Origin of the sequence: Staphylococcus sp. GDY8P45P (assembly GCF_017892745.1) — a bacterium.
GTDB lineage: Bacteria > Bacillota > Bacilli > Staphylococcales > Staphylococcaceae > Staphylococcus > Staphylococcus cohnii.
Genome location: NZ_JAESLS010000005.1, coordinates 177,650 through 270,652, shown reverse-complemented (window position 1 = coordinate 270,652; position 93,003 = coordinate 177,650). Strand labels below are relative to the sequence as shown.

The following is a 93,003-nucleotide window of genomic DNA, read 5'->3' as shown; positions in this document are numbered from 1 at the left end:
AGGAGTCTGGACTTGACTTTTTTTTCATAATTTACAATATAGATTAATAAAAAAAGTAGAAGTAAAAAGAAATCAATAATAGTTAAATTGAATTCTCTTACTTCTACTTCTTAATTTTATATTTAGATTTATTATATATTGAAAGGTTAAACTTTAATTATTATTTCAATAAAAAAATTTATATTTAATACTGTTCACTTCATTATTTTATAACTCAATGGTCATGGATGATGCATTTTTTATGAAACCAATTTTAGAATATAATGGTTCTGCATTAGTAGAAGCTTTTAAATTAACTATATTGACTTGTTCTGTTTTACACTTTAATAAAAGCTCATCTAAAATTTGTTTACTTAAACCTAACCCTCTGTACAATTTAGTTGTATAAACATTGGTAATATAGCCTTCAACACCAGAATAATTATCATATGCGGGTGGTATTTGTTGAAAAATAACTGCTCCTGTAGATACAACTTGTTGATTATCTATCATAAACACTTGGTAGATGTTTTCTTTGTCGAAAACATCTTCAAAATATTCTCTCATATTATCATCAATATCTTCAGTAGCAAGCATACCTTGATCCAGTAGTTGTTCTTTTCTTAATTTTATAATTGTTTCAATATCATTTTTATTTGCAATTCTCATCTCCATATCTAGTACTCCTTTTAAAGAAATATGAGCAAATAAATTTACTATATCTATCAATCATATTCAACTAATAATATTTATAGTTTAATAAAAAATAGGGCCATCAAATCAGCAAAACACCGATTTACAGACCCCATTTTAAAAAAGAAAAATATTAATTATCTAAACTGTAACTTAATCGCTAAACAACAGGTTTTTAAACACTACGGTTAAACCACATTTAATAGTGACCTACATCATCATTTGAGGATTAATGTCAATCTTCAGTGATAATTTGTCTTTTAAATATTGATCATGATAAAAATCATCTAAATATTTTAGCGCTTCGTGTAATGAAGGTTCGCTTTTATATTTAATTAATATTTGAAAGCGGTATTCATTATTAATTCGTGATAAAGCTGCTGGAGAAGGGCCTAACACTAATGCCTTATCTGATAAATGTTGTAACAATATTTTGTGTATATGTTTAGAAGCTTCCATTACTTTTTTCATATCTTTGTGTGCAATCGTAAAATTAATTAAAAAGAAGTATGGCGGGTATTTACCTAACTTTCTATAATTCATTTCTTTTTCAAAAAAAGAATGATAGTCATTATCTTGAACATCTTTAATTGCATAATGATCAGGATTATACGTTTGTATGATCACTTGCCCCTCTTTTTCATGGCGGCCTGCACGTCCTGAAACCTGTGTCAACAATTGATATGTACGCTCACTAGCTCTAAAGTCAGGCAAATTCAACATCGTATCAGCATTTAATACGCCAACTAATGTAATGTTTGGAAAGTCTAAACCTTTCGCTATCATTTGTGTCCCCAGTAAAATATCCCCTTTACCTGAACCAAAGTCATCTAATAATTGTTCATGTGCACCTTTTCGAGAAGTAGTATCAACATCCATACGAATAATCTTTGCTTCCTGAAAATTTTCTTGTAATAATTCTTCAACTCTTTGCGTACCCGTACCAACCTGTCTAATGTGTTCACTTTCACAGTTAGGACACTTATTGGGAGGGATTTCTTGATGACCACAATAATGGCATTTCAATTGATCCGTTGATTTATGATATGTTAGAGAAATATCACAATTAGGACATTGAGGTACATGACCGCAATCACGACACAACATAAATGACGCATAGCCACGTCTATTTAAAAATAAAACAACTTGTTCTTTTTTATCTAACCGCTCTTGAATCGCATGACGCAAATCTTCTGAAAACATAGAACGATTTCCAGATGCAAGTTCAGCACGCATATCTACGATGTTCACTTCTGGCAAAGCTTGTTGATTCACTCTATGAGGTAATGATAAAAGTTCATAAACACCTTTAGTTGCACGTGCATATGTCTCTAAACTTGGCGTGGCACTGCCTAATACTAAAGGACATTGATGATATTGACTGCGCCATTGTGCAATATCTCTAGCATGGTATCTTGGATAGTCCTCTTGTTTATACGAAGACTCGTGCTCTTCATCAATAATAATCATACCTAAATCTTTAAAAGGGGCAAACACACTGGAACGAGCACCAACGCTCACACTCGCTTTACCATCTCTAATTTTTTGCCATTCATCATAACGTTCGCCCTTAGATAACCCTGAATGTAAAACTGCAACTTCGTCCCCAAATCTTTGTTTAAATCTTAATACCATTTGGGGTGTGAGTGCAATTTCCGGTACTAACATCATCGCTTGTTTGTCCTGATTGAGTACTTTTTCTATGGTTTGTAAGTAAACTTCAGTCTTTCCAGAACCCGTCACGCCGTGTAATAAAAATGTCCGTTGTTCACTTTTATTAATCGTCTCAAGTATGGCATTATATGCTTCTTGTTGTTCTTGCGTAAGTTGTTGCTTTTGATCTTGTTCAAATACTCGCGTCGCAAAAGGATCGCGCTCTACAGTTGTATCATATTTCTCAATAAAACCTTTACGAGCTAATGTCTCAATGCTAGATTTTGAAAAGCCCATTTCTTCTAATTGCTTTAAAAAAACAACGTGATGACTTTCATCGATTAAATATGCATATAATTCATATTGCTTTTTTGATTTTTCTAAAGAGCCTAATACCATATCATAATCAAAACCTTCGACGATGCGCACTGCACGTTGTTTCTTTTTCTTTAAACTTTGAGATAAAATGGTATCTTCAAGAATTGCACCTTGCTTTAAGAATGGTGCAATTAGAGTTAAGTCTTCATTTTTTTGTGCTTCTTTATATGCATAATGCCCTTCCGAGTCAAATCGTTTTAATAACTTTTCTGGTATAGCTTCAGCATCTTCAACTGCAAAAACTTTGGTATATTTAGCTTTGATTGCACTTGGAAGCATAACCTCTAACATAGAAATTCGCTTTGTAACAAAATAAGTATGATACCAGTCTGTAAGTTGTATTAATTCTTTCGTTAATTCAGGTTTAATATCTTGTATCTCTTTTATTTCTTTTAATTTTGATATATCCATATCAGTGTCAGGTTGCTTAGTGATGTCCATGACATAACCTTGTATCGTTCTCGGTCCAAAAGGTACAATTACACGCATACCAACTTCAATCATCGCTTGAAATTTTTGTGAAATTAAATAATCAAATGTAAAGTCAACACTTTTAGATGGGATATCTACGATTACTTTTGCTATCATTTTATTGCCACCTTGTTTCTAAACTATCTAGTATATGCTCCGCTAATATGACTTTTTTGTGTTTTCCTAACGCTATAGTTTCACCGTTTTTATAGTACATTGTATATGCATTATCATCAGAGCTAAACCCAATTGTGCGATCTCCAACATTATTCGCTATAATGACATCTGCGTTTTTACTTTTTAATTTTTTTTGAGCATATGTTTCAATGTTTTGTGTTTCTGCTGCAAAACCAACTAAAAATTGATTACCTTTATGTTCTCCCAAATATTTTAAAATATCGGGTGTGCGTTTAAAAGTAACCGTCAAATCACCTTGTTGTTTTTTTAGTTTATGCTCTAATAATTCTGTTGGAGCATAATCTGATACTGCTGCAGATTTAAAGACAATATCCATGTTCTCGAATCGTGTTTTAACCGCTTCAAACATCTGCTGTGCACTTTCTACTTGTATGACTTCCACATTTTTCGGTGGTGTTAGCTTGGTTGGACCAGATATAAGTGTCACGTTCGCCCCTCTTTGAGCTAAAGATTCTGCTAGCGCATATCCCATTTTACCTGATGAGCGATTGGATAAATAACGAACTGGATCTAGTTCTTCTATGGTTGGTCCAGCAGTCACCAAAGCTTTCATACCGTTAAATCTACTATTTTTGGGTGTTGATATGTTGTGTTGAAAATATTGATTTAGCCTTTCTACAATTTGCAAAGGTTCTTCCATTCTACCTTTTGCAACGTAGCCACATGCTAAGAAACCTTCACCAGGTTCTAAGAAATAATAACCATCTGAACTTAACGTTGCTAAATTATGTTGCGTTCTTTTATTCTCATACATATGTACATTCATTGCTGGAGCGATAAATTTAGGTGTTTCTGTAGCTAATAGCGTTGATGTAACCATGTCATCAGCAATACCGTTTGCTAGTTTAGCGATTATATTTGCAGTTGCCGGTGCAACTACAATTGCATCTGCCCAATCTCCTAAAGCTACATGTTGAATTTCTTCTGGATTGTGTTCTTTAAAAGTGCTCGTATAAACAGGATTTCTACCGATGGCTTGAAAAGCTAAAGGAGTTACAAACTCTTGTGCATGGTCTGTTAACATCACTCTGACATTATAATCAGCCTGTGTGAGTTTACTCGTTAAATCTATTGCTTTATACGCAGCGATACCACCAGTTACAGCAAGTAATATATTTTTCATCGTAGTTCTCCTCCAAATAATTTATATCTTTCTATTAATGGTTTAACATAGTAGTTTATATATTTAATCTTCAATATAACTAAATATAGACAAATGTTTTTATTCCGCATTAGTTTAATGTATAGGATTACATAGCATGTTTTCATTTTCATTAGTTAAATTAACTTTTAATATTTTAGCTATATTGCTTTAAGTATAAATATGGTTACTGCTTATTATACACAAATTAATGTCCAAATTAAAAAAGCACACCTTGGCTATGAAACCTCAAAGTCATCGCATGCGTCCGACTTTTGAAGTGCACATCATTAACCCGGTGTACTTTTCAAAATTATAAAATTATATTATTCAATATTCGCTTAGAAAGTGTTATTTAGTAGTTTCAGGATAAATTTCGCCGCCAGCAATTTCTTCCAATGCTTTTCCCACTGATTTTTCAGAATTATATTTGCTTAATAGCGTACTATTTGGATGCTCGTCTAACTCACGTGCACGTTTAGCAGCAGTCGTAGCGATTAAATACTTTGATGTGATTTTTGATGTTAAATCATTTAATGGTGGATATAACATTATTTTTTTGCCTCCAATATCATTTTTCTATATTTTGCTTCAATTCTTTCCCTTTTCAAATGCTCAGCTTCAACAATAGATTGAATACGTTGCTTAGCTAATTCAACTTCATCATTAACCACAACATAATCATATAAATTCATCATTTCAACTTCTTTACGAGCTTCGAGTACTCTACTTTGAATTTTTTCATCAGACTCAGTACCACGTCCTACTAAACGTTCACGTAAATGATCTAAACTTGGTGGTGCTAGAAAAATAAATAATGCATCAGGGAACTTTTTACGAACTTGTTTGGCACCTTCTACTTCAATTTCTAAAAATACGTCATGTCCTTGGTCCATAGTATCTTTTACGTATTGCACCGGTGTACCATAATAATTACCCACATACTCTGCATATTCTATAAATTGATCTTGTTTAATTAATGCTTCAAACTCTGATTTTGTTTTGAAGAAATAATCTACACCATCGACTTCACCTTCACGCATATTACGTGTCGTCATCGAGATAGAATATTTATAAGATGTGGTTGGGTCATCAAATATTTTTTTTCTAACTGTACCTTTTCCTACACCAGAAGGTCCAGAAAGTACAATCAACAAACCTTTCTCATTATCCATGCCTTACTACCTCTCTAAGCTATTCTTCTATTATTAAACTATGATACCATAATGAGCGTTTGGTTGTATAGCATACGTTCAAACAATCTTTGCTCATGACCAAATCTTTTCATCATGTTACAATATGATGAATGACTAAAAATAAGGTGGCTGATAGTAATGGCATACGATGGTTTATTTACACGAAAAATGGTAGAATCTTTACAATTTCTCGTTGATGGTAGAATTCATAAAATCAATCAACCTGAAAACGATACAATCATCATGGTAATACGTCAAAATCGTAAAAACCATCAACTTCTACTCTCGATCCATCCTAGTTTTGCTAGAATGCATTTAACAGATAAAAAATACGATAATCCATTTGAACCACCAATGTTTGCAAGAGTATTTCGTAAACATTTAGAGGGTGGTTTTATTAAAGCAATAAGACAAATTGGAAATGATAGACGTGTAGAAATAGATATACACAGTAAAGATGAAATTGGTGATACCACTTACCGTACAGTTATTTTAGAAATAATGGGGAAACACAGTAATTTAATATTAGTAGATGATCAACGCAAGATTATTGAAGGTTTTAAACATTTGACGCCTAATACAAATCAATATCGTACAGTAATGCCTGGGTTTCAATACGAAGCACCTCCTACGCAAAATAAAACAAATCCATATGATATTACAGGTACAGAAGCTTTAAAATTCATTGATTTCAATAGTGGAAAAATCGCTAGACAGCTATTAAATCAATTTGAAGGCTTTAGTCCTTTAATTACGAACGAAATCGTCAATCGCAAACAATTTATGACAACTGAAACGTTACCAGAGGCATTTGATTCTGTAATGAATGAGACAAAGGAATTACCTACCCCTGTTTTTCATAAAAATCATGAAACAGGAAAAGAAGATTTCTACTTCATGCATTTAAATCAGTTTTACGATGATATGGTTGAATATGATTCTTTACATGATTTATTAGATAGATATTATGATGCCAGAGGCGAAAGAGAACGCGTAAAACAACGTGCAAATGATTTAGTTAAATTTGTACAGCAACAGTTGCATAAATATCAAAATAAATTAAGTAAACTAATCGATGAACAAGAAGGTACTAAAGATAAAGAAGTACAACAATTATTTGGTGAATTAATCACTGCCAATATTTATAGAATTAAACAAGGTGATGAGTATCTGACGACTACTAATTATTATGATGGTAATGAAGTAACCATTCCTTTAGATACCACAAAATCACCAGCAACAAATGCCCAAATGTATTATAAAAAATATAATAAATTGAAAACACGTGCACATGAATTAACACGTCAAATTGATTTAACTAAAGAAAACATCACATATTTTGAAAATATAGAACAACAGCTTACACATATATCCGTGGAAGATATTGATGACATTAGAGAAGAACTTGCCGAACAGGGCTATATGAAACAACGCAAACAAAAAAATAAGAAAAAGAAACCTTCCATTCAATTACAGGAATATGTCTCAAGTGACGGAGATACTATGCTTGTAGGAAAGAATAATAAGCAAAATGATTATTTAACAAATAAAAAGGCAAGCAAACAGCATTTGTGGTTTCATACAAAAGACATTCCTGGTTCTCATGTGGTGATCTTAAATGATGCACCTAGTGAAAATACCATAAAAGAAGCGGCTATGCTGGCTGGCTATTATTCAAAAGCTGGTAATTCTGGTCAAATACCAGTAGATTACACTGAAATTAAACACGTTCATAAACCTTCTGGTGCAAAACCAGGGTTTGTAACATATGATCATCAAAAAACACTCTATGCTACACCTGATTACGACCATATTCAAAAAATGAAAGTGACATCATAAACATAAAATACTTTAAAGTTGTAGTAACCATGTCCCTATAAATTAAAAACAAGGCTAAGATTATGAGCAATTAGTACACACAACATGTGTACGATGCTTAATCTTAGCCTTTTTAATATTTATTTTTTTTCTGGTAACGCGAGTTGAAAATTAACGCCAAATCTATCTACAATCCATGTAAATTCTCTAAATGGTGGCATTTCAGTTTTAGGCATTAAAATTGCCCCACCACTTTTTAATTTACTAAATAATCTTTCCATTTCTAATGGACTGTCTACCGTAACATATAATGACATTGCTGGATTCATGTCCACATCGACACCATTCATATTATCAATCGCCATAAAAACTTGATCTTTCAAACGAAAGATAGCATGTTGCACTGCACCAGTAGGTTCTTTATCATCTTCTTCATATTTAACCATCGTTAATATTTCTGCATCTTCAAATGCTTCTACATACAGATTGATTGCTTCCTCTGCTTGTCCATTAAACATAAGAAATGTCGTTATTTTTGGAATTGCCATTAAATTGCCTCCTTAAAACATCTTAAATATAGAATAAAACAAATTCTTAAAAAAATCGAACGAATTAAATTAGCAATTAACAAATAATTTGAAGCATAGCACCTATAAAGATCTATAATTAAGATAAATTCATAAATCCGTTTCCTAATACATCTCTCACATCATGAATAACTAAAAAGGCATTTTCATCTACCTCATTTACAAGCTTTTTAACTCTGGTCACTTGTGATTGTGGCACTACAACATACAACATACTTGTTTCATGTTTACCATAACCACCTTTCCCTTTTAAAAGTGTCGAGCCTCTACCTGTAAAACTATTGATTTCATCACTAATTATCTCATTTTTACTTGATATCACAGTAACTGCTTTTTTAGGATAGAATCCTTCAATAATAAATGCAGTTGCACGTTCAGTGATAAATATCATAATTACAGTAAACAAGACATTTTCTAATGGTAAGACAAATAAAAAGGATAAGACAACCAGAGCATCTAAAACAAAAATACCTTGTGATGTTTTGATGTCAAAATATTTATTTAACATCTTAGCAATGACTGATGTACCCCCTATCACGCCCCCAGAAGTAATTACTAATCCTATACCTACACCTACTAATACCCCTCCAAAAGAAGCATTTATTACAAAATTATCAATACCTGTTTTAAAGTTTTCAGTTAAATCTAAAAAGATAGATATCGCTGTATTGGCAATAAAAGTATATACTGCTGTTCTGGTACTCAAAAAACGCCATCCTACAATAATGACCAATGTATTTATAATTAAAGAGGATATAGCAGGTGAAAAGCCAAATGCATATTTTAATGCCAATGACATACCAACTGTACCCCCATCACCTAAATTAGATTCTAATATAAATGAATTAACTGCGATCGCACTCACAAACGCACCAATTAAACAGACAATAACATTTTTTGTATGGTTTTTTAGTAGTTGTTTCACAAACTTCATATCATTTCCCCTTACATTTGATAATATAAATTTAATTAAGGTAAGCTAGAAAAGCGTATTCAAATCATGCTTCGTTTTGATTTTACAAATGCGTTTTTTTCTCACAAATTGAATTAAAAACCAAATTAATTGAAAATATAACATTATTTGTTGTTACATAGTATAATTGCAAATGTAACACAACCTATTTCAATATACCACTTAGTGTAGTTTGCAACATTAATTTCTAAAGCGTGTGTTATTGAAAACTTTGACGGCTTAAAACAATAAAATCATTTTACTTTTGAATATTTATAGTTAAAATAAATACAAATACAATTGGAGGTATTTCATGCTTTATTATATTATACCGTTACTTATTGCAGCTTTAGTGATACTCATTGGCTTTATCATCATTAAAATTATGATTCGTTAATAATTTTTATATAACAACTTTATCACATTTCTTTTTAATCATTTCAAATCGTGAATGATTTCAGTCGTTTTCATATAGCAACATTCAAATAACGCAGAAACGTAGACAATATAATCTTATCTACGTTTCTGCGTTTTTGTTTTTGAAGTTAACCGAAACTTCTATAAAAAATCTATACCATTTACTCACTTGCTAAATTTTCACTTTATTTAAATTCTTTTCTAAAAAGCGTAACAAGTAACAAGATGATAAAAGATGCAATAACTGCAGTTAAAAATATTGGCATATACGCAAGATGTGTTGCATCTTCAATACCATTTGTGATTGCACGTCTTAATGTATCGTTAGAAATTTGATTTACTTGCCCTAATATTTTAGTAAGATTACCTGAACGATGCTCCATTATGTTCATTAAAGAAACTGGTATGTCTTTGAGTCCAAAATGGGCTGAATTTATACTTTCTTTAATTTTACTCCCCATTTGGCTATATCCGAATTGAATAAATGTCGTAAACATTGTCGGTGCAATAGTAATTCCGACTTGTCTAGAAACTGATAATGTTCCAATAACTGTACTATTATTTTTAGCTGAATGTGCTGACTTAGTTGCTAATACAGTCATTGGTGCGCCAATAGTAAAACCAAAGCCTAAGCCTGCAATTATTGAAAATACTAGAAATGGCATAGTTGAATAAGTTAAAAAGGCTAAACCACCATAGCCAATCATACTAATGATACTTGCAATCACTAATGCAAATATAGGACCTTTTTTATCTACAATCTTTCCACCCATTGATGCGCCTACACCTGAAGCTAATGCCAAGGGCGTCATCCAATATCCACTGTTAGCAGCTTTAACATGCAATACGTTTTCAACAAATGAAGGAATGAAAATAATTGATCCAATTAACATCCCAGATAAAACGCCCATAATCAATACCACTGAAAAAGCTGGCTTTTTCAGTAAATAAAAAGGTAAGAAAGCATCTATATCAGTCGCTTCATTTTTATATTCCACTAAAATTAAAATACCATAGCCAATCATAGCCAATACAAATAAACCAATCACCGAAAAACTGAGTATACTATTAGCAATATTACCAGTTTGTATATTATTAATCGCAAACATCATTAATAACGTTGAAAATGAAAATACAATGATGGCATATTTATCAATTTTGGTTTTAACTTTTTCTTGTGTTTCTGGCATTTTAATCATCATAAAAATGACAATCATTATTGCCACTGGGACATTGATCAAGAATAACCAATGCCATGTACCACTTACATTAATTAATAAACTTCCAATATTTGGTCCTAATACCGAAGCAATACCATTCATTGCTCCTAATCCACCAAGCATACTACCTTGCTTTTCTTTGGTATATGTAGAAATGATATGTGAACTAGCGATTACAAATAAACCGCCACCACCAAACGATTGAATTAAACGTGCAATGATAAAGAACGTATAATTAGGACTTAATGCAACTAACAATGATCCAAAACCAAATAAAATCACTTCAATTATAAATATTTTTTTACGGCCATACATATCAGCAAGTTTACCTGCTATAGGTGTGGTTACAGCCATACCTAATGTATAAATCGTTATTCCCCATGATCCCATTTGTGCTGAAATTTCAAAGGATTGATTTATTGTAGTTAACGCTGCACTAATAATACCGTTGTCTAAAGCCGCCATAAACACACCAATGAGTAAAAATAGTGCAACAATATCAAATTTTTTATGTTTCAAATTCATTCATTCCTTTCTATCTTGGAATTTCATATGATATTTATTATTTAAAACCTACTTTGTGAACTAATTATGAACAAAAATGTATTTACATATTAAAAAATGCCTAAAAGACCTTTTATCAATATATAAAAGTCTTTTAAGCATTTTCTAATCAATATAATTACATAATTTTTTTGCGTTATTTCAAATTTCCACAATATATTTACAAATAATGGTTATTTAATATGGCCTTTTTGCTTAAGGTTTGATTTGGATTTTTTATAAATATTTGATTCTGTAGCGTTAAATACCCATTTATTTTCGTCTTCTGAAGTTGATTGTGCTCTATAGTCTTCTGATTTTTTGAGGAATTTATTTAAATGAGCAAAATGATTATAGGCTACTTTCGAGTCTTTTGTCATAACATCCCCTCCACTTAACATTTTATGACAAGTTATCTCTCCAATCAACTAATGTAGTAATATCATTTTCAGAAATTTCTCCATTTTCTCTTGCAACTTCAATTAATTCATTATAATTACTTAATGTATAGAAAGGAACTCCAGCTTGTGCAAATTGTTCGTCTGCTTTTTTCAAACCATAAGTAAAGATCGCTACTACACCAATGACATTTGCACCAGCAGCTTTCAATGCTTCTACTGCAGTTATTGAAGAACCACCTGTAGATATTAAATCTTCTATAACTACTACATTTTTCCCTTCACTTGATGCGCCTTCAATTTGATTCTGTTTACCATGGCTTTTACTTTTTGATCGAACATAGTTCATCGGTAAGTTCATCACTTCTGAGACATAAGCTGCATGCGGTATACCGGCTGTTGCAGTACCTGATATAACTTCAATATCTTTAAAATGTGATTCAATCAATGCTTGTAGACCATCTCTAATATGATTACGTACATCTGGAAAACCTAATGTAACGCGATTATCACAATATATTGGTGATTTAATGCCTGAACTCCAAGTAAACGGATCATTGGGAGATAATGATACAGCTTTTATGTCTAACAATGCTTGTGCAATTGATTTAGTCATTTGATTTCAACCAACTTTCTTTAATTTTTTGGTAACTCTTAACCGGAGTTTCACTCTGCGTGATTGGTCGCCCTACAACAATATGTGTAGCACCAAAAATGCTTGCCTTTTCTGGTGTCGTAACACGTTGCTGATCATCGGAGGAAGTATTTTCCGGTCGAATGCCTGGCGTCACTTTCAAGAAATCTTCACCCAATTCTCGTGTTAATAATTTTGCCTCCAGTGGTGAACATACAACGCCATCTAAACCTGATAATTTGGCTAAACGCGCATAATTCAAAACTGCTTCATCCATTGTACTTTGGATATTTTGTTCATCATGTAACATTATTTCTGTAGTTGACGTTAATTGTGTCACTGCAATAATTTTAATATCATTATTATGTTTTTTAATGCCTTCTAAGGCGCGTTTCATCATTTCTGAACCACCAGCCGCATGTACATTTACTAAATCGACATCTAATTTACCTAAGCCTTCCATTGCTTTGCCAACAGTGTTAGGAATATCATGTAATTTTAAATCTAAGAATATGCGATGACCACGTTTTTTAATATTAGTGATTAATGACGGACCAGTTTGATAAAAAAGTTCCATCCCGACTTTGACAAATAAAGGTTCATCAAATTGATCTAAGAATTGTTCAACTGCTTCTGCTGAATCAAAATCTAAAGCAATGATTGGTAGATTATTTTGCATATATATCGCCTCTCATAGTATCTTTTTCATTATATTTGCCAAGCACGTAAAGGCATATGACAGCAATGATATTTTTAAATTTTTCACCCTGACAAGGACAACTAGGAGAAAAATTTATGAAACCATTTTTCGTCCTAGCCATCTACTGCCAATTTCATAATTTTCACTTAAACATAAACAATTGTTTTAGTTTTCTTAACATTGGAAACTAAATTTTACATATTTTTCATTGTAAAAGTCATACTTTCTATAACCGATGTTAATGCTTCCGCTGTATCTAATGAAGTTAGACAAGGTACACCATTTTCTACAGAGGCACGTCTAATTTGGAAACCATCACGTTCAACTTCTTTTCCTTTTGTCATTGTATTAATCACAATTTGCACATCATTCGTTTGTATACGTGATAATAAATCGTCTTCTCCGCCAATTTTCCCTACAGTTTCTGCAGTTATATGGTTATTTTCTAATTTTTTAGCAGTACCTTCAGTAGCTAATATTTTATAACCGACTTCATTTAAACGAGCTGCGATATTCACAATTTCATCTTTGTCTTTATCACTTACAGTCATCAATACCGTGCCATAATCTTTAACTTCCATACCACTTGCTGTCAAACCTTTATATAAAGCCTTTTCCAAAGTTGAATCTTTGCCCATGACTTCTCCAGTTGACTTCATTTCAGGTCCTAATGTGATATCTACATTTTTCAATTTATTAAAACTAAATACCGGTGCTTTGACAAAGACACCTTCACTATATGGTTGAACACCTTCGCGATATCCTAAATCTGTAAGTTGTTCACCTATAATTGCACGCATGGCCAACTGTGCCATTTGTATATGCGTAATTTTACTTAAGAAAGGAACTGTACGACTCGCACGAGGGTTCACTTCTAAAACATATACACCATCATGTGCAATGACAAATTGTATATTGATTAAACCTATGATATTTAGGCCTTTCGCTAAGCGAATTGTATAATCTTCTAGTGTTTTAAGCTCTTCTTGTGTCAAGGTTTGTGGAGGATATACTGCAATCGAATCACCTGAATGAACACCAGCGCGTTCAATATGTTCCATAATCCCAGGTATAATTACCGTTTCACCATCTGAGATAGCATCGACTTCTATTTCTTTACCTGTGAGATATCTATCAACTAATACAGGATGATCCGGACTCGCTTTCACTGCTTGGTTCATATAATTGGTTAACTCTTCATCGTTATATACGATTTCCATAGCACGTCCACCTAATACATATGATGGTCTAACTACTACAGGATAACCGATTGCACGTGCATTTTTGAGCGCTTCTTCAGCTGAAGTTGCTGTTTTACCGTTAGGTTGAGGCACATCAATCTTATGTAACAGCGCCTCAAATTCTTTACGATCTTCAGCACGGTTCAGATCTTCAAGTGATGTACCTAAAATTTTCACACCATACTTTTCAATTTTATCTGCTAAATTAATCGCAGTTTGACCACCAAACTGAACTACTACACCTTTTGGTTGTTCAATATTTATAATATTCATTACATCTTCTTCTGTTAGTGGTTCAAAATATAATTTGTCTGAAATTGAGAAGTCTGTAGATACTGTTTCAGGATTATTATTGACGATAATGGCTTCATAACCAGCTTGCTGAATTGCCCAAACAGCATGCACAGTTGCGTAATCAAATTCTACACCTTGGCCGATTCTAATTGGTCCTGAACCTAAAACTAATATTTTCTCTTTTTCAGTGACGATTGACTCATTTTCTTGTTCATATGTGCCATAGTAATATGGTGTAGCAGATTCAAATTCTGCAGCACAAGTATCTACCATTTTATATACTGGTGAAATATTATGTTGTTTTCTTAAATTATAAACTTCAGATTCTGACATATCAAAACGATGTGCAATAATTCGATCACTAAAACCATAACTCTTAGCAAATTTTAAATAGTCTATATCCCCTTTGTGTTCTTTTAAATCATGCTCTATATCAATGATGTGTAGGAATTTATTTAAGAAGAAATAATCAATCTTAGTCATTTCGTGTATTTCTTCTAAAGATGTACCTCGTCTAATAGCTTCTCCTATAAAGAATAAACGCTCATCATCTTGGTCTTGTATACGCGCTTTTATATAATCTAAATCATATGTTTCACCATTTGGTAAGCCTAAATGATGTACACCATATTCAAGTGAACGAATCGCTTTCAATAATGACTCTTCATATGTTCGACCAATCGCCATTACCTCACCAGTTGCTTTCATTTGTGTACCTAGCACACGTTCACCCTTTTCAAACTTATCAAACGGAAAACGTGGAATTTTTGTTATAACATAGTCCAACGTAGGTTCAAATGCAGCATAAGACGTTTTAGTTATTGGATTCAGCATTTCATCTAAAGATAAACCTATCGCTATTTTGGCAGCTAATTTTGCAATCGGATAGCCTGTAGCCTTTGAAGCTAAAGCTGATGAACGTGAAACACGTGGATTCACTTCAATAATATAATATTTCATTGAGTGTGGGTCTAATGCCAGTTGTACATTACAGCCACCTTCAATGCCTAAAGCACGAATCACTTTTAACGACACATCACGTAACATTTGATATTCAACATCTGATAAAGTTTGACTAGGTGCTACTACAATCGAATCCCCTGTATGTATACCGACTGGATCTATATTCTCCATGTTACAAACAACAATGGCATTATCATTTTTATCTCGCATCACTTCATATTCAATCTCTTTAAAACCTGCGATTGATTTTTCTATTAAACATTGTGTTGCAGGACTGTAATGTAAGCCATTCGTTACCACTTGTCTGAATTCTTCATCATTATGGCAAATGCCACCGCCAGTACCTCCCATAGTGAAAGCAGGTCTCACAATTAATGGATATCCTACCACTTCTTTAAATTCAAACGCCTGTTCTAAAGTATTTACGATATCACTTTCTGGAACGGGAACATCTAGCTCATTCATTAAGTCTCTGAATAATTCTCTATCTTCCGCTTGTTGAATAGACGCTAGTTTTGTACCAAGTAATTGTACATTGTTCGCTTCTAATACGCCGCTATCATGTAATTGAATTGCCATATTAAGCCCTGTTTGGCCACCTAAAGTTGGAAGTAAAGCATCAGGTTGTTCTTTACGAATAATGCGTGCAATAAAATCATGCGTTAAAGGTTCAATATAGACTTTGTCAGCAATCTCATTATCCGTCATGATCGTCGCTGGATTTGAATTTACTAATATAACACGATAACCTTCTTCTCGTAATGCTAAGCATGCTTGCGTACCTGCATAATCAAACTCTGCAGCTTGACCTATAATAATCGGTCCAGATCCTATAACTAAAATTGTTTTAATATCGTTACGTTTAGGCATTTGTCAAAAGCTCCTTTTCTTTAAAGTCATGCATCATTTTAATAAATTCATCAAACAAATAATTTGAATCTGTCGGTCCAGGATTTGCTTCAGGATGATATTGAACTGAAAATGCAGGTAATGATTGGTGTCTTAACCCTTCAACTGTACCGTCATTAATCGCTACATGTGTTATTTCTAATGGTGTATTAACTAATGAATCTTTATCAATTGCATAACCATGATTTTGGCTTGTTAATGCTATTTTTCCAGTTTTTAAATCTTTCACAGGATGATTTGCACCTCTATGTCCAAATTTCATTTTAAACGATGTAGCTCCTTGTGAAAGTGCAAATAATTGATGACCTAAGCAAATGCCAAAGAAAGGAATTTTTCCTAAAATGCCATTAATCATATTAATTGCAACTTTGACTTCTTCTGGATCACCAGGCCCATTTGATAACATCACACCATCTGGTGACATTCTAATAATTTCTTCTGCCGTGGAATCATAAGGCACAACTGTAACATTACAACCACGTAAATTAAGTTCCCTTACAATATTTTGTTTTTTACCAAAATCTACTAATACAACACTTAAGTCATAGCCAGTAGACACATATGGTGTCTTAGTAGACACTGTTTTCACTTCATCTCTAGGTAATTCAATGACCTTCAACTCTTCTAACAATTGCGGAATATCTGCCTTATTATCTGTAAAAGCTGCTTTTAAAACACCATAGTTTCTAATTTTTCGAGTAATACTACGTGTATCCACGCCAGAAATACCTGGTATATCATAGTCTTTTAACACTTCGTGGAATGTTTTTTGCATGCGAAAATGACTCGGATAAGTGCTCGCTTCTTTAACAACAACACCACTCAATGTTGGTATCAATGATTCAAAATCATCTCGATTAATTCCATAGTTTCCTATCAATGGATAGGTAAATGTAATAATTTGTCCTGTGTATGATGGATCTGATATCGTTTCTTGATATCCAGTCATAGCAGTATTGAATACTATTTCACCTTTCGTCAAATGATCTGAACCCAATGGATAACCTTCGTAATATGTTCCATCTTCTAAAACTAAATAGCGTTTTTGCAACATTACTTTTCCTCCTTAAATTTAACTTCACCTTCTACCAATGTTAATACTGGAGTACCGAATACTTTTTCGCCTATAAAAGGTGTATTGGTTCCTTTAGATGCAAAATCTTCTGCCCTAATCTCTTTCTCTTCTTCTAGATTAATGACAGTAAGGTCAGCCAAACCACCTTCTTCTAATCTTCCATAAGGTAAATCAAATATTTGAGATGGCTTGATTGTTAAATAGTCAACCAATTGTTGCAATGACCAATCACCATTTTTTACAAAGTTTGTATACAATAATGGAAATGCTGTTTCACTGCCAACGATGCCAAAAGGTGCTTTTGTCATCGGCTGTGCTTTTTCTTCTTTCGCATGTGGTGCATGGTCTGTAGCAATGCAATCTATTGTCCCATCTAACAATCCTTCGATTAGCGCCGCTCGATCTTCTTTACTTCTTAAAGGAGGATTCATTTTATAGATTGCATCATCGCCAGGCACATCCTCTTCAGTTAATAATAAATGATGTGGTGTCACTTCTGCTGTTACATGAATACCTGCTTTTTTAGCATCTCTTATAGCTCGTACACTTTCTTTTGTAGATACATGACACACATGGTAATGTGCCCCTGCTGCTTCAGCTAACAGAACATCTCTCGCAATTTGTACCGCTTCACAAATATTAGGTATGCCCGGTATGCCTAAAGCTTTACTACGTTCCCCTTCATGCATAGCACCGCCATATATCAAACTATTATCTTCACAATGCGCAACTACTGCTTTATTTACTTTTGCTGCTTGTTGCATGGCTTCATACATCATATTTGCTTGTTGTACACCTACGCCATCATCAGTAAAGGCAAATGTGCCTAACTTTGCTAAAGCTTCGAAATCAACGTGTTCATTACCTGCTTGTCTAACTGTGATTGCACTGTATGGTAAAACTCTAACTTGTGCATTTTCTTCGATTAATTTGTTTAAACGCTCTAAATTTTCAACAGAGTCAGGTACAGGGCGTGTGTTTGGCATTGGACAAACTGTTGTAAATCCTCCTCTTGCAGCTGCTTGAGTCCCTGTTGCAATTGTTTCTTTATGTTCACCACCTGGTTCTCTTAAATGTACATGTACATCAACTAAACCTGGAGCAACAAAATCCCCCTTTAAATCAACGATTTCAACATCGGTATCTACCTCTATATCTGACGCAATTTTTTTTATATTTTTACCTTCTATTAAGATAGAAGTGGTTTTAAGTTCACCATTTTCTAAGATTTTCGCATTAGTTAGCAATTTCATTTATTTCTGCCTCCTTTGTTTGTAATATATACTCAATGACAGCCATTCGTGTATACATGCCATTTTCCATCTGTTTAAAGATGCGCGATTTTTCTGCTTCAACTAAACAATCATCAATTTCAACACCGCGATTGACAGGTGCTGGATGCATAACGATTGCTGATGATTTCAATCGATTATAGCGATCTTTCGTCAAACCAAAGTTTTCGTGATAATTTTGATTTTCAAAATTTGATGTTTCTTCATCTCCATGTCTTTCGTGCTGTACTCTAAGTAACATGACAATGTCTATATCATCTATCACTTTATCTATATCAACATAGGGTGCTGCTAAAGTGTCATCTCTCCACGCTTCAGGACTCGAGAACATAACATTTGCACCGAGTGCTGTTAGACTTTGGAAGTTACTTCTCGCTACACGGGAGTTTTTTATATCTCCACATATTAAAATATTTAAATCTTTAAATGTGTCATACTCTTCATATATTGTCATAAGGTCTAATAAACTTTGTGTTGGATGCTGTCCACTTCCATCACCTGCATTGATAATCGGTAACTTCAGTGAATTTAAATCATTATAGTATGTTGTATCTGAATGTCTAATTACTAAAACATCTGCGCCTACTTGTTCTAATGTTTTACACGTATCGTATAAGCTCTCACCTTTTTGAACTGAAGACGTGCTCGTCTCAAAATCAATCAATTTTAATCCTAATTTTTGCTCTGCCACTAAAAAGCTACTTTTCGTACGCGTAGAATTTTCAAAAAATAAATTTGCTACAAACTTGTCTTCATAATTATGTGGTTTAAACGATCCGTTTTTAATACCACTCGCAATTTCGATTAGTTCATAAATCTCATTTGTAGTTAGATGTTCCATTGATAGTAAATTATCCATTTTTTCAGCCTCCTAATAATGAAATACACATTTATCTATTTGTTTCAATCTCTTGCGGTAAAATTAAGTTTAGTAGAATACCAGCTAGTGCTGCTAATGCCATACCTTCAATTTCTAAATTAATACCTATCCCATTTAAGTTGAAGACGAGGTTGCCAATACCTATTACTAGTATGACTGATGCAATGACAAGATTTCGGTTACTTGCAAAATCAACCTCACTTTCTACAAGCATTCTCAGACCACTTGCTGCAATAATTCCAAAAAGTAATATCGATACACCTCCCATAACAGGTGTTGGTATAGATGAAACCAATGCTGTGAATTTGCCTACAAATCCTAATATTATAGCTATGACTGCAGCACCTCCAATCACATATATACTATAAATTTTTGTGATAGCTAATACGCCGATGTTTTCTCCGTAAGTTGTACTTGGAGGACCACCTATAATACTTGCAAACATTGTTGACACACCGTCACCAATAATGGATTTATCTAATCCTGGATCTTTAAAGAAATTTCGTCCCACGATTTTGTTAATCACCATTTGATGTCCAATATGCTCACTTACCGTAACAAAAACGATTGGTATTAAAACGAGCACCAAACCTAGATGAAATGATGGCGTGTAATCTTTAAACGGCAGGTACACCTCTGGAAACTGAAGCCATTTTGCTTCGGCTACAGGTTTAAAATTAACAAGTCCCATAAAAATTGAAACAATGTAACCCGTTATAATGCCTATTAATACAGGTATAAGCGACAAGAAACCTTTAAAGTATCCTTGAACCATAATCGTTACAAGCAATGTAATCATTGCTACTATTAAATAACTTAAGTTATAACCCTTCATATCCCCTGAATTTTCAAACATTGCCATGTTAACCGCAGTAGGTGCCAGACTCAAACCAATCACCATAATGACAGGTCCGACAACTACAGGAGGGAGTAAGTGCATAAGCCACCCTGTTCCACTTAATCTAATAGCTAATCCGATGAGCACATACATTACACCGCTCATAAACAATGCCACTAACATGTCACCTAAGCCATGTGAATTCAATCCAGTTATGATTGGTGTGATAAATGCGAAACTTGAACCTAAATATGCTGGTATTTTCGCTTTTGTAATTAGTATATACAATAATGTCCCTATGCCTGATGCTAGTAAGGCAGATGATATGGGTAATCCAGTTAAAAAAGGTACGAGAACAGTCGATCCAAACATTGCAAATAAATGCTGGGTGCTTAAAAATGCCCATTGTCCTAATTTAGGTTTATCTCGTACATCTAATACTGGTTTAGCTGTCCGTTCAAACATTGTTTCATTTTCCATGACTTTCCGCTTCCTCTCATAAAAAAAGTCTCTTTACATTGTTTTCATGTAAAGAGACTTAAAAAGTATCAATCCTCAAATCAAAATTTAGCTCATTCAAACAAAATTACTGCTTAAAGCGTAAGGTTTGTTATTTGAATACTAGGCTTAAATTAAGATTAGATGATATGGAGAGAATCTATAGTATATGGTTTATATAATATAACTATATTTTGAAATGTGGTTGCTTTGAAACTTAATTTTGACTTCCACATGATTCTCTTCCCTTTTTCAGTCTCTCGTACTGAATTAAAAGGTGTTGATTTATTCAATTACAACTGCATTTCTATTATCTATTTCACTAAGAAAAACTGAGACAGCTTCTTCTCTAGCAGTAGGTATGTTTTTACCAACAAAGTCTGCGCGTATCGGCAGTTCTCTATGACCGCGATCGATAAGTGTTGCTAGCCCTATTTTTCTAGGTCTTGCATATTGAAGTACTGCATCAAGTGATGCTCTAACTGTGCGTCCAGTATATAAAACATCATCCACTATAATTACGACTTGATTTGTTATATTGACATCAATTTCATACGTTTGTTCTGCAGCTTGATCTATTGTCTGTTCCAAATCATCTCTAAATTGTGTAATATCAATGGTACCTGTTGGAACAGTGATTTCTTCAATTTGTTCGATTTTTTGTTGTATTCGTCGCGCTAAAAATGCCCCTCTTGTTTTAATGCCTAACAAAATTAAATCATCAGTACCTTTATTATATTCTAAGATTTCATGTGCAATACGTGTCACTGTTCTTTGTATTGCTGCTTCATCCATAATCACTCGTTCTGACATTTTGGGCACCTACCTTAATCTTAATGATATAAAAAAACCTCACATCTTCAGAAAACATGAGGTTGCATAATAAAATATTACAAACAAAACGCAGAGACATTTCTGAATTTCAGATGATTTCTCCATCATAACCCATTTTGTGTCTGTGATTACGATTTTTATCGCGTTTACTATAAAACTACGACGGCTTTTAGCTATTTTTGTGACTAAAATGCTTTGTTTGTATATTCTATTTTCATTACATGTCTTCGAAGCCTCTCTGGACTTTCAATTAAAGACGTTCGTTCTTTATTAAACTGTCATTATATTATCATGAATAACATGTCGTTGCAAGTCTATATTAGAATATAGTTCGATTTGTAAAAGCAATCGCTTCAATTCAAATATCATGGTATAACTTTCAATTTGTCATATAACTTAGCCTTATTAATTATCAGATTTACGAATATCATTTAAAAGTTGTTCAAAATCATCTGGTAAAGGTGAAGTCTTTTCAATGTAAGCTTGTGTAACTGGATGTTCAAAACCAATTACTGCCGCATGCAATGCTTGACCACCAATATCTAATGTTTTCTTCTGACCATATTTTGGATCTCCTACTAATGGATAACCAATATATTTCATATGCACACGAATTTGGTGGGTACGACCTGTTTCTAACTGACATTCTATTAAAGTATACTTATTAAAATGTTCTAATACATTAAAGTGAGTGATTGCGTCTTTACCATCATCGACTACAGCCATAGATTGACGGTCATTTTTATTTCGACCAATAGGTGCATCAACAGTACCATAATCATGTGGAATGTTACCATGTACTAATGCAATGTATTTACGCGTGACTGATTTATCTATCAATTGTTCAACTAAACTACGATGTGCAATATCGTTTTTCGCAATCATTAATAAACCTGAAGTATCTTTATCAATACGATGTACAATTCCCGGACGTATTTCACCATTTATACCAGATAAGTCTTTCATTTGATACATTAAACCATTTACTAATGTACCTGTATAATGACCTGCGGAAGGATGTACTACCATACCCTTAGGTTTATAAACAATTGCGACATCATCATCTTCATAATAAAAATTTAGATTAAGATTTTCTGGCTTAATATCTGCCTCAACAATTTCTTTTTCAGTTACTACAATTTTATCATTTAGCTTAGTTTTATAATTGGATTTTATCACTTTATCATTGACTTTAACTAAACCTTCTTTAATCCAATCTTGCATTTGAGTACGTGACCATTCAGCATTAAACTCAGGCAAAAGTTTATCTATTCGTTGTCCTGCGTTAGCTGGGTCTTCTATGTTAAACTCATGAAACTCCATACACTATCTCTCCTATTCTTCTGTCCTCATATCCCTTAACAAAGCGATTATTACTAAAACGACGCCTATAGTTAAACTAGAATCAGCTACGTTAAATATTGGAAAATTATAACTAAATATATAAGTATCAACAAAGTCTACAACTTCACCGTTTAATACACGGTCAATAAAGTTACCTAAAGCACCAGCAAACAATAAACTTATAGCAATTTGCATCAATAAATTATGCTTCGCTTCTTTTATAAAAAAGACAATGAGTATAATTAGAATAATGACAGTTATGATATAGAAAAAAGCCATTTTTCCACTTAAAATCCCCCATGCTGCACCATTATTTCTATGTGAAGTGATGCTCAAAAAATTAGGGATTACTTCAAATGAGTCACCAATTTGCATTGTTTTAGTTATTATAAATTTTGTGATTTGATCTAATATAAGTATAACAATTGTTATAAATATAGAAGTACCAATATAGTACTGACGTTTCATGTCTGTACCTCCTATTTATTCTACGTGCGGTCGATTTTTACAACAACTCTCATTATATCCTAATCAAACTTATAAAAAAAGTTACAGTTCAAATATTAAGTTATTTTTTTGAAGCATTATTCAAATAGACATTATTTTAAAGTACAGAATAATAATTAAATCTAAACTGAATTCCGTCGGGACCAGTCAATAATTTATGTGTTGTTTCTGGAAAGTGAAAATCTACGCATGCTAGACCATAAGTTTTATGATTTTCTATGCGTTTAACACTTGATAGCCAATTATTCACTACAAGATGCTGATGATAACCATTTGAAGCCAAATATACTGCACTCTCTGTTTCTACAGAAGATGGTACCAAACCAAAGTAATTTTTATAATATTGTTTAACTCTATTTAACCGAATTGTTTTTAAATTAATATATCCGATAATACTGTCATCAGGAATGCCTTGCCATTTCTCATCTGAGACATATGTTAATAATTTAGGTACATTTAATGGTTTTGTTTCTAAAACTGCTTTTTCATTTTCAATAGACCATTCATCAATTGGATTGTCTACATAAAACTCTAAGCCATTTCCTTCAGTATCTTCTAAATATAATGAAGTTGAAATATCATGTTCTCCACCGTTGATTGGTATTTTATATTCACTTAATTGTACAAGTAGGTCTGCTAAATCTGTTTTTGTTGGTAATTTAATAGCTAAGTGAAATAAACCTGCTTCTGAAACAAGTGGTTCTCTTCCTATATTTATTTGATTAAGTGTCATGAAGTGATTTAGATTTCCAATCTCATATTGAATCGTAGAATATGATTCATTCACTACATTTAATCCAATTATGTCTCCATAAAATTTTTTCATTTCATCTTTGTCTCTCACATTTAATATAATGCCATTTACAAAATGCGCACTTTCGTTATGGAACATATTTAACACCTTTCTAATTACTTATTGCATTCATTATATATGAATTGTTCAATTTTAAATTTCAATATGCTCATTTTAATTTAAAAATTGGATTTGCTAAATAACTCGCTTAAGTTTTTTATATTAGAGAAAAGAAAACCTGGGACATCACAACGATGTCTCAGGTTATTCAAAAATATTAGTCGATGTTGTAATGTTTAAAATACATACCGAATTTAACTTGATTCAATTCAAATATGTTGGAACAAAACTGTGGAATATTTTGTTAATACAGTTATTGCCATGCTCCTGCATTTTCATTTATAAATATTTAAACAAGTGTTTTAACAACTGCTTGACAACGTGGGCATAAGTTATCTAGTTCGCCTACAGAACCTAATGTTTCACTATAATTCCAACAACGTTCACATTTTTCTCCGTGAGCATGTTCAATGTGGATATCACCGTATTGATATGCTTCTCCATTTTCAACTTTATCAACTACCTCTGCTTGTGAAGTAATGAATAGTTGTTGTAAATCAGAAAATTGTTGTAAAAACGTAGTTGCATCAAAGTTATCATTACTACCGATTACTACTTTGGCTTCTAATGATTTTCCAATTACTTTTTCATTACGTGCAACTTCTAAAGCTCGGTTCACATCATCACGTAATTTCATAAATGTATTCCATTTTTCCATGAATTCAGCATCAACAGCGACACGTTCAGGCATGCGTGATAAATGTACACTTTCTTCCTCTACATGTGGAATATGTGACCATACTTCTTCAGACGTATGTGCAAGAATAGGTGCTAATAATTTCGTCATGTCTACTACAATTTGGTATAACACAGTTTGCATACTACGACGTTTATGTGCATTTTGCTCTTCTATATATAAGATGTCTTTACCATAATCTAAATAGAAATTACTTAGTTCAACGTTAATGAAATTTTGTAATTCTTGATATATATCTAAATAATCATAGTTATCATAATTGTCTAATGTGTTCGCAGTAAATTCACGTAATCTATTTAATAAATATTTATCTACTTCTAATAAATCAGATTCTGGGACTGCATCTGTTGACGGATTATAATCATTTAAATTACCCAACATAAATCTTAGTGTATTTCTAATTTTACGATATACATCAGAAGTTTGTTTTAAAATTTCATCTGAAATACGCACATCTGATAAATAATCAACACTACTTACCCAAAGACGTGCAATATCTGCACCTTTTTGTTTTACTACTTGATCAGGTACGATGACATTGCCTAATGATTTACTCATTTTTTTACCTTCGCCGTCCATTACGAATCCATGTGAAAGTAACATTTTGTATGGTGAAATACCTCTCGTAGCAACAGATGTTGTAATTGAGGAGTTAAACCAACCACGATACTGGTCACTACCTTCTAAATATAAATCAGCAGGATAAGATAATTCCGGACGCTCTTCTAATACACCACGATGTGATGACCCTGAATCGAACCAAACATCCATGATATCTGTTTCTTTTGTAAATACACCATTCGGACTGCTTGGATGTGTGAATCCATCAGGTAATAAATCTTTAGCTTCTCGCTCAAACCAAACATTTGAACCATGTTCTTGGAATAAATCTGCAACATGATTAACAGTTTCTTTAGTCATAATAATGTCGCCGTTTTCCGCATAAAATACTGGTAATGGCACGCCCCAGACACGTTGACGTGAAATAACCCATTCGCCACGGTCTCTTACCATGTTGTAAATACGAGTTCTACCCCAATCAACCTTAAAGTGTGTATTTTCGATTGCATCTAAAATATCTTGACGTACTTTATCAATAGAAGCAAACCATTGTGGAGTTGCACGGAAAATAACAGGTTTCTTAGTACGCCAGTCATGTGGGTAACTATGTGTCATGAATTCTAATTTCAATAATGAACCATTCTCTTTTAATAAATCTGTAATTTCTTTATTGGCTTTATCGTAGAACATACCTTCAAATTGGCCAGCTTCTTCTGTAAATACGCCTTTATCATCTACAGGGCTGATAACAGGCAAGTTATATTTTTGGCCTACAATAAAGTCATCTTCCCCGTGTCCAGGAGCCGTATGAACACACCCTGTACCAGCATCTGTTGTAACATGTAATCCATTAATCACTAGTGACACACGATCAGCAAATGGATGTTGTGTTTCGATGTATTCTAAGTCACTACCTTTGAATTCTTTTTCTAGTTCAATGGCATCTTCGTCCCATTCTAATGCTTCAGCAACATTAGCTACTAAGTCTTTGCCGATGATGTATTTGTCACCGTTCACATTATATTGACCATAAACTAAATCTGGATGTACTGTGATTGCAACATTAGATGGTAATGTCCAAGGCGTAGTAGTCCAAATAACGAATTTTGCATCTTCAGCAACAATACCTTTACTATCTTTAACATCAAATGCGACATAAATAGATGGCGAACGCTTATCTTGATATTCAATTTCTGCTTCAGCTAATGAAGATTCACTAGATGGTGACCAATAAACTGGTTTTTTACCTTTATAAATAAGTCCTTTATCAGCCATTTCACCAAACAAACGAATTTGAGCAGCTTCATATTCTGGTTTTAAAGTTATATATGGATTAGCAAAATCTCCTTTAACACCAAGGCGTTTAAAATCTTTTTTTTGATTTTCAATTTGCTCTAACGCAAATGCTTCACATTTTCTTCTAAACTCAGCAATTGATAATTCTTTACGCTTAACACCTTTTTTAGTAAGTGCTTGTTCGATTGGTAATCCATGTGTATCCCAACCTGGAACATATGGTGTATAGAAACCTTGCATTGTTTTATAACGCGTAATAAAATCCTTCAAAATTTTATTTAACGCATGTCCCATATGTAAATTACCATTTGCATATGGTGGACCATCATGTAAAATGTAATGTTCATTATCTTTGTTTTTTTCTAATGCTTTTTGATAAATATCATTAGCATCCCATTCTTCTTGAATCTTTGGTTCTTTATTTGGTAATCCTCCACGCATTGGAAAATTCGTTTTTGGCATTAATAACGTATCTTTGTAATCCATTTCCTACACTCCTTATTACAATATTCTGACTTGTCTAGTATCTAACAATAAAAAGAACTCTAAGTTCAATTAACAGGGACGATATTTACCGCGTTACCACCCTGATTAACTCAACTTAGAGTTCTCTCATTGCATGTTATTCAATTAAAACGACAGTGATATAAGAAACAAATATATATTAGGCTCGCACTATCCCTAACTCGCTTGAATATATCGACTGTTTCTTACGCGTCTGTTGTTTATTGTTTATTCTCATTATCTGTTGCTTCTGCATCCGCTTCTGCTGCACTATCTGCTTCAGCTTTTGCTTTCATCGCTTTTTCTTCTTCAGTTAATTCATTTTCATTTAAATGATTAATGTTCTCTTGCGTTACTTGTTCAGAATCAAGGTCATAATTCAATAAATAATCCCAATCATCATTTTTGAGTAAATCTAACTGTGCTTCTACTAACATACGGAAACGAGATCTAAATATTTTAGACTGACGTTTCATATCTTCTGTTTGGAAAGAAAGTCGACGAGCTTTTTCAACTGCATCATTGACAATACGATCTGCTTCACTTTTCGCTTTTGCAATTGTTGCCTCTGCATCTTTATTTGCTGCTGCTTTCGTTTCTTCTCCAGCTTGTTTCGCTTGAACTAATGCATCGCTCACTGATTGATGCACATCTTTATAAGATTGAATATTCGTTTCTTTATCTTCAACAACTTTTTCTAATTGTGCTTTATCTTCTTTTAAACGTTCAATTTCATTACTGAGTTGTTCTAGATAACTTTCAACTTCAGTTGGTTCAAAACCCGTTTTAACACGAGTAAATGATTTGTTTTTTATTTCACTTGGTGTAAAAGCCATGCGTCATTATCCTCCTTTTATCATACACTATTTTGTTATTTCATTAAATATCAGAAATAAAATTTATTTTATATAGTATCAATGCTAATTTTAGTCGTTAAAATTCGGTTGTTTTACACTTTATAAGTATAACTTATTTAAATAAAGTTTTGTAGGAAATTCGTGTTTTATCTTTTTTTGTTTTTCCACCGATATCAACAACCATTGCTCTTCCGTATCCTTGAATAGACAGTAAGTCACCTTTGTCCAGTTGGAAATCAGCAGAATCAATGATCGTATGGTTAACTTTAACACGTTTCTTTTCAATTAACTGTTTGCTAATAGAACGCGATTTACGAATCATTTCTTTTAGAACGACATCTAAACGTAAACCAGATACGGTTGTCTCAAATGAGTGCCAGTTCTCTTTTGATTGTATCATATCTTTTATTGGTATCGCATTTAGTTTAACTGTAGCGCCTTTAATTTTATTTAATTCCAATATAATATATGATTCTAATTGCTTTGTCAAAGTAAATTGTATACTTTCATCTACCACAATGTCACCTAATTGGTCTCTTTCGATACCTAATGACATGATTGTACCCAGTACATGTTGATGTTGAAGTGTGACAAATTTTTGAGGATAATCAATTTCAAAAAGAATGATTTCAAAATCTTCCACTTCAGGTTGAAAGTAATCTGGTGCTATGATAGCTCTTTGTCTCTCAGCAAATGGTCCTCCATAAAATGTAACTTCTAAATCTTGAAAACTACCAACTATAACATTTAATATATATTGGCCTCTGGGATCTAAAAAAGAAGTTAACACAGGCGCAAATTGCTCATTGGCACGATAACACTTATCGATAAGTTGATCGATTAATTCATGCTCTTCTTTTCTAAAATGTTGATAAATATCGATGTGATTTCACTCCAAATATAAGTTAAAGCACCTCTCGTTTTTAACGTTAGGTGCTTAACATTTATTTTAAACTTTATTCAATTATTATTTATTCTCCGTACAAAACTTACACTAAATTTCTTAAAATCAAACTAAAAATATTTGCCAAGCCAGTTTGGAATAATACAAGTACAATTATTGCAACAATTGAAGAAATATCAATCATGCCAATGGGCGGAATAATTTTACGGAATGGTTCTAAAAACGGCTCATACAATTTTGATAAAAATCGACCGAATTTATTTTCCCGTGCACCTGGAAGCCATGACATAAAGAAATACACAATCATCCCAAAGTAATAAATTTTGACCAAGAATAAAATAAATTGAAATATATTTGCTAATAAACCTATATCCATGAATGTTTACCTCTATTCACCTTGGTATTCCATATTTTCAATTTGGTCCGTTATGCTTCCTGCGACTTCAACATTATCTGGCGTACATAAGAATATATCAGAACCTACACGTTGAATGTCTCCACCAATTGCATAAACGGTACCGCTTAGAAAATCGATAATTCTTTTTGCAGACACTTTATCAATACGTTGTAAGTTTACTAAAGTTGCTCTGCGATTTTTTAATTCATCCGCAATATCTTGAGTATCTGAAAAGACGCGTGGCTCAAATAAACACATTTTAGAACTTTCTTGCGTAAATCCATAATTATTTTGTTCTTGATTATTCATGTTCACAACGTTCCTAGTATTATTTTTAGGTGCACTGTTATTCATTTGATACTTCCTTTCCCCTGTTGATTGTTGTAATCTTGTTGGTTGTTTTTTGGGTACGGACTGTATACGTTGTCTTTCTGTATTTTCAGTTTGTTGATTATTATAATTTGTTTGAGACTGTGCTTGTTGTCTATCTTGTTCTTCTTCGGGTGGCGCTTTTAAATCATCGTCTTCCTCTTCAACTACGAAAAAACCACTAAATAAATCTTTTAAAGCCACGGGGCTCACTCCTCTTTTCCTACAAGTTTAGTCCCAATTCTCACAAATGACGCACCTTCTTCAGCTGCTAAATGGTAATCATTACTCATTCCCATCGATAACTCTGTGCATGGTGCATAATTTAAATTGAGCGCTTTAATTTCATCTCTTTTTGCTCTTAATGATTTGAATAAATCTTTAATGTACGGTTCATCGTCCGTATATGGTGCCATTGTCATAAGACCAGTAATTTCTATGTTTTCATATTGCTCTAAATCTTTAATAAACGTATCTACTTCATCTAAAGCGATGCCTTGTTTTGACGTTTCTCCAGAAACATTTACTTGAACAAAACATTTCACTTTATGTTCAGCTCTTTTATTAATCTCTTTTGCTAATTTCAGACGATCTAAAGCGTGAAAATAGTCGATATCATTGATTACTTCTTTAACTTTTCTTGTTTGTAAAGAACCGATAAAATGCATGACTACATCGTCTGGTAAAGCTGCTTTTTTTTGTTGAAAACCTTCTAAACGATTTTCACCAAAGTGTCTAATACCTGCTTGGTAAGCATCATTAGCTCGCTCTATTGTAACATATTTTGTCACTGCTATCACGTGTGGGACTGTTGTAATATTTCCTTTTTTACAATGTATGTCCAATTGATTATTTATTTGCGTTAAACTTTGCTGTACATCCAATTTTTATACACCTCTTAGTTATTGACCAATATAAGCTAACATACGACCAGTATTACCTTTCTCTACTCTATATGAAAAGAATAAAGTTAAATCTTCTGAAGTAGCATAATCTGTTATATAAATATTATTTTGGGGAACGCCACCATACGCTAGCAACATAGCATTTGCTTTTTTTAAGTCTATACCGTGACGGTTTTCTGCTCTCGTCTCAATATATTGATGTGAATCTATAGGTAAGCGCTCAAATTTACTTTTAATATCATCATTAATTTCATATGAATTTGCTGTTGCTGGTCCTATAACAACTTTTAAATCATTAAAATCAAATGGTATATGTTTTAACATTTGGTTGCCAATTTGTCCTACTGTACCACGCCAACCCGCATGAGCCAAACCAATAAAATCATGCTTTTCGCTGTAAAAATAAATTGGTACACAATCTGCATAACACATGGTTAATAAAATATCTTTTTCAAATGTATACATACCATCTATACCATGTAACGCATTAGAAAGTCTATCAATATTTGTACCCTTATCTTTGCTAGTAATTTCAACCACTTTATTTTCATGTGTTTGAATCGGAAAAACCCATTGATTTGTGGGAAACTGAATTACAGAAGCAAGTAACATTTGATGCTTTGTAACATTATCTTGATCATCATTAATATATCTTGCCATGTTAAATGCATTTTTCGGGTAATTACTAAATCCATCTTCTCTTGTTGTTATACCCAATTTCACATTGTTTAATTGATTGTCATCATATTTTAAAATATGACGATCTTTGATAAATTTCTCTTGCATGTCATAAACCTCCAGCTATTCAACATTTACAAACTATCTAAAGTCATTGGGAGATTCTAAATAATTGGAAACTACATTTTGTCCATAACGAATTATTTCACATCTAATTATATGCCAATTTCTAAATTCAAAAAAGTCATCAGATCTTTGGACCTGATGACATCTATATGTTTTATGTTGTCTTAATTAATATTAATTATTATGAAAAACTAACAGAAGAAGAAGTTCATTCGAGATTAACGTCTAGTTCTTCTAGAACGTCTTTCTTCACGATTTCTAATAAAGCTAGGAATATCATCTTCATTTGTAGTATGTGTTCTACCTTCATTTGCACTATCTGTAGATTGTGATGCACTAGAAGAGAATGAATCTTCTTTTGCAGTTGTACTTCCAGATGATGCACTATTGCCGAATCCAGTATTTGATGCTTTGCGACCTTGAGATGATGGTTTATCTTCAAATCCAGTAGCAATTACTGTTACCACAATTTCATCTTGTAATTCTGGATTAATTACAGTACCGAAAATCATATTAACATCTTCGTCTGCTGCATCTTGTACAATATCTGCTGCTTCCTGTGCTTCGAATAATGATAGTGATTCTCCACCAGTAATGTTCATTAACACACCTTGTGCACCCACAATAGAAGTTTCTAATAATGGTGAAGAAATAGCTTTTTTAGCAGCTTCTACTGCACGGTTTTCGCCAGAAGACACACCGATACCCATTAACGCAGAACCTTGGTTAGACATAATTGTTTTAACGTCTGCAAAGTCAAGGTTAACTTCACCTGAAACAGCGATTAAATCTGAAATACCTTGAACACCTTGACGTAATACATTGTCAGCTTCTTTAAATGCTTCCATCATTGGTGTAGACTTATCAACAATATCTAATAAACGGTCATTAGGAATTACGATTAATGTGTCAACAGCAGCTTTCATTGATTCTACACCAGCAGCTGCTTGTGTTTGACGTTTACGGCCTTCAAATCCAAATGGACGCGTAACAACACCAACTGTTAACGCTCCCATTTCTTTTGCGATTTTCGCTACAACTGGCGCAGCACCTGTACCAGTACCGCCACCCATACCTGCTGTTACGAACACCATATCCGCACCTTGGATGGCATCTTCAATTTGCTCACGCGATTCTTCGGCAGCTTTTTTACCTATTTCAGGGTTTGCACCAGCGCCTAAACCACGCGTTAATTTTTCACCAATTTGGATTTTAGACTCAGCTTTAGATAAGTTTAAAGCTTGTCCATCCGTATTGATGGAAATAAATTCAACATTATTCATACCATGATCAATCATTCGGTTAACAGCGTTATTTCCGCCGCCCCCTACACCGATGACTTTTAACGTCGCTAAATGATTAAATCCTTGTTCAAATTCTAACATTTAAATTTCCTCCTAGTTTTAGTGGCCAATCAATCGAATAGAGATTTCATAAGTTTCTTGAACTTACTTTCTTCTTTGTCTTGAGGTTTACTTTCTTCTTCATGTTCTTGTTCTATGTTGTCTTCATGTTCGTATGCCTCAGACGCTTCTGGTTCTTCTATATCAGAAGTTGATGTATGTGGCTCTTCTTGTTTGTTTGATTTCTTTTTGAACCAATCAAATCCGCTTGACTTCGTACTATTTTCTCGATCATTTGATTCTATGACTTCTTCTTCAAATTCTTCACTGTCATGATTATTAATTGTAACATAATCTAGTAATTCGTCGAAAGTAATGCTACTAGAAATCGTTGAAATCGCTGAAGAAAACTCTGGTTTTCTTATGCCCATTTGTGATGGTGTATGAATTCTTACTTTTTCACTTACCATATCTTGAAGCAATTCTTTAACGCCTAGTAAATTAGCTGAACCACCAGTTACAACGAAACCTCCATTTACCTTTGTAAGACCTAACTCTTGTAATACATCAAACACATTAAAGAATATATCTTCCACACGTGCTTCTATTACATCTGCTAAATCTTTTTGAGTAAATTGCGCTTCTTCTTCACTATTTACTTGGTCAATAGTGAATACATCATGATCAGACGCTGAATCAAAGAAAGCGTGACCATATTGATGTTTAATTTTTTCAGCCGTTTCATATGATGTATTTAAACCTTTTGCAATATCTTCTGTTATATCTCTACCAGCCATTTCTATAGCATCAGCATCTACGAGCTCTCCTCTTTCGTAAAATGCTAATTGTGTTATATCTTCACCTATATCAATGATGCATGCGCCAAGTTCTTTCTCCGTTGCTGAAAGTACTGATCCATAGTTATATGCATCAGAATAAACATCTAACACGTCTACACCACAAGATTCTACACATTTAATCATGTTTATTAAGATTGATTTTTGAATTGCAATGACACCAGCTTCTACTTTCAAACTGTGTCTAGCAATGAGTTCTTTAGGATCTGACACTTCATTTTCGCCATCTACAACAAATTTAATTGGGAAAGCGTTTATTATTTCTGTTTCGGGTACATCATTTTTTTCACGTATACCTTCCAGTACACTTTCAATGTGTGTACCATCTAGTTCAGTATCTTCATAAAATTCAATTTCATTTGATTCATCAAATACCTCAGTACCGATAATTGGAAGTTTTAAAAACACTTCTTTAACATCGACGCCTGATGCAATAGAGGCTTTTTTGATTGTATCTTTAACCGCTTGTTTTGCGATGTCGAAATCATCAATAAGACCATTTTTTATACCACTTGTGTAGGTCTGTCCTGTACCTATCACATTTATTCCATTGTGAAATTTTTCGCCCACTATCGCTTTAACACTTGACGAACCGATATCTATACTTACATAATAATGCTCTTCCATAGATAGGCACCTCCTGACAATTACTTATTCATGTTCACACTATTAACAGTTTACAATACGTTTTGACGCTTGTGAACTATAAACACATGTATTTGTCTAAATTTTTTAATTATTTTTGTCTGATTCTTTATTTATCTTATTTAATGCACTTTGTAACTCGTCTTTAGCTTTATCTTCCTCTGTATTTCCTTTATCAACATTTTGATCACTTGTTGATTTAGTCGTACTTCCACCACTATAAGGAATGAAAGAAGCGCCAACTGACAAATCAATGTAACCTGATTTTTTTAAACTTCCTGATTCATCACGTTCTAATGATTGTGACATTTGAGGATAATACTTCATCTTATTGGCAATAGTATTTAAATTACCTACAATTTGAATCTCATCTGTCGTAAATAATTTGATTTGATTTTGTAAATTTTCTTGTGGATCATATTGCACTTCTGCAATCATACCTCGAACTTTTGCAGGCATTTTTGATAATTCTTGTATCATTTTTTCTTTTTTCTCTTTTTTGAATCCTTCTAGTACGGGACCGTCATCTGTTACATTACTTTCTTCATAATTTTCTAACTCTGTGCCATCTTCAAGAATGGGTACATAATCATCTTTCTTTTTAACTAAACCAACAATTTGACTTTCTGTCACTTTAACATTCAACTTATTCGGTAATACTTTAGTCACTTCTGCATGTTTTATTAATTTATTCTTTTTTAAATTCTTAACAGCTGTTGAAGTACTATAGGTATACATTCTTGAATCATCTTTCACATTGATAGCTTTTTTAATAGAAGTTTTAGATACATTATCATTACCTTCAATGGTCACTGTGTTGATTTTACTTAATGGTGTGAACATATAAATAAGAATCAGCAAAATAATAAATAACAAAATACCGAAAATCGCGTATTGGATTTGTTTTTGTTTTTTACGTCGCTTTGCACGTTTCTCTTTTAAATATTCAGAATCAAATTCACTAACTTTATCTGACATTTATTTCACAACCTTTAAAGTGAAGGTAAATGCGCTTGGAAACTCTTAATAAACTTATTCCCGCGCTCTTCGAATGTATTGTATTGATCCCAACTTGCACAAGCTGGCGATAATAACACAACGTCATTAGGCTCAATAATTGATTGTACTTTATCGACTGCATCTTCTACATCAGTAGCCTTTATTACATATTTGCCTTGATTCTCGCCTAATTTCACAAATTTATCTTGTGTTTCACCAAAAGTTACCATCACTCTGACGTTATTCATATATGGAATCAATTCATCAAATCCATTTCCTCTGTCTAAACCGCCACACAACCAAATAATAGGTTGTTTAAATGAATTAAGCGCAAATTGAGTTGCTAAAGTATTAGTAGCCTTAGAGTCATTGTAGTACTTATTAGTTTTATTTGATCCTACATATTGAAGCCTATGTTCTATGCCTGAAAATGTTGACAAACTATCTATAATTGCTCTTACAGAAATACCTGCTAATAATGCAGCTAACACGGCAGCAAGTATGTTTTCTAAATTGTGTTCACCAGGTAGTACTAAGTCATCTTTATGAATAAGTCGGAAACCTTTAAATGTAATATAATCATCTTTTACGTAGATACCATCAACCTCTTGCTGTGTTGAAAAATAATATACTTTTGCTGTTAAAGACTCAGATTCAATCAAATGGCGTTGATGATAATTACATATTAAGTAATCATCTTCTGTTTGATTTTTATATATTTGTTTTTTGGCATTTTGATAATTCTCTAAATTTTCATGATAATCCAAATGTGCCGAATAAATATTTGTAATAATTGAGATATGTGGTTTATATTTATCAATCCCTAGTAATTGAAATGAAGATAATTCAGTTATAAGGTAATCCTCTTCATCTACTTCTTGTGCCACTTTTGAAGCAACATAACCTATATTGCCAGATAATTTACCAGTAATTCTACTTTTTTTAAACATATCTCCAATTAATGAAGTTACCGTTGTTTTTCCATTTGTACCTGTCACACCAATAATAGGTGCTTTTGAAACTAAATAACTTAATTCCACTTCAGTAAGTATTTGTAGTCCTCGGCGTTCCGCTTCTTGAATCAACGGAACAGTATAGGGTATGCCAGGGTTTTTAAAAATGAGTGGATCATTATCAAGTAAAGAAAATGGGTGCTCCCCACCAACAACTTTGACACCCATATTTTCTAAATCAATTGCATGTGCATCTCGACTTAAATCCTTGCCGTCGTTGACAACGACATTTGCGCCAAGTTTTTGTAATAATTTCGCTGCTTCATATCCGCTTTTTGCTAATCCTATTACTAATACATCTTTATTTTCTAAACCTGTATATTTCAGCAATTTAATTCACTCCAATCCATAAGCCAATAAGACCTGAAATAATACCAACTGTCCAAAATACAGTAACAACTTTTCGTTCATTCCAGCCGACTAACTCAAAATGGTGATGTAGTGGTGACATTTTGAAAACTCTTTTCCCTGTAAGCTTATATGATGTAACTTGAATCATAACTGATAATGTTTCAGCTACAAATACAAAACCAATAAAAATGAGCGACAATTCTTGGTTTAGCATAATTGAAATCGTGGCAAAGATACCACCTAAAGCTAAGCTGCCTGTATCTCCCATAAATACCTTTGCAGGATTTAAATTAAACGGTAAGAATCCAAGTAACGCAAAAATCATGATAATACAAAACAAACCAATAGAATTAGCCCCTTGGATATAAGCCATTAATGCATACATAATAAATCCAATAATGGAAAGCCCTGTAGAAAGTCCATCTAATCCATCTGTTAAATTCACTGCATTAGAAAAACCAACTTGCCAAAATACAATGAAAATTACATATGCAATAGATAAAGGTACTTCTAAACCTGTAAATGGAATATGAATGCCAGTTGAAAAGTCTGTTAAATTAAACACTTGGCTTAATATGAAGAAAATAACCGCAATAGCGATTTGAGCAAGAAATTTTTGTTTACTCGTTAAACCTTGATTATTTTTTTTAACAACAATGATGTAGTCATCTATAAAACCAATTAACCCAAAACCAATCGTCACAAACAATAATAATATAATTGGATTCGCATTATCCATAAAAATAATAGCTAATATTGAAGTGATAATAATACTAAGTAGGAAAGTTAACCCACCCATAGTTGGTGTACCTGTTTTTTTCATATGACTTTGAGGGCCTTCTTCTCTTATACTTTGTCCGAATTTCATTCTTTTTAGTGTTGGTATCAATACAGGGACTAATATAAATGTTATTAGTAATGCAATGATCGCTAGTAAATAAACCATATTATGCTCCTTTAATATTAAATTGGATTAATGTCGTTAATGCTAGGTGCAACTTATAAATCATATGTAACGAGGCAGTATTTATGTTTTAAATCTACAAAATTATATTTTGTACTAAACATTTAAATTACTACCTCGCATCAATTTCAAATTATACATTTTAACATGTTTTACCATTGACGTCAGAAATAAAATAATTTATTTATTCACTTTGTTTGTCACTACTTGAATCTGAGTTGTTATCATCATTTTTGTCAGTATCGTCTTTGGATGATTCCTTTTCTTTAGATGACGTGGTTGATGATTCACCATTAATCGCTTCAGCAGATAACGTCACTTCTACTTTATCTTTTTTGTCAATTTTTTGTCCTTTATTAACAGATTGATTAGAAACAAAACCACTACCTTTTGTAGTCACTTTTGTTTGCGTCAATGTTTCAAAGGCAATTACTTCTTCTTTTGTCCAACCAGTCATGTCAGGCATTGTTATATCCCCATCTGTCAATAGGAGTACCTTACTATTTGGAAGCACTTCCTTATCAGGTGATACTGATTGTTTTACCACTTTATCTCCACTTCCTATGACTATTGGATCAAGAGATTTACTATTCACCTTATCTTGTGCTTTTTGCGTCTCTTGACCTTGAACATCTGGTACTTTACTATACTTCACATCAGATTTATCTTTAGAATTTTTATCTCCAACATTTAAGTATTTTAACGTATTTTCCATAATAGGTTTAAACGCTTTACTTACACCCATTTCGTAGGCTTCTTGATCATTTTTTTGTGCTAAACTCATACCAGCATAAACAATTACTTCTGGATCATCTTTAGGTGCGTCACCAATAAAGCTTACAAAATATGGATTTTCACCTTGAACATAACCACCATTATCAGAGTCAGCAACTTGTGCTGTACCTGTTTTACCGGCTACGTCATAACCATCAATTTGATAGTTTTTAGCGTGACTGTCTTCACTGTTTACAACTTTATCTAATTCGGTACGAACTTTCTTAGCAGTGTCTTTAGTAATTGGTTTTCCTGCAAACTCTTTTTTACCTTTATAAAATGTATCATCAGTAACAGGATTGCTCACGCTATCCACAAACCATGGTTGCAACATTTTACCTTCATTATTAAAAGCTGATTGCGCTCTTAGCATTTGAACTGGTGTTACGGTTGTAGATTGACCAAATGAAGATGTTTTTTGCTGTGCTTCATTATCCCAGGCAATACCACCTGTAGATTCACCATCAAACATGCTATCGGTAGATTTACCAAAACCAAATTTTTCATACCATTCTTTCATCTTATCTGAACCAACTAAATCTTGTAAGTGCATCATTAAAGTATTTGAAGAATATGTGAAACCAGTAGACATTGAGATTTCTCCCCAACCTACTTTATTCCAGTCAGATATTTTAGATCCCATAACTTCTCTAGGTTCAGCAGTGTATTTTTTATCCGGTTTAAATTCACCTTCTTGAATTGCAGCCGCTAGTCCATAAGACTTAAAAGTTGATCCTGGTTCATAAGTGTTTTGATATAGATCGTTTGCCCATTTTTTACCAAAATTTTCACCAGTTTCTGGGTTGAATGTTGGCCTTTGACTAAACGCCAAGATTTCTCCAGTTTTAGCATCCATAACTACGGCAAACAAATCTTTTGGTTTATAATGTTCAACCATGCCATCTAACGCTTCTTCAACGAAAACTTGTATGTTTGAATCAAGGGTTAAATGTACGTCATCTCCACGTTTAGGTACTTTTTCTTTTTTGGTATTTGGTGCAATATAGCCCCAAATATCATGAATATATGATAATGCACCTTTTTGACCTGAAAGATAGCTATCAAATATCTTTTCAACGCCTAAAGCACCCTTTAATTCTCCACTATCAGGATCTTTTTGTGCAATTCCTATCAAATGAGATGCGAAGTTTCCATTAGGATAAAATCTTTCAGTTTCTGGATATAACGTCACACCAGGAAGGTTCATTTTTTCAATTTTTTCTTTCTCTTGATACGTTAAATCTGTACCTTTTTGACCAAATTCAACTTGAAAGGCTTTTTTATTATCTAGTTTTTTTTCAATTTCTTTTGCTGACATATCAATCACAGTTGCAAGTTTTTTGGCAGTTTCTTTTTTGTCTGTCACATGCTTAGGTTTATCGCTACCTTCACTTGCTTTTTCATCTACAACTGCCACAACTTTATAACGTTCCACATCTTCAGCTAAGACTTTGCCATTTCTGTCATAAATCTTACCTCTTTCTGGTTGTTGTTGTGTATTTACTAAGTACTTTTCATTCGCTTTCATAATTAAATCTTCACCAGAAGAGTGTCCTGTCAACATAATATACGAGTATCTTAAAACCAACGTAAAAAAGAGCAGTCCAAATCCAAGGATGAGTAGGACTGCCCCTATTTTACTTTTTTTAATTGAAAACTTCGGTTTTTTTAATTTAATTCTTCGCTTCGCCATTATTACGCACTACCTTTACATTATCGTTCTTAAGGCTCATTCCATCTTTTTTTGCCTTATCGTAAATGCGTTCATATGAGGAGTTCTTTTTAATTTCAGATTTTATTGCGCTGTTTTCACTAGATTGTTTTTCAATTTTTGTATCTAAATCTGCAATTTTTTCTCGAGTTTCATACGCATCCATTTTTAAAGATAGCATATAAATACTTATTAAAGCAATTACTGTTATAAGTCCTATGTATAACATCTTTTCAAACTTAGTTAGCTTGACAATTACTTTACGCTTAACTGTCTGGGGTTGACTCTGGGGATGGGGCGACGGTTGCGTTTGTGGTATATGCTGCTCTGCTCCACTATACGGTTGGTATATTTTCTCTACTGCCACTCAAAAATCACTCCTTATTTTAGTATTTCAGCTATACGTAACTTGGCACTACGCGCTCGATTGTTTTCTTCTAAATCTTCATCTGTAGCAAGGATTGGTTTTCGGTTAACTCGCTTCAATTTAGGTGTATAAGCTTCTGGTATGACAGGTAAACCTCTAGGAACTTCGGGACCTTTTTCATATTCTTGAAACATTTGTTTACATAGCCGATCCTCTAACGAATGGAATGTTATCACAGATATTCTTCCGTCCACTTTCACGAGATCAATCGCTTGTTCTAACGAATTTTCAAATGCAGATAATTCATCATTAACTGCAATCCTAATTGCTTGGAAAATTCTTTTAGCAGGATGCCCACCTTTTCTTCTTGCTTTAGCTGGGATACCTTCTTTAATGACATCTACAAGTTCTAAAGTTGTTTCAATTGGCTTTTGTTCTCTATTTTGTTCTATACGTCTTGCAATTTGTTTTGAAAATTTTTCTTCACCATAACGATGAAAAATCCTAACTAATTTTTCAAACGACCATTCATTCACTACTTCATATGCTGATAATGATTGTGTTTGATCCATACGCATATCTAATTTCGCATCATTATGATAACTAAAACCTCTTTCAGGCACGTCTAATTGGGGGCTAGATACACCTAAGTCATAATAAATGCCATCTACTTTTTCAATATTTAAATCATCTAAAATTTCAGTTAATTTTCTAAAGTTGCTGTGAACGAAGGTAACTTTATGTATATGGTTTTTCAATACTTCTTTTGCATTTTCAAGTGCTGTTGTGTCTTGATCAATTGCAATAAGTCTACCTTCGTCTCCAATTTGATTTAATAAATAGAGGGCATGACCTGCTCCACCTAATGTACAGTCGACATATATGCCATCTTCTTTAATATTCAAGTAATCTATAGTTTCTTCTAGCATAACGCTGACATGATGAAACAATTTAACGCCTCCATTTAAAAATCAAAGTCAATTAAGTCTTCGGCAATATCTTCAAAACTATCTTCTGATTCATCATAAAAATCATTCCAAGTTTCTCTATCCCAAATTTCTATGCGATTTGAGACACCTATTACCGTACATTCCTTACTTAAATTGGCATACTTTCTCAAATTCTGAGGAATATTAATACGCCCTTGCTTATCTAATTCTACTTCGACAGCGCCTGAAAAGAACATACGCATAAATTTACGCGCATCTTTTTTTGTCATTGGTAAGGTTTTCATTTTCTCTTCAATTACTTGCCATTCTTCTAAAGTGTAACCAAATAAGCATTTATCAAGGCCTCGGGTAATTATAAAACGCTCATTTAGGTCATAGCGAAATTTGGAAGGAACAATCATACGTCCCTTAGTATCCAATTGATGCTCGTATTCACCCATGAACATTTATAATCACCTCACCTTCTTATATATAATTTACCACATCTCACCACTATCCTCCACTAATTATACAAATTTCACCAAAATTTCTTGAAATATAGAAAAAAACACCCGATTCATCTTAATGATGAATCGGGTGTTCCCATTGTCGCTCTAAGGTTTTATCAATATATGATCAAATGTGTAAGAAAGTGGTGGATAGGTGGAGGGACTAAACACATCTAGCCCAAAATCATTCATAATTTGAAGTGGATTCCATATTCTTTCTTGTAATCCACCCATTGGATGGAGTGTTTTACTTAATATCTCAAAATGTTTCATGCTAATGTCATTTTCTCTTTCGATATTTAATAAGTACCGTTTTAGCAAGTAATCAAATTGTTTTTGATGAATTTCATTATTTTTGTTTAACAATACTTTATTATCATGATTGTCTGTAACTTCTGCTTGAAGAGATTGAAATAAGTCCTTTTGCTGTTCTTTCAGTGTTTCAATTTGTTCTATAAAAGTTTGTGACGCTTTGGATCTAATAAACTGCGCTTTGTCTGCCTCTATTCCTTTTTCAATGATATCATTACGGTTCAATTGATAATGCGCTAATAACTTTTCTATTCTAGCATTTATATAAGTAATTCTTAATCGAGGTAAAACGATAGGCATGTTTACTTCTAATGTTCGAAAAACATCGCTTAATTCTGTCCAATATTTAATTTCACTTGGACCGCCTATAAACGCTACTGTATTAAATAGCCATTCTTCCATTACTGGCCTTGTAACGACATTATTAGAAAATCTTTCTGGTTCTGTTTCTACTATATTAAGAAGTTCTTGTTCCGAAAATGACTTCTCAGATTTATTTAAATAAAATCTCCCATTTTCAAAAGTTAATAGTTGTCTTACACCCTCATCATGCATGAACAAATGCACATTCGTCTCTGTCTGTATCATTTGGTCTAAGCCATCAGCCATTGTTTGAGCTTGCGTTTGTCTAAAGGCATCGTCAACTGAATGATGCTTTTCAATCATGTTTCTGAACATTGGTTTTTCTAATTGACGCAACGCTTTATCATTTGCATCTATCAGTAATAATCCATAATGTTTGAAAACTTCGTGTAATAAAGCTTTAAACATGTCAGTCCAACCATCATAATGATCGATAATATTTCTACACATGTTCAATAGTTTTGAAGAAGCCTCAGTTTCTTTTAGTTCTTTAAAAAATTGATTTAACGCTTTATGTAACGCTTCTTTATCTGGCAAATACTTTGAAACACTAGACTCTGGTGGCGTCATTGTACTATATCTAATTTTTTGTAAAGTTGCCTTGTGCTCATTAAAAACATAAGTATGATTTACTTCATCAAAATCATGATCTTCACCCGCAATCCAAAAAACAGGGACAACGTGCGTATCGTAATCTTTTGATAGTTTTTCACTTAATGTAATAATTGAAAATATTTTATGGAACGTGTATAAGGGCCCACCAAACAAACCAGCTTGTTGGCCTCCGATTACAACTTTCGCACCGTTACTAAGTGCTTTTAAATTGTCATTTTGTTGATGATCTAATGTTAAATCACCCATGTATGCTTCAATGATTTTTGCTAGTGACGCTTCTCTTCCGTTATTTTCTATAAGTAGTCGTTTTTTGTAATCATGTTCATTCATTGCATCAAGATGATAATATTTAGCTAAAGTTGAATCACTATTTTTAACATTCGATATAAATTGATCTTTTTCATTAAGTTTCGTTGTCATACAATCCATTCGTAATTCTCCTTACGTTACTCTATTCCTATTTAGTATAAAGTTTATGTTCAACATTGACAATTTTACGGCTTATAAATTGATTGGAAATTATTTTAAATATGTATAAACGTCGTTGTCCAATATTCATACAAGTTATCAGCACTTTACATTATATAAAAACAATGAGCAAATTAACATTGTTAATTTTACAAAATGTTTTAAGCATTCATTTTTGTGAAATATCCAATAAAATAAGGTATAATAGTTAGTAATAAAGCAAAGGGGGAAGCTAAAGTGAGTAATGTTAAACGACTAGATATTAATTACAAAACTGACGAATTATTTGAAGATTTTAGAAACTTCGGAAATGAAGATTTATATTTAGTAGATGAATTACGCGGTGAAATGATAGACGCTAGTTCAGACTCACCATTTTTCGGCATATATGTTGGTGATAGGTTAGGCGCTCGTATGGCTTTATACCGAAAAGGAGAAGTTGAAGATGTATATTTCTCAGATTTTAATGATTATAATATTTTATGGAAACTAGAAGTTTTACGTGATTTCCAAGGTCGTGGTTACGGTAAAGCATTGCTAGATTTTGCCAAGGAACAAGGCCAACCTATAAAAGTTATTGCACGTAATCAATCAAAAAATTTCTTTATTAAACATGGATTTAAAGATATTGAACAACAAAATAAAGATGGCCACGATATACTTATTTGGACACCATAATTTTCACATCTAATACATTTAAAATAATGCACTCATTTTTATAATATAGTAGATACTTTATTAATAAAGTAAACTTTTTTTATTTCTTGAATGATCATCAACATAATATGAAGCGTGAATTAAAATCAATTTTTCTGATTATAATTCACGCTTCTTTTATTTTGCTATATCTAACAATTGATCAAGCGATTCGATAGTATAATCCGGATTAATTTCTGTGTCATTTATTTTATTTCTTGGATTAAACCAACATGTTTTTATTGCAGCATTTTTCCCACCTAAAATATCTGATGTTATTGAATCGCCAACAATCATTGCATGGTCTCTTTTATCATGACCAATTTCATTAAAAACAAAATCAAAAAATTCTGGCATCGGTTTTTGATATCCTGTTTGCTCAGATACATAAACACCTTTAAACCAATTCCCCATTTTTGTTTTTGCTATGCGTCTTTCTTGTGTTTCTAAAACACCATTTGTAACAATATATAGATCATGTGTATCTTTGAGCATTCTCAATGTTTCCACCGTGTTCATAAAATATTTTATTGGAGCATTTGCCAGTTCATCACGAAAGATTACGTCCGCTTCTTCTCCATTAACATTGAGTTGATGTAACTCAAAATACACTTCAAACCTTTTACTTAAAACTTCAGTTTTTGATAATTGGTTTTGTTGAAATGCTTCCCAATGCGCTTGATTTACAGTCATAAATTGATTTAAATCATTTTGGTTTGTCTCTAATTTATATTTTTTTGTAAGTTGGTGAAATGCATATGCTTCTGCATCATGAAAATCAACAATTGTATCGTCAAAATCGATAAGCAAACATCTTTTGTTCATAGTATTTTCTAACCCCTTAATGATATCTTTTAATAAACTATATCAGTTATGTCCTCGTCAATGTATAAACATAGCCGAATTTTACTTCATCATACCATATTTCATATCTCGGCAAACAAAAAAGGCCAAGGTTATTACCTTGGCCAGTCCGTCATAGAAATTTATATTAGAATCCGAATAATTTACTTGCTAAACCTACACCGTTTTCTACGATGTCTACAATACTAGTACCTAATTTAGCACCATCGCCTGCTATGCCAGCTTGTACTGTATCTTTAATTGCATTAAATAAACCTTCCATTATAAACACTCCTCACTATATTTTTAAAATAAGCTAAGTACTCAATTTTAAAATCCGAAAAGTTTACCTAGTAAACCCGCACCACTTGAAACGATATCTACAATACTTGTACCTAATTCTGAACCGTTACCTGATTTTGCCGCTTCAACTGTGTTTGCAATTGCCTCTGCTAATTTAGTCATAATTTATATCTCCTTTATTATTTATTTATATTAGAATCCAAATAATTTACTTGCTAAACCTACACCGTTTTCTACGATACTTACGATACTTGTACCTAATTTAGCACCGTCCCCTGCTATGCCAGCTTGTACTGTATCTTTGATTGCGTTAAATAAACCTTCCATTATAAACACTCCTCATTATATGATAGATGCTTATGACTGTTTTATTATGTTTTAAACGATACTGTTATCTTTTTATTTAATTAAGTATCGTTTGTTATCTATAACTATAAGACATTTACATATAAAATTGTGTTTTATTTCATACTTCATTAAATAATAGTAAAAACTGTAGTGAAAAACACATCATTTTACAGTTTTGAATGCTCAACTGTATTTTGCACAATTCCATGTTATACAACTTAGATGAGAGCCTTTAATTATAATATATATACAATTAAACTTACCGAATAATTTAATGCTAATTAAGCTTGCTATGTAATATATCAATGTTTTTAATACGAAAGGTTTTTATTAATTTTATAAATAACATTAAAAATGCGCCACTTCAAATTGAAGTAGCGCAAACGCAAAATAATCATTAAGTTATATATTACCTTATAGTTATATATTAAATACCACTTATTGTTAGACTGAAACATATGTTAATGTCTCAATTATCTATAAATAATTTCAGCATCTTACAAATTTAGATGATTAAGCATTAAATGACAATGTATTTTAATTGTTATAGCCTAATGATCAAGGGAAAGTTTAAATTCACTATATAAAATAATACTTTTTGACATCATTTTCATATATTATAATGATCATTCACTTTATTCAATATCCAATTTCATCTGTAAACCTACTTTTGCAATGTGCTGATTAACTATATTATGACTTTAATAAACAGTATGTTTGTATCCACTATGTGTGTCAACTATATGTAAATAAAATTTAAAGCAAAATAAAAAGACTGCTGATATATCAGCAATCTAGTCAGTAAATGCATAAATTAATTTATGTATTTTAACGCTTTTAGTGTCCTGGGAGGGATTCGAACCCCCGACCGATGGCTTAGAAGGCCATTGCTCTATCCAGCTGAGCTACCAGGACATTATCTTTTGAACACAAGAATAATTATATCTAACTTGCACTGATAAAGCAATACTCTATCCCTTAAAAATAAATATGATTTTTCACTATTGTAAACTTTTTATCATAATATTGCTAATTTATTTAAATTCTTTAAATTGAGAAATTCATTAACGTTAGCGTTATTTTTACAACTTTATAACGCTTAATTATTTGTTGCATCTAACTATTTATAGAAATAAGAGGATGAAGCTACGATTAAATTGTTTCTAAACGTAGCTAGACCCTTCGTCTTTTTAAATTGTAAAGTTTTCACTGCTGATGATTTCATGATTTCGATTACGGAAATTTAAAATCGTATCTAAACTCGTATCATCAATAAGCAATTCTGCATATGTTTCTTCAATATTACTTCTCGACTGTGAAATACTACCTGGATTTATCACATGCACACCATTTATTGCTTCATGTTTAGCAACATGTGTATGTCCATAAAAGGCAAATTTGCAGTCTGCTGCTTTTGCTTGTTCTGCTAAAGGTATTCTTGTACGATTCACTTGATATAAATGGCCATGAGTTAAAAATGCATTGATACCATTTATATTAAGTGTTTGTTCATTTGGAAACTCAGGGTAAAAATCGGTATTTCCTTTTACTCTATAAAAATGACTGAGTTCACTATCATCATAAGCAAATTCAGAGTCACCTAAATGAATAGCAGCATCTACATGCTCATGTTGATTTATAATATCAAACAACACACCTTGTTCGGTATGATTATCACTAACTATAATCCATTTCGACATTATTGATCACCTTCTAGGTATTGTTGTAGTTGTTCTATTGCTTTACCTCTATGACTAATTTGCCCTTTTTCTTCAGCAGTTAACTGTGCCATTGTTTTATTTTTGTCTTCTACGAAAAAGATAGGATCATATCCAAAGCCATGTTCACCAATTTTATTTAATGTGATTTCTCCTTGTACAGTTCCTTTAAACTGTACTGTATCTTCACCTGGTGCGCTCATGCTAATAACGCAAACAAATTGTGCACTACGGTCGGTTTCATCACCTAATTTAGTTAAAAGTTTTTCAATATTTGCATTATCATCTTTAGTTTCGCCAGCATAGCGAGCTGAATATATACCAGGTTCACCATCTAACGCAAAAACTTCCAATCCACTATCATCAGCAATAACACGTTTATTTAATGCTTGCGCAGCTGCTTCAGATTTTAGTTTTGCATTTTCTTCAAAAGTGTCACCCGTTTCCTCAACATCAAAACCTTCGATGAGTTCTGATATACCTATAACATTATAATCAGGAAAAATAACTCTAAAATCGTTTATTTTTCCTTTATTATTTGATGCAATAACAATATCTTCCATTATTTACGCCTCACTTTAAACTTCTATTTTTTCAACTGTTGCTTTCATATTTAACCACTCATCAATAATGCGTTCAATATGTTCTGTTTCTCCTGTAGCAAAAAATTTATGTTCGGGTTGCTTTTTATAACCTGCATGCTCGTTACTGAACGTTAATAATGCACTCACTTCTCTCGCTGTTTCTAAACCAGATGAAATAACTACTTTTTCTCCGTGAAAGTAATCATTAATTGGCTGATACAGTAATGGATAATGCGTACATCCTAAAATAACTGTATCTGCTTTGCTGTTTCTCCACTGTTTTAATGTTTGATGTATAACAATACTCGTAATCGTTGGATCTTTGTATCTCATTTGTTCTACAAGTGGAACAAAGCCTGGGCATGCAACTCCAGATACTTCTACATTTGGATTAATTTGCTTAATATGATGCCTATAGGCCTCTGATTTAATCGTACCTTCTGTACCTAATATTAAAACATTTTGATTTTTTGTTGTCATAATGGCTGTTCTAGCACCTGGTTCTATAACACCAATAACAGGTATCGCTAATGAATTTTGTAAATGTTTTAATGCGACTGCCGTTGCAGTATTACACGCAATCACTAACATCTTGATATCAAACGTCATGAGCTTTTCAGCTAATTCTGTAGTAAATTGTCTTACCTCCGAAGCTTCTCTTGGCCCATAAGGACAACGTTTTATATCTCCTAAATAGTAGATTGTTTCATTTGGTAATTGGCGCATGATTTCTTTAGCTACTGTTAAACCTCCAACGCCAGAGTCAATAACTCCAATTGGTTTCTCCATATATTGTTCATCCTTATATATTTACTTGTCTTTTATTGTAGCATAGCTGTGTTTTCAAAATCATTTTACAAGAACTAAATTTCTAAATAACTGGCATTTCAGATATTAACTTTACAACGGCAGTGATTTAAACGTATTTAATATGAAAAGTACTTTTACTAAACGTCTAATCATGATGTTAAATTTATATCTATACCATATTTCATAAAAAAACTGTCAACAAAGTTAGTACTTTGTTGACAGTCTTAATATATATATTAATTTACTTGGTGGTCTGAACCAAAGAATGATTTAAACATATGGAAAGAAGTTTCACGGTTTAATGCTGCAATTGATGTCGTTAGAGGAATACCTTTAGGACATGCGTTAACACAGTTTTGTGAGTTACCACACTCTTGTAAACCACCTGCACCCATCAATGCATTTAAACGTTCATCTTTAGTCATTGAACCTGTTGGGTGTAAGTTAAACAATCTAACTTGTGAAATAGCTTGTGCACCAACAAAGTCGTTATTTCTTGTAACGTTTGGACAAACTTCTAAACATACACCACATGTCATACATTTAGATAATTCATATGCTGTTTGACGTTTTTTCTCTGGCATACGAGGCCCTGGTCCAAGATCATACGTACCATCAATCGGTACCCATGCTTTCATACGTTTCAAGTTATCAAACATTCTACTACGATCAACTTGTAAGTCACGAACCACTGGGAATGTACTCATTGGCTCTAATTTAATTGGTTGTTCTAATTGGTCAACAATTGCTGTACAAGATTGTCTCGCTTTGCCGTTGATAACCATAGAACAAGCACCACAAACTTCTTCTAAACAGTTCATATCCCAAATAACAGGTGTTGTTTTCTCACCTTTACTATTAACCGGATTACGTCTAATTTCCATTAAACAAGCAATAACATTTAAATTCTCTTTATAAGGAATTTCAAACTCTTCCTCATAAGGTTTAGATTCTGCATCATCTTGTCGTTTAATGATAAATTTAATTGTTTTTTGATTTTGTTGTTGGCTTTGTTGTTCGTTTTGCGCTTGAGTTTCATTTACTTCTTTAGTATCTGCCATTTTATTTACCTCCTTTAGAACTACTTGAATAGTCACGTTTACGAGGTGGGATTAAACTTACATCTACTGGTTCGTATGTAAATTTAGGCGGTTCTGTTTTTCCTTGATATGATGCTAAAGTCGTTTTCAACCATTCTTCGTCGTTTCTCTCAGGGAATTCAGGTTTATAATGTGCCCCACGAGTCTCATTTCGGTTGTATGCACCGATTGTAATTACACGTGCTAGTACTAACATATTCCATAATTGACGAGTAAAGAAGACTGCTTGGTTACTCCATGTTTGCGTATCTTCAATGTCAATATCTTGATAACGTTCCATCAATTCTAGGATTTTCTTATCTGTTTCCAATAATGCTTTATTATCACGTACAACAGTAACGTTTGCTGTCATAACTTCACCAAGTTCTCTATGAAGTTTATATGCATTTTCTGTACCATTCATATTCAATAAATTATCGAATTTTTCTTGTTCTTCTTTAACACGTTTTTCATAAATGCTGTCGTCCAAATCAGTATATGATTTTTCAATATTTGCAACATATTCAATTGCATTTGGTCCTGCAACTGTTCCGCCGTAAATAGCAGATAACAATGAATTAGCACCTAAACGGTTACCACCATGTTGTGAGAAATCACACTCACCTGCTGCAAATAAGCCTTTGATATTTGTCATTTGATCATAATCTACATAAAGGCCACCCATTGAATAGTGGACTGCTGGGAAGATTTTCATTGGTACTTTTCTTGGATCGTCACCAGTGAATTTTTCATAAATTTCAATGATGCCACCTAATTTGACATCCAATTCATGCGGATCTTTATGAGAAAGATCAAGGTATACCATGTTTTCACCGTTAATGCCTAATTTTTGATTAACACATACATCAAAAATTTCACGTGTTGCAATATCACGAGGTACTAAGTTACCATAATCTGGATATTTCTCTTCTAAGAAGTACCATGGTTTACCATCTTTGTATGTCCAAATACGTCCACCTTCACCACGAGCCGATTCACTCATTAATCGTAGTTTGTCATCACCAGGGATTGCTGTTGGATGAATTTGAATAAACTCACCATTTGCATAAATTGCTCCTTGTTGGTAAACGATTGATGCGGCAGAACCAGTATTAATCATTGAGTTAGTTGTTTTACCAAATATAATACCTGGACCACCAGTTGCCATAATAACTGCATCTGAACCAAATGATTTTATTTCAGAAGATGTCATATCTTGAGCCACAATACCTCTGGCCATATTGTCATCATCTTTGACAATACCTAAGAATTCCCATCCTTCATATTTTGTAACTAAACCATCCACTTCATAACTACGTACTTGTTCATCTAAGGCATACATTAATTGTTGTCCAGTTGTTGCTCCAGCATATGCCGTTCTGTGATACATCGTACCACCAAAGCGACGGAAATCTAGCAAGCCTTCATTCGTTCTATTAAACATTACACCCATACGATCAAGTAAATGTATAATATTTGGCGCTTCTTCTGCCATTGCTTTTACTGGTGGCTGATTCGCTAAGAAATCTCCACCATAAACTGTGTCATCAAAGTGAACAGCAGGTGAGTCACCTTCACCTTTCGTATTGATTGCTCCGTTTATGCCACCTTGTGCACATACGGAATGTGAACGTTTAACAGGCACTAATGAGAACAAGTCAACGTGTGCGCCTTGTTCTGCTGCTTTAATTGTTGACATCAGACCGGCAAGTCCTCCACCGACAACAATAATTTTCTTCTCTGCCATAAATAGTCACTCCCCTAAATATATCTGAAACATTTTTAAATTATACGAACGCAAGAATAGCACTTATTCCGATATACGAAACTACGATAAATACAACAAGTGATACCCATGTAAAAATCTGTTGTGATCTTTTAGATTGTAAAACACCCCATGTAACTAAAAATGACCATAAGCCATTTGCGAAGTGGAATGTTACAGAAAGTAAACAAATGATATAGAAAATTAACCAACCTGGATTAGATACAATATCATGTACCATATCAAAGTTTATTTCATGACCTAATGCACGCTGAATACGTGTTTGCCATAAATGTATAGCAACAAAAATAAACGTTACAATACCTGTAATACGTTGCAATAAGAACATCCAATTTCTAAATTGAGAGTAATGTCCTACGTTTTCTTTTGCCGTAAAGGCAATATGTACACCATATACCGCATGATATAGAATTGGAATGTAAATTACGATAAACTCCAATGCAATCAAGAATGGTAAAGATTCCATAAATCCAGCAGCCTTGTTAAACGCCTCAACGCCTTTTGTAGCTTGGTGGTTAACAAGTAGATGCACTAATAAGAATCCACCTATCGGTATTACGCCTAACAAAGAATGTAAGCGTCTTAAATAGAATTGATTTTTCGAATATGCCAAAAGGAAGTCCCCCCTGTGAAACAATTAATTTTTTGGTATCCTTTTTTTAAAGTATAAATGTGATGATACTTATCAACTAAAACTAAACAACAACATGTTATGCAATCGCTTTATATTTATAGCAATATAAACTTCAACATGTATGTATAAAACAATGAAGTAATACCCCTAGTTGAATTTAACAATTGTTTTATTATTTAGATTTAAGTGATAATTTTTCTCAATTAGTAAACGCTTCCATATACTTTTAAAAAAAGAATTCCTGTTATTTGCTATTGTAACACTAATTCATAAAATTTTGGGCATGAGAATGATTCTCATGCCATATTCTTTTTTTCTATTTGTTATATAGTGCGTGATGAAGATTCTCAGCGACTTTTTGAGGTAAACCAGAAGACTTTAGATCTTCGATACTTGCCTCTTTCATTTTCTTTATGGAGCCAAAAGTTCGTAATAGTTTTGTTTTGCGTTTAGAACCTATACCATCTACGGTATCTAAAACTGATTGTAAACCAGTTTTCTGGCGTGTTTGTCTATGAAACGTAATTGCAAATCTATGAACTTCATCTTGTATTCTTTGAAGTAAATAAAACGCTTGGCTATTTTTTTTCAAAGGTACAATCTCTGCACTTTCACCATACAGAATCTCTGAGGTTTGGTGTTTATCATTTTTACGTAGCCCAGCAACTGGTATATCCAAACCTAATTCATTTTCAAGCACATCGATTACTCCGTTCATATGACCTTTACCACCATCGACGATGATTAAGTCTGGTAATGGTGTACCTTCATTTAAAACACGTGTATAACGTCTACGCACAACTTCTCTCATCGATTTATAATCATCTGGGCCATCCACCGTTTTAATTTTATATTTACGGTATCCTTTTTTATTAGGTTTGCCATCAACAAATGAAACCATAGCTGAAACAGGGTGTACACCTTGTATGTTTGAATTGTCAAAAGCTTCAATACGAATAGGCGTTTGAATCCCCATATGATCCCCTAATTCTTCAATTGCCTTCACGGTACGTGATTCATCTTTAGCAATGAGTTCAAATTTATTCTCTAGCGTAACTTCAGCATTATGATTCGCTAAATCAATCATTTCTTTTTTCTTACCTTTAATGGGTTGGACTATTTTCGTATCTACTACCGATTGAATGATGTCTTTGTTTAAATTTTTAGGAATATGGACTTCTTTAGGAAGAATGTGTTGATTTAAATCATAAAATTGACCTATAAAAGTATAAAATTCTTCTTCTTCTGTTTGTTGCAATGGAATCATAGTTGCATCTCGCTTAATCATATTCCCTTGTCTAATGAAAAACACTTGAATACACATCCAACCTTTTGACACACTATACCCAAAAACATCTCTTATAGTATTATCCGAAGTTGTAATTTTTTGTTTTTTAGTTAAATTGTGAATATGTTGTATTAAATCCCTGTACTCTTTTGCTCTTTCAAAGTCTAGTGCTTCACTCGCTTCATTCATTTTTTGTTCTAAGTTATTCAATATTGTTTTATCTTCGCCATTTAAAAAGTCAGTAATTTCTTTAGTCATTTCAGCATATTTATTTAAATCTACTGGGTAAACACAAGGACCTAAACATTGGCCAATATGGTAATACAGACACAATTTATCGGGCATTTTATCACACTTTCTAAATGGATAAATTCTATCTAATAACTTTTTTGTCTCTTGTGCTGAATATGCATTAGGATAAGGCCCAAAATATTTTCCTGTTCCTTTTTTAACTGTACGTGTCACAATTAACCGAGGGTATTTTTCTTTAGTGATTTTAATAAAAGGGTAACTTTTATCGTCTTTCAGCAAAATGTTATATCTCGGTTGATATTGTTTAATCAAATTAAGTTCGAGCAATAATGATTCTGTTTCACTCGAAGTTACAATATATTCGAAGTTTCTAATTTCTGAAACGAGCCGTGTCGTTTTAGCATCATGTGCACCTGTAAAATAAGATCTTAATCTATTTCTTAATTTTTTAGCCTTGCCGACATAAATAATTTGATCATTTCGATCTTTCATTAAATAGCAACCCGGTTCAGTGGGTACGACCGTTAATTTTTGTTTAATATCTTCTTGGTAATTTTCCACTTTAGTCCCCCCTTTCTTGTAAAAATATATTGCTAAAATAAGATATATATCATTTGCATCACAGTTGTATAACGTTGAAAGCTTATTCGCAAATATAAAATTTCAATTCTAATATTCATTATAGAATATACATTATCATTAAACCAAAGTATTCGTTTGAACATGAAATATGTGGCCAGTAAAAAATTTTAAACATTATATATAAAGCACCTTAATCTATAAAGTGCTGGGGCATCAAAATATTTTAAACACTGAAGCTTTTTCATAAACCAAATTTAGAGGATAAGCGACGTTGAATAATATAGGGTGTGGATATGCAGTCAATTTTAGTTATGAAGATAATGCAAATTCGCATTTTTATACCAATGCTATAAATAATCAGAATGTAGGCCTAGCTCTATAAAAATCATAAAAACTACGATTTCAGACAAACTAACAAAAATCACAGAAAAAACCTGAGACAATCATTGATGTCCCAGGTCGTTTCGTTGTGCTTTTATAAGTGTTTCTCAATTACTTCTGCTAAGTTTTCTTTAGGTTGGAAGCCTACAACTTTATCGACAGGTTCACCATCTTTAAATAAGATTAAAGTCGGGATACTCATTACTTCAAATTTAGCAGCTGTTGACGGATTTTCATCTACATCAAGTTTTAAAATATTAGCTTTTCCATCATAATCACCAGCTAATTCTTCTAATACTGGAGCAATCATCTTACATGGGCCACACCATGTTGCCCAAAAATCTACTAAATTGACACCTGATTGAATATTTTCATCAAAGTTTGAATCTGTTACTTTTACGATTGCCATAACTGCCAATCCTCCTTAAATTTCAAATGATGAAGAAATTATAACAGACTTTGTACAAATCTGCATACCTCTTGCTCACATTTATTTCAATTCTGCAACGGTCACGCCAAATCCACCTTCACTTGGCATGCCGTTCCTATATGATGACACATTTTTATGTTGTTTTAAATGTTTTTGCACACCTTTTTGAAGTGCACCTGTTCCTTTACCATGAATAATATAAACTTGTTCATAATTACTTAATACAGCTTGGTCTAAATATTGATCAACCGCAACCATTGCTTCATCATAGCGGTAGCCACGTAAATCAAGTTCCATTTTAATACTTTGACGATTTTCACGTTTAACCATTTTAGAAGGTGCTTCTTTCGTCTTTTGTGTTTTTTCTAAGTCACTGGTTGGTAATTTCATTTTAATGATGCCCATTTGAACAACCGCTTCATTATCATCTAGTAATTCTAATATTTCACCTTTTTGCCCATATGTCAGAACTTTTACTTCATCGCCAACTTTAATTTCATCCCATTTTTTCTTTTCGACGTTTTGCTTTATTGACTTAGCTTCATATTGATCATCCAGCTGTTTCTTTTTATTGATAAGCTCATGTTCTTTTACATCAGCACCTTTTTTATCTCTAAGTTCGCGTAATTCTTTAATGATCTCATCTGCTTCTTGGGTAGCGGCTTTCACGCGTTGATTGGCTTTTTCTTTGGCTTCACTCATTAATTGTTTCTCTTGATTACGATATTTATCATATTCTTTTTCAAGTTCATCATGTGTTTCTTGAGCTTCTCTTAATAGACCATCTAATTCAATTCTCTGTTCGTCTACACGTTTAGAATTTTTTTCTAATGAAGCAATCATTTCATTTATTTCTTGCTCATCCTGTCCTATCATTGCTTTCGCGTTTTGAATCACTTTCATATTGAGTCCTAATTTTTTTGAAATATCAAAAGCATTAGAACGTCCCGGTACACCCATGAGCAATTTATATGTTGGGCTTAATGTATTAACATCAAACTCTACGCTAGCATTCATCACACCTGATCTATTGTAACTGTATGCTTTAAGTTCAGGGTAATGCGTTGTCGCCATTACTAATGAACCTATTTCATGAACATGATCTAAGATGCTCATCGCTAAAGCAGCACCTTCACTTGGATCTGTCCCAGCACCTAGTTCATCAAAAAGAATCAAACTATTTTTTGTTGTATGCTGTAAGATTTCAACAATATTTTTCATGTGTGAGGAAAAAGTTGAAAGTGATTGTTCAATAGATTGCTCATCTCCGATATCACAATAAACGTTTTCAAAAATGCTTAGTTTACTACCGTCTAAAGTAGGTATCAACATCCCTGATTGTGCCATCAAAATAACGAGTCCGAGGGTTTTTAGTGTTACAGTTTTACCCCCTGTATTAGGACCGGTGATGATCACAGTTTCAATATCGTCTGCAAATTCAATCGTATTTGCTACAACGGTATCTCTATCTAATAAAGGATGAAATGCTTTGGGTAAATAAACCGTTCGCTCACTGGTAAACTCAGGTTTCGTTCCTTTGATTGATCGTGCATAACGTGCTTTAGCGGTTAAAAAGTCAATTTGACCCATAATATTTTCTGAAATTAAACAAGCGTCTGCTTCAGCCGCTACATACCCCGTTAACTCAGTTAAAATACGTTCACGTTCAGCCGCTTCATCATTTCTTAGACGACTAATTTGATTATTCATTTCAACGATAGACGAAGGTTCAATGTAAAGTGTTTGCCCAGAAGCTGATTGATCATGAACGATGCCATTAAAATCTTGACGATATTCTGCTTTTACTGGAATAACATTGCGCTCATTACGTACCGTTATAATAGCATCTGACAACTTTTTCTGATTAGCTTGACGCTTAACAATTTTGTCTAAGTTTTGTTTTATTCGTTGAGTCGTACCAGAAATTTTACTCCGGATACCTTGTAATTCGTAACTAGCGTTATCGAACAAGTCATTAGCGTCACATTTTTGATGGATATTTTGATACAACTCTGAAAGGACAGGTAATTGTTCCATCCTATCGTGAAGAATAGCATAATTCACTACTTCTTCTTCTTCTAATAAATTATTATAAAATGTCTTATATTGATTTTGAATTTGAATTAAACGTTTAATTGCATTAAGTTCTTTAACACTTAATACACCACCGATGGTCGCTCTATGAATCAGTGATGAAATCTTAGATAATCCACTCAAACTGGGTAAACGGTGTTTATTATATATTTGAGCAATTTCATCCGTTTCATTCATTTGAAATTCGACAGTTTGAAAATCAGTTGCTGGTACCATTTCAACGACTTTCTCTCTACCTAAGTCACTCATGGTTTCTTTTTCAACAAGTGCTTTTATTTTATCGAATTCTAAGACATTTAATGATTTCTGTCTCATATAATCCCTCTATTTCTTCAATTTTATATTATTTTCAATAAATGTTTTAAAGGATGCTCTATCCATTGTATTAATCACGCTTTCTTTTTTTACAAAACCTTTTTGTGCAGTAGCTATACCATATTTCATAAATTCTAAGTGATCTACGTGATGAGCATCAGTATTAATCGTTAATTTAACATTAGGATGTTTTTTAACGATATCTGCATTTAAATCTAAGCGTTTAGGGTTCGCATTGATTTCTAAAATAGTATTTGTTTCTTCTGCGATTTCACATAATTTATCAATATCAGGTTCATAACCTGCACGTTTACCTATGATACGTCCTGTTGGATGTGCAATATGACGGACATAAGGATTACGACATGCTTGTTCTAGTCGATACATAATATCTTCTTGAGATTGGTTGAAACTTTGATGTATCGCTGCGATGACATAATCTAACTGTGCTAATATTTCATCATCATAGTCTAAACGGCCATCAGGTAAAATGTCCATTTCAATGCCTGAATATATATCAATTTCATCATATTTTTCGTTTAACGCTTTAATCTCTTCATTTTGTCGCAACAACCGCTCAACAGAAAGTCCATTGGCGACTTTTAAACTTTGAGAATGATCTGTAATAACCATAAACTGATAACCTTTTGCGATGTTTGCTTCAATCATATCTTCAATACTAAAAGCACCATCACTATATGTTGTATGCATATGAATATCACCATTGATATCATTGATATTGATAATATCTGTTAAGTCTTTGTCAAATTCGCTACCATCTTCACGTAGTGCAGGTTCAATCCAATTCACTCCAAAGTGATTATAAATCTCTTGTTCACTGCTATATTGAATTAGTGCGCCGTTCTCTTTTTCTATACCATATTCACTAACTTTTTCATTGTTTTCTTTTGCCAATTGACGGATTCGAATATTATGATCTTTTGAACCTGTAAAATGCTGTAGTGTATGGTAAAAAGCAGATGGCTCGATTAATCTAAAATCTACGCCAATAGTTTCGTCATCATAAGTTAACTCTAATGACACTTTTGTTGCTCCAACTGCCACTTCTTTAACCTTATTGGGAATTTTTAATAAAGCTTTTTGAACTTCTAAAGGTTGATTCGTGCTTATAATATAATCTAAGTCTTTACTCATTTCTTTAAAGCGACGGAAACTCCCTGCAACTTCATATTTTTCTACCGTCTCAATCGATGATAAATAATCACTAATTTCTATATTTAGTCCTCTCATTTGATCAATTGGATAACGCTCTTTTTTTGCTCCTAATGCTTTTACTGCTTCAAGAATATTCTTTTCAGTTTTCTTAGCGAATCCACTTAATTCACTTACTTTTCCTTCTTCACATGCTTTTTGCAACGCTTCTTTCCCATCAATATTAAGTGCTTTATATAATTTCGCTATTTTTTTGCTACCGAGACCTTGTATTTTAAGCAAAGGAATTAACCCTTCTGGCACCTCTTCTTGTAATGTTGCTAAAGTCGTAGAATTACCTGTTTCTCTATATTCATTGATTACGTCTCCTACACCCTTACCAATCCCTTTTAATTCTGTAACATCTTCGATTTGGTCTAAAGGCCGTTCATCTATTTCTAAACTTTGAGCTGCTTTTCTATAAGCTGAAATTTTGAATGTGTTTTCGCCTTTTATTTCCATATACACCGCAATTTTTTCTAATAATTGAATAATTTCTTTTTTAGTCATTTGTTTCACTCCATAGAAAAAGGCCAAGACAGCATCACCAAACTATTTTGGTATTTCAGTTATGCCTTGACCCCCTAGTTTTTTAAATCTATAAATTTCACATCAATATCTTTATAGTTGTGTGATAAACATTGAGATAAATGGAATATGTAATAATATATGTTCTGTTATAATCGAATGAGAAAGTTGTTGTTGTATCGTCACATTAGGATAAATTGCACAACTATATAACAAAATAGCATTAATGATTAACGATGGAATAACACTTAAAATCATACCACATAGTCTGCTCGTAATATTTGGTAGCTTTTGTTTAAGCGTATAATCAAATATAACAATAATGCCATAACATATTACTTTTGTAATCAGAGCAATCGTTACAAAGGCGACAATATGCTCAAAACGTTGTTGCAAATTATCAAATTGAAATGCAAAATTCATATCGTAAGCACGTGTCTTTGGATATGGGACAAATAACTCCAAGCGTCGTGCTATTTGTAAATAATATCGTTGAGCCATCCACAAAGCAAAAATTGTTGCGCTCAAATGTATAGCTGATAACCACACGCCTCTTCTAAAGCCAATGATGCCAATATATATAAAGATGACAGCTATCACTATATCAATAATCATTAATCTTCACTATGTTTCAATTGATTTATTTCTTGTCTTAAACGATCATTTTCTTCTTCTACTTGGACTTTTTCATGCATGATATTAACTGCAGTAAGAATGGCTTTTCTAGTTGTGTCTAAACCCGCACTTTTACTTGCTAACTCTTTGAGTCTTTCATCTACCAAATGTGCTACATAACGGATATGCTCAGGATTATCTTCTCCAACGATTGTATAATGTTGATCATTTATAGTTACATTAATCCGATTTTTAAACTCACCCATATAATAACTCCTGACTTCTGTATTTTATTTCTAATCTAAATGTTTTACTTTATTTATATTTATATGTTGGTAATTTATAATATTTATTACGAACTATTATACACGACAAGATATTTTTTTGTAAGAGGTGGGAATTGTTCTATTTGAAATATTTAATGATTATAAAACAATGGTTTTAATTCACATTCATTAAAGTCATATTGCTAGTTATATCATAAATAGCTTACTTATTTAAATTTATGATATGATATGCATTGTTAAATTTTAAAATACGTTATACGAACAAAGAGAGGTCACTAAATGACTAATATAGTACATAAATTAACAAATTCAGAGATACAACAATTAATGACTAAAATCAATTTTGATACAACTAATCTTTCACAAGGTATGAAAGCACGTACAAAGCATCGCAATACTGCGATTACGATATATAATTCTAATAAAGTAATGTTTCAAGGTAAAGATGCTGAAGCTGTAGCAAACGCTATATTACCTAATAAATCAGCATCTCCCAAAAACAAAACAAAACATGGTAGTACCAAACAAACTAAACAGCACATCTCCTATAATCAATTTCAATGTATCGGTAGTGACGAGGCAGGCAGCGGTGATTACTTTGGACCACTAACAGTTTGTGCAGCTTATGTATCAGAAAAAGACGCTCAAATCTTAAAAACACTTGGAGTAGACGACTCTAAAAGACTTACTGACCCTAAAATTATAGAAATTGCTGAACAAATTATAACTTTCATCCCACATTCTTTATTAACAATGCATAATGAAAAATACAACGAGAAACAAAAAGCCGGTTGGTCTCAAGTTAAAATGAAAGCAGTTTTGCATAACGAAGCAATTAAAAATGTCGTTGCAAAAATTGACACAGACGAACTTGACTATATCGTTATTGATCAATTTGCTGAACCTGGCGTATATAAAAGATATGCACTTGGCGAACTGCCGTTTGAAAATAAGACAAAATTTGAAACGAAAGGTGAATCAAAATCCATAGCAATTGCTGCCGCTAGTATTATTTCACGTTATGCCTTTGTGAAAAATATGGATCAACTTTCAAAATACGCAAAAGTTAAATTACCTAAAGGCGCCAGTAATAAAGTGGATTTGGCCGCTGCAAAAATCATTGATAAAAAAGGTGTCCATTATTTAGATACCATGACCAAAAAACATTTTGCTAACAGAACAAAAGCTTTAAATTTAATAAATAAAAAGCAACAATAAACGCTTTTTTGTAAATCATAACGTTACTAATGCAAAATAAAGCCTTGAATCATCGCAACATGCGACATAGATTCAAGGCTTTATTATATTATCTAATCGTTGCACCTTCTGCTTGTAAGGCTTCTAAAATACGATCATGTACTTCATTTACTTTATCATCTGTAAGTGTTTGTTTTGTATCTAAATATGATAAACGAAGTGCAATTGATTTTTCATCTTCTGCCACATGTTCACCTTCATAAACGTCAAAGACTTCCGTTTTTTGTAAAATGTCGCCACCGTTATTTTTAATCACATTAACGATTTGGGCTGATGGCGTTGCACGATTAATGACTAGTGCAATATCTCTTGATACACCAGGGAATCTTGGTATTGGTTGATAATTAATGTAACCTACTGAAACTAACATCAACTTATCGTAATTAAGTTCAAATACATAAGTTTGTTTTAAATCATAATCATTTTCAGTTTGCGGATGTAACTCCCCTACGAATCCAACGATTTCATTATTTAATTTAACCAATGCAGTTCTACCAGGGTGTAATCCAGTTATTTCACCAGCTTCATATTCAAATTGAATGTCTAAAATTTCTGCAATACGTTCAACGATACCTTTTGCTACAAAGAAATCAATTGCTTCCTTTTTACTTTGCCAAGTATTAACAGCATAATCTCCTGTTAATATACCGCTTAAATATTCTACCTCGTCTGGCAATTGATCTTCCTCATTGCCGAAGAATACACGCCCTAATTCATATAGCGCAACATGATGATTACTTCGAGCTACATTATAAGACACATCATCAATGAGATGAGGAATCAAACTCTGTCTCAAAGTAGCATGTGCTTCACTCATAGGCATCAGCAATGATATCGTTGAGCGATCTTGCAGTGCAAAATCAGTTGCACGTGCTTTATCTACAAGTGAGTAATTAATCGCTTGGCTTAAACCGGCACCTTCTAATGTCGCTTTTACTATTCTTGTTTTTGCTTGTCTATCATTTAATGTACCCGGTGTTACATGTTCAAACACAGGTAACGTTGAAGGAATTTCATCATAACCATATATTCGAGCAATTTCTTCGATTAGGTCTTCTTTGATTGTAATATCTTTACGACGAGACGGAACCATTACTGTCAATGAATTACCTTCTAGTGTTGTTTCAAAGCCTAGTTGAACAAAAATCGCTTCAATTTCTTCTCTCGATAAATCAAAACCAATCGTTTTGTTTACTTTTTCAACAGTAATTTCAATTGGAGTAACAAATTGGCCAAGGTCGCCTGCAGCTACACGATCTTGTACCACCGTTCCACTCGCATATTGTTGTAGCAAATAACAAGCTCTGTCTACCGCTTCGTCTACAAATTCTGTTGCAATACCCTTTTCAAATCGACTTGAAGCTTCACTACGCAAATTTAAACGTCGGGAAGTGTGTCTAATTGAAACTGGGTCGAAAATTGCACCTTCGATGATGACATTTGTGGTATTTTCAGTCACTTCTGAGAAATCGCCGCCCATAACACCAGCAATTGCAATAGGACTATCACCATTAGTAATAACAATATCACTTTCTTTTAATGTTCTCTCTTGATCATCTAGTGTTGTCATTTTTTCTTCTGCTTTGGCTTGGCGCACTTCTATTTGATCAGAGCCGATGTGGTCTTTATCAAACATATGCAGTGGTTGACCATATTCTAATAATACATAATTTGAAATATCTACAACATTATTTATTGGTCGAATACCTGCTTTAATCAATCTCATTTGCATCCATTCTGGTGATGGTTGGATTTTAACATTTTTCACTATTCTAGCACTGTAGTATGGTACCTTGTCTTGGTTTTGAACACTAATACTTAATTCATCAGTGGCTTGTTCGTTCGTTGTCTCGCATTGTGTTTCTGGTTTTTTCAATGGCATATTATAAAGTGCAGCTGTTTCATAAGCTGTACCTATCATACTTAATGCATCTGCTCTATTTGGTGTTAAATCAAATTCCATAACTTGATCATTTAAATATAAAGCCGTAAGGGCGTCTGTTCCAGGTTTGACATCTGAGGTAAATACATATATACCTTCTTCAAATTGTTTAGGAACTAGATTTGAGGAAATACCAATTTCTTGTAATGAACAAATCATTCCTTCTGAACGTTCACCTCGTAATTTTGCTCTTTTGATTTTTATTCCCCCAGGTAAACGTCCACCTACAGTTGCCACAATGACACTCTGCCCTGCATCTACATTAGGTGCACCACAAACAATTTGCACTGGTGCTTCTTCACCTATATCAACTTGACATAAACTTAGTTTATCTGCATCTGGATGCGGTGCTTTAGATTGAATATATCCAACCACTAAATTTTTAATGTCTTTTGTGTAATCAATAATATCATCTACTTCAATACCTGTGCGTGTAATTTTTTCTGCTAGAACATTGACAGGTTGATTAATTTCTACAAATGTCTCTAACCATTCTTTTGAAATAAACATTATAACTCACCTCTATCTTCTACTGCTTTAAATTGGTCTAAGAAACGCACATCATTCGTATAGAAATGACGTATATCTTCAATACCATACTTGAGCATCGCAATTCTATCTGGTCCCATACCAAAAGCAAATCCTGTATATTTCGTTGCATCAAATCCAGCCATTTCTAGTACATTCGGGTGAACCATACCTGCCCCTAAAATTTCTATCCAACCCGTTTGTTTACAGACATTGCATCCCTCGCCACCACATTTAAAACAAGAAACATCAACTTCTACAGATGGTTCAGTAAATGGGAAGTAACTTGGACGAAGACGAATTTCTCTGTCTTCACCAAATAATTGTTTGGCTAACAACTCTAATGTCCCTTTCAAATCACTCATTTGAATATTTTCGTCTACAACTAAACCTTCAATTTGCGTAAATTGATGACTGTGTGTTGCATCGTCAGAATCACGTCTATAAACTTTACCGGGACATAATATTTTCACTGGTCCTTGACCATTACGTTGTTCCATTGTTCTCGCTTGAACTGGTGACGTATGTGTGCGCATTAAAATATCTTCTGTAATATAAAAACTATCTTGCATATCTCTCGCTGGGTGAGATTTTGGTAAATTTAATGCTTCAAAATTGTAATAATCTTTTTCAACTTCATATCCATCAACAATTTCATAGCCCAATCCTAAAAATAAATCTTCAATTTCTTCAATCGTTCTTGTTAAAGGATGCTTAGCACCTATTGAAATTTTACGGCTAGGCAACGTTACATCAATTTTTTCTTCTTTTAACTGTTGTTCTAATTTTGCATTTGCTAAAACCTCTCGACGGGATTCAATCTCACCCTCGATCGTTTGTCTCACTTCATTTACTTTTTGGCCATATGCTGGTTTCTCTTCGTTTGATAATTCTTTCATATGTTTCATCAAACCAGTCACAGAACCTTTTTTACCTAGATATTTGACTTTGACATCTTGTAACTCTTTTTCATTTTGAGCTTCATTTATATCAACTAATGCTTGTTGTTTAATCTCAGACATTGCCTCTGTTTGTGCCATACTTTGCCTCCTATTTAAGATCTATATTTTCAAATAAACAATAAATGCATACAAAAAAGCTTTCATCCCTTAAAACTGGGACGAAAGCTTTCCGTGGTACCACCCAAATTTATGCACACGCATACACTTGTAATCTTTGATAACGGAAATGATTTCCGACTTAAATTTCTTTAAGTAACCAAAAAGATGAAAAAAACCAATTACAGCGGATTATCTTTCAGTCTATGAATAATCTCCCTTGAACAACTGTCTCAATTAGTTTACGTCTTTTTATAGGTTAATATTTTTCATTGATATTTGTATTATATACGAAGTTCATTCAAAGGGTCAACCTTTGAGATGATACAATAATATGCTACCAGCTATGGCAACATTTAAACTTTCGGCTTGCCCATATATGGGAATGTTTAAATTCTGAGTCGTTTGTGTTAATAAATTAGGGTGGACACCTTCTCCCTCATTTCCAAGGAGCAGCGCAAATTTTTCTTGATGTTCCATTTGATTATAAGGGATAGCGTTCTCTAATGCTGTACCATAAACATTTCCATTAAAACCATCTATAAATTCACTTAAATCTCTAGTGATAATAGGAATATGAAAAACACTACCTTGACTTGCACGTAGTACTTTATCTTGATATGGATCTGCGGTTCCTTTTTCTAGCACGATTAAATCAATACCTGCCGCATCCGCAGTACGTATTAATGTCCCCATATTACCTGGATCTTGGATACGATCTAACAGTAGTACTTGCTGGTATGCGCGTTCCTCATAATGTACTTTTTCTATAATCGCAAAGAATCCTTGTGGTGTTACCGTACCAGACAATGACTCCGCAACTTTTATATTTATTTCATATACTTCTTCTGCATCATTCACTAATTGCTCATCTAGTCTATCGATATCAATTGCGAATAATTGTAATATTTTTATATTACTCTTATATGCTTCATCAATTAAGTGTACACCTTCGATAAGTACATGACCTGTTTTATCTCTTTCACGTTTCTTTTTTAATTTATTTGCACTTTTAATTTTATTATTTTGTGCAGAAGTTATCATTTCCATAATATAGCCTCTTTATTTCAATTTTTAAATATATGCCTAATATTAGAACTTAATTGCTTACATCTTCTAGCTAAGTCAAATTGATTTTCTATAATAATACTGTCTCCACTATAACTTACCATATCACCTTTTTCAGGCAAAACGTTATCTAGTAACCTAATCTTATAAGTTTTGGCGAATTGTGGGTTGCTTTGATTCATAATTTGAAAATGTATGTGCGGTTCCATTGTGTTACCCGAATTTCCTACTCGTGCAATTAATTGCCCACGTCTTATATAATCTCCAACATTCACTTCAAATGTGTCTGGTTTAAGATGTGCTATCATACTATACTCTTTGCTTGTATGTTTAATTATGATGTAATTCCCTTCAGGGTGTTTCATATTATTTTCACCCGGTGGTGCATCTGGTATTCCGTCTACAATGTCTATTACAACGCCATTTGCTGGTGCAATCACACTTTGACCATAACTATAATAACTTTCACAGCTATTAGGATTGCCCTGATAAGTAAGATGATCCTTCACAAAAACTAAATCTAATGCATGACTTTGATTTTTGTATGAGTAATGATGGTTTAAAAGTTCATTTTCTCCGCCAGCGTAAACAAACCAACTGTTTAGAACTGGTATCGTATACCTTAATTTCGTTTCTTTATGCCTGTTTGCCAAGTTGATAGGCATAAGAACGAAACCAATAATTTCATGATATTTATTTAAAGTCACACTAATACCAGATGTTTGCTTTACATCCAACCATATGTATTCTTCTTTATAATTGAGTTGTATGTGTTTATATAATATATTTTTATGCCTAATTGTATTATAAGATTTCAATAATCTTTCTAATTCGTGATAGGAAGAAATTTCTTGGAAATAATCACTAAACTGATTATATAACCATTCGCTATCACTTTTTTCTATTTTTTCTAAAATTACTTGTGCATTTATTTCAATCATCATTTACACAACCCATCAATTGTATATAGCATTAGTATTATAAAATAAAAAATCGCTCAAAAATTATTATATGAATAATTAATGAACGATTAATCTCGGCTATACATTAGCCTTTAAATAAATGAAATTATTTAGATACAACTTCTTCACCTTTGTATGAACCACAGTTCTTACAAACACGGTGAGATAATTTGTATTCACCACAATTTGGGCATTCTGTCATACCAGGTACTGAAATTTTAAAATGAGTACGACGTTTATTTTTTCTTGTTTTTGACGTTCTTCTTTTTGGTACTGCCATGATATATCCTCCTTATATTCATACATTACTAAATTATTTTCAGACTCAATAATCTATTATACTATAAATTATTTAAATCCGCTATTGCTCTTCGTCATATAATTGTTGTAGTTTTTGAAGCCTAGGATCGATTTGCTCAGTTTCCTCTTCTTCAGCAAGCTCAACCGCTTGTTCCTCGTCAATAACTTCCCAACCATTACCTTCACGTAACATCTGATCGCTATTATTTGCAAAAGCACGCATTGGCTTTTCTATAATAACAAGTTCTTCAGCAATATCTTTTAGATTAATCATGCCGTCTGTGGCATCATGATAATGCTCATCTTCCTCGTCATCACTTATATACTCGTTACCTTCTAAATCAAAAATTTCTTGTGATTTTATATCAATAGGAACTTCGACTGGTACTAACGTACGGGCACATGCCATCGTATAGGTTCCAGTTATATGCATATCTGCAATGACTTCATTTGATTTGACAGTTAGTTCACCCTCAACATCAATATCAGATAGATCTATTAAATCTAATGATTTTACTAAATGATCAAAATTCACCGTTTGATGGAACTCAAATGGTTTATCTTGGAATTTTCTTAATTGTGTTATTGACCATTTCATATGGCTTCACCTCTAACAAGCACAAAATTTATTTTAACTTTATAGATAAAAGTTGTCAAGATTTTTTCTTAACACAAATTAATCTGATACAATATCTATAATGAATTCTGAAAGGGAGAATTGCAAATGAAAAGCGTTGCACTAGTCACTGAATATAATCCTTTCCACAATGGTCACTTATACCATGCCCAGACATCAAAGTCAATAACCGATTCTGAAATATCAATAGCCATTATGAGTGGTAATTTTGTTATGAGAGGGCAACCAGCTATATATAATAAATTTATACGCACCCGAATGGCATTGAGTGCTGTCGATTTAGTCATTGAATTGCCAGCAGTAGCTGCTTTATCAGCAGGACAATATTTTGCAGAAACAGCTGTCCAAATAGCAAGTTATGTTGACGCAAATCATCTATCATTTGGTAGTGAATCAGGTGATATCGATTCATTTCATGAATTGCAAAAAGACATCTCTAAAATAGAACAAACATCTGAATTTTCAATGAAACTAAAAGAAGGCAAAAGTTATCCCAGAATATTAAGTGAACTTTTAAACAATCATACGTTATTATCTTCTCCAAATAATACACTAGGTATTTCTTATATGCGGGCAATTCAAAAGTTAGCACCACATATCAAACCTTGGACGATATCAAGAGAAAATAGTCATCACCATAATTTCAACATTTCAAACTTAAATTTCGCTAGTGGCACTGCCATTCGCAATGCATTACAAACTCAAAATGACCTATGGAAATCGGTTGTTCCTAACTCAATACAACAGCTTTATCAAGAACCACACGCGACTGTAGAAGATACATTTCCTTATATTAAATATGCTATTTTAAGTCATACAACAAATTCATTGAAAAATATCTATACGATGAGCGAAGGATTAGAAAATCGCATATTAGATAAAATCAGATATGCCTCATCATTTGAGCATTTAATGTCGTTGATTAAAACAAAGAGATATACATATACGCATATACAACGTATATTAATGAATATTTTACTAAACTTTCAACACCAGCATAAACATAACGACATAAAAGCAGTGCATATCCTTGGTATGTCATCAAAAGGTCAACAATATTTAAAATACTTAAAGAAAAAATTTCCAGAACGTCATTTCATTACGCAACTAAATCAACAAAATGCGCATTTATTTGAGCAAGAAATCCATTCAACACACATTTATAATTTGCTTTCTAATCGTACAGAAACAGATTTTAATACACATGTATTACGCGTTTAAAATGAATAATTACTACTCGAAAACATTTAAAATTTCATTTCTAGTATAATCAGCCTGAGCATGAATTTATAAAAATTTCATACTCAGGCTTTTTATAGTAGGACACTTTAGTATTCGGCTCGTTTATTATGATAGTATTTCAATTTATATTTCAAACAATAGATTGTTTGAATCACTTTCACTTTACTTTTCATTACAAAAAATACCTATGTATCATTTATTGTTCGCAATTAGACGAAATAAAAAATAGTGGATGTTTATATTAGATATCTTGCGTCAACACTATGTATATAATTCAATTATCTTTTGTTCATCAACATCATTTGACAAATCAACAAAATATTCGAGTTGCCATTTTTGACTAAGCTGCGCAGTTTTGTTTAAATCATTTTCCCAACTTGGATAAACACGAAAAGCCATTTTCCCTTTTTTATTTTCAGAACTAATTATACCCTTGTGCATGAGTATTTCTTTTTGAAAAACGAATTGTCCTTTTTGTACACCTCTATAATATTAACAACTAATTTATCTGCTATTTCATCATAAGTAAAAGGTACATTGTTCCCTTGATTATTTTTATGCCATATTGCAACAAAGTAGCCGTGTTTCTTCGGTGTTTTTTTAGCTAATCTACTTTTAAAAGTGATGTTATTAAAAATAAAATTGATAGCTTCATAATCTTGATTCCAGGTTTCTATATTTAAATCTTTCAATGAAAATGCTGATTTCGTTTCTTTTAATTTATTAAATAATAAACTCGAGTTAAAGTTAATGATTATCACCCTTTTATCTTCAATTGTTCACCGTGAAGTGTGCAACGTTTACTTTCTTTCATTCTGCTGAATGCATAAGAACCACTAACCCAACAAGTTGGGAAGTGGTATTAAGGATTACCTGAGCTTTAGCTCATGCATAAGAACCACTAACCCAACAAGTTGGGAAGTGGTTCTTTATCATTTCTTGAATTTTTCATTCAACGCTTTTTCAACATGTTCTGGTACAAAATCTGATACATTAGCCTTATATGCAGCCACTTCTTTCACTACACTCGAACTAATAAAGGAATAATTTGTACTTGTCATCATGTACATAGTTTCTACATTACTATTTAACTTTTTGTTCATTGAAGTCAATCTCAATTCGTATTCAAAATCACTTACAGCTCTTAATCCTCTAATAATTGTTTGCGCACCAATTTCATCACAAAAATCTACAAGTAATCCATTAAAATGATGTACTGTAACATTATCAAGGTGTTTTACAGATGCTTCTATTAATTCAATGCGCTCATCAACTGAAAAGGTCCCCGACTTGTTGTTATTTTTCAAAACACAAATATGCAATTCATCGAAACGATCGGCACTCCTATCAATGATGTCAATATGGCCATATGTAATTGGATCAAAACTTCCTGGAATCACTGCTTTAGTTGTAGACATTTTAATCTCCTTTTTCTAATAACAAAGTGTCTGTTAATCCATAATGATATCTTTTAATCACATGAAATGATTTTGTATCAATCTCTTCTTTATGATTGAACTCACAAACGATAATACCATTTTCTTTTAATAAATTAAACTTTATAATTCCGTCCAGTGCTTCATCAATTAATCCTTTATCATAAGGTGGGTCTAAAAATATAACATCAAATTGCATCGCTCTTTTTGAAAGTGCTTTAAGGGCTCTATCCGCATTATTTTTATATACTTCCGCTTGGTCAGAGATGTTTAAATGTTGAAGGTTCGCTTTGATGATTTTTATTGCTTTAAAATTTTGATCTACAAAAATTACTTTTTCCATTCCCCGAGACAATGCTTCAATACCCAAAGCACCACTTCCAGCAAATAAATCTAACCCGATACCTGATACTTCATGTAGGCTGTTAAAAATACCTTCCTTAACTTTGTCCATCGTAGGCCGAGTGTTACGGCCTTCCATACTTTCTAATGGTTTACTTTTATGGATTCCAGAAATCACTCTCATTGAGAAACACTTCCATTCTTTAAGTTATTTTTATATAATACATACTGCATGAAAGGAGGGGCAAAATGAAACAAGCATTTATACAATTGGGCGAAGGCCTTACAGACTTATTTGAATTTACAACACTTATTGAATACAATCATGCAAGAATTGAGCATATCGTTTATTTCCACACCCCTACTTTTGATAAACAATTATCTTCAGTGGCGATTATTATGAAACCTACACATGGTAAACATTTCCAAGCGATGTATATTATGGTAAATGCGGTTAAATATCCATATCCTCATTCAAACAAAAAATTCGATTTAATTAATGAACAAGCAACACGTTTCAACATTGATGTAAAAGAAATTGATGTGCAACCACCTGAGCATTTTCATTCCAACAATATTTATTTCAATTATCTAATCAGTGTATTGCGACTTCAAAGATGGATACCACCATTACAATAATAGTAAATAAAACAAAGTCACGTAGCTATATTTAAATCTAAAGTGACTTTGCTTGTTAATTAAAAATTTATTTAAGTATCATATAATCAAGAAAATTCATGTTGTTCTTTGGGATATTCCTTTTTAAGATATTTATAAGGAGAACCTGCAATATGTTTTACATATTTTAAGTTCATAAGTTTATCTACAATTGTGTCCGCTTCTTCTTCATTTATATACATAATAACATAGCGTTGTAGCTTATTCGTACTGACAATATGTCCAAATTTTCTAATTTGGCGTTCGTGTTTCATATGTTTTAAATATATAACTAAACTTGTTCTAGATACAATATTCATACAATTATCACTCCATTTATTAGCCACTTTATAATATCATGTCTAATTCGATTAATAAATAACAATTATTTTGAACAATAGCTAACATTTGCTATATTACTGTATATACTCAAATCAAGGAGGATTTGCGCATGACAACAATTAACAAATTAATAAAAGGTGCATTTCTAGGTACGGTTGGTTTAGTAGGTAGTGTTATTTTCTTTTCAAAATATAAAGCTAAACCTATGAACCAAGAAATCCCGCCTTTTTTCTCTAAGCCTGCACCGTATATCTTCGCACACCGTGGTGGTATGGCAGTGAAACCTGAACTGACAAAACTCGCATTTGACAATGCTTTATCACATCATATTGATGGATTCGAAATTGATGTGAGATTGACTAAAGATCAACAATTAGTGGTTTTTCATGATGCAGATGTTGATCGTACGACAAACGGCTCAGGAAAAGTAGCAACACATACTTTAACAGAATTAAAGCAATTAGACGCAGGTTATCATTTTACGGATTTAAACGGGTTAACACCTTATCGTAATCACACTGACACTAAAATACTAACTTTTGATGAATTATTAAAATTATATCCTAACACACTTATAAATGTTGACCTTAAAGATGATTCACAAAGTGATCAAGGTAAATTAGCACCTAAAATCATTTATGATATCATTGTTAAAAACCACGCGCAAAATCGTGTTTTAGTTACTAGTTTTCAAAGCGATCAAATTGAAAGGTTCAAAAAAGTAAGCAACTACACAATAGCTATTGGAGCAAGTCAGAGCGAAGTGGCAGAAGGCTTCTTAAAATTCAAATCAGGTTTAGGTAACACATTTAAACCACAAGCACATACATTTCAAATGCCAGTGACGTTTAAAGGTATTAAATTGACTTCACCTAAATTTATACAGTGGTTAAATGAACGTAATATTGTCCCTGGTTTTTATGGTATTAATAATCTAGATTTAATGAATGATTTAGCCAAAAACGAGGTGCATACTATAGTCACTGACAGACCTGATTTAGCAGAACGATTTAAAAACACCTATCAAAATAAATAGTTATATAAAAGCTGGGTCACTACAAGTGCCCAGCTTTTATATTAATTAACATTTCAGCACTGATTTGCTATAAGGAACAGCTACAAGAACCACCTGTTGCACAACCACTTGCATCTTTTTGGAAAAATGGATTACCTGTTTCTATCTTTACATTTTCAGATACAGCATAAGCTATTTTCACTATAACCTCGTCTATTAAATCTTGTAATGCAACTTCTTTTTGTTTGTAATCCATAACTACTGGTAGCATTTCATAAGCACGTTTTCGTTTACGTGTTTCTAACATCACTTTTTGATAATCTGGATGATATTTTCCAAATCTCATTATTTCGTCATATTGCTCTTTTGATTTTAAAAAGGCTTGATAGAGTAAATGCGCTTCATCATTTTCTTGTAAATTTTGTTCTGCTATTTTAAATGAATGATATAATCGTGAATCAAGTATTTTATCACTTAAATATTCAATATCATCAAGAATGTTCAAAGTTTCTTCTGTTATCATTATATCCTCTCCTACTTATCTTCAATGAAAATAATTGTATAATAACCGTTTGACACTTCGCCGCCGACTTCATTGTATTTAGAATTTAACATCCTTGATCTATGAATATCAGAATTTAACCAACTATGGATTAAAGTTGGTACTTCGTTAAAATCATATCCTACATTTTGACTAGTAGAAACAAAAGAAATATTTTGTTCATTAAGCTTTTGTTTCAAGGCATCTTCTGTAAATTCTACACTATCAGTATCAATTGCTTCGTACAAATTATATGATGCAATATGAGCTACGTCATTATTGATTTTTAAAGGCTTAGCATCTTTTAATTTGCGCATCTCATTAGTTATTTCATAAAGTGTCATCAATTGATTTGCATTTTGTTCATATGGTATTTTTTTATAATTATTTTTCACTTTTTTATCTTCTTGCGCAGTAATCATTTGATAGGGTTTGAATGCTATTAATGCTTCACTATCTAAATATCTTACACCTACGATTTCATTAGCTTGTTGATCAATATATACTTGTGCGTAAACATTATTGAATTTTATAAGTGTCTGTGTTTTCATATCTGAATCTGAAAGTTCTATTTCATACGCTTTTCCATTAGCTTTAATCGTTGGCTCTGGATTGATACTGTACTTTTCAAAAACATGCGCTGCATTATCACCAATTTCTACTGGATTAACGTTAGCATTTTTACCAGTGGCATAAACTGATTTAATTTTATTTTTTTTCGTTGTGACAAGATAATACTGATTTTTTTGTTTATATACGTAGTTTTTAAAACCACCTTTATATGAATAGACCCTATCTGCTTGTCCATAATTATCAGTTAAATTATGTAAATCTTGTCCAATCCAAGTACCCACACCTTTTTTAAGTTTAGGATTTTCAACATTTGTTTTTTTGTTTTGAAAATCTTTGTTTTGTGTTGTTTTTGAAGTTTCTTTATTAGGATTTTCTAAAACATCAAATTTCAAACGCGGTGAGTAAAATAGATAAATTATAAAACAAATCAATAATAATACACCAATAACTTTAATTATTAGTTTCTTCATCGCTCATCCACCTACATTATTCTTTGGTTCATTGTACATGTTTATGACAGATACAAGCAAGGCATGTCCTCAAATTTGTTAATTTGTAATAAACCCTTTACATTTTCATCATATATTATATGTGCATGACGTAATATACAAGAGAATTTTGGGTATAAAATAAATGAAGGGGTGACAAATATGTCAATCATTCGTATACATGGTGCGAAACAAAATAATTTAAAAGATATTTCTTTAGATATACCAAAACATAAAATTTCTGTATTCACTGGTCGTTCTGGTTCAGGTAAGTCATCATTAGTCTTCAATACAATTGCTGCCGAATCTGAACGTTTACTTAACGAAACATATTCTACATATATACAAAATCAATTAAAACAATTTAGTAAAGCAAATGTAGATTTAATAGAACATTTACCAGTAGCTATGATTATCAATCAAAAAAGGTTAGGTGGTAATTCACGGTCTACAGTAGGTACAATTTCCGATATTTATGCTTCAGTGCGTTTATTATGGTCTCGTATCGGAACACCTTTTGTAGGATATTCTGACATTTTTTCTTTCAATAATCCAAATGGTATGTGCGAAACATGTTCTGGCCTTGGATACGTAGAAGATATTAACTTGGAAGAACTGTTAGATTTTGAAAAATCTTTAAATGAAGATGCAATCCGTTTTCCCTCTTTCAGACCGGATAGTTGGCGCGGTAAACGTTATTTATATTCTGGTTTATTTGATAATGACAAGAAATTGAAACATTATGATAAAAAAGAATTGGATACACTGTTATACACAAAACCTACCAAATTGAAAAACCCTCCAGAAAACTGGCCAAAAACTGCAAAATTCGAAGGACTTATTCATCGATTTAGACGTTCTTTTCTATTAAATGACAATTTTGAAAAAAATAAATTCAAACACGATATTGAAAGAGTTGTGACATCAAAAAAATGCCCAACATGTGGTGGTAAAAGATTAAATCAAAATGTATTACAATCCAAAATTAATGGCTTAGATATCGCTGAGTTCACGCACTTATCTATTGACGAAGCAATGACTTTCATTCAAAAATTAGATTCTACCAAAGCACAATTTATAATTAGCCCTTTGTTAAAGCAATTAGAAGCTCTTAGTTATATTGGACTTAATTATCTCACTTTAGATCGTGAAACAAAAACGCTGTCTGGTGGAGAATCTCAACGTATTAAACTTATCAGGCATCTAAATAGCCCTTTAAGTGACTTAGTATATATCATAGATGAACCGAGCATCGGGCTACATCCTGAGGATATTCAAAAAATAAATGAAATCATTCAATCTTTAAAAAATAAAGGTAACACAGTTCTAGTAGTAGAACATGACCCTGACGTTATCAAAATTGCAGATCACATCATAGATTTAGGGCCCTATGCTGGAAAAAATGGTGGTGAAATTGTTTTCACTGGTAACTATTCTGATTTATTATCATCAAATTCCAGTACTGGAAAAGCATTAAAGAAAAAACATAAATTGAAATCATCCATAAGACAAACAGATGCGTTTATTGACTTAAATCATATGACGCAAAACAATTTAAAAGATATTTCAGTTCGTATTCCTAAACATGCAATGACCGTTGTAACTGGTGTAGCTGGTTCTGGCAAGAGCACACTTATACATGGCGGCTTACAAAACGATGAAGACGCTATTATTATCGATCAAAAGCCCGTACACGCTTCAAGTCGTTCTCATTTGTTAACATACCTAGATATATTTGATGATGTTCGTACCTATTTCAGTAAAAATACAGGGTTGAAGAAGTCATTATTCAGTTACAACTCTGAAGGCGCCTGTCCTGAGTGTCATGGAAAAGGCGTGCTAAAAACGGAGCTTGCATTTATGCCAGACTTCACCCAAATTTGTAATGTTTGTGGTGGTAAAAGATATAAACCTGAAGTTTTAAATGCAACTATCTCAGGCTATTCTATAGCAGATATATTGAACTTAACAGTGGATGAAGCTTTAAACTTTTTTAATACAAATCAATCTATTGCACAGCCTTTGCAATCACTGAAAGCAACAGGTTTAAATTATATGAATTTAGGACAAACACTTGATACATTATCTGGTGGAGAAATACAACGTGTTAAGCTCAGTAAATATTTGACACACGTTGTGAGTAATCACATTTTTGTATTTGATGAACCTACTACTGGCTTACATGAAGATGATATACCAATTATTTTAACTTGTTTTGATAATTTAATTGACCAAGGTAACACAGTAATTATCATTGAACATAATTTAACGATGATGACAAATGCAGACTGGATTATTGATATAGGGCCATATGCTGGAAACAAAGGTGGTAAATTACTTTATCAAGGAAATCCAGATGGTCTATTAGCAACCACTGCTTCTGTTACGGCTAAACACTTAAAAAGGTATTTATCTTAAGTCGCTTTTTTAAAAATTTCCATTTAAATTATTTGAATGAAACCACACACAAATCTTGAGTTACAAAAATTATAAAAAGAATCTACCACTTAAACAGATAACATCTGCAACTGCAACTTTAAAATAAAAATAACCTGAGACACTGCAGTGTCTCAGGTTATTTTTAGATATAATGATTATTTCAGCTTAGTCCATCAATACTTTAACTAAGTATATTTATAAAACCGAAAGTTGCTTTCAACAATGATGTTGTTTCTCCGCCTGGATATAATACATAGAGCAATACATAAACCATCACTCCTGTGATAGCAGTACAAAACCAAACAATTGATGCAATTGGTCCTACAAATCTATGAAGTTTAAATTTGTCTTTGAACGCAGTGATGATTTGGAAAAGTCCTAGCAGACCACCGATGGTAGCTAAATTGATATGAAAAATTAAAAAGATTGTATAATAAATCTTAATTGAATCTGGGCCACCAAAAGCAGTATTACCAATAAATATCGTTCTCGAAGCATAAATAATAAAGAAAGTTAGCGCAAATATAGCAGCAAGTAACATAAATTTTTTATGACTTTCGATTTCTCTTTTCCATATTTTACGCCATCCTATTGCAATAAGGATTGCGCTTATCACTATACATGTTGTGCTAATTGTAGGTAAGATTGGTAAATTCATATATTCCATCCTTATTAATATTTATTAGAACATTTTAATCAATGAAACAACAACAACGAGTACGAAGAAAACTACTAAATAGTTTAAAGAGTAAATAAACATTTTTGTTGCCCATTTTGTTTGATCTGAATCTTTTTTAAAACTCGTTAAACCTAAATATAACCAGCCTAAATTTAATAATGTAGCTAATATGATAAATGTTGTACCAAGATCACTCAATAATAATGGTAGTGGTAATAACAATACTAGCCAGATAAACATACTCACTCTCGTGCGTTTGAAACCTTTAACAGAAGGTAACATTGGAATATTTGCCAAACTATATTCATCTTTACGCTTTATTGCCAATGCATAAAAATGTACTGGTTGCCAACAAAATATTACTAAGAAAAGCGCTACAGCAACCATACTAATATTGCCTTCAATAGCTGTCCAACCTATTAACGGTGGCACAGCACCAGGAAAACTCCCAATCACTGTATTCCAAACTGTATGACGTTTAGACCAAATTGAATAAAATGACACATATCCAACAATACCTAACAATCCTATTACACCAGATGGTATATTTAAAGCAAATAATAATGCTTCCCCTACGAGCATCATTCCAAAACTAAGTAATAATAAATTTCTATTTGAAATTTTTCCATTAACTGAAGGTCTTTGCTGTTTACTTGGCATGATACTGTCAATATCTTGATCATAGTAATTATTTAAAGCGCATGCGCCCCCCATAATTAATGTCGAACCTACCAACATCATTAAAATCTGTGGTATTGACGAGAGGAAGGAATGATTTGCCAACACAATTGCAAGCCATGAACCAGCAAATGCTGGAATTAAATTGCCCTGAACTAGTCCCATTTTAATAATTTGTTGTAACTCTTTAAACGTTACACGACTAGAATTATGCGACAAAGTTTGTTCTTTGTTCATAATTTCCCTCCTAATTTTTCCATATAATACAATGATATATCAATTTACGGTGATTGACTACATTTATACAAAGTTATTTGTGACACTTTATCGACATTCACAAATAGTCATTTTTGTGACACAATTAGAAGCGTATTTCTTGTTATAATAATAGTTAAGTTTTATTTAAAAATAAAAAAGTAAATGTAAAGAGTCTATGGTTTAAACTACAAATGATTGGTATCATTGTAGCTGAATCATTACTCATATCTGTTTTATTTATTTGTGGGGGGTTAATTCTTGTTTAACAAAAAAAACCTGAAATGGTTATCTGTATTGGCAGCGATAATAATGGCATTTGTACAGCTAGGAGGCGCATTGGTTACTAAAACTGGTTCAGCTGATGGTTGTGGCTCTGACTGGCCATTATGTCATGGTGCTTTTTTACCTCAAAATTTGCCTATACAAACAATAATTGAATTAAGTCATCGTGCAGTATCAGGTCTATCTTTAATTCTTGTTTTATGGCTAGTGATTGTTGCTTGGAAACACATTGGTTATATCAAAGAAGTTAAACCGTTATGCATGATTAGTATTGGTTTCCTATTATTGCAAGCACTTGTTGGTGCAGCAGCAGTAATGTGGCAACAAAACGATTATGTTTTGGCGTTACATTTTGGTATTTCATTAATTTCATTTTCTTCAGTATTTGTTTTAACTTTAATTATCTTTGAAGTAGACCGTAAATACGAAGCTGATGAATTATTTATTCGTAAGCCGCTTAGAATTTATACATGGATTATGGCAATCATTGTATACTTAACGATATATACTGGTGCGTTAGTTAGACATAAAGAAGCAAGTTTAGCTTATGGTCAATGGCCGCTTCCATTTAATGATTTAATACCTCATAACGTTCAAGATTGGGTGAACTTCACTCACAGAGGTATGGCTTTAATCGCTTTTATTTGGATTTTAATCACGTTTGTTCATGCAATTAATAATTACAAAGAAAATCGAACAATTCGTTTCGGCTATACCGCTGCATTTATTTTAATAATTTTACAAGTGATAACAGGTGCTTTATCTATTATTACTGAAGTGAATTTATTAATCGCTCTATTACACGCATTATTCATAACAATATTGTTTGGATTGATTGCATACTTTATTGTATTGATGCTAAGAACTATACGAAGTGGTGGATAATTTACTTTAATTAACATATAAAATGGCTGTGATACATTAACCGTATCACAGCCATTTTTAGTTTAATCTTCTTGTTCTTTTTCAATTTCTATTAATAAGTCGCCTGTTTCAATGGCATCGCCATTTTGTACTGTTACTTTTCTTACGACACCATCAAACGGTGCTTGAATCGTTGTTTCCATCTTCATAGCTTCAGTGATCAATAATGCTTGTCCACTCGTCACAGATTCACCCTCAGCAATTTTAACTTCTGTAACTGATCCAGGCATTTGTGCACCAATGTGATTTGGATTTAGTTTATCCGCTTTTGGTTTAACATTTGCATTGGCTTTAACATTTTCATCTTGTATGAAGATACGTCTTGCCTGACCATTCATATCATAAAATATTGTACGTACACCTTTTTCATCAGGTTCTGTAATCGTTTTAAGTGTAATAATCAATCGTTTTCCTGTATCAATTTCTATTTCTACAGTCTCATTTGCTCTCATGCCAAAGAAAAATGTTGGTGTATCTAAAAGTGATACATTTCCATATTGTTCTTGCGTAGCAATAAATTGTTCATACACTTTTGGATATAACACATAACTGATGACATCTTGTTCAGTGACTTCTTTTTGTTGTTTTTCCTCTAATTCTTGTCTTACTGTTTCGAAATCAACTGGCTTTAAATATTCCCCTGGCCGTTCAGTTAATGGGGTTTGACCTTTCAATATTACCTTTTGTAGGTCTTTATTGAAGCCATTAACTGGCTGACCAATTTCTCCTTTAAAGAATGATACTACTGATTCAGGGAAATCTAATTTATGTCCATCTTTTATTACAGATTGCTCATCTAAATCATTTTGAACCATGTATAAGGCCATATCGCCAACAACTTTTGATGAAGGTGTTACTTTAACAATATCACCGAATAAGAAATTAACACGCTTATACATATCTTTTACTTCATTAAATCTGTTGCCTAAGCCTAAACTTTTCGCTTGTTGACGTAAATTAGAATATTGTCCACCTGGCATTTCATGCTGATAAATTTCTGTGTTAGGTGACTTAATATCACTTTCGAAATCGCTATAGTATTGACGTACAGTACCCCAATAATGTGATAACTCTTCCATTCCATCAATGTCTGCACGCATGCTTCTACCGAAACCATTCAGTGCATAATACAATGAATTAGCACTTGGTTGACTTGTTAAACCACTCATTGATGCAACTGCTGTATCAATAACATCTACGCCCGCATCAATAGCTTCTTTATAAGTTAAAAGTCCATTACCACTCGTATCATGTGTGTGTAAATGAATTGGTAAGTCAACTGCTGCTTTTAACTCACCGATTAATTCGTAAGCTGCTTTCGGTTTTAATAAACCAGCCATATCTTTAATAGCTAATATATGGAATCCTTCTGATTCAAGTGTTTTTGCCATATTTACGTAGTAATCTAACGTGTAAATATCAGAACGATTTGCATTTAAAAAATCTCCTGTATAGCAAATAGCGCCCTCTGAAATCTTACCTGCTTCTTGAACTGCTTCATTTGCTACTTTCATTTGATCTATCCAGTTTAACGAATCAAAAATACGGAAGACATCTATACCTGCATCAGCACTTTCTTTCACAAATTTTTTAATGACATTATCTGGATAATTTTTATAGCCAACAGCGTTAGATGCACGTAAAAGCATTTGGAATAAAACATTTGGAATAGCTTTTCTCAATCTTTCAAGTCTTTCCCATGGATTTTCCTTTAAGAAGTTGTAAGCAACATCAAATGTTGCACCGCCCCACATTTCTAATGAAAAACTATCTTTCATTACATCAGCTGTTTTAGAAGCAATATTCATCATATCTTTAGTACGTACGCGTGTAGCCAACAATGATTGATGTGCATCTCTGAAAGTAGTATCTGTAATTAATACATCCTCTTGCTGTTTCAACCATTCTGCAACTGCTTGTGGTCCTTTATGATCTAATAACTGCTTAGTACCTTCAAATTTTTCGACAACCTTTTTTGGAACCTGAGGGATTGGTGACGTTTCATAAATTGGTTTCGGTCTTTTTTCTACGTTAGGAAAACCATTGATAGATACATTACCAATATACTCTAACGTTTTCGTACCTCTATCTAATGTAGGCTCAATATCAAATAATTCTGGCGTACTTTCGATAAACTTAGTTGTGTAGTCGCCAGTCTTAAATTGTGTATTTCTCATAACATTAATTAAAAATGGCACATTTGTTTTCACACCACGAATACGCATTTCTTGTAATGAACGGTCCATTTTTTCATTTGCTTGTTTAAATGTCATACCATGTGTTGATAATTTTACAAGTAATGAATCATAATACGGTGAAATTTCTGCACCTTGGAAGCCATCACCAGCGTCAAGTCTGACTCCGAAGCCACCGCTTGAACGATAAGCTATTATTCTACCAGTATCTGGCATAAAGTCATTTGTTGGATCTTCAGTTGTAATACGACATTGAATTGCATAACCTAATGTTTGAATATCTTTTTGTTGTGGCATGCCAATTTCATTATCAAATAGCTTTTCACCATCAGCTACAAGAATTTGAGTTTTAACTATATCTACGCCAGTCACCATCTCAGAAATCGTATGCTCAACTTGTACACGTGGATTGACTTCTATGAAATAAAAATCGTCTCCAGATACTAAAAATTCAACTGTGCCAGCATTCACATACTCAATTTTCTCCATTAATTGAATTGCAGCGTCACATATACGTTCTCTCAAATCATCAGTAAGTGCAACAGATGGCGCAACTTCAACAACTTTTTGATGACGTCTTTGAACAGAACAATCACGTTCATATAAATGAACAATGTTACCATGTTCATCACCAATGACTTGTACTTCAATGTGCTTTGGATTATCTATATATTTTTCAATATAAACCTCGCTATTACCAAAAGATTTTTCCGCTTCAGATTTTGCTCTGTGGAATGCTTCCTCTAATTCATCTTCGGAACGCACAATACGCATGCCCTTTCCACCACCACCACTTGTAGCTTTAATCATCAAAGGATAGCCGGCTTCATTTGCAAAGGCAATTGCATCGGATTGATTATCAATTGGTCCATCTGTACCTGGAATAACTCTTAAATCAGCATTAATTGCTGTAGTTCTTGCCTTAACTTTATCACCAAACATGTCTAAATGTTCGACACGTGGTCCGATAAACTTAATCCCCTCTTCTTGGCAACGTTTGGCAAAAGTTTCATTTTCGCTTAAAAATCCATAACCAGGATGAATTGCGTCCACTCCTGCACGTTTCGCAACATCTAAGATGCGCTCTATATCCAAATATGATTCTGCTGGTCCTAAATCTTTCCCAACTAAATATGACTCATCAGCTTTATATCTATGTAATGATCCTTTATCTTCATTTGAATAAATCGCAACCGTTTTAACATTTAATTCTGTTGCAGCCCTAAAAATCCTTATTGCTATTTCTCCACGATTGGCTACCATAAGTTTATTAATTTGTTTCAAATCATGGTCCCCCTTAAATTTTGAATTTTCTAAAAAGTTGGATATAAAATTGATTATAGCAAAATACGAACTATGTATACAGTAAAATAGTTTTCACATTATTTAAAATTACAATATGACTAGTGCTTATATTTTTACCATAATACTATCTTTTTTATTGCAATGAGTATTTAAAATTTGATACCTATCGTATTTAAAAGAGATTATATCATAAAAATAACATAATATAAAGTTATCATTATTGATAACTTTAACTTATTAAAAGCACTGTATTTGCTAAGTTTTTCAAAAGTAAATGATATAGTTAAAAAAATAAGCAAACGTTTTCAACATCAACATGTTGAATCGTTTGCTTATTATGCGCGTATTAACCATTTTTTGGAACACTAAAATGGTGCGTATGTTTACGCTGTTGTCTTTTTTTCGATTCATCGACTTTAATTTGTTTAGCGGTAATTAATAATAGCCCCATTGCAATACTTAGACTGATCATTGACGACCCACCAAAGCTAATAAATGGTAATGGAACACCAGTTAAAGGTATCGTACCTGAAATACCACCTAAATTGACAAATGTTTGACTACCTATATAGCTAGCAACACCTACACAAACTAGTTTATAAAAGTATGAACTCGTCTTACTCGCAAGTTCAAATGCTCTATATACAATAAAGAATAATAAGCAAATGACAATTAGTCCTCCAACAAGTCCAAGTTCCTCACAAATAATGGAGAAAATAAAGTCAGTATGTGGTTCAGGCAAGTAACCTAACTTCATAATACTGTTTCCCAAACCACGGCCTAACAAACCACCATTACCAATTGCAATTAATGAATTAGAAATATGGTAACCTGTGCCACCTTCATTGCTGAATGGATCTGTAAGCGTACTAAATCTGGCAGTTAAATAATCTGGCACAAGTCCTATCAGTAAAAACAAGCCACCTATGAGCACAATACCTGTGAGTATCATTAACCCATATTTTAGCGATTTTTGAACTCCAATGCCTGCATAAAATAAGATTGAGAAAAAAATTATTAAAATCAATAATGTTTGACCAACATCGCGTTGTAAAAATACAAGGCCGATACAAATAGCAGATAAAATAATTGGAGAAGTCATGAGCTTAGGATTTTTAAATACTTTTGGCCTTTTCTTTTCAATCATATATGGAATATATAATATCAAGGCAATTTTCAATAATTCTGATGCTTGTAAATTCATAAAACCTAAATTAATCCAACTTTTCGAACCATTAATATTACTTCCTACTAATAGGGTTGCTACTAACAATAAGATAATGCCAAGCATCATCCATTTTTGAAACTTAATCGTTTCTAGTAACTTCACATTCATCACGAATGCCATAAAAAAAACAAGAATGATACTCATAATTACGTACATTAATTGCCTAGTATAAAAATATGTTCCTGTTACTGGTACACCACCTGTTAAAGAACCTTTAGTGGCTGCAACCATACTTGCACTATATACCATGACTAAGCCAATGAGACATAACAACAAATATGTAATTACTAACGGATAGTCAATATATTTAGCATTCTTGCTAATATACTGAAAAAATTTCTTTATGTTATTCATTCGACATATCATCCAATTCTATTTTATATATTCTTTACATATTAATCATTTTTTAATAAAAGTTTCAATCATTTTCGTTATTCTAAATACTGAAATTATTTTTAAAATTTCATTGTACCTTTAATAGTATATCAAAAAATGTATTCATTTTTCGAACAAATATAATTTGTTGTTCAATCATTATCAAACCGTAACATCATTTATTATCCAACAAAAAAAGTGGCTACGATACAATCAATATAATATTGACATCTTAGCCACTTCAAATATCTTATGTAGTTTTTTAACTACTTTAATTCGTTTTATATCATTTTATTTAGTGAAAATAAATTTATACTTTTCAAAATTAGCGAATCCAATTAAACGTTTGTAAATGCTTCGTGTAATTTAGACAATTCTTTTTCTAAACGAAGCATTAGATCTTTGCCCGCTTCTCTATCCACTAAGCCTAGTTCAACAGCAAAATCAACTTCTTTTTGTAAACCAAACATTTGTGTATCAAGAACTTCTTCATACAATGGGCATTGAGGTAATGTAAGATTATCCATTTGAACTTTAATCAATTGAAGAATCCTGTCTGCATCTTTATTTAATTGGTCATATGCCGCACTGTTTAATTTTTGGCCCTTTACCATGACATACTCCCCCTATCAATTGTAACTTTATATGTAAAAGTTTATCTTACTGATACAGAAAAAGCAAGTGAATTCAGTAATATACTAAGGCTAGTTATTTATGATAATATTGGAATTAGTGATATATTTATTTTAGTTACATATACAATTAATAAAACGAACTACACAAATCATTGTGATATGAGCGTTGAAACAATTAGGCATTTTTAATATTATGATGCATCTTCAATAATACAAACTATTTAATTATGTTCAAATTCACAAAAATGTCAATTATCGTAACGACTGGACTTGTTGTCGAATCGTTTTATTTAAAATTTTTAAAATATATTAGGAGTGGGATTATGATTCAAATTAAGGGCGAAGTTAAATTTCCAATTACTTTAGATAGTACTACTTGGATATTTGATGATAGAAAAGTTAAATTAGAAGATTTAGAGAATGGTGTATTTGATGGCACTAAACCAATCAATTTCAATGACAACCGCGAATGGAATCGTGCAATCTTAGAAGGACAAACAAATCCTCCAACACTAAATTCAGAAATTAAATATCGAAAAAGAGCAGTTTTAAAAGATTCATTTGTAATTAATATGTCACCATTTTTCAAAAATGCTGAACCACATGATCATGCAAAAGCAATACGTTTGTTTAATGATAAAGATTCTATAGAAGTACCAATAGACCTACTTCCATATCTTTTCTTCCAATTTGCTCGTGATGGCAAAAGACTTTATGACGATAACTTCGTTGATAGTTTTGTCTATATACCAGAACAAGGTTATTCATATGAGTTCAAGTATGTTACTCATATCGAGGTGATTTAAATGATAAAAGTGCAATGTATTATCTGTGATACTGAAGTATTCATTGATCAAAATACATTAGAAGCTAAAAGATTAAGAAATGATCCAATGCACACTTTTATGTGCGACGAATGTAAAAGTCGTCTAGATACACCAAAACAACGAAAACAAGAAAGCACTTTCGACCATCGATAACATATTTTTTATAAACTTAATGTTGTTTTAACCGAAAATTTAAAGCATGTCATCATAATAATAGTAATCGTTGAAAGAAGTATATGATGTTTGTCAATGATTGTTAATATTACAAATTAAACTGAGAGTTTAATTCTAAAAATTTATCCCATGAAAGTTTCTATTAATTTGAAACTTTCATGGTTTTTTTATATCAACGTTTCCTATTAGTTAACTTTCTTAGTGTGAAACAAGACTTAGTATGTAAACGCAAATATACATGCTAACGTTTATCAATGAAAATAATTTTAAATTTCATTAATCATTTCCTAGGCATCCACTACACAATTAAAGTATTTACCTACACTTTAATAAATGCAATTAAATCGATTTACCTTAGTGTAATACATATAATAGTTTTAGTTATATTTAAATGCAACACATCTCATACTAAATCCTTCAATTAGGATATTGAAATTTGAACTGACTTTATTACTAAATACAAATCATTGTATGTTTACTCAACTATATAATGTCATAAAAAAGACAACGTCAATCTCTATATTATTCCAATAGAAATTGACATTGTCATGTGAATCAACGATATTTATCTCTCGATTATACTGATGATTTACTAATTATTCTTCTTCTTGCATTAATTGTTTGATTCGTTTCGATTCTTTTTCACGCGCTGCTTTTTCTAAAATTGTTTTTCTAATACGAATCGTTTCAGGTGTTACCTCTACTAATTCATCATCATTGATAAATTGTAATGCTTCTTCTAAAGTTAATTTTCTTGGTCGTTTCATTGTAACTGTTTGGTCTTTTGTAGCTGAACGTACGTTAGTTTGGTGTTTTTCTTTCGTAATATTTACTGTTAAGTCATTTTCACGATTGTGTTCACCAACAATCATACCTTCATAAACTTCAGTTCCTGGTTCCATAAAGTTTGTACCACGATCTTCAAGTCCCATAATCGCATATGAACTTGCTTGACCTTTATCCATAGAAACAAGCGCACCATTTCTTCTACCACCTATACGGCCTTTAACACGAGGTTTGAATTCTTCAAAAGTATGGTTAATAATACCATATCCACGTGTCTGTGACATAAACTCAGTAGTATAACCGATTAAACCACGTGCTGGAACCATGAATATAAGACGAGTTAAACCATTATCCGTTGTCACCATGTCTAACATTTCACCTTTACGCTGACCTAATGACTCAATGACAGCACCTGTATATTCTTGAGGTACTTCACATTGCACACGTTCAAATGGTTCACATTTAACGCCATCAATTTCTCTTAAGATAACTTGAGGTTTAGAAACTTGTAATTCATAACCTTCACGTCTCATATTTTCAATTAAAATAGATAAATGTAGTTCCCCACGTCCTGCAACTATCCATTTATCTGGCGATTCTGTTTGCGTTACTTTTAATGATACATCTGTTTCTAATTGTTCATCTAAACGTTCTTGAATTTGACGAGACGTTACGAAATCACCTTCACGTCCAGCAAACGGTGAATTATTCACTCTAAACGTCATTTCCAATGTAGGCTCATCGATTCTTAGAACTGGTAAAGGATCTTGATGATCACTAGGTGTTACAGTTTCACCTACGTTAATATCTTCCATACCTGAAACGGCAATTAAATCACCAGCATAAGCTTCTTCAATTTCTTCACGTTTTAATCCGAAATAACCGAAGATTTTAGTCACTCTGAAATTCTTAACTGAGCCATCTAATTTTAATAAAGATACATTATCACCAACACGCATCGTTCCTCTAAACACACGTCCTACACCAATACGACCAACGTAATCGTTATAATCCAATAATGCTATTTGGAATTGTAACGGTTCTTCTCTATTATCGATTGGAGCTGGCACATAATCAATAATTGTCTCGTAAAGTGATTGCATGTTTTCATCTTGTTTTTCAGAATCTAAACTTGCAGTACCATTAACAGCTGATGCATAAACAACAGGGAAATCCAATTGCTCATCGTTAGCTTCTAATTCAATAAATAAGTCTAATACTTCGTCTACTACACCTTCTGGTCTAGCTTCAGGTTTATCAATTTTATTTACAACTACTACAGGTTTTAAATTTTGTTCAAGTGCTTTTTTCAAGACGAAACGTGTTTGTGGCATTGTACCTTCATAAGCATCTACAACTAAGATTACACCATCAACCATTTTCATAATACGTTCAACTTCACCACCGAAATCGGCGTGTCCTGGCGTATCTAAAATATTAATTCTGTTATCTTTATAATTAATTGCTGTATTCTTAGCAAGAATTGTTATGCCTCGTTCTCTTTCTATGTCGTTAGAATCCATTGCTCTTTCATCTACATGCTCATTTTCACGGAATATTCCTGATTGTTTTAATAATTCATCTACTAATGTTGTTTTACCATGGTCAACGTGAGCGATGATTGCGATATTACGAACATCTTCTCTTATTTTAGTCATTTTATACAATTTCCTTTCTCGAGTAAATTCCCACTTTTCTTTGCAACTTTTTTATTATATCATATAATTGGTTAAAGAAAACTATAAAGGTGTGGTTGGGATGCAACAAAAAAAATCTAAATCAATATTCTGGGTACTCGCTATCATAGCTGTTATATTATTGCTTTTATTTAGCTTTAGTATCGCTGCTACAAATGTTCCAATGATGATTTTAACATTTATACTATTCATTGCAACATTTGGGTACGGTTTCACTTTAAAAAAGAAATATCGTGAAAATAACTGGCTATAATTGCTAAAATAAATAGGGACAGAAAATCATTTTGAAAATGTATTTTCTGTCCTTTTTTATATGTTGACTTAAATTTTTAAAATGATTTAAAGTTTATATTTCATTCTCTACTCGTTATCTTATTCATCGCTTTTGTCATATGTCTTTTACTTAAATATATAAAATTTTGCCTAATAGTATGAATTAAAGTAGTTATCTTAATGTTTTAAACGTTTTTGTAATGCTTCGATGATTTCATTATTTTTTTGAAAATGAAATTCTAATAATTCCGCATGTAATTGCGGATTAGCCATTACTATGGAACTTGGTTCATATATAGACAAGGTGTTACCCATTAAATCTGTACCAATGCCACCTACTTCTTGCAGGATGATTAAACCGCCAGCAAAATCCCAAGGTTGTAATCTTGGTGTAATGTAGCCTCCTAATTTACCAGTAGCTACATGAATGATTTCTAGCGCAGCTGAACCATAAGCTCTCGCGCTTCTAGCTTCGTCCACAATTGGTTTGAACACTTCACCCAATCTTGGTTTTGTAAGCCAATTAGGATTGATACCAATTATGCTTATGCTTAAAGGGCTCGATTGAATTGCAGGTAGCAAGTTGCCATTTTCAAATGCACCTTCACCAGCTTTTGCATGGTAAAGTTTATCATTTATTACATCGTATACAAATCCTGCATATGGTTTGCCATCGTTAAATATGCCAATAGAAATTGCAAAGTTTTCTTTTTGGTGTACAAAATTCAACGTCCCATCAATTGGATCAATAACCCATACAATACCTGATTCGTCTTTAAGGTCATGTCCATGTCCTTCTTCACCAATCACTAAATGTTCTGGATAAGTCTGCTTGATATTGTCAAAAATATATTTTTCTGTCGCTTTATCAACATTTGTCACTAAATCATTGGGATTTGACTTAGTTTCTATTTCTATACCTTGTTTCATGATTTTTTTTACATTGATGCCCGCTTCTAAAATAAGGCCTTTTGCAAACTCATAAACAGTCATTGTATCCCTCTCCTTTTCACGACTCACTTTTCATTAATATTTAATAAGATATAGAACTATATATTTAAAATAGTCAATTGTATGTAATATCATATTAGTTAATAATACTATGTTTTTACCCTAATTCATAGGTTTATACACGTTTCTGTACAATGTACGATTATTCAAATAAAAAAACAAAGTCACTGTTTATAGTGTTATATTATGCTAAAATATAAACGAATAGATGCACACTAGGAGGTTAAAATGGCTAAATATACATTTAAAATAAACGATTTCAAAGCATTTACTGTTGATGGTTTAGATAACAGAATGGAAGCTTTGAATAAACATGTTCGACCACAATTGCATGAATTAGGAGAATATTTTTCTCAATATTTAGAGGCAACAACTGGAGAAGTTTTTTATCCACACGTTGCTAAACATGCAAGACGAAGTGTAAATCCACCTAAAGATACATGGGTCGCTTTTGCAACCAACAATCGTGGTTATAAAATGTTACCACATTTTCAAATAGGTCTTTTTGAAAACCAATTATTTGTCATGTACGGTGTTATGCATGAAGCAAAAGATAAAGCACAGCGTGTGAAAGTTTTTGAAGAACAATTTCATACACTTAGAAATTTACCATCCGATTATAGCTTAAGCTTGGACCACATGTCTCAAGAAAAAACATATATTAAAGACATGTCAGATGATGAAATACAAAGTGCAATTGATCGTGTTAAAAAAGTAAAAAAAGGTGAATTATTTGTTGCACGTACACTTGCTCCAAATGCGGACGAATTAAAAACAGATAAAAGCTTTTTAAACTTTTTAGAAGATACCTTCGAACAGTTATTAAAATTTTACAAATAAACTAAGATATAAATATCTTAGACTTGAAAGTAGACAAACCCTTCGCAAATTAATGCGAAGGGTTTGTTTATTTTCTAATTATATCGTTTTTTCAAATAGGACTTTTCCCCTTGAACTAATCTTTATTCTTTAATTTCATTATTTAATTCTTCTTGAAAATAGAGTGTGTCCTTCTCAGCTAATTCAGTTGTATACTTATTCTTATTTGCATTTGCTTTAATATGCGTAGCATCAATAAATAAAGATGAGTAATCTATTAAATTGTTTTGATAGCTATTTCTTATATTTTCTCAAATATTTGTCTTCGACAAGTTCATATATAAAATTTAAATCTAATATCGCATCGACTTTACGTAATAAATGACTATTAGCGACTAAGTCAAAGATAGAAATCATTTCATATTGATCTCTTTTATCAATTGATTTATTCAACAAAATAAACACCACCACTGCTTAATTTATATATATTATAATATTGGCAGTGATTTATGCCGACTCCTGCGGAAATAGCACTAGCCGAAGACTACAGGCTAAGGTAGTGCCCGCGGAAAGCGTGCATAAAAAACTGCCAACAAAGCCGGGGACTTTGTCGCCGTTTTACGTTTATAAAAATACATTAGCATGTTGTGATATCTTTCTTATTATTAATATGCTCAAAAAAAGAATGGTATTTTAAACCCTGAATCTGTATTCTATATAAAATCAAAAATTATACTAACAACTAAACTGCTAACATAGTTAATACTTTGTTAGCAGTTAGCGTATATTTTCAGTTTTTATAGATCATTAATTGGTAAGTCTTTTCACATAACTTAATAAATATAAGGATCCTCATCTTTTTTCTTTTTTAATTCTTGTTCTGGGTTCATATCACTCTTTTGTCGTTGACCAATATCTTTGGCATCTTCACTAATGTCATTTTGTTGTATTTGATTATGATATTGTGGTTGGCCTTTGTCTTTTTTCACCAATAGCATAATTCCAGCAATAATCCAAAGTATTAACGCAATAAAATTACCAGTAAAAATACTAATTAAAGCCGCTGCAATTAAAAGGCAACCAGCTAAAATTCTGTTTCCTTTAATTGTAAATACGCCACAGAATCCCAGAATCGTCGCGAATAATAAAAATCCACCTTGCATTA

General features: G+C 32.5%; 85 protein-coding genes, 1 tRNA gene and 1 pseudogene (1 of these 87 running past the window's edge). 12 read left to right on the top strand and 75 right to left on the bottom strand.

The features are described from left to right. Window positions 1-207 precede the first annotated feature (207 nt). The 5 genes from KA873_RS04775 to gmk all read right to left on the bottom strand — a co-directional run bounded on the left by KA873_RS04775 (window position 208) and on the right by gmk (window position 5,688). Complete coding sequence (locus tag KA873_RS04775) at window positions 208-654, bottom strand: GNAT family N-acetyltransferase (RefSeq protein ID WP_107384640.1); 447 nt, start codon at window positions 652-654, stop codon at window positions 208-210. A 228-nt stretch (window positions 655-882) separates the two neighbouring features. After that, window positions 883-3,291 (bottom strand): primosomal protein N', encoded by a 2,409-nt coding sequence (priA, locus tag KA873_RS04770; RefSeq protein ID WP_107505172.1) that lies wholly within the window; start codon window positions 3,289-3,291, stop codon window positions 883-885. A gap of 1 nt (window position 3,292) precedes the next feature. Then, entirely contained in the window at window positions 3,293-4,495 is a 1,203-nt protein-coding gene (gene coaBC / locus KA873_RS04765) for a bifunctional phosphopantothenoylcysteine decarboxylase/phosphopantothenate--cysteine ligase CoaBC (protein ID WP_107505171.1), read from the bottom strand. Window positions 4,496-4,864: 369 nt separating this feature from the next. Next, window positions 4,865-5,065, bottom strand: a complete 201-nt coding sequence (gene rpoZ, locus KA873_RS04760) for a DNA-directed RNA polymerase subunit omega (RefSeq protein WP_107385114.1) — start codon at window positions 5,063-5,065, stop codon at window positions 4,865-4,867. Further along, window positions 5,065-5,688: a guanylate kinase gene (gene gmk, locus KA873_RS04755; RefSeq protein ID WP_019467771.1), complete on the bottom strand. Its 624-nt coding sequence runs from the start codon at window positions 5,686-5,688 to the stop codon at window positions 5,065-5,067. The genes rpoZ and gmk overlap by 1 nt, the downstream gene beginning before the upstream one ends. Before the next feature lie 159 nt (window positions 5,689-5,847). Between gmk and KA873_RS04750 the strand changes: the two genes are divergently transcribed. Further along, a complete protein-coding gene (locus KA873_RS04750) occupies window positions 5,848-7,548 on the top strand; it encodes an Rqc2 family fibronectin-binding protein (protein WP_107385913.1) in 1,701 nt (566 codons plus the stop codon). 119 nt (window positions 7,549-7,667) lie between these two features. On the opposite strand, the gene KA873_RS04745 is transcribed toward KA873_RS04750, so the two are convergent. From KA873_RS04745 to bshC, 32 genes are all read right to left on the bottom strand, one after another. Further along, a complete protein-coding gene (locus KA873_RS04745; protein WP_107505170.1) occupies window positions 7,668-8,075 on the bottom strand; it encodes a VOC family protein in 408 nt (135 codons plus the stop codon). 118 nt (window positions 8,076-8,193) lie between these two features. Then, the gene (locus KA873_RS04740; protein WP_107385117.1) at window positions 8,194-9,048 is read right to left on the bottom strand and encodes a YitT family protein; all 855 of its coding nucleotides are present in this window, start codon (window positions 9,046-9,048) and stop codon (window positions 8,194-8,196) included. A gap of 620 nt (window positions 9,049-9,668) precedes the next feature. Next, complete coding sequence (locus tag KA873_RS04735) at window positions 9,669-11,228, bottom strand: MFS transporter (RefSeq protein WP_226952014.1); 1,560 nt, start codon at window positions 11,226-11,228, stop codon at window positions 9,669-9,671. Between the two features lie 212 nt (window positions 11,229-11,440). Next, on the bottom strand, window positions 11,441-11,626 hold the full coding sequence (locus KA873_RS04730) for a hypothetical protein (protein ID WP_107383735.1): 186 nt from the start codon (window positions 11,624-11,626) through the stop codon (window positions 11,441-11,443). Between the two features lie 22 nt (window positions 11,627-11,648). Beyond that, the gene (gene pyrE, locus KA873_RS04725; protein WP_107383734.1) at window positions 11,649-12,260 is read right to left on the bottom strand and encodes an orotate phosphoribosyltransferase; all 612 of its coding nucleotides are present in this window, start codon (window positions 12,258-12,260) and stop codon (window positions 11,649-11,651) included. After that, window positions 12,253-12,957, bottom strand: coding sequence for an orotidine-5'-phosphate decarboxylase (gene pyrF / locus KA873_RS04720; protein ID WP_107383733.1), 705 nt, complete (start codon window positions 12,955-12,957; stop codon window positions 12,253-12,255). The genes pyrE and pyrF overlap by 8 nt, the downstream gene beginning before the upstream one ends. A 215-nt stretch (window positions 12,958-13,172) precedes the next feature. Further along, complete coding sequence (carB, locus tag KA873_RS04715; RefSeq protein WP_210140175.1) at window positions 13,173-16,346, bottom strand: carbamoyl-phosphate synthase large subunit; 3,174 nt, start codon at window positions 16,344-16,346, stop codon at window positions 13,173-13,175. Beyond that, window positions 16,339-17,439, bottom strand: coding sequence for a carbamoyl phosphate synthase small subunit (locus KA873_RS04710; RefSeq protein ID WP_107383731.1), 1,101 nt, complete (start codon window positions 17,437-17,439; stop codon window positions 16,339-16,341). Before KA873_RS04710 ends, carB begins: the two co-directional genes overlap by 8 nt. Beyond that, window positions 17,439-18,713, bottom strand: coding sequence for a dihydroorotase (locus KA873_RS04705; protein ID WP_107504518.1), 1,275 nt, complete (start codon window positions 18,711-18,713; stop codon window positions 17,439-17,441). The genes KA873_RS04710 and KA873_RS04705 overlap by 1 nt, the downstream gene beginning before the upstream one ends. Next, window positions 18,697-19,611, bottom strand: coding sequence for an aspartate carbamoyltransferase catalytic subunit (locus tag KA873_RS04700; protein ID WP_107383729.1), 915 nt, complete (start codon window positions 19,609-19,611; stop codon window positions 18,697-18,699). Before KA873_RS04700 ends, KA873_RS04705 begins: the two co-directional genes overlap by 17 nt. 31 nt (window positions 19,612-19,642) lie before the next feature. Beyond that, a complete protein-coding gene (locus KA873_RS04695) occupies window positions 19,643-20,950 on the bottom strand; it encodes a uracil-xanthine permease family protein (RefSeq protein ID WP_107383728.1) in 1,308 nt (435 codons plus the stop codon). 303 nt (window positions 20,951-21,253) lie between these two features. Beyond that, window positions 21,254-21,781: a bifunctional pyr operon transcriptional regulator/uracil phosphoribosyltransferase PyrR gene (gene pyrR, locus KA873_RS04690; RefSeq protein WP_107383727.1), complete on the bottom strand. Its 528-nt coding sequence runs from the start codon at window positions 21,779-21,781 to the stop codon at window positions 21,254-21,256. 426 nt (window positions 21,782-22,207) lie between these two features. Continuing rightward, entirely contained in the window at window positions 22,208-23,125 is a 918-nt protein-coding gene (locus tag KA873_RS04685) for an RluA family pseudouridine synthase (protein WP_107383726.1), read from the bottom strand. Between the two features lie 12 nt (window positions 23,126-23,137). Further along, window positions 23,138-23,614, bottom strand: coding sequence for a signal peptidase II (gene lspA, locus KA873_RS04680; protein WP_019469324.1), 477 nt, complete (start codon window positions 23,612-23,614; stop codon window positions 23,138-23,140). A gap of 136 nt (window positions 23,615-23,750) precedes the next feature. Further along, entirely contained in the window at window positions 23,751-24,545 is a 795-nt protein-coding gene (locus KA873_RS04675) for a VOC family protein (protein ID WP_107383725.1), read from the bottom strand. Window positions 24,546-24,855: 310 nt separating this feature from the next. Beyond that, window positions 24,856-27,606: an isoleucine--tRNA ligase gene (gene ileS, locus KA873_RS04670; RefSeq protein ID WP_107504519.1), complete on the bottom strand. Its 2,751-nt coding sequence runs from the start codon at window positions 27,604-27,606 to the stop codon at window positions 24,856-24,858. A gap of 239 nt (window positions 27,607-27,845) precedes the next feature. Beyond that, on the bottom strand, window positions 27,846-28,460 hold the full coding sequence (locus tag KA873_RS04665; RefSeq protein ID WP_107383723.1) for a DivIVA domain-containing protein: 615 nt from the start codon (window positions 28,458-28,460) through the stop codon (window positions 27,846-27,848). Window positions 28,461-28,593: 133 nt separating this feature from the next. Beyond that, on the bottom strand, window positions 28,594-29,364 hold the full coding sequence (locus tag KA873_RS04660) for a YlmH family RNA-binding protein (RefSeq protein WP_107383722.1): 771 nt from the start codon (window positions 29,362-29,364) through the stop codon (window positions 28,594-28,596). A gap of 106 nt (window positions 29,365-29,470) precedes the next feature. Continuing rightward, window positions 29,471-29,761, bottom strand: a complete 291-nt coding sequence (locus tag KA873_RS04655) for a YggT family protein (RefSeq protein WP_107385915.1) — start codon at window positions 29,759-29,761, stop codon at window positions 29,471-29,473. A gap of 12 nt (window positions 29,762-29,773) precedes the next feature. Then, on the bottom strand, window positions 29,774-30,355 hold the full coding sequence (locus tag KA873_RS04650; RefSeq protein ID WP_107383720.1) for a cell division protein SepF: 582 nt from the start codon (window positions 30,353-30,355) through the stop codon (window positions 29,774-29,776). Between the two features lie 5 nt (window positions 30,356-30,360). Beyond that, complete coding sequence (locus tag KA873_RS04645) at window positions 30,361-31,035, bottom strand: YggS family pyridoxal phosphate-dependent enzyme (RefSeq protein ID WP_107383719.1); 675 nt, start codon at window positions 31,033-31,035, stop codon at window positions 30,361-30,363. Window positions 31,036-31,053: 18 nt separating this feature from the next. Then, window positions 31,054-31,842 (bottom strand): peptidoglycan editing factor PgeF, encoded by a 789-nt coding sequence (gene pgeF / locus KA873_RS04640; RefSeq protein WP_107504520.1) that lies wholly within the window; start codon window positions 31,840-31,842, stop codon window positions 31,054-31,056. 236 nt (window positions 31,843-32,078) lie between these two features. Continuing rightward, the gene (gene ftsZ / locus KA873_RS04635; protein WP_019469315.1) at window positions 32,079-33,245 is read right to left on the bottom strand and encodes a cell division protein FtsZ; all 1,167 of its coding nucleotides are present in this window, start codon (window positions 33,243-33,245) and stop codon (window positions 32,079-32,081) included. 29 nt (window positions 33,246-33,274) lie between these two features. Continuing rightward, the gene (gene ftsA / locus KA873_RS04630) at window positions 33,275-34,687 is read right to left on the bottom strand and encodes a cell division protein FtsA (RefSeq protein ID WP_107383717.1); all 1,413 of its coding nucleotides are present in this window, start codon (window positions 34,685-34,687) and stop codon (window positions 33,275-33,277) included. Window positions 34,688-34,792: 105 nt separating this feature from the next. Beyond that, on the bottom strand, window positions 34,793-35,683 hold the full coding sequence (locus KA873_RS04625) for a cell division protein FtsQ/DivIB (RefSeq protein WP_107383716.1): 891 nt from the start codon (window positions 35,681-35,683) through the stop codon (window positions 34,793-34,795). 14 nt (window positions 35,684-35,697) lie between these two features. Continuing rightward, window positions 35,698-37,047 (bottom strand): UDP-N-acetylmuramoyl-L-alanine--D-glutamate ligase, encoded by a 1,350-nt coding sequence (gene murD / locus KA873_RS04620; protein WP_107383715.1) that lies wholly within the window; start codon window positions 37,045-37,047, stop codon window positions 35,698-35,700. A gap of 1 nt (window position 37,048) precedes the next feature. Continuing rightward, a complete protein-coding gene (gene mraY / locus KA873_RS04615) occupies window positions 37,049-38,014 on the bottom strand; it encodes a phospho-N-acetylmuramoyl-pentapeptide-transferase (RefSeq protein ID WP_107383714.1) in 966 nt (321 codons plus the stop codon). Window positions 38,015-38,216: 202 nt separating this feature from the next. After that, window positions 38,217-40,499 carry a penicillin-binding protein gene (locus KA873_RS04610; RefSeq protein WP_107504521.1) on the bottom strand — a complete coding sequence of 761 codons (2,283 nt, stop codon included), beginning with the start codon at window positions 40,497-40,499 and terminating at the stop codon, window positions 38,217-38,219. Next, window positions 40,480-40,884 (bottom strand): cell division protein FtsL, encoded by a 405-nt coding sequence (gene ftsL / locus KA873_RS04605; RefSeq protein WP_019469309.1) that lies wholly within the window; start codon window positions 40,882-40,884, stop codon window positions 40,480-40,482. The genes KA873_RS04610 and ftsL overlap by 20 nt, the downstream gene beginning before the upstream one ends. Before the next feature lie 14 nt (window positions 40,885-40,898). Further along, complete coding sequence (rsmH, locus tag KA873_RS04600; protein WP_107504522.1) at window positions 40,899-41,834, bottom strand: 16S rRNA (cytosine(1402)-N(4))-methyltransferase RsmH; 936 nt, start codon at window positions 41,832-41,834, stop codon at window positions 40,899-40,901. A gap of 14 nt (window positions 41,835-41,848) precedes the next feature. Further along, complete coding sequence (mraZ, locus tag KA873_RS04595; protein ID WP_046208714.1) at window positions 41,849-42,280, bottom strand: division/cell wall cluster transcriptional repressor MraZ; 432 nt, start codon at window positions 42,278-42,280, stop codon at window positions 41,849-41,851. 147 nt (window positions 42,281-42,427) lie between these two features. Further along, complete coding sequence (gene bshC, locus KA873_RS04590) at window positions 42,428-44,041, bottom strand: bacillithiol biosynthesis cysteine-adding enzyme BshC (RefSeq protein WP_107383711.1); 1,614 nt, start codon at window positions 44,039-44,041, stop codon at window positions 42,428-42,430. A gap of 276 nt (window positions 44,042-44,317) precedes the next feature. Here bshC and KA873_RS04585 point away from each other — a divergent pair, with 276 nt between their 5' ends. Beyond that, the gene (locus tag KA873_RS04585; protein ID WP_107383710.1) at window positions 44,318-44,758 is read left to right on the top strand and encodes an N-acetyltransferase; all 441 of its coding nucleotides are present in this window, start codon (window positions 44,318-44,320) and stop codon (window positions 44,756-44,758) included. 156 nt (window positions 44,759-44,914) lie between these two features. Here KA873_RS04585 and KA873_RS04580 read toward each other — a convergent pair whose 3' ends face one another. From KA873_RS04580 to zapA, 17 genes are all read right to left on the bottom strand, one after another. Next, window positions 44,915-45,601: a YjjG family noncanonical pyrimidine nucleotidase gene (locus KA873_RS04580; protein ID WP_107504523.1), complete on the bottom strand. Its 687-nt coding sequence runs from the start codon at window positions 45,599-45,601 to the stop codon at window positions 44,915-44,917. 166 nt (window positions 45,602-45,767) lie between these two features. Then, on the bottom strand, window positions 45,768-45,902 hold the full coding sequence (locus KA873_RS04575) for a beta-class phenol-soluble modulin (RefSeq protein ID WP_019469303.1): 135 nt from the start codon (window positions 45,900-45,902) through the stop codon (window positions 45,768-45,770). A 47-nt stretch (window positions 45,903-45,949) separates the two neighbouring features. Continuing rightward, window positions 45,950-46,084, bottom strand: a complete 135-nt coding sequence (locus KA873_RS04570) for a beta-class phenol-soluble modulin (RefSeq protein WP_046208718.1) — start codon at window positions 46,082-46,084, stop codon at window positions 45,950-45,952. 30 nt (window positions 46,085-46,114) lie between these two features. Next, complete coding sequence (locus KA873_RS04565) at window positions 46,115-46,249, bottom strand: beta-class phenol-soluble modulin (protein WP_019469301.1); 135 nt, start codon at window positions 46,247-46,249, stop codon at window positions 46,115-46,117. Between the two features lie 862 nt (window positions 46,250-47,111). Next, window positions 47,112-47,185 (bottom strand) — tRNA-Arg (locus KA873_RS04560). A gap of 275 nt (window positions 47,186-47,460) precedes the next feature. Then, complete coding sequence (locus KA873_RS04555; protein WP_107504524.1) at window positions 47,461-47,970, bottom strand: YfcE family phosphodiesterase; 510 nt, start codon at window positions 47,968-47,970, stop codon at window positions 47,461-47,463. Continuing rightward, complete coding sequence (locus KA873_RS04550) at window positions 47,970-48,551, bottom strand: XTP/dITP diphosphatase (RefSeq protein ID WP_107383707.1); 582 nt, start codon at window positions 48,549-48,551, stop codon at window positions 47,970-47,972. Before KA873_RS04550 ends, KA873_RS04555 begins: the two co-directional genes overlap by 1 nt. 15 nt (window positions 48,552-48,566) lie before the next feature. Next, window positions 48,567-49,361 (bottom strand): glutamate racemase, encoded by a 795-nt coding sequence (gene racE, locus KA873_RS04545; RefSeq protein ID WP_107504525.1) that lies wholly within the window; start codon window positions 49,359-49,361, stop codon window positions 48,567-48,569. 257 nt (window positions 49,362-49,618) lie between these two features. Continuing rightward, on the bottom strand, window positions 49,619-50,443 hold the full coding sequence (sdhB, locus tag KA873_RS04540) for a succinate dehydrogenase iron-sulfur subunit (protein WP_107383705.1): 825 nt from the start codon (window positions 50,441-50,443) through the stop codon (window positions 49,619-49,621). A 1-nt stretch (window position 50,444) separates the two neighbouring features. Further along, window positions 50,445-52,208 (bottom strand): succinate dehydrogenase flavoprotein subunit, encoded by a 1,764-nt coding sequence (gene sdhA, locus KA873_RS04535; protein WP_107383704.1) that lies wholly within the window; start codon window positions 52,206-52,208, stop codon window positions 50,445-50,447. A 40-nt stretch (window positions 52,209-52,248) separates the two neighbouring features. Further along, window positions 52,249-52,860 carry a succinate dehydrogenase cytochrome b558 subunit gene (locus KA873_RS04530; RefSeq protein ID WP_107504526.1) on the bottom strand — a complete coding sequence of 204 codons (612 nt, stop codon included), beginning with the start codon at window positions 52,858-52,860 and terminating at the stop codon, window positions 52,249-52,251. A 337-nt stretch (window positions 52,861-53,197) separates the two neighbouring features. Beyond that, window positions 53,198-54,982, bottom strand: a complete 1,785-nt coding sequence (uvrC, locus tag KA873_RS04525; RefSeq protein ID WP_107504527.1) for an excinuclease ABC subunit UvrC — start codon at window positions 54,980-54,982, stop codon at window positions 53,198-53,200. A gap of 496 nt (window positions 54,983-55,478) precedes the next feature. Continuing rightward, window positions 55,479-55,793: a thioredoxin gene (gene trxA, locus KA873_RS04520; protein ID WP_019469293.1), complete on the bottom strand. Its 315-nt coding sequence runs from the start codon at window positions 55,791-55,793 to the stop codon at window positions 55,479-55,481. An 81-nt stretch (window positions 55,794-55,874) separates the two neighbouring features. After that, window positions 55,875-58,223 (bottom strand): endonuclease MutS2, encoded by a 2,349-nt coding sequence (locus KA873_RS04515; RefSeq protein ID WP_107504528.1) that lies wholly within the window; start codon window positions 58,221-58,223, stop codon window positions 55,875-55,877. A 9-nt stretch (window positions 58,224-58,232) separates the two neighbouring features. Continuing rightward, on the bottom strand, window positions 58,233-59,945 hold the full coding sequence (polX, locus tag KA873_RS04510) for a DNA polymerase/3'-5' exonuclease PolX (RefSeq protein WP_107504529.1): 1,713 nt from the start codon (window positions 59,943-59,945) through the stop codon (window positions 58,233-58,235). 111 nt (window positions 59,946-60,056) lie between these two features. Further along, complete coding sequence (locus tag KA873_RS04505) at window positions 60,057-60,578, bottom strand: CvpA family protein (RefSeq protein ID WP_107504530.1); 522 nt, start codon at window positions 60,576-60,578, stop codon at window positions 60,057-60,059. Continuing rightward, on the bottom strand, window positions 60,578-60,844 hold the full coding sequence (zapA, locus tag KA873_RS04500) for a cell division protein ZapA (protein ID WP_019469289.1): 267 nt from the start codon (window positions 60,842-60,844) through the stop codon (window positions 60,578-60,580). Before zapA ends, KA873_RS04505 begins: the two co-directional genes overlap by 1 nt. Window positions 60,845-61,144: 300 nt before the next feature. Here zapA and rnhC point away from each other — a divergent pair, with 300 nt between their 5' ends. Next, a complete protein-coding gene (gene rnhC / locus KA873_RS04495) occupies window positions 61,145-62,083 on the top strand; it encodes a ribonuclease HIII (protein ID WP_107504531.1) in 939 nt (312 codons plus the stop codon). Between the two features lie 88 nt (window positions 62,084-62,171). On the opposite strand, the gene pheT is transcribed toward rnhC, so the two are convergent. The 6 genes from pheT to KA873_RS04465 form a co-directional block, all read right to left on the bottom strand. Continuing rightward, window positions 62,172-64,574: a phenylalanine--tRNA ligase subunit beta gene (pheT, locus tag KA873_RS04490; protein ID WP_107504532.1), complete on the bottom strand. Its 2,403-nt coding sequence runs from the start codon at window positions 64,572-64,574 to the stop codon at window positions 62,172-62,174. Continuing rightward, on the bottom strand, window positions 64,574-65,632 hold the full coding sequence (gene pheS / locus KA873_RS04485; protein WP_107386411.1) for a phenylalanine--tRNA ligase subunit alpha: 1,059 nt from the start codon (window positions 65,630-65,632) through the stop codon (window positions 64,574-64,576). The genes pheT and pheS overlap by 1 nt, the downstream gene beginning before the upstream one ends. A gap of 327 nt (window positions 65,633-65,959) precedes the next feature. Next, window positions 65,960-66,700, bottom strand: coding sequence for a TrmH family RNA methyltransferase (locus KA873_RS04480; protein WP_107504533.1), 741 nt, complete (start codon window positions 66,698-66,700; stop codon window positions 65,960-65,962). Window positions 66,701-66,717: 17 nt separating this feature from the next. After that, on the bottom strand, window positions 66,718-67,662 hold the full coding sequence (locus KA873_RS04475; RefSeq protein WP_107504534.1) for a M23 family metallopeptidase: 945 nt from the start codon (window positions 67,660-67,662) through the stop codon (window positions 66,718-66,720). Window positions 67,663-67,786: 124 nt separating this feature from the next. Continuing rightward, the gene (rpmF, locus tag KA873_RS04470) at window positions 67,787-67,960 is read right to left on the bottom strand and encodes a 50S ribosomal protein L32 (RefSeq protein WP_019469283.1); all 174 of its coding nucleotides are present in this window, start codon (window positions 67,958-67,960) and stop codon (window positions 67,787-67,789) included. A gap of 81 nt (window positions 67,961-68,041) precedes the next feature. Continuing rightward, complete coding sequence (locus tag KA873_RS04465; RefSeq protein WP_107384385.1) at window positions 68,042-68,578, bottom strand: YceD family protein; 537 nt, start codon at window positions 68,576-68,578, stop codon at window positions 68,042-68,044. Window positions 68,579-68,704: 126 nt separating this feature from the next. On the opposite strand from KA873_RS04465, the gene KA873_RS04460 reads away from it, so the two are divergent. Beyond that, window positions 68,705-69,838, top strand: coding sequence for a nucleotidyltransferase (locus tag KA873_RS04460; protein ID WP_210140174.1), 1,134 nt, complete (start codon window positions 68,705-68,707; stop codon window positions 69,836-69,838). 282 nt (window positions 69,839-70,120) lie between these two features. On the opposite strand, the pseudogene KA873_RS04455 reads toward KA873_RS04460, so the two are convergent. From KA873_RS04455 to rsmD, 3 genes and pseudogenes are all read right to left on the bottom strand, one after another. Beyond that, a pseudogene (locus KA873_RS04455) lies at window positions 70,121-70,620 on the bottom strand (MepB family protein). A gap of 171 nt (window positions 70,621-70,791) precedes the next feature. Continuing rightward, a complete protein-coding gene (gene coaD, locus KA873_RS04450; protein ID WP_019469279.1) occupies window positions 70,792-71,277 on the bottom strand; it encodes a pantetheine-phosphate adenylyltransferase in 486 nt (161 codons plus the stop codon). Window position 71,278: 1 nt separating this feature from the next. Continuing rightward, window positions 71,279-71,821, bottom strand: a complete 543-nt coding sequence (gene rsmD, locus KA873_RS04445; RefSeq protein ID WP_107384381.1) for a 16S rRNA (guanine(966)-N(2))-methyltransferase RsmD — start codon at window positions 71,819-71,821, stop codon at window positions 71,279-71,281. Between the two features lie 65 nt (window positions 71,822-71,886). On the opposite strand from rsmD, the gene KA873_RS04440 reads away from it, so the two are divergent. Further along, window positions 71,887-72,276 (top strand): DUF7147 family protein, encoded by a 390-nt coding sequence (locus KA873_RS04440; RefSeq protein WP_107384380.1) that lies wholly within the window; start codon window positions 71,887-71,889, stop codon window positions 72,274-72,276. Window positions 72,277-72,362: 86 nt separating this feature from the next. Here KA873_RS04440 and KA873_RS04435 read toward each other — a convergent pair whose 3' ends face one another. Beyond that, window positions 72,363-72,614 (bottom strand): YlbG family protein, encoded by a 252-nt coding sequence (locus KA873_RS04435; protein WP_107384379.1) that lies wholly within the window; start codon window positions 72,612-72,614, stop codon window positions 72,363-72,365. A gap of 131 nt (window positions 72,615-72,745) precedes the next feature. On the opposite strand from KA873_RS04435, the gene KA873_RS04430 reads away from it, so the two are divergent. Then, the gene (locus tag KA873_RS04430) at window positions 72,746-73,672 is read left to right on the top strand and encodes a glycerophosphodiester phosphodiesterase family protein (RefSeq protein WP_107384378.1); all 927 of its coding nucleotides are present in this window, start codon (window positions 72,746-72,748) and stop codon (window positions 73,670-73,672) included. A 67-nt stretch (window positions 73,673-73,739) separates the two neighbouring features. Here the strand turns inward: KA873_RS04430 and KA873_RS04425 are convergent, their stop codons facing one another. Continuing rightward, the gene (locus KA873_RS04425; protein WP_107384377.1) at window positions 73,740-74,174 is read right to left on the bottom strand and encodes a YlbF/YmcA family competence regulator; all 435 of its coding nucleotides are present in this window, start codon (window positions 74,172-74,174) and stop codon (window positions 73,740-73,742) included. Between the two features lie 11 nt (window positions 74,175-74,185). Beyond that, complete coding sequence (locus tag KA873_RS04420; protein ID WP_107384376.1) at window positions 74,186-75,235, bottom strand: CAP-associated domain-containing protein; 1,050 nt, start codon at window positions 75,233-75,235, stop codon at window positions 74,186-74,188. A 180-nt stretch (window positions 75,236-75,415) separates the two neighbouring features. Between KA873_RS04420 and KA873_RS04415 the strand changes: the two genes are divergently transcribed. Next, window positions 75,416-77,671 carry an ATP-binding cassette domain-containing protein gene (locus tag KA873_RS04415; protein ID WP_107521379.1) on the top strand — a complete coding sequence of 752 codons (2,256 nt, stop codon included), beginning with the start codon at window positions 75,416-75,418 and terminating at the stop codon, window positions 77,669-77,671. Between the two features lie 202 nt (window positions 77,672-77,873). Here KA873_RS04415 and KA873_RS04410 read toward each other — a convergent pair whose 3' ends face one another. Beyond that, window positions 77,874-78,350 carry a DUF420 domain-containing protein gene (locus KA873_RS04410; RefSeq protein ID WP_107384374.1) on the bottom strand — a complete coding sequence of 159 codons (477 nt, stop codon included), beginning with the start codon at window positions 78,348-78,350 and terminating at the stop codon, window positions 77,874-77,876. Window positions 78,351-78,374: 24 nt separating this feature from the next. Beyond that, window positions 78,375-79,286, bottom strand: a complete 912-nt coding sequence (cyoE, locus tag KA873_RS04405) for a heme o synthase (RefSeq protein WP_107505424.1) — start codon at window positions 79,284-79,286, stop codon at window positions 78,375-78,377. Between the two features lie 279 nt (window positions 79,287-79,565). Between cyoE and KA873_RS04400 the strand changes: the two genes are divergently transcribed. Continuing rightward, window positions 79,566-80,474 carry a COX15/CtaA family protein gene (locus KA873_RS04400; protein WP_019469269.1) on the top strand — a complete coding sequence of 303 codons (909 nt, stop codon included), beginning with the start codon at window positions 79,566-79,568 and terminating at the stop codon, window positions 80,472-80,474. A 62-nt stretch (window positions 80,475-80,536) separates the two neighbouring features. Here KA873_RS04400 and KA873_RS04395 read toward each other — a convergent pair whose 3' ends face one another. From KA873_RS04395 to KA873_RS04385, 3 genes are all read right to left on the bottom strand, one after another. Further along, entirely contained in the window at window positions 80,537-83,992 is a 3,456-nt protein-coding gene (locus KA873_RS04395; RefSeq protein WP_107505319.1) for a pyruvate carboxylase, read from the bottom strand. A gap of 367 nt (window positions 83,993-84,359) precedes the next feature. Further along, window positions 84,360-85,595: a cell division peptidoglycan polymerase FtsW gene (gene ftsW / locus KA873_RS04390; protein WP_107384371.1), complete on the bottom strand. Its 1,236-nt coding sequence runs from the start codon at window positions 85,593-85,595 to the stop codon at window positions 84,360-84,362. 359 nt (window positions 85,596-85,954) lie between these two features. After that, window positions 85,955-86,230 carry an Fpa/YlaN family protein gene (locus tag KA873_RS04385; protein WP_019469266.1) on the bottom strand — a complete coding sequence of 92 codons (276 nt, stop codon included), beginning with the start codon at window positions 86,228-86,230 and terminating at the stop codon, window positions 85,955-85,957. Between the two features lie 344 nt (window positions 86,231-86,574). On the opposite strand from KA873_RS04385, the gene KA873_RS04380 reads away from it, so the two are divergent. Together KA873_RS04380 and KA873_RS04375 are read left to right on the top strand one after the other, a co-directional pair. Next, window positions 86,575-87,057, top strand: a complete 483-nt coding sequence (locus KA873_RS04380) for a hypothetical protein (protein ID WP_107384370.1) — start codon at window positions 86,575-86,577, stop codon at window positions 87,055-87,057. After that, entirely contained in the window at window positions 87,058-87,231 is a 174-nt protein-coding gene (locus tag KA873_RS04375; RefSeq protein ID WP_107384369.1) for a DUF2197 domain-containing protein, read from the top strand. Window positions 87,232-87,848: 617 nt separating this feature from the next. Here the strand turns inward: KA873_RS04375 and typA are convergent. Further along, entirely contained in the window at window positions 87,849-89,696 is a 1,848-nt protein-coding gene (gene typA / locus KA873_RS04370; RefSeq protein WP_107385291.1) for a translational GTPase TypA, read from the bottom strand. 100 nt (window positions 89,697-89,796) lie between these two features. On the opposite strand from typA, the gene KA873_RS04365 reads away from it, so the two are divergent. After that, window positions 89,797-89,988 (top strand): DUF5325 family protein, encoded by a 192-nt coding sequence (locus KA873_RS04365; RefSeq protein WP_019469262.1) that lies wholly within the window; start codon window positions 89,797-89,799, stop codon window positions 89,986-89,988. Between the two features lie 197 nt (window positions 89,989-90,185). On the opposite strand, the gene KA873_RS04360 is transcribed toward KA873_RS04365, so the two are convergent. Beyond that, window positions 90,186-91,001, bottom strand: a complete 816-nt coding sequence (locus KA873_RS04360; protein ID WP_107385290.1) for an inositol monophosphatase family protein — start codon at window positions 90,999-91,001, stop codon at window positions 90,186-90,188. A gap of 246 nt (window positions 91,002-91,247) precedes the next feature. On the opposite strand from KA873_RS04360, the gene KA873_RS04355 reads away from it, so the two are divergent. After that, window positions 91,248-91,859 carry a YktB family protein gene (locus KA873_RS04355; RefSeq protein ID WP_107385289.1) on the top strand — a complete coding sequence of 204 codons (612 nt, stop codon included), beginning with the start codon at window positions 91,248-91,250 and terminating at the stop codon, window positions 91,857-91,859. A 273-nt stretch (window positions 91,860-92,132) separates the two neighbouring features. Here KA873_RS04355 and KA873_RS04350 read toward each other — a convergent pair whose 3' ends face one another. Both KA873_RS04350 and KA873_RS04345 read right to left on the bottom strand, forming a co-directional pair. Continuing rightward, the gene (locus tag KA873_RS04350; protein WP_154409316.1) at window positions 92,133-92,294 is read right to left on the bottom strand and encodes a hypothetical protein; all 162 of its coding nucleotides are present in this window, start codon (window positions 92,292-92,294) and stop codon (window positions 92,133-92,135) included. Window positions 92,295-92,671: 377 nt separating this feature from the next. Continuing rightward, a protein-coding gene (locus KA873_RS04345) for a DUF4064 domain-containing protein (protein ID WP_107386105.1) crosses the window boundary here: on the bottom strand, window positions 92,672-93,003 show its 3' portion. The gene runs 181 nt beyond the window's last position; only the last 332 of its 513 coding nucleotides appear in the window; its start codon lies off the right edge, out of view — the gene reads right to left on this strand; the stop codon is at window positions 92,672-92,674.

Coding starts and splice junctions, on each gene's coding strand:
- KA873_RS04775 (WP_107384640.1), bottom strand. CDS start 654: ATGGAGATGAGAATTGCAAATAAAAATGATATTGAAACAATTATAAAA.
- priA (WP_107505172.1), bottom strand. CDS start 3,291: ATGATAGCAAAAGTAATCGTAGATATCCCATCTAAAAGTGTTGACTTT.
- coaBC (WP_107505171.1), bottom strand. CDS start 4,495: ATGAAAAATATATTACTTGCTGTAACTGGTGGTATCGCTGCGTATAAA.
- rpoZ (WP_107385114.1), bottom strand. CDS start 5,065: ATGTTATATCCACCATTAAATGATTTAACATCAAAAATCACATCAAAG.
- gmk (WP_019467771.1), bottom strand. CDS start 5,688: ATGGATAATGAGAAAGGTTTGTTGATTGTACTTTCTGGACCTTCTGGT.
- KA873_RS04750 (WP_107385913.1), top strand. CDS start 5,848: ATGGCATACGATGGTTTATTTACACGAAAAATGGTAGAATCTTTACAA.
- KA873_RS04745 (WP_107505170.1), bottom strand. CDS start 8,075: ATGGCAATTCCAAAAATAACGACATTTCTTATGTTTAATGGACAAGCA.
- KA873_RS04740 (WP_107385117.1), bottom strand. CDS start 9,048: ATGAAGTTTGTGAAACAACTACTAAAAAACCATACAAAAAATGTTATT.
- KA873_RS04735 (WP_226952014.1), bottom strand. CDS start 11,228: ATGAATTTGAAACATAAAAAATTTGATATTGTTGCACTATTTTTACTC.
- KA873_RS04730 (WP_107383735.1), bottom strand. CDS start 11,626: ATGACAAAAGACTCGAAAGTAGCCTATAATCATTTTGCTCATTTAAAT.
- pyrE (WP_107383734.1), bottom strand. CDS start 12,260: ATGACTAAATCAATTGCACAAGCATTGTTAGACATAAAAGCTGTATCA.
- pyrF (WP_107383733.1), bottom strand. CDS start 12,957: ATGCAAAATAATCTACCAATCATTGCTTTAGATTTTGATTCAGCAGAA.
- carB (WP_210140175.1), bottom strand. CDS start 16,346: ATGCCTAAACGTAACGATATTAAAACAATTTTAGTTATAGGATCTGGA.
- KA873_RS04710 (WP_107383731.1), bottom strand. CDS start 17,439: ATGTTGCAAAAACGCTATTTAGTTTTAGAAGATGGAACATATTACGAA.
- KA873_RS04705 (WP_107504518.1), bottom strand. CDS start 18,713: ATGAAATTGCTAACTAATGCGAAAATCTTAGAAAATGGTGAACTTAAA.
- KA873_RS04700 (WP_107383729.1), bottom strand. CDS start 19,611: ATGGATAATTTACTATCAATGGAACATCTAACTACAAATGAGATTTAT.
- KA873_RS04695 (WP_107383728.1), bottom strand. CDS start 20,950: ATGGAAAATGAAACAATGTTTGAACGGACAGCTAAACCAGTATTAGAT.
- pyrR (WP_107383727.1), bottom strand. CDS start 21,781: ATGTCAGAACGAGTGATTATGGATGAAGCAGCAATACAAAGAACAGTG.
- KA873_RS04685 (WP_107383726.1), bottom strand. CDS start 23,125: ATGGAGTTTCATGAGTTTAACATAGAAGACCCAGCTAACGCAGGACAA.
- lspA (WP_019469324.1), bottom strand. CDS start 23,614: ATGAAACGTCAGTACTATATTGGTACTTCTATATTTATAACAATTGTT.
- KA873_RS04675 (WP_107383725.1), bottom strand. CDS start 24,545: ATGTTCCATAACGAAAGTGCGCATTTTGTAAATGGCATTATATTAAAT.
- ileS (WP_107504519.1), bottom strand. CDS start 27,606: ATGGATTACAAAGATACGTTATTAATGCCAAAAACGAATTTTCCAATG.
- KA873_RS04665 (WP_107383723.1), bottom strand. CDS start 28,460: ATGGCTTTTACACCAAGTGAAATAAAAAACAAATCATTTACTCGTGTT.
- KA873_RS04655 (WP_107385915.1), bottom strand. CDS start 29,761: ATGGATATAGGTTTATTAGCAAATATATTTCAATTTATTTTATTCTTG.
- pgeF (WP_107504520.1), bottom strand. CDS start 31,842: ATGCAAGAGAAATTTATCAAAGATCGTCATATTTTAAAATATGATGAC.
- ftsZ (WP_019469315.1), bottom strand. CDS start 33,245: ATGTTAGAATTTGAACAAGGATTTAATCATTTAGCGACGTTAAAAGTC.
- ftsA (WP_107383717.1), bottom strand. CDS start 34,687: ATGGAAGAGCATTATTATGTAAGTATAGATATCGGTTCGTCAAGTGTT.
- KA873_RS04625 (WP_107383716.1), bottom strand. CDS start 35,683: ATGTCAGATAAAGTTAGTGAATTTGATTCTGAATATTTAAAAGAGAAA.
- mraY (WP_107383714.1), bottom strand. CDS start 38,014: ATGGTTTATTTACTAGCGATCATTGCATTACTAATAACATTTATATTA.
- KA873_RS04610 (WP_107504521.1), bottom strand. CDS start 40,499: ATGGCGAAGCGAAGAATTAAATTAAAAAAACCGAAGTTTTCAATTAAA.
- mraZ (WP_046208714.1), bottom strand. CDS start 42,280: ATGTTCATGGGTGAATACGAGCATCAATTGGATACTAAGGGACGTATG.
- bshC (WP_107383711.1), bottom strand. CDS start 44,041: ATGGATTGTATGACAACGAAACTTAATGAAAAAGATCAATTTATATCG.
- KA873_RS04580 (WP_107504523.1), bottom strand. CDS start 45,601: ATGAACAAAAGATGTTTGCTTATCGATTTTGACGATACAATTGTTGAT.
- KA873_RS04575 (WP_019469303.1), bottom strand. CDS start 45,902: ATGGAAGGTTTATTTAATGCAATTAAAGATACAGTACAAGCTGGCATA.
- KA873_RS04570 (WP_046208718.1), bottom strand. CDS start 46,084: ATGACTAAATTAGCAGAGGCAATTGCAAACACAGTTGAAGCGGCAAAA.
- KA873_RS04565 (WP_019469301.1), bottom strand. CDS start 46,249: ATGGAAGGTTTATTTAACGCAATCAAAGATACAGTACAAGCTGGCATA.
- KA873_RS04555 (WP_107504524.1), bottom strand. CDS start 47,970: ATGTCGAAATGGATTATAGTTAGTGATAATCATACCGAACAAGGTGTG.
- KA873_RS04550 (WP_107383707.1), bottom strand. CDS start 48,551: ATGGAAGATATTGTTATTGCATCAAATAATAAAGGAAAAATAAACGAT.
- racE (WP_107504525.1), bottom strand. CDS start 49,361: ATGGAGAAACCAATTGGAGTTATTGACTCTGGCGTTGGAGGTTTAACA.
- sdhB (WP_107383705.1), bottom strand. CDS start 50,443: ATGGCAGATACTAAAGAAGTAAATGAAACTCAAGCGCAAAACGAACAA.
- sdhA (WP_107383704.1), bottom strand. CDS start 52,208: ATGGCAGAGAAGAAAATTATTGTTGTCGGTGGAGGACTTGCCGGTCTG.
- trxA (WP_019469293.1), bottom strand. CDS start 55,793: ATGGCAATCGTAAAAGTAACAGATTCAAACTTTGATGAAAATATTCAA.
- KA873_RS04515 (WP_107504528.1), bottom strand. CDS start 58,223: ATGAGACAGAAATCATTAAATGTCTTAGAATTCGATAAAATAAAAGCA.
- polX (WP_107504529.1), bottom strand. CDS start 59,945: ATGACTAAAAAAGAAATTATTCAATTATTAGAAAAAATTGCGGTGTAT.
- KA873_RS04505 (WP_107504530.1), bottom strand. CDS start 60,578: ATGATTATTGATATAGTGATAGCTGTCATCTTTATATATATTGGCATC.
- zapA (WP_019469289.1), bottom strand. CDS start 60,844: ATGGGTGAGTTTAAAAATCGGATTAATGTAACTATAAATGATCAACAT.
- rnhC (WP_107504531.1), top strand. CDS start 61,145: ATGACTAATATAGTACATAAATTAACAAATTCAGAGATACAACAATTA.
- pheT (WP_107504532.1), bottom strand. CDS start 64,574: ATGTTTATTTCAAAAGAATGGTTAGAGACATTTGTAGAAATTAATCAA.
- pheS (WP_107386411.1), bottom strand. CDS start 65,632: ATGGCACAAACAGAGGCAATGTCTGAGATTAAACAACAAGCATTAGTT.
- KA873_RS04480 (WP_107504533.1), bottom strand. CDS start 66,700: ATGGAAATGATAACTTCTGCACAAAATAATAAAATTAAAAGTGCAAAT.
- KA873_RS04475 (WP_107504534.1), bottom strand. CDS start 67,662: ATGATGATTGAAATAAATGCACAAGTAATTTTAGAAAAAATAGAAAAA.
- rpmF (WP_019469283.1), bottom strand. CDS start 67,960: ATGGCAGTACCAAAAAGAAGAACGTCAAAAACAAGAAAAAATAAACGT.
- KA873_RS04465 (WP_107384385.1), bottom strand. CDS start 68,578: ATGAAATGGTCAATAACACAATTAAGAAAATTCCAAGATAAACCATTT.
- KA873_RS04460 (WP_210140174.1), top strand. CDS start 68,705: ATGAAAAGCGTTGCACTAGTCACTGAATATAATCCTTTCCACAATGGT.
- coaD (WP_019469279.1), bottom strand. CDS start 71,277: ATGTCTACAACTAAAGCAGTGATTCCAGGAAGTTTTGATCCAATTACA.
- rsmD (WP_107384381.1), bottom strand. CDS start 71,821: ATGAGAGTGATTTCTGGAATCCATAAAAGTAAACCATTAGAAAGTATG.
- KA873_RS04440 (WP_107384380.1), top strand. CDS start 71,887: ATGAAACAAGCATTTATACAATTGGGCGAAGGCCTTACAGACTTATTT.
- KA873_RS04435 (WP_107384379.1), bottom strand. CDS start 72,614: ATGAATATTGTATCTAGAACAAGTTTAGTTATATATTTAAAACATATG.
- KA873_RS04430 (WP_107384378.1), top strand. CDS start 72,746: ATGACAACAATTAACAAATTAATAAAAGGTGCATTTCTAGGTACGGTT.
- KA873_RS04425 (WP_107384377.1), bottom strand. CDS start 74,174: ATGATAACAGAAGAAACTTTGAACATTCTTGATGATATTGAATATTTA.
- KA873_RS04420 (WP_107384376.1), bottom strand. CDS start 75,235: ATGAAGAAACTAATAATTAAAGTTATTGGTGTATTATTATTGATTTGT.
- KA873_RS04415 (WP_107521379.1), top strand. CDS start 75,416: ATGTCAATCATTCGTATACATGGTGCGAAACAAAATAATTTAAAAGAT.
- KA873_RS04410 (WP_107384374.1), bottom strand. CDS start 78,350: ATGAATTTACCAATCTTACCTACAATTAGCACAACATGTATAGTGATA.
- cyoE (WP_107505424.1), bottom strand. CDS start 79,286: ATGAACAAAGAACAAACTTTGTCGCATAATTCTAGTCGTGTAACGTTT.
- ftsW (WP_107384371.1), bottom strand. CDS start 85,595: ATGAATAACATAAAGAAATTTTTTCAGTATATTAGCAAGAATGCTAAA.
- KA873_RS04385 (WP_019469266.1), bottom strand. CDS start 86,230: ATGGTAAAGGGCCAAAAATTAAACAGTGCGGCATATGACCAATTAAAT.
- KA873_RS04380 (WP_107384370.1), top strand. CDS start 86,575: ATGATTCAAATTAAGGGCGAAGTTAAATTTCCAATTACTTTAGATAGT.
- KA873_RS04375 (WP_107384369.1), top strand. CDS start 87,058: ATGATAAAAGTGCAATGTATTATCTGTGATACTGAAGTATTCATTGAT.
- typA (WP_107385291.1), bottom strand. CDS start 89,696: ATGACTAAAATAAGAGAAGATGTTCGTAATATCGCAATCATCGCTCAC.
- KA873_RS04365 (WP_019469262.1), top strand. CDS start 89,797: ATGCAACAAAAAAAATCTAAATCAATATTCTGGGTACTCGCTATCATA.
- KA873_RS04360 (WP_107385290.1), bottom strand. CDS start 91,001: ATGACTGTTTATGAGTTTGCAAAAGGCCTTATTTTAGAAGCGGGCATC.
- KA873_RS04355 (WP_107385289.1), top strand. CDS start 91,248: ATGGCTAAATATACATTTAAAATAAACGATTTCAAAGCATTTACTGTT.